At 53.4% G+C, this 105,876-nt stretch carries 98 protein-coding genes (1 of these 98 cut by a window edge); 61 read left to right on the top strand and 37 right to left on the bottom strand.

The genetic code is table 11. The features are described 5' to 3' along the window. Nucleotides 1-268 precede the first annotated feature (268 nt). The gene (mdtD, locus tag RAC65_RS14985; RefSeq protein ID WP_006121179.1) at nt 269-1,669 is read left to right on the top strand and encodes a multidrug transporter subunit MdtD; all 1,401 of its coding nucleotides are present in this window, start codon (nt 269-271) and stop codon (nt 1,667-1,669) included. Here mdtD and rbsR read toward each other — a convergent pair. From rbsR to RAC65_RS14950, 7 genes are all read right to left on the bottom strand, one after another. Further along, nucleotides 1,666-2,649, bottom strand: a complete 984-nt coding sequence (gene rbsR, locus RAC65_RS14980; RefSeq protein ID WP_033737206.1) for a ribose operon transcriptional repressor RbsR — start codon at nt 2,647-2,649, stop codon at nt 1,666-1,668. The two genes, mdtD and rbsR, sit on opposite strands and share 4 nt — an antisense overlap. Before the next feature lie 13 nt (nt 2,650-2,662). After that, on the bottom strand, nt 2,663-3,592 hold the full coding sequence (rbsK, locus tag RAC65_RS14975; protein ID WP_006121181.1) for a ribokinase: 930 nt from the start codon (nt 3,590-3,592) through the stop codon (nt 2,663-2,665). Between the two features lie 61 nt (nt 3,593-3,653). Then, the gene (gene rbsB, locus RAC65_RS14970; RefSeq protein WP_033737208.1) at nt 3,654-4,529 is read right to left on the bottom strand and encodes a ribose ABC transporter substrate-binding protein RbsB; all 876 of its coding nucleotides are present in this window, start codon (nt 4,527-4,529) and stop codon (nt 3,654-3,656) included. A 26-nt stretch (nt 4,530-4,555) separates the two neighbouring features. Continuing rightward, nucleotides 4,556-5,527, bottom strand: coding sequence for a ribose ABC transporter permease (gene rbsC, locus RAC65_RS14965; protein ID WP_006121183.1), 972 nt, complete (start codon nt 5,525-5,527; stop codon nt 4,556-4,558). After that, nucleotides 5,524-7,032 carry a ribose ABC transporter ATP-binding protein RbsA gene (gene rbsA, locus RAC65_RS14960; RefSeq protein WP_033737209.1) on the bottom strand — a complete coding sequence of 503 codons (1,509 nt, stop codon included), beginning with the start codon at nt 7,030-7,032 and terminating at the stop codon, nt 5,524-5,526. The genes rbsC and rbsA overlap by 4 nt, the downstream gene beginning before the upstream one ends. 7 nt (nt 7,033-7,039) lie before the next feature. Further along, entirely contained in the window at nt 7,040-7,459 is a 420-nt protein-coding gene (rbsD, locus tag RAC65_RS14955; protein ID WP_006121185.1) for a D-ribose pyranase, read from the bottom strand. Nucleotides 7,460-7,641: 182 nt separating this feature from the next. Further along, entirely contained in the window at nt 7,642-8,043 is a 402-nt protein-coding gene (locus tag RAC65_RS14950; RefSeq protein ID WP_006121186.1) for a YgiW/YdeI family stress tolerance OB fold protein, read from the bottom strand. 160 nt (nt 8,044-8,203) lie between these two features. On the opposite strand from RAC65_RS14950, the gene qseB reads away from it, so the two are divergent. Both qseB and qseC read left to right on the top strand, forming a co-directional pair. Further along, nucleotides 8,204-8,875 (top strand): quorum sensing response regulator transcription factor QseB, encoded by a 672-nt coding sequence (gene qseB, locus RAC65_RS14945; protein ID WP_006121187.1) that lies wholly within the window; start codon nt 8,204-8,206, stop codon nt 8,873-8,875. Next, complete coding sequence (qseC, locus tag RAC65_RS14940) at nt 8,863-10,203, top strand: quorum sensing histidine kinase QseC (RefSeq protein ID WP_375096843.1); 1,341 nt, start codon at nt 8,863-8,865, stop codon at nt 10,201-10,203. Before qseB ends, qseC begins: the two co-directional genes overlap by 13 nt. 32 nt (nt 10,204-10,235) lie before the next feature. Here the strand turns inward: qseC and kup are convergent, their stop codons facing one another. Continuing rightward, a complete protein-coding gene (kup, locus tag RAC65_RS14935) occupies nt 10,236-12,104 on the bottom strand; it encodes a low affinity potassium transporter Kup (RefSeq protein WP_006121188.1) in 1,869 nt (622 codons plus the stop codon). 271 nt (nt 12,105-12,375) lie between these two features. Here kup and ravA point away from each other — a divergent pair, with 271 nt between their 5' ends. The 18 genes from ravA (at nt 12,376) to glmS (ending at nt 32,851) form a co-directional block, all read left to right on the top strand. Next, entirely contained in the window at nt 12,376-13,872 is a 1,497-nt protein-coding gene (gene ravA, locus RAC65_RS14930; RefSeq protein ID WP_033737396.1) for an ATPase RavA, read from the top strand. Continuing rightward, entirely contained in the window at nt 13,869-15,329 is a 1,461-nt protein-coding gene (gene viaA, locus RAC65_RS14925; RefSeq protein WP_033737214.1) for an ATPase RavA stimulator ViaA, read from the top strand. Before ravA ends, viaA begins: the two co-directional genes overlap by 4 nt. 74 nt (nt 15,330-15,403) lie before the next feature. Continuing rightward, entirely contained in the window at nt 15,404-17,542 is a 2,139-nt protein-coding gene (ovoA, locus tag RAC65_RS14920; RefSeq protein WP_375096842.1) for a 5-histidylcysteine sulfoxide synthase, read from the top strand. 103 nt (nt 17,543-17,645) lie between these two features. Further along, nucleotides 17,646-18,107, top strand: a complete 462-nt coding sequence (gene asnC, locus RAC65_RS14915; protein WP_006121192.1) for a transcriptional regulator AsnC — start codon at nt 17,646-17,648, stop codon at nt 18,105-18,107. Between the two features lie 154 nt (nt 18,108-18,261). Beyond that, nucleotides 18,262-18,702, top strand: a complete 441-nt coding sequence (gene mioC / locus RAC65_RS14910; RefSeq protein WP_033737219.1) for an FMN-binding protein MioC — start codon at nt 18,262-18,264, stop codon at nt 18,700-18,702. A 431-nt stretch (nt 18,703-19,133) separates the two neighbouring features. Further along, complete coding sequence (mnmG, locus tag RAC65_RS14905; RefSeq protein WP_375096841.1) at nt 19,134-21,023, top strand: tRNA uridine-5-carboxymethylaminomethyl(34) synthesis enzyme MnmG; 1,890 nt, start codon at nt 19,134-19,136, stop codon at nt 21,021-21,023. 47 nt (nt 21,024-21,070) lie between these two features. Continuing rightward, entirely contained in the window at nt 21,071-21,688 is a 618-nt protein-coding gene (gene rsmG / locus RAC65_RS14900; protein WP_039339140.1) for a 16S rRNA (guanine(527)-N(7))-methyltransferase RsmG, read from the top strand. A 689-nt stretch (nt 21,689-22,377) separates the two neighbouring features. Further along, nucleotides 22,378-22,761 (top strand): F0F1 ATP synthase subunit I, encoded by a 384-nt coding sequence (gene atpI, locus RAC65_RS14895; RefSeq protein WP_039339142.1) that lies wholly within the window; start codon nt 22,378-22,380, stop codon nt 22,759-22,761. A gap of 8 nt (nt 22,762-22,769) precedes the next feature. Beyond that, entirely contained in the window at nt 22,770-23,588 is an 819-nt protein-coding gene (gene atpB, locus RAC65_RS14890) for a F0F1 ATP synthase subunit A (protein ID WP_033737226.1), read from the top strand. Between the two features lie 48 nt (nt 23,589-23,636). Further along, complete coding sequence (atpE, locus tag RAC65_RS14885) at nt 23,637-23,876, top strand: F0F1 ATP synthase subunit C (RefSeq protein WP_003849523.1); 240 nt, start codon at nt 23,637-23,639, stop codon at nt 23,874-23,876. A gap of 102 nt (nt 23,877-23,978) precedes the next feature. Beyond that, entirely contained in the window at nt 23,979-24,449 is a 471-nt protein-coding gene (gene atpF, locus RAC65_RS14880) for a F0F1 ATP synthase subunit B (protein WP_013023933.1), read from the top strand. A 14-nt stretch (nt 24,450-24,463) separates the two neighbouring features. Continuing rightward, complete coding sequence (atpH, locus tag RAC65_RS14875) at nt 24,464-24,997, top strand: F0F1 ATP synthase subunit delta (RefSeq protein WP_006121199.1); 534 nt, start codon at nt 24,464-24,466, stop codon at nt 24,995-24,997. A gap of 14 nt (nt 24,998-25,011) precedes the next feature. Then, nucleotides 25,012-26,553, top strand: coding sequence for a F0F1 ATP synthase subunit alpha (gene atpA, locus RAC65_RS14870; RefSeq protein WP_028725331.1), 1,542 nt, complete (start codon nt 25,012-25,014; stop codon nt 26,551-26,553). Between the two features lie 52 nt (nt 26,554-26,605). Next, the gene (gene atpG, locus RAC65_RS14865) at nt 26,606-27,472 is read left to right on the top strand and encodes a F0F1 ATP synthase subunit gamma (protein ID WP_006121201.1); all 867 of its coding nucleotides are present in this window, start codon (nt 26,606-26,608) and stop codon (nt 27,470-27,472) included. Between the two features lie 30 nt (nt 27,473-27,502). Continuing rightward, a complete protein-coding gene (gene atpD / locus RAC65_RS14860; RefSeq protein ID WP_006121202.1) occupies nt 27,503-28,900 on the top strand; it encodes a F0F1 ATP synthase subunit beta in 1,398 nt (465 codons plus the stop codon). A gap of 24 nt (nt 28,901-28,924) precedes the next feature. Beyond that, complete coding sequence (locus RAC65_RS14855) at nt 28,925-29,344, top strand: F0F1 ATP synthase subunit epsilon (protein ID WP_013023936.1); 420 nt, start codon at nt 28,925-28,927, stop codon at nt 29,342-29,344. A gap of 161 nt (nt 29,345-29,505) precedes the next feature. After that, complete coding sequence (gene glmU / locus RAC65_RS14850) at nt 29,506-30,876, top strand: bifunctional UDP-N-acetylglucosamine diphosphorylase/glucosamine-1-phosphate N-acetyltransferase GlmU (protein WP_375096840.1); 1,371 nt, start codon at nt 29,506-29,508, stop codon at nt 30,874-30,876. 145 nt (nt 30,877-31,021) lie between these two features. Beyond that, nucleotides 31,022-32,851, top strand: a complete 1,830-nt coding sequence (gene glmS, locus RAC65_RS14845) for a glutamine--fructose-6-phosphate transaminase (isomerizing) (protein ID WP_006121205.1) — start codon at nt 31,022-31,024, stop codon at nt 32,849-32,851. Nucleotides 32,852-33,043: 192 nt separating this feature from the next. Here glmS and RAC65_RS14840 read toward each other — a convergent pair whose 3' ends face one another. Further along, nucleotides 33,044-33,271, bottom strand: coding sequence for a hypothetical protein (locus RAC65_RS14840; protein ID WP_226374602.1), 228 nt, complete (start codon nt 33,269-33,271; stop codon nt 33,044-33,046). Nucleotides 33,272-33,455: 184 nt separating this feature from the next. Here RAC65_RS14840 and pstS point away from each other — a divergent pair, with 184 nt between their 5' ends. From pstS to RAC65_RS14810, 6 genes are all read left to right on the top strand, one after another. Beyond that, nucleotides 33,456-34,499, top strand: coding sequence for a phosphate ABC transporter substrate-binding protein PstS (gene pstS / locus RAC65_RS14835; RefSeq protein ID WP_006121207.1), 1,044 nt, complete (start codon nt 33,456-33,458; stop codon nt 34,497-34,499). A gap of 86 nt (nt 34,500-34,585) precedes the next feature. Next, nucleotides 34,586-35,548 (top strand): phosphate ABC transporter permease PstC, encoded by a 963-nt coding sequence (gene pstC / locus RAC65_RS14830; protein WP_006121208.1) that lies wholly within the window; start codon nt 34,586-34,588, stop codon nt 35,546-35,548. Continuing rightward, a complete protein-coding gene (gene pstA / locus RAC65_RS14825) occupies nt 35,545-36,435 on the top strand; it encodes a phosphate ABC transporter permease PstA (RefSeq protein ID WP_033737233.1) in 891 nt (296 codons plus the stop codon). The genes pstC and pstA overlap by 4 nt, the downstream gene beginning before the upstream one ends. A 44-nt stretch (nt 36,436-36,479) precedes the next feature. Then, nucleotides 36,480-37,253 (top strand): phosphate ABC transporter ATP-binding protein PstB, encoded by a 774-nt coding sequence (gene pstB / locus RAC65_RS14820; protein ID WP_033737235.1) that lies wholly within the window; start codon nt 36,480-36,482, stop codon nt 37,251-37,253. A 17-nt stretch (nt 37,254-37,270) separates the two neighbouring features. Next, on the top strand, nt 37,271-38,008 hold the full coding sequence (phoU, locus tag RAC65_RS14815) for a phosphate signaling complex protein PhoU (RefSeq protein WP_006121211.1): 738 nt from the start codon (nt 37,271-37,273) through the stop codon (nt 38,006-38,008). Between the two features lie 110 nt (nt 38,009-38,118). Then, complete coding sequence (locus tag RAC65_RS14810) at nt 38,119-39,357, top strand: MFS transporter (RefSeq protein ID WP_375096839.1); 1,239 nt, start codon at nt 38,119-38,121, stop codon at nt 39,355-39,357. Nucleotides 39,358-39,395: 38 nt separating this feature from the next. Here the strand turns inward: RAC65_RS14810 and xylB are convergent, their stop codons facing one another. Next, nucleotides 39,396-40,841, bottom strand: coding sequence for a xylulokinase (xylB, locus tag RAC65_RS14805; protein ID WP_375096838.1), 1,446 nt, complete (start codon nt 40,839-40,841; stop codon nt 39,396-39,398). A gap of 17 nt (nt 40,842-40,858) precedes the next feature. Next, entirely contained in the window at nt 40,859-42,181 is a 1,323-nt protein-coding gene (gene xylA, locus RAC65_RS14800; protein ID WP_033737241.1) for a xylose isomerase, read from the bottom strand. 354 nt (nt 42,182-42,535) lie between these two features. Between xylA and xylF the strand changes: the two genes are divergently transcribed. The 6 genes from xylF (at nt 42,536) to RAC65_RS14770 (ending at nt 49,175) form a co-directional block, all read left to right on the top strand. After that, nucleotides 42,536-43,528: a D-xylose ABC transporter substrate-binding protein gene (xylF, locus tag RAC65_RS14795; protein WP_039339152.1), complete on the top strand. Its 993-nt coding sequence runs from the start codon at nt 42,536-42,538 to the stop codon at nt 43,526-43,528. A 26-nt stretch (nt 43,529-43,554) separates the two neighbouring features. Beyond that, nucleotides 43,555-45,075: a xylose ABC transporter ATP-binding protein gene (locus tag RAC65_RS14790; RefSeq protein ID WP_006121215.1), complete on the top strand. Its 1,521-nt coding sequence runs from the start codon at nt 43,555-43,557 to the stop codon at nt 45,073-45,075. Next, on the top strand, nt 45,068-46,249 hold the full coding sequence (gene xylH / locus RAC65_RS14785) for a xylose ABC transporter permease XylH (protein ID WP_110268680.1): 1,182 nt from the start codon (nt 45,068-45,070) through the stop codon (nt 46,247-46,249). Before RAC65_RS14790 ends, xylH begins: the two co-directional genes overlap by 8 nt. Nucleotides 46,250-46,342: 93 nt before the next feature. Next, the gene (gene xylR / locus RAC65_RS14780) at nt 46,343-47,518 is read left to right on the top strand and encodes a D-xylose utilization transcriptional activator XylR (protein WP_033737245.1); all 1,176 of its coding nucleotides are present in this window, start codon (nt 46,343-46,345) and stop codon (nt 47,516-47,518) included. Nucleotides 47,519-48,193: 675 nt separating this feature from the next. Beyond that, nucleotides 48,194-48,631, top strand: coding sequence for a GNAT family N-acetyltransferase (locus tag RAC65_RS14775; RefSeq protein ID WP_205957112.1), 438 nt, complete (start codon nt 48,194-48,196; stop codon nt 48,629-48,631). A gap of 82 nt (nt 48,632-48,713) precedes the next feature. Next, nucleotides 48,714-49,175: an OsmC family protein gene (locus RAC65_RS14770; RefSeq protein ID WP_205957111.1), complete on the top strand. Its 462-nt coding sequence runs from the start codon at nt 48,714-48,716 to the stop codon at nt 49,173-49,175. A 106-nt stretch (nt 49,176-49,281) separates the two neighbouring features. Here RAC65_RS14770 and RAC65_RS14765 read toward each other — a convergent pair whose 3' ends face one another. Next, nucleotides 49,282-50,220 (bottom strand): omptin family outer membrane protease, encoded by a 939-nt coding sequence (locus RAC65_RS14765; protein WP_033737252.1) that lies wholly within the window; start codon nt 50,218-50,220, stop codon nt 49,282-49,284. A gap of 318 nt (nt 50,221-50,538) precedes the next feature. Between RAC65_RS14765 and RAC65_RS14760 the strand changes: the two genes are divergently transcribed. After that, entirely contained in the window at nt 50,539-50,727 is a 189-nt protein-coding gene (locus RAC65_RS14760) for a YjfB family protein (RefSeq protein ID WP_006121221.1), read from the top strand. A 278-nt stretch (nt 50,728-51,005) separates the two neighbouring features. Further along, nucleotides 51,006-51,644, top strand: a complete 639-nt coding sequence (locus RAC65_RS14755; protein ID WP_375096837.1) for a LysE family transporter — start codon at nt 51,006-51,008, stop codon at nt 51,642-51,644. Here the strand turns inward: RAC65_RS14755 and RAC65_RS14750 are convergent. Continuing rightward, nucleotides 51,615-52,433 (bottom strand): AraC family transcriptional regulator, encoded by an 819-nt coding sequence (locus RAC65_RS14750; RefSeq protein WP_110268677.1) that lies wholly within the window; start codon nt 52,431-52,433, stop codon nt 51,615-51,617. The genes RAC65_RS14755 and RAC65_RS14750 overlap by 30 nt on opposite strands. Nucleotides 52,434-53,209: 776 nt before the next feature. Between RAC65_RS14750 and RAC65_RS14745 the strand changes: the two genes are divergently transcribed. The 3 genes from RAC65_RS14745 (at nt 53,210) to RAC65_RS14735 (ending at nt 56,094) form a co-directional block, all read left to right on the top strand. Continuing rightward, entirely contained in the window at nt 53,210-53,425 is a 216-nt protein-coding gene (locus RAC65_RS14745) for a YdgH/BhsA/McbA-like domain containing protein (RefSeq protein ID WP_033737256.1), read from the top strand. 301 nt (nt 53,426-53,726) lie between these two features. Further along, nucleotides 53,727-55,049 carry a PAS domain-containing methyl-accepting chemotaxis protein gene (locus RAC65_RS14740; RefSeq protein WP_033737258.1) on the top strand — a complete coding sequence of 441 codons (1,323 nt, stop codon included), beginning with the start codon at nt 53,727-53,729 and terminating at the stop codon, nt 55,047-55,049. Nucleotides 55,050-55,194: 145 nt separating this feature from the next. Beyond that, nucleotides 55,195-56,094: a LysR family transcriptional regulator gene (locus tag RAC65_RS14735; RefSeq protein ID WP_375096836.1), complete on the top strand. Its 900-nt coding sequence runs from the start codon at nt 55,195-55,197 to the stop codon at nt 56,092-56,094. On the opposite strand, the gene RAC65_RS14730 is transcribed toward RAC65_RS14735, so the two are convergent. The 8 genes from RAC65_RS14730 to RAC65_RS14695 form a co-directional block, all read right to left on the bottom strand. Further along, on the bottom strand, nt 56,069-56,869 hold the full coding sequence (locus tag RAC65_RS14730; RefSeq protein ID WP_375096835.1) for a substrate-binding domain-containing protein: 801 nt from the start codon (nt 56,867-56,869) through the stop codon (nt 56,069-56,071). The two genes, RAC65_RS14735 and RAC65_RS14730, sit on opposite strands and share 26 nt — an antisense overlap. 15 nt (nt 56,870-56,884) lie before the next feature. After that, nucleotides 56,885-58,186 carry an MFS transporter gene (locus tag RAC65_RS14725; protein WP_058701554.1) on the bottom strand — a complete coding sequence of 434 codons (1,302 nt, stop codon included), beginning with the start codon at nt 58,184-58,186 and terminating at the stop codon, nt 56,885-56,887. Between the two features lie 337 nt (nt 58,187-58,523). Next, a complete protein-coding gene (locus RAC65_RS14720; protein WP_058701540.1) occupies nt 58,524-58,940 on the bottom strand; it encodes a VOC family protein in 417 nt (138 codons plus the stop codon). 190 nt (nt 58,941-59,130) lie between these two features. Next, entirely contained in the window at nt 59,131-60,510 is a 1,380-nt protein-coding gene (locus RAC65_RS14715) for a carbohydrate porin (protein WP_033737263.1), read from the bottom strand. A gap of 190 nt (nt 60,511-60,700) precedes the next feature. Continuing rightward, nucleotides 60,701-61,003 carry a PTS lactose/cellobiose transporter subunit IIA gene (locus tag RAC65_RS14710; protein ID WP_072021690.1) on the bottom strand — a complete coding sequence of 101 codons (303 nt, stop codon included), beginning with the start codon at nt 61,001-61,003 and terminating at the stop codon, nt 60,701-60,703. A gap of 11 nt (nt 61,004-61,014) precedes the next feature. Further along, nucleotides 61,015-62,397 (bottom strand): glycoside hydrolase family 1 protein, encoded by a 1,383-nt coding sequence (locus RAC65_RS14705; RefSeq protein WP_375096834.1) that lies wholly within the window; start codon nt 62,395-62,397, stop codon nt 61,015-61,017. Nucleotides 62,398-62,409: 12 nt separating this feature from the next. Further along, entirely contained in the window at nt 62,410-63,747 is a 1,338-nt protein-coding gene (locus RAC65_RS14700; protein WP_033737270.1) for a PTS sugar transporter subunit IIC, read from the bottom strand. Between the two features lie 12 nt (nt 63,748-63,759). Then, nucleotides 63,760-64,074, bottom strand: coding sequence for a PTS sugar transporter subunit IIB (locus tag RAC65_RS14695; protein WP_033737272.1), 315 nt, complete (start codon nt 64,072-64,074; stop codon nt 63,760-63,762). Between the two features lie 289 nt (nt 64,075-64,363). Between RAC65_RS14695 and RAC65_RS14690 the strand changes: the two genes are divergently transcribed. Beyond that, complete coding sequence (locus RAC65_RS14690; RefSeq protein WP_039339256.1) at nt 64,364-65,320, top strand: LacI family DNA-binding transcriptional regulator; 957 nt, start codon at nt 64,364-64,366, stop codon at nt 65,318-65,320. Nucleotides 65,321-65,346: 26 nt separating this feature from the next. On the opposite strand, the gene RAC65_RS14685 is transcribed toward RAC65_RS14690, so the two are convergent. The 4 genes from RAC65_RS14685 to RAC65_RS14670 form a co-directional block, all read right to left on the bottom strand. Further along, on the bottom strand, nt 65,347-66,480 hold the full coding sequence (locus tag RAC65_RS14685) for an ROK family transcriptional regulator (RefSeq protein ID WP_058701538.1): 1,134 nt from the start codon (nt 66,478-66,480) through the stop codon (nt 65,347-65,349). A gap of 215 nt (nt 66,481-66,695) precedes the next feature. Further along, the gene (dnaC, locus tag RAC65_RS14680) at nt 66,696-67,436 is read right to left on the bottom strand and encodes a DNA replication protein DnaC (protein ID WP_006121359.1); all 741 of its coding nucleotides are present in this window, start codon (nt 67,434-67,436) and stop codon (nt 66,696-66,698) included. After that, entirely contained in the window at nt 67,436-67,972 is a 537-nt protein-coding gene (gene dnaT / locus RAC65_RS14675) for a primosomal protein DnaT (RefSeq protein WP_006121358.1), read from the bottom strand. Before dnaT ends, dnaC begins: the two co-directional genes overlap by 1 nt. Nucleotides 67,973-68,137: 165 nt before the next feature. Then, on the bottom strand, nt 68,138-68,743 hold the full coding sequence (locus RAC65_RS14670; RefSeq protein WP_375096833.1) for a hypothetical protein: 606 nt from the start codon (nt 68,741-68,743) through the stop codon (nt 68,138-68,140). A 191-nt stretch (nt 68,744-68,934) separates the two neighbouring features. Here RAC65_RS14670 and RAC65_RS14665 point away from each other — a divergent pair, with 191 nt between their 5' ends. The 11 genes from RAC65_RS14665 (at nt 68,935) to RAC65_RS14615 (ending at nt 80,292) form a co-directional block, all read left to right on the top strand. Next, a complete protein-coding gene (locus tag RAC65_RS14665; RefSeq protein ID WP_033737277.1) occupies nt 68,935-69,495 on the top strand; it encodes a DNA-3-methyladenine glycosylase I in 561 nt (186 codons plus the stop codon). A gap of 116 nt (nt 69,496-69,611) precedes the next feature. Further along, nucleotides 69,612-70,274, top strand: coding sequence for an OmpA family lipoprotein (locus tag RAC65_RS14660; protein ID WP_006121355.1), 663 nt, complete (start codon nt 69,612-69,614; stop codon nt 70,272-70,274). A 161-nt stretch (nt 70,275-70,435) separates the two neighbouring features. Further along, nucleotides 70,436-71,425, top strand: coding sequence for a LacI family DNA-binding transcriptional regulator (locus RAC65_RS14655; protein WP_324020665.1), 990 nt, complete (start codon nt 70,436-70,438; stop codon nt 71,423-71,425). A gap of 62 nt (nt 71,426-71,487) precedes the next feature. Beyond that, entirely contained in the window at nt 71,488-72,513 is a 1,026-nt protein-coding gene (locus tag RAC65_RS14650; RefSeq protein WP_375096832.1) for a LacI family DNA-binding transcriptional regulator, read from the top strand. 138 nt (nt 72,514-72,651) lie between these two features. After that, entirely contained in the window at nt 72,652-73,401 is a 750-nt protein-coding gene (locus RAC65_RS14645) for a sugar phosphate isomerase/epimerase family protein (RefSeq protein WP_375096831.1), read from the top strand. 9 nt (nt 73,402-73,410) lie between these two features. Next, entirely contained in the window at nt 73,411-74,364 is a 954-nt protein-coding gene (locus RAC65_RS14640) for a sugar kinase (RefSeq protein WP_205955806.1), read from the top strand. Between the two features lie 33 nt (nt 74,365-74,397). Further along, on the top strand, nt 74,398-75,678 hold the full coding sequence (locus RAC65_RS14635; RefSeq protein ID WP_039339172.1) for an MFS transporter: 1,281 nt from the start codon (nt 74,398-74,400) through the stop codon (nt 75,676-75,678). A 71-nt stretch (nt 75,679-75,749) separates the two neighbouring features. After that, entirely contained in the window at nt 75,750-76,724 is a 975-nt protein-coding gene (gene ghrB, locus RAC65_RS14630) for a glyoxylate/hydroxypyruvate reductase GhrB (protein WP_375096830.1), read from the top strand. Nucleotides 76,725-76,804: 80 nt separating this feature from the next. After that, nucleotides 76,805-78,055: a valine--pyruvate transaminase gene (locus RAC65_RS14625; protein WP_375096829.1), complete on the top strand. Its 1,251-nt coding sequence runs from the start codon at nt 76,805-76,807 to the stop codon at nt 78,053-78,055. A 158-nt stretch (nt 78,056-78,213) separates the two neighbouring features. Further along, nucleotides 78,214-79,125, top strand: a complete 912-nt coding sequence (locus tag RAC65_RS14620; protein ID WP_058701535.1) for an EamA family transporter — start codon at nt 78,214-78,216, stop codon at nt 79,123-79,125. Between the two features lie 225 nt (nt 79,126-79,350). Then, entirely contained in the window at nt 79,351-80,292 is a 942-nt protein-coding gene (locus RAC65_RS14615; protein ID WP_375096845.1) for an Rpn family recombination-promoting nuclease/putative transposase, read from the top strand. Between the two features lie 200 nt (nt 80,293-80,492). Here the strand turns inward: RAC65_RS14615 and ibpA are convergent, their stop codons facing one another. Next, the gene (ibpA, locus tag RAC65_RS14610) at nt 80,493-80,909 is read right to left on the bottom strand and encodes a small heat shock chaperone IbpA (RefSeq protein WP_006121371.1); all 417 of its coding nucleotides are present in this window, start codon (nt 80,907-80,909) and stop codon (nt 80,493-80,495) included. Nucleotides 80,910-81,185: 276 nt separating this feature from the next. Between ibpA and RAC65_RS14605 the strand changes: the two genes are divergently transcribed. Continuing rightward, nucleotides 81,186-81,548 carry a YceK/YidQ family lipoprotein gene (locus tag RAC65_RS14605; RefSeq protein ID WP_006121372.1) on the top strand — a complete coding sequence of 121 codons (363 nt, stop codon included), beginning with the start codon at nt 81,186-81,188 and terminating at the stop codon, nt 81,546-81,548. On the opposite strand, the gene RAC65_RS14600 is transcribed toward RAC65_RS14605, so the two are convergent. The 6 genes from RAC65_RS14600 to dnaA all read right to left on the bottom strand — a co-directional run bounded on the left by RAC65_RS14600 (nt 81,529) and on the right by dnaA (nt 90,020). After that, nucleotides 81,529-82,782, bottom strand: coding sequence for a DUF3748 domain-containing protein (locus RAC65_RS14600; protein ID WP_375096828.1), 1,254 nt, complete (start codon nt 82,780-82,782; stop codon nt 81,529-81,531). The genes RAC65_RS14605 and RAC65_RS14600 overlap by 20 nt on opposite strands. A 108-nt stretch (nt 82,783-82,890) precedes the next feature. Next, nucleotides 82,891-83,700, bottom strand: a complete 810-nt coding sequence (gene yidA, locus RAC65_RS14595) for a sugar-phosphatase (protein WP_006121374.1) — start codon at nt 83,698-83,700, stop codon at nt 82,891-82,893. Between the two features lie 171 nt (nt 83,701-83,871). Beyond that, on the bottom strand, nt 83,872-86,280 hold the full coding sequence (gene gyrB / locus RAC65_RS14590; RefSeq protein ID WP_006121375.1) for a DNA topoisomerase (ATP-hydrolyzing) subunit B: 2,409 nt from the start codon (nt 86,278-86,280) through the stop codon (nt 83,872-83,874). 17 nt (nt 86,281-86,297) lie between these two features. Then, nucleotides 86,298-87,383, bottom strand: coding sequence for a DNA replication/repair protein RecF (gene recF, locus RAC65_RS14585; protein WP_006121376.1), 1,086 nt, complete (start codon nt 87,381-87,383; stop codon nt 86,298-86,300). Nucleotides 87,384-87,508: 125 nt separating this feature from the next. Then, nucleotides 87,509-88,609, bottom strand: coding sequence for a DNA polymerase III subunit beta (gene dnaN, locus RAC65_RS14580; protein WP_006121377.1), 1,101 nt, complete (start codon nt 88,607-88,609; stop codon nt 87,509-87,511). Between the two features lie 4 nt (nt 88,610-88,613). Further along, the gene (gene dnaA, locus RAC65_RS14575; protein ID WP_006121378.1) at nt 88,614-90,020 is read right to left on the bottom strand and encodes a chromosomal replication initiator protein DnaA; all 1,407 of its coding nucleotides are present in this window, start codon (nt 90,018-90,020) and stop codon (nt 88,614-88,616) included. Between the two features lie 598 nt (nt 90,021-90,618). Here dnaA and rpmH point away from each other — a divergent pair. The 6 genes from rpmH (at nt 90,619) to RAC65_RS14545 (ending at nt 95,257) form a co-directional block, all read left to right on the top strand. Continuing rightward, the gene (gene rpmH, locus RAC65_RS14570) at nt 90,619-90,759 is read left to right on the top strand and encodes a 50S ribosomal protein L34 (RefSeq protein ID WP_000831330.1); all 141 of its coding nucleotides are present in this window, start codon (nt 90,619-90,621) and stop codon (nt 90,757-90,759) included. Between the two features lie 14 nt (nt 90,760-90,773). Beyond that, nucleotides 90,774-91,133 (top strand): ribonuclease P protein component, encoded by a 360-nt coding sequence (rnpA, locus tag RAC65_RS14565; protein WP_013023999.1) that lies wholly within the window; start codon nt 90,774-90,776, stop codon nt 91,131-91,133. Further along, nucleotides 91,097-91,354 (top strand): membrane protein insertion efficiency factor YidD, encoded by a 258-nt coding sequence (yidD, locus tag RAC65_RS14560; RefSeq protein ID WP_006121380.1) that lies wholly within the window; start codon nt 91,097-91,099, stop codon nt 91,352-91,354. Before rnpA ends, yidD begins: the two co-directional genes overlap by 37 nt. A gap of 2 nt (nt 91,355-91,356) precedes the next feature. Further along, nucleotides 91,357-92,997, top strand: a complete 1,641-nt coding sequence (gene yidC, locus RAC65_RS14555; protein ID WP_006121381.1) for a membrane protein insertase YidC — start codon at nt 91,357-91,359, stop codon at nt 92,995-92,997. An 89-nt stretch (nt 92,998-93,086) separates the two neighbouring features. Beyond that, nucleotides 93,087-94,451 (top strand): tRNA uridine-5-carboxymethylaminomethyl(34) synthesis GTPase MnmE, encoded by a 1,365-nt coding sequence (mnmE, locus tag RAC65_RS14550; protein WP_006121382.1) that lies wholly within the window; start codon nt 93,087-93,089, stop codon nt 94,449-94,451. A gap of 215 nt (nt 94,452-94,666) precedes the next feature. Next, nucleotides 94,667-95,257 carry a malonic semialdehyde reductase gene (locus tag RAC65_RS14545; protein ID WP_110268665.1) on the top strand — a complete coding sequence of 197 codons (591 nt, stop codon included), beginning with the start codon at nt 94,667-94,669 and terminating at the stop codon, nt 95,255-95,257. A 62-nt stretch (nt 95,258-95,319) separates the two neighbouring features. On the opposite strand, the gene RAC65_RS14540 is transcribed toward RAC65_RS14545, so the two are convergent. Next, on the bottom strand, nt 95,320-96,633 hold the full coding sequence (locus RAC65_RS14540; RefSeq protein ID WP_033737296.1) for an NCS2 family permease: 1,314 nt from the start codon (nt 96,631-96,633) through the stop codon (nt 95,320-95,322). A 148-nt stretch (nt 96,634-96,781) separates the two neighbouring features. Between RAC65_RS14540 and yieH the strand changes: the two genes are divergently transcribed. After that, a complete protein-coding gene (gene yieH, locus RAC65_RS14535; RefSeq protein WP_006121385.1) occupies nt 96,782-97,444 on the top strand; it encodes a 6-phosphogluconate phosphatase in 663 nt (220 codons plus the stop codon). Nucleotide 97,445: 1 nt separating this feature from the next. Here yieH and RAC65_RS14530 read toward each other — a convergent pair whose 3' ends face one another. Beyond that, entirely contained in the window at nt 97,446-98,441 is a 996-nt protein-coding gene (locus RAC65_RS14530) for an acyltransferase (protein WP_205950900.1), read from the bottom strand. Nucleotides 98,442-98,722: 281 nt separating this feature from the next. Between RAC65_RS14530 and glyQ the strand changes: the two genes are divergently transcribed. Both glyQ and glyS read left to right on the top strand, forming a co-directional pair. Further along, the gene (glyQ, locus tag RAC65_RS14525; protein ID WP_006121387.1) at nt 98,723-99,634 is read left to right on the top strand and encodes a glycine--tRNA ligase subunit alpha; all 912 of its coding nucleotides are present in this window, start codon (nt 98,723-98,725) and stop codon (nt 99,632-99,634) included. Nucleotides 99,635-99,643: 9 nt separating this feature from the next. Then, nucleotides 99,644-101,713, top strand: a complete 2,070-nt coding sequence (gene glyS, locus RAC65_RS14520; RefSeq protein ID WP_375096827.1) for a glycine--tRNA ligase subunit beta — start codon at nt 99,644-99,646, stop codon at nt 101,711-101,713. 201 nt (nt 101,714-101,914) lie between these two features. Here glyS and RAC65_RS14515 read toward each other — a convergent pair whose 3' ends face one another. The 3 genes from RAC65_RS14515 to fdhE form a co-directional block, all read right to left on the bottom strand. Beyond that, the gene (locus tag RAC65_RS14515; RefSeq protein WP_375096826.1) at nt 101,915-102,664 is read right to left on the bottom strand and encodes a MipA/OmpV family protein; all 750 of its coding nucleotides are present in this window, start codon (nt 102,662-102,664) and stop codon (nt 101,915-101,917) included. 391 nt (nt 102,665-103,055) lie between these two features. Further along, a complete protein-coding gene (locus RAC65_RS14510) occupies nt 103,056-103,667 on the bottom strand; it encodes a glutathione S-transferase (RefSeq protein WP_375096825.1) in 612 nt (203 codons plus the stop codon). Between the two features lie 39 nt (nt 103,668-103,706). Continuing rightward, nucleotides 103,707-104,630 (bottom strand): formate dehydrogenase accessory protein FdhE, encoded by a 924-nt coding sequence (gene fdhE, locus RAC65_RS14505; protein ID WP_039339184.1) that lies wholly within the window; start codon nt 104,628-104,630, stop codon nt 103,707-103,709. A gap of 474 nt (nt 104,631-105,104) precedes the next feature. Here fdhE and fdhD point away from each other — a divergent pair, with 474 nt between their 5' ends. Beyond that, nucleotides 105,105-105,876, top strand: the 5' portion of a protein-coding gene (gene fdhD / locus RAC65_RS14500; protein ID WP_226374606.1) for a formate dehydrogenase accessory sulfurtransferase FdhD. 2 nt of this gene lie beyond the right edge of the window; only the first 772 of its 774 coding nucleotides appear in the window; its start codon is at nt 105,105-105,107; the stop codon is cut by the window's right edge — 1 of its three bases falls inside, at nt 105,876.

The raw sequence follows: 105,876 nt of genomic DNA, 5'->3' as shown, positions 1-105,876 counted from the left end.
GGAGTTCTCTGCTGAACACCGCGTTACGTAAGCCGTTGTGCCGTGTCAGTGGAGGCGCATTATAGGGCGTTCTTTCTGGGTGACAAGCATTAATTATAAAAAAATGACTGAGCGATTCATTTTTAAACGAACGGGGTAAAAAGCGACACATCCTGCGTAAATAACGCACGGAAATCACCACATATCGGTTGAAAGAGGCGTATTGTGCATTTCTGCCAATGCTATTCTTTTTTATATTCTTTGCCGAAGACATTACGAAGGACGCTCAATGATTAAATCCGCGCGCAGTATGGCCGGTCTGCCATGGATTGCCGCTATGGCCTTCTTTATGCAGTCACTGGATGCCACGATACTCAATACCGCGCTGCCCGCGATCGCTACCAGCCTTGAACGTTCCCCGCTAGCCATGCAGTCCGCCGTTATCAGCTACACCTTAACTGTTGCCATGCTTATTCCGGTTAGTGGATGGCTTGCAGACCGCTTTGGCACACGCAAGATCTTTATTATTGCCGTTTCGCTGTTTACGCTGGGTTCACTTGCCTGTGCCTTATCGCCCTCCTTATCAATACTGGTCACATCGCGCGTTATTCAGGGCGTGGGTGGCGCGATGATGATGCCCGTCGCGCGGCTGGCACTTCTGCGTGCCTATCCCCGTAGTGAACTCTTACCTATTCTCAACTTTGTCACCATGCCGGGATTAGTCGGACCGATACTGGGGCCGTTGCTGGGGGGAATCATGGTGACCTATGCCACCTGGCACTGGATCTTCCTGATAAACATTCCGATAGGTCTGCTCGGCATCGTCTATGCACGTAAATTCATGCCTGACTTCACGACACCAAAGCGCCGCTTCGACTTTCTGGGATTTTTATTGTTCGGCATTGGATTAGTGATGATCTCTACCGGCATAGAGCTGTTTGGTGAGCGTATTGTCTCACCCTGGCTTGCGGCAGGCGTTCTGACTGGCGGCGTTGTCTTGTTGCTCCTCTATATAGCCCATGCCCGGCGTCATCCCTCGCCGTTGATCAATCTGCCCATGTTTAAAACACGCACATTCTCGGTAGGCATCATTGGTAACATCGCTTCGCGGCTGGGCACTGGTTGCGTGCCGTTTTTGATGCCGCTGATGCTTCAGGTAGGATTTGGCTATTCTGCGATTCTGGCTGGCTGCATGATGGCCCCCACAGCCATTGGCTCCATTCTGGCTAAACAAAGCGTGACGCAATTACTGCGCTGGTTTGGCTATCGCCGCCTGTTAGTCAGTATTACGATGATCATTGGCGTGATGATCGCCAGCTTCTCGCTGCAGTCACCTTCTGAGGATATTGCGTTCTTATTAATTCCACTCTTTCTGTTAGGTATGGCGATGTCCACCCAGTTTACGGCAATGAACACCATTACCCTGGCTGATTTGGATGACGACAATGCCAGTGGCGGCAACAGTGTACTCGCGGTGACACAGCAGCTCGCGATCAGCTTTGGGGTGGCCGTGAGTGCAGCTGTCCTGCGCTTTTATCAGGAATTTGATAGCACGACAGTAGAACAGTTCCATTCTACCTTTCTGACGATGGGCATCGTCACCGTCCTGTCAGCGCTGACGTTTACGATGCTGCGCAATGGCGACGGACGCAACCTGATTAAAAATCGCGATAAAAAGAAGAAAGCTTAAACCGATCCCCGCGGAACCAGTTCCGGCGTCAGTACCAGCGTCTGCTGGCTGACGTCGGGATTACTCAGACGATAAATCAACGTATCAATAGCCAGTTCACCCAGCTCATCTTTCGGTTGATGAATGGTGCTCAGCGGCGGCGACATATAGCGCGCCAGTTCCACGTCATCATATCCCATCACCGCCATATCCTGCGGAATCTGCAAGCCGGCCTGATGTAGTGCATGGTAAACCCCAACCGCCATCGCGTCGTTGCTGGTAAAAACGGCATGCGGTGGGGTATCCAGCGCCAACAGTTCGAACATGGCGTTATAACCGCCCGCAAACTCAAAGTCACCGCTCACGACATAGTCTGGCGGGACCTCCAGACCGTTTTTCTGCATTGCCTGATGAAAACCTTCAAGGCGCATGCGCGCCGGGGTTTTATCAAGCGGCCCGGAAATACAGGCGATTCGCGAATATCCGCTGTCAATCAGATGCTGTGTCGCCAGTTCACCCCCCAACAGCGCGTTATCCTGAATGATATCGCCCCGCCCTTCGAAAGGCGCCCAGTCCATCATCACCATAGGAATAGAAGGATAACGATTCAGGATTTCCGCCGACGGTAAATGGCTTTCCGTGCACATAATCAGCAAACCATCGACCCGCTTTTGCAGCAAGGTTTCCAGGCTACGATTCATACGGTCTTCGTCCCCGGCGGTATTGCACAGAATCAGGCTGTATCCACGCTCATAACAGCTGTCTTCAACACCACGTACCACTTCGGCATAAAAGGGGTTACTGCTGGCGGTCAGTAGCATGCCGATCGTATGGGTTTGGTTAAGCTTGAGGCTACGAGCCAGTGCCGACGGCGCATAGTTCAGATCGCGAATCGCCTGTTCGATTTTTTCACGCACCCCATCGCTCACAAAACGATTCTTGTTGATGACGTGTGAAACCGTTGAGGTGGAGACGCCCGCCAGCCGGGCGACATCTTTCATCGTAGCCAAGCGCTTAACCCTGTTGCTGTAAAAAGTCGTCGATCTCGGCACGCCAGGGTACAGAGGGCTGTGCTCCCGAACGGGTTACCGCAATTGCCGCAGCAGCGTGCGCAAAGCGAACGGCATCCAGCATGGCCTTGCCTTCAAGACGTGCTGTGATAAACGCGCCGTTAAACGTATCACCCGCCGCAATCGTATCTACGGCTTTCACGTCAAAGCCCGCAACACGTTGCCCCTGGCCCTTTTCACTCAGCCAGACGCCACGGCGTCCCAGGGTGATCAAGACAGTGGGGATGCCTTTATTATGTAACGCAGCCGCCGCACGCGCAGCGTCCTCATCATTTCTGACGGCGATTCCTGTCAGGATTTCAGCCTCAGTCTCGTTTGGCGTAATCACGTCAACCAGCGCTAACAGACTGTCCGGCAGAGCCGTTGCTGGCGCAGGATTCAAAATGACCTGCGTCTGATGCTGCCGGGCAAGGGTTGCCGCCGCTACCACGCTGTCCAGTGGCGATTCAAGCTGCATCAGTAATGCGTCAGCCCCGGCGATAACCTGCTGGTGACGCGCGACGTAGGCTGGCGTTAACGCGGCATTAGCACCGGAATAGATGCCTATATTATTTTCGCCTTCACCATTGACGAAGATCATCGCAACGCCCGTCGATTCACCCTCAATGACCTCTACCGGCTGGGTATCAATCTTATCCTGCGCGAGTTGCTGACAGACACGTTCACCAATGTCATCGGCACCGACACAAGCAATAAAGGCAATATCCGCGCCCGCACGGCCGGCCGCAACCGCCTGATTGGCGCCTTTACCACCAAACGCAATCTGATATTTCTGCCCGATCACCGTTTCGCCGGGGCGGGGAAAGTGTGCCAGATTAAGGATATGGTCAGCATTGATGCTGCCGAGAACGGCCAGTTTTGCGTGTTTGCTCATTGGGAGAGTCCGAAATAAGTGCGCCACCGATGGGTGGCGCAGTGCCCTGCTTTTCTTTGATTTATTTAGTAACCAGTTTCAAATCAACTGGATAAACTGCCTGCACTTTTTCGCCTTTCAGCACTTTATCAGCAGTCTGAACGCCGATCATGCCAATTTTCTCTGGCATCTGAGCAACGGTCGCCGCCAGCTTACCGCCTTCAACGGCTTTCACACCATCTGGCGTGCCGTCAAAGCCCACCACCAGCACATCGGTCTTGCCAGCAGTCTGCAGTGCACGCAGGGCACCCAGTGCCATTTCGTCGTTCTGGGCAAATACCGCCTGCACATCTGGATGCGCCTGCAACAGGTTCTGCATCACGTTCAGGCCCTTAGTACGGTCAAAGTCAGCAGGCTGGCTGGCCAGAACCTTGAACTTGTGTGCATCAACGGCTTTCTGGAAGCCTTCGCCACGTTCACGGGCTGCTGAAGTTCCCGCGATCCCTTCTAATTCGATGATTTTCGCGCCATCACCCAGTTTACGGGCAATAAAGTCACCTGCCATTTTTCCGCCGAAGCGGTTATCAGATGCAACATGGCTTACCACGGTACCCTGAGCCGCCACGCGATCCAGCGTGATAACAGGGATTTTTGCCTGGTTAGCCAGCTTGATGGCATTGCCTACAGAGTCAGAATCGGTTGGGTTGATCAGCAGTGCTTTGGTGCCGCGAACCGTCAGATCCTGCACGTTAGCCAGTTCTTTCGCAGGGTTGTTCTGTGAATCCAGCACGACCAGGTTGTAACCCAGTTTGTCCGCTTCTTTTTGCGCGCCGTCTTTCAGGGACACAAAGAACGGGTTATTCAGCGTAGAGATAACAAGGGCAATGGTATCTTTCGCCATTGCGCTGGCGCTGAGGGTTGCGCCAAGAATGACAGCGAGTGCAGTTAACTTTTTCATCATTTTATCCTGTATAAGAGTCTGAGTTATTTGCTGCTTTTATTATCCACCAGCACCGCCAGCAGAATAACGACTGCTTTGACGATCATCTGGTAGTAGGAAGATACACCCATCAGATTTAATCCATTGTTTAAAAAGCCAAGGATTAATGCGCCAATTAAGGTGCCAACGACGCGGCCTTTACCGCCTGCCAGACTCGTTCCGCCCAGTACGACAGCCGCGATAGCGTCCAGTTCATAGCCTGTACCCGCTGTTGGCTGGGCAGAAGACAGACGCGCCACTTCAATCGATCCCGCCAGCGCGGCCAGCATGCCAGACAGTGAGTAAACAATAACTTTCACACGGTTAACGTTGATGCCGGAGAGACGCGTGGCCGCCTCATTACCGCCCAACGCATAAATATAGCGACCCAGGCGCGTGTGATGCAGCATGTACCAGGCGGCGACAAACACCAGCGCCATCAGCCAGACCGGGGTTGGAATACCCAGCGGACGACCAATACCAATCCAGCCAAACAGATCGGCATTATCGTTAAAACCGGTATTGACCGGACTGCCGTTGGTATAAACCATGGTGACGCCGCGCAGCAGTAACATCATGACCAGCGTAGCGATAAACGCCTGCACCTTGCCCCGCGCCACGATGGTTCCCGTGACCGCACCAATCGCCGCGCCCAGCACCAGGGAGGCTGCAACGGCAACAAAGGCATTCACCTCCATGCCTACCAGCGAGGCGGCCACCGCGCCCGTCAGCGCCAGCAGCGAGCCGACGGAAAGATCGATGCCGGACGTTAAAATGACCAGGGTCATTCCCACAGCCATGATGGCATTGACCGATGTCTGCTGAAGAATGTTGAACAGGTTGGCCACAGTAAAGAAATTCGGGCTCTGGCTCGCCACCACAGCAATCAACACAATCAGCGCAATCAGCGATTTTTGCTCAAGTAGCCAGGCTTTGCTGAACCAGCGACGGTTAGATGGAACGGTTTGGGTGGTCATACAACTAAATCCTCACTGTGTTGCTTACCGACGGCTGCTGCCATCAGGCTTTCCTGGGTAGCTTCTTCACGGCTAAATTCGCCGCTTAAACGGCCTTCATGCATCACGACAATACGGTCACTCATGCCCAGCACCTCTGGCATTTCTGACGACACCAGGATGATGCTCAGCCCTTCAGCTTTGAACTGATTAATCAGCTGATAGATCTCTTTTTTAGCCCCGACGTCCACGCCGCGCGTCGGTTCGTCAAGAATCAACACGTTAGGGCGCGTCATCAATCCACGGGCTATCGCCACCTTCTGCTGATTCCCGCCCGATAACAGGCCAATCGGCTGCTCCATCGACGGCGTTTTCACGTTAAATAAGCGAATGAAATCTTTTACAGCGAGCTGCTCTTCCGCATGGCGCAGTCTGCCAGCCGGGTGACTGAAATAGCGTAAGGCGGTAAGCGACATGTTTTCTTTGACTGACATGCCTAACACCAGGCCATCGCGCTTGCGATCTTCGGAGATATAAACGATGCCGTTAGCCAGGCCATCCTGAGGAGAACGGATCACGACTTCACGTCCACTCAGCCAGACCTGCCCCCCGGTACGGGGCAAGGCACCATACAAAATTTTCATTAACTCTGTCCGGCCTGCGCCCATCAGGCCCGATACGCCGAGAATTTCGCCTTTACGTAAGGTGAAGCTGACGTCATCCACGCCAGGGCCGCTGAGGTTCTGAACCTTAAGACGAATTTCGCCGGGCGCCTCATCCAGATGGGGATACTGATCTTCTAATTTGCGTCCCACCATCATTTCGATCAGGCTCTCTTCGCTCATCTCGGCGACCGGACGCTCTGCAATAAATTGCCCGTCACGGAAGACCGTCACGTCATCACAAATCTCAAAAATTTCTTTCATGCGATGAGAGATATAAACGATGCCGCATCCTTGCGCCTTCAGTTCATTGATCACCCGGAACAAGGACAATGTTTCGGTATCCGTCAGCGCATCCGTGGGCTCATCCATAATGATGACTTTCGATTCAAAGCTCAGAACCTTGGCAATTTCGACCATTTGTTGATCGCCGATGGATAAATCGCCCACCAGCTTGTGACTGCTAAAACGCAGATTCAGGCGTTTCAGGAGCGCATCCGCCTCGGCATACATCCGCTTCCAGTTAATGCGACCAAAGCCATTAACGAATTCACGCCCAAGAAAGATGTTTTCTGCCACAGTCAACTGCGGAATCAGGTTGAGCTCCTGATGGATAATGCCGATACCGGCTTCCTGCGAGGCTTTAGGTCCACTGAAGGTGGTTTCTTCGCCCAGCCACTGCAGTGATCCGGCATCACGGGTATAAATCCCGGTCAGCACCTTCATCATGGTGGACTTGCCGGCGCCATTCTCACCGACTAATGCCATAACGCGCCCTGCCCAGACGGACAGCGACGCGCCATTTAATGCTTTCACGCCCGGAAACGCTTTTTCGATGCCTTTGAGCTGCAGTAACGGTTGCATAACGGCCTCAGAAGGTCACACCGGCACTCAGGATGACATTCGCATACGGAGAGCACTCTCCGCTGCGAATGACCGCCTGGCTACGTTGTGTTTGTTGTTTAAACTGTTCATGACTGATGTAGCGGATGGTAATGCGATTTCCCTGGTGCTGTTGCAATGCGTCGAGCACGGCGATCAGTTCGCTATGGAGCTGCGGATTGTGTTGCTTAATTTCTTCCGCGATAAAGGCGCTTTCCACCTGCATCTCATGCGTTACCGCTTCCACCACCTGCATGAAGCCTGGCGTACCCGGTATCAGTGCCAGATCGATACGCTGCGTTTCTGCCGGAATGGGCAACCCCGCATCAGCGATCGTCAACGTATCTGTATGGCCCAGGCGGGCGATAACGTAAGAGAGTTCAGCGTTTAACAGGCGACCTTTTTTCATTTTTCCACTCCAGAGCGAAACGTTTCGCTTTCTGGAGTGTATAAAAAGAAGGTTACAATTCAACCACTGGAGAAGAAATTTGTGATCGCTATCGAAACGTTTCGATATTGCCGGAGGGAATTTGAGTTAGGGACTGTTATGAAAGGAAAACCGGACCGTCAATACGGTCCGGTCACGGGAGATTAAGGGAGCTTCTTAACCTGTTTCACATCCAGTTCAATGCTGTTGAAATCTTTATCCAGTTCACCTGTCAGCTCAACCCGATCTTTCGGCGAAACAGTGACGCCATTCCAGCGTTTATGGTCGATCTCGACCGTCATTGTGCCGCTTTCATCGCGGAACAAATAATCTTCGTTACCCGTTTGTTTTTCAAGCTGGCCCCTTACGGTAATCCAGCTGTCATCTTTCATCGCTTCAGCCTGCTTCACCGTCACGACGCTGGTGTGATCGGCGTGAAAACCACCCTGCTGCGTGTGTGCTGCCGGTGCAGGCGCATTCGGGTCAACAAAACCGCCTTGTTGTGCCGCCAGTACAGGCGCAGACGCTAACAGTGTTACAGCGATAAGTGCAGCATACTTTTTCATTTCGTCACCTCTTGTCTGTGAATCCGTTCTTTCAGTGAAAGCAGTAAACCACACAGTTCTTAACAGGATCTTAAGGGGAAAATATCCTCTTTTTTTAGCCAGACTCGCTGTACAACCGCCATTTCGCTTCGTATAAATCGCTTATTAAAAGGGAGAAACGATGCGCATTTTACTGATTGAGGACGATCGCCTGATCGGCGACGGCATTAAGGCTGGACTCAGCAAGCTGGGGTTTAGCGTCGACTGGTTTGTCTCAGGCGAGGCCGGATTTCAGGCCCTGAATGCAGCCCCGTGGGATGCGGTTGTGCTTGATCTGTCCCTGCCGGAGCGTGACGGGCTGGACATTCTGCGCCAGTGGCGTCAGCAGGGCTACGATGTCCCGGTACTCATTCTGACGGCGCGCGATGCACTCGACCAACGGGTTGAAGGATTACAGATGGGCGCGGACGATTATCTGTGCAAACCCTTTGCGCTGACCGAAGTCGCCGCGCGTTTACAGGCACTGATTCGACGACGCCACGGGCAACTGCAACCCGAACTGCGTCACGGCGATGTCGTATTGATCCCCGGTAACCTCAGCGTGGTACAAAACGGGGCCAGCGTTGAACTAAAAAGCCGCGAGATGGCGCTGCTGGAACTGTTTATGCGTAACCCGGGGCGCGTGCTGACGCGCAGCCAGTTAGAAGAAAAACTTTACACCTGGGATACCGAGGTTTCGAGTAATGCGGTTGAGGTGCATATTCATCATCTGCGCAGGAAATTAGGCCAACGCTTTATTCGCACGATCCACGGCGTGGGCTATACGCTGGGGGAAAGCGAATGCGATCGATGAGCTTATTCCTGCGTCTGGGCATTGGCCTGATGTTGATACTCGGCATCTGCTGGGGAGCGGCCACGCTGAGCGCTCGCTACCAGACGCGCGAAACGATCAATGAGCTGTTTGATACGCAGCAACTGTTACTTGCAAAGCGCCTGCTGACACTGAATTTCACCTCAGTGAACGAAACCTCGCTTCCCAGGAGTAAAAAAATACTGCCCCATAACCGGGGCGAACAGGATGATGATGCGCTGGCCTTTGCCGTCTTTACGCGTGATGGAAAACCGGTCCTCAACGATGGCGATAACGGCAAAGATCTTCTCTTTAATGCCGATCATCAGGGCTTTCTGAATGGTCAGCTCAGGGACGATGACGATCCCTGGCGGTTAGTCTGGCTGACCACGCCCGATCAACGCTACCGCGTAGTGGTGGGTCAGGAATGGGAATACCGGGATGACATGGCCAACGATATCGTGAAGACCAGCACGCTGCCCTGGCTGATTTCACTCCCCTTTATGCTGCTGATGTTAACGGGCCTGGTCTGGTATGAACTCCGCCCGCTAAAAAAGCTCAGCCAGCAACTGGCTCAACGCGCACCTGATGATGATGCGCCTTTACAGGCTGACCGCGTGCCGAAAGAGGTGCGCCCGGTCATTGACGCGCTGAATGGGCTGTTTGGTCGAATTCATACGATGGTGCAGCGGGAACGCCGCTTCACGTCCGATGCGGCACACGAATTACGCAGTCCGCTGGCGGCCCTGCAGGTACAAAGCGAGGTCATCCAACTGGCCGCCGATGACGAGGCAATGCGCACGCATGCACTTCAGCAGTTGGATGCGGGCATTGTCCGGGCGACACGTCTGGTGGATCAGTTACTGACGCTGTCGCGTATTGAAGCAGAGGATGTCCGTAACGCGTTCCAGCCTGTCATGGTGAAGAAAGTGGCGCAGGAAACCCTGGCCTCACAGCTGCCGCTGGCAGAGAAAAGTAATATCCGGTTGCGCTTCAATGCTGAAGCCGATCCGGTCATTTCGGGACATCCCTTGCTGCTGTCTTTGCTGATAAGGAATCTGCTTGATAACGCCATTCGTTATACACCGCCAGGCAGCAACGTAGATCTGATTCTTCAGTCAGGAAGATTGCGAGTGGAAGATAACGGCAACCGTTTATCACCCGACGCGCTACAACGACTGGGTGAGCGTTTCTGGCGTCCGCCAGGGCAGGAGAAAAGCGGCAGTGGATTAGGTTTATCCATTGTGCGCAATATTGCCCAGTTACATGGCATGACGCTGCACTTCAGTCAGCTTCCGGAAGGCGGGCTGTGCGTCAGCCTGAGCTGGTAAAAAAAAAGCGCCTGACAGGCAGGCGCACGCTGTTAAATCTCGACCTGGGTACCCAGTTCAATCACCCGGTTGGGCGGAATCTCAAACTGGTCTGGCGCACGTAGCGCATTGCGCTGTAGCGTCATGAACAGCTTGCCGCGCAGTCGCAGATACCATGGCCGTTTGCCGATGATCAGCGACTCATGAGACATAAAGAATGAGGTCTCCATCATGCGGCAGTTCAGTCCCTCCAGCCCACAACGATGGAAAATCTCCTCTACGTTTGGCGTTTCACGCCAGCCGTAACTGGCTACCACACGCCAGAAGGTCGGCGACAACTGTTCGATAGTCACGCGTCTGACGTTATGCACATAGGGCGCGTCTTCTGTGCGCAGTGTTAATAACACCACGCGTTCGTGCAGCACCTTATTGTGCTTGAGGTTATGCAGCATGGCAAAAGGGATCACATTTAGTGCGCGTGACATATAAACCGCCGTTCCGGGCACGCGCACAGGCGGCGATTTTTCCAGAGAAGCAATCATTGCCTCCAGAGAGTTGCCGTGTTCATGCATACGACGCAGCAAACGGAAGCGTTCACTCTTCCATGTCGTCATCACGATAAACATCATCAATGCCAGAGTCAGCGGCAGCCAGCCACCGGAAAAAATCTTGATCAGGTTGGCCGAGAACAGGGATACGTCAATGCACAGCATGGCAATCAAAATCAGTCCAACCAGATAGCGATTCCAGTGCCAGTTCATTATCGCGACGGTCGCGCAAAGCACAGAGGTCAGCACCATTGTGCCCGTGACCGCAATCCCGTATGCCGCAGCGAGATTACTCGAATGCTCAAAACCAATAATCACAATCACCACAGAGAAATAGAGCAGCCAGTTAATGATTGGGATATAGATCTGGCCTGACTCTTTTTCTGAGGTATGAACAATGCGCATGGGCGGCAGATAGCCGAGACGCACGGCCTGGCGGGTTAACGAGAATACGCCGGAAATAACCGCCTGCGAGGCGATGACGGTGGCTAACGTTGCCAGAATCAACATGGGGACAAGCGCCCAGTCGGGTGCCAGCAGGAAAAACGGGTTTTTGATCGCTTCCGGGTGTTTCAGCAACAGCGCGCCCTGACCAAAATAGTTGAGCACCAGCGACGGCAGCACCACCACAAACCACGCCAGGCGAATAGGAAACTTACCGAAGTGCCCCATGTCTGCATACAGCGCTTCAACGCCCGTAATCGCCAGCACAACGGCGCCAAGCGCAAAGAAGGACACCGATTTATATTCCACAAAGAAGTGCAGCGCCCAGTAAGGATTCAACGCCTGGAGTACCTCAGGATTGTTGGCAATGCTTCGTGCGCCCAGTATTGCCAGCACGATAAACCACAGCAGCATGACCGGCGCAAACAGTTTACCGACAATCCCTGTACCGTGTTTCTGGATAATAAACAGCAGCGTAAGCACGGTGATCGCCAGCGGAACAATATAGCTGTCCAGGTTGGGCGCGGCGATTTCCAGCCCTTCAATCGCTGACAGCACGGAGACGGCTGGCGTAATCACCACTTCGCCATAGAAGAAGCTGCCGCCAATCAGTCCCATAATTACCAGCGTTGCCGTTATGCGCCCGCCCGTATGTCGGCCCGCCAACGACATCAGCGTCAGAATACCGCCTTCTCCGGCATTATCAGCACGCATAACGTAGCTGATGTATTTCAACGAGACCACCAGCACCAGCAGCCAGAAAATCAGCGAAAGAAAGCCAAAGACGGCATCCCGTTCAACGCCAAAACCAAACTGTCCCGAAAGACATTCGCGTAAGGTATAAAGCGGGCTGGTACCGATATCGCCATAGACGACCCCAATAGCCGCCAGCGTTAATCCGCCTAGTGAGTGCTTATTATCAGAGCTCATAAAATGATCTTTTGTTAGATTCTGAGAGGCGCTCAAGCCATCAAAAAGCGCACAGTATGCACGTATTCACGAAAATTTATACTCCGCCGTCAGGGTTACAGGCGGTCATCCCCTGATTTCTTGCGTTCTTATTAACATTAAAAGCCGCGCTATCGAACCTTCTGAAACAAAAAAGCTGACATCGATTAACGCTTTCGCGCATCATACCCTATAGAGTATTGCGTTCGCTAAAACGCTGCGGCTCGACGATCGTAAGGACATAGATGTGATTATGGCTCAACCCCATCTTTTGGCAGAAAGAATTTCTCGTCTCAGCAATGCGTTAGAAAAAGGTTTGTATGAGCGACATCATGCCATTCGCCTTTGTTTGCTGGCCGCACTTAGCGGCGAAAGCGTTTTTTTACTTGGCCCGCCAGGTATTGCAAAAAGCCTGATTGCCCGCCGACTGAAATGCGCCTTTCAACATGCCCGTGCCTTTGAATATTTGATGACCCGCTTCTCCACACCGGAAGAAGTCTTTGGTCCCCTTTCCATCCAGGCATTGAAAGATGAAGGCCGTTATCAGAGGCTGACCAAAGGTTATTTACCGGACGCTGAAATCGTTTTTCTGGATGAGATCTGGAAAGCCGGCCCGGCCATCCTGAATACGCTGCTCACCGCCATCAACGAACGCCGCTTTCGTAATGGCGATAGCGAAGAAAAAATTCCGATGCGCCTGCTGGTCACCGCCTCGAATGAGTTACCGGAAGCCGACAGCGGACTGGAAGCCCTGTATGACCGTATGTTGATCCGCCTGTGGCTGGACAACGTGCATGAAAAACAAAACTTCCGCAGCATGCTGACCCACCAGCAGGATGAAAATGACAATCCGGTAGCCGAGTCGCTGCGCATCAGTGACGAAGAATATGTGCAATGGCAGCAAGGCATCAGTCAGGTTGCGTTGCCGGATAATGTCTTTGAACTGATATACCAGCTACGTCAGCACCTGGAGAAGCTACCAGAGGCACCCTACATTTCCGATCGCCGCTGGAAAAAAGCCATTCACCTGTTGCAGGCCAGCGCTTTTTACAGTGGCCGCAATGCGATAGCGCCCCTCGATCTGATCCTGCTTAAGGACTGCCTGTGGCACGACGTCGCATCGATGAAAATTCTGGACAGTGAAATCGATCAGTTGATGACGCAGCACGCCTGGCAACAGCAAACGATCCTGCTGAAACTCCAGCAGCTCAAAGCGCGTCGGCTGGCGTTGCAACAGCAGCAAAGCGTCGCTGCTGCAATTACGCTGGAAAAACACAGCGGTATGTTTAGCCGTAAACCCCATTACGATTTGCCCGAAAGCTTTACCGAGGCACAGTTAACCCTGATGTTGCAGAAACCCCTTGTGCTGCACGACATGCAGGTGACGCATTTGGTGATCGAGCGCGAAGCGCTGGATCACTGGCTGCAAAAAGGTGGTGATGTGCGCGGTAAATTAAATGGCATCGGTTTTGCGCAGACGCTGGATTTGCTGGTGGATGCGCAGCACTGCCTGGCGATACGCGACGTCAGTTTGCAAACCGCCAGGCTGACATTGCCGGGTGCCAGCAGCGCCGATGCCTTGCCGCAGGAAATCAGCGACGCGCTGGATGAACTTGACGGCCAGTTGCGTCAACAGCGTCACCTTTTCAGCCAGCAGCAACGTTGCCTGTTTATCAGCGATGACTGGCTGGCACGCGTCGAAACCAGCCTGCAGGATGTGGCGGAACAGCTCAAACAGGCGCGTAAATGATCTCACTGGAGACGCTGAGTACATTGCTGTCAATCGGCGAAACGGACCTGATTGAAGAGCTTATTCTGGCCTTACTCGCGTCTCCACAGCTGGCGCTTTTCTTTGAAAAATTCCCCGGTATGAAGAAGGCGCTGCTACGTGACGTCCCTCGCTGGAAAGCCGAGATTGACGCCGAACTCAAAGCCACGCCCGTTCCCGACATGCTGGCGGAAGAATTTCAGCTGTTTCAGCGTATTCAGTTACTCAGCGATCGTGAATTTAGCCAGCAGCTTGATGAAACGCTTGCTCACCTCGAACGCCTGACATCCCCTTTCTTAGAGGAAGCTCGACGGCTGCTGCTGCATAACGATCCCGGTAATCTCAGCACCGCACAACATACCTTATTCCTGCAACGCTGGCGGCTCAGCCTCACACTGCAAACGCTCACGCTGAATGAACAACTCCTTGAGCAGCAGCGTGAACGTCTGATGGCAGAGTTGCAGCAACGTATGGCACTGAGCGGGCAGCTGGCGCCGGTACTGGCGGATGATGACGAAGCCGCAGCCGGACGCTTGTGGGATATGGGCAAAGCCCCGCTCCAGCACGGCGATTACCAGTTGATGCTGCAATATGGGGATTTTCTTGCGCAGCAGCCTGAATTAATGAAGCTGGCTCAGCAACTGGGCCGCAGCCGGGAAGCAAAGTCGGTGCCTTCACAGGATGCCCCGCTGGAAACATTCCATCATCTGGTACGCGAACCGGATGCCGTGCCGGAAGAAGTCAGCGGCATTCATCAGAGCGATGATGTGCTGCGTTTATTACCGCCTGAGCTTGCGGCATTAAGCGTCAGTGAACTGGAACTTGAGTTTTACCGCCGCCTGGTAGAGAAGCGATTACTTACTTACAAACTTCAGGGTGACGCCTGGCACGAAAAGATCACTCAGCGTCCGGTCAGCCACCAGCAGCATGAAGAACAGCCACGTGGCCCCTTTATCGTTTGTGTCGATACGTCCGGCTCGATGGGCGGTTTCAATGAGCGATGTGCAAAAGCCTTTTGCCTAGCCCTTCTCAAGATTGCGCTGGCCGATCGGCGGCGCTGTTACATCATGTTATTCGCGCATGACGTAATTGGTTACGAATTAACGGGCGATGACGGACTGGAGCAGGCCATTCGTTTTCTCAGCCAGCGTTTTCGCGGTGGCACCGACCTGGCAGCCTGCCTTTCCGCCGTCATTGCCCGCATGGAAGGGCCGCAATGGCAGGATGCGGATGCCGTCATCGTGTCTGATTTTATCGCGCAACGCCTGCCAGATGAGGTTGTGCGCAGCGTTAAACATCGCCAGCAACAGCAGCAGCAACGCTTTCACGCTGTCGCCATGTCTGCGCACGGAAAACCCGGCATCATGCGTATCTTTGACCATATCTGGCGTTTTGATACCGGCATAAAAAGCCGTTTATTGCGTCACTGGCGCCGTTAAGCCCTACGGCAGAAATTCCATTTTGCTTTATAGTAAATATCTGCAATTACTTATTCAGCAATCTGGAGTGTCCTGTGAACGCTGTTCAACACCATCATGATTTGCCAGCCCCAACCCGAACACCGCTGCTCTCTGGCCAAAACGTCGAACAAAAACGTGCCGAGCTCCTGGCTTATTTCAACCAGACCTGGGCGCTGTACGAGGATCTGTTTACCTGCCTCAACGATCAACGCGCCTGGTTTACAAAAGCGATACCGCTGCGTCATCCGCTGATCTTCTATTTCGGCCACACCGCCACCTTTTATATAAACAAGCTCATGGCAGGCCGCTACATCGACTCACGTATTGACGATCGCATCGAAGCGATGCTGGCAATAGGCGTCGATGAAATGAGCTGGGATGATCTTAATGACAGTCACTATGACTGGCCTTCAGTGGAAGCTGTACGCGATTATCGCGGCAGTGTGAAAGCACTGGTGACGCAGTTTATTGAAACGATGCCGCTGGAATTGCCTGTTAGCTGGGACAGTCCGGCCTGGGTTATTTTGATGGGCATTGAGCATGAACGTATTCATCTTGAAACATCCAGCGTACTGATTCGGCAGTTACCGGTTGAATGGGTAAAACCGCAACCACAATGGCCGGTCTGCAGCGAAGCGCGTCACGATCGCCAGTCCGTCCCGACAAACAGTCTGGTTTCTCAGCCAGGCGGACTGATTACGCTGGGTAAAACCGATGACACCTACGGCTGGGACAATGAATACGGCACGCAGCAGACAGAGCTGAAACCGTTTAAAGCCAGCAAAATGCTGGTCAGTAATGCCGAGTTTTATACCTTTATCGAAGCGGGCGGTTACCAGAACGATCGCTGGTGGGATGAAGAAGGGCTGGGCTGGCGTAAGTTTGCCAGGGCGACAATGCCGACCTTCTGGGTCGGCAACGCCGCGATGCCCGATCAGCTAAAACTGCGTTTGATGTGCGAAGAAGTGGCAATGCCATGGGACTGGCCTGCTGAGGTGAATCAGTTGGAAGCGGCCGCGTTTTGCCGCTGGAAAGCCGAGGAAACCAGAAAATCTGTGCAGTTGCCTTGCGAAGCAGAATGGTACCAGTTGCGTGAACAGGTTGAAGGCGACCAGCCAGACTGGGATCAGGCGCCGGGCAACATAAACCTGGCCTACTGGGCTTCATCCTGTCCTGTTGATCGCTTCCCACAGGGTGAGTTCTTTGACATCGTGGGGAACGTCTGGCAGTGGACGACTACGCCAACCAATGGCTTTGAGGGCTTCAAAGTTCATCCCCTTTACGATGATTTCTCGACACCTACCTTTGATGGTAAGCATTCACTTATTAAAGGTGGCAGTTGGATATCGACTGGCAATGAAGCCATTAAATCGTCACGTTATGCCTTCCGTCGCCACTTTTTCCAGCATGCCGGCTTCCGCTATGTCGTTTCTTCCCATCAGGAAACCATGGCGCTGAACCCTTATGAAACCGACAGCATGGTTTCACAATATCTCGATTTCCAATACGGCCCACGGTATTTCGGCGTTGATAACTATGCAGAAGCGCTGGTCACACTGGCGCTGCCGCACTGTAAGAACCGCGGAGAGGCACTGGATATCGGCTGCGCGACGGGCCGCGCGAGCTTTGAGCTGGCTCGTCACTTTGCGCATGTGACCGGCATGGATTACTCGGCACGCTTTATTGATGTCGCGTTACAGCTGACCACGGGTGAGGATTTCCGTTATGTCGTGCCGGAAGAAGGCGAGTTGGTTGAGTATCGTCAGGTAAGGCTTAAGGACTTTTCTGTTACCAGCGAACAGGCAAAGCGTATTCAGTTTATCCAGGGTGATGCCTGTAATATGAAACCCCAGCCTACACGTTACGATCTGGTCCTGGCATCAAATCTGATTGATCGCCTGCGCCAGCCGGCCCGGTTCCTTCATGATGTCACCCCCATGATCCGCTCGGGTGGCCTTCTGGTTCTGTCATCGCCATACACCTGGCTTGAAGAGTTTACGCCGAAGGAAAACTGGTTGGGCGGGGTAAGGGAAAATGGCGAAGCGCTGACGACCTTACAGGCGCTACAACGCCTGCTGGCGGCAGACTTTGAGCAAATCGGTTCGCCACAGGACGTGCCGTTTGTGATTCGTGAAACCGCCCGTAAGTTCCAGCACACGCTTGCCCAGGTCACGCTCTGGCGTAAGCGTTAACCCGTGTGCAGCGGCACGTGCCGCTGTCCGTTGGTTGCCAGGGCCGTTATTTTGCTGCACATTCTCCTCAGTTCATTGAAGAAAAACGATAACGAGGATGACAATGCCTGACCATCTGCAGCTGGATAATCTGGACCGGGGCATTCTGAATGCCCTGCTGGAAAATGCGCGAACCGCCTACGCCGAGCTGGCCAAACAGTTCAATGTCAGTCCGGGAACGATTCATGTACGCGTCGAAAAGATGAAGCAGGCGGGCATCATTCTGGGCACGCGGGTCGAGATTGACCCGCGTCAGCTGGGTTTTGATGTCTGCTGTTTTATCGGCATTATCCTGAAAAGCGCCCGTGATTACCCGGCAGCCCTCAGCAAGCTTGAAGCCCTGGATGAGGTCGTGGAAGCCTGGTACACCACCGGGCACTACAGTATTTTCATTAAAGTCATGTGTCGTTCTATCGATGCCCTGCAGCAGGTGTTAATCAATAAGATCCAGACCATCGACGAAATCCAGTCCACTGAGACACTGATCTCACTGCAAAATCCAATTATGCGAACCATCAAGCCCTGATCTTTCCACCGGCTTGTGCACAATCTTATCCTTTGACGATCAGCCGTCTGACAACGGCTGTATCGGGTTTATCTAACCTAATAACCTTGTTTTCCACAGGTGGATCACTGCTTGATCACAGCGTACAATACCGGCTTCACCTCAGGAGAGCACGATGGCCGACATTACGTTAATCAGTGGCAGCACCTTAGGCAGCGCCGAATATGTTGCCGAACATCTCGAAGAAAAACTGCAGGAAGCGGGCTTCTCTACGCAGATGCTGCATGGCCCTGAGCTGGAAGAGGTGCCGCAGGAAGGCATCTGGCTGGTGGTAAGTTCAACCCACGGCGCCGGTGAGTTACCTGACAATCTGCAACCTTTTTATGATGCTATTAATGAAAGCCGTCCCGATCTGTCTGCCGTCCGTTTTGGGGCTGTTGGCATTGGCAATCATGAGTACGATCTGTTTTGTGGCGCCATCCGCAATATTGATGCTCTGCTGATTGCCTGCGGCGCGCAGCGTATCGGTGAACGACTGGAAATCGACATTCTCGAACATGAGATCCCTGAAGATCCGGCTGAAGAATGGGTGATGACCTGGAAATCCGCGATCTGAGCGGGTGTGGGATCGTGAAATAATGACGATCCCCAGCAGATAATATTGTTTTTCGTCGGATCCTGCTGTTTGTTTTGTGGATAACTACCCTGCTTTTCTGCGTATAACCGGTAGTTATCAAAAGAACAACCGTAGTTTACTTTCTAAGCTGTGGATAAAGACCTGTTTTGATCCCAGCTTATACGGATCGGGATCACCGATCATTCACAGGTATCGATCCTCGCTACCAACTTGTTTCCTTTGAGGTTTCCGCAGATATCCACAAGGCATGGCGATCCTAATAAGAGATCTAACAGAGAGATCATATAAAGAATAAAGATCTTATCTTTTAAACCTGACGATCCCGCTGCTTTCGCCTCAGCCATAATTTCAGTAGAATCCACCGCCCAGAGAGAACGATCTCTGACTATTCATCAACGAGGTACCACTTCATGTTTTATCAAGATCCTTTTGACGTCATCGTTATTGGTGGTGGTCATGCGGGCACGGAAGCTGCCATGGCAGCAGCCCGAATGGGTCAGCAAACCCTGTTACTGACCCATAACATTGATACGCTGGGACAAATGTCCTGCAATCCGGCGATCGGTGGTATCGGCAAAGGACATTTGGTAAAGGAAGTGGATGCCTTAGGCGGTTTGATGGCCAGCGCGATCGACCAGGCCGGCATTCAGTTTAGGATACTAAACGCCAGTAAAGGCCCTGCTGTTCGGGCAACGCGTGCGCAGGCCGACCGCGTGCTTTACCGTCAGGCTGTGCGTACAGCACTGGAGAATCAGCCCAACCTGATGATCTTCCAGCAGGCCGTCGATGATCTCATCGTTGAAAACGATCGTGTCGTCGGTGCTGTGACGCAAATGGGCCTGAAGTTCCGTGCCAAAACCGTTGTGTTAACCGTGGGCACGTTCCTTGACGGGAAAATTCATATCGGGCTGGATAACTACAGCGGTGGACGCGCGGGTGATCCCCCTTCTATCCCGCTGGCGAAACGTCTGCGTGCGTTACCCTTACGTGTTAATCGTCTGAAAACCGGCACTCCGCCGCGTATTGACGCACGTAGCATCGACTTCAGCGTGTTATCGCCTCAGCATGGTGACAACCCCATGCCTGTGTTTTCGTTCATGAGAAGCGCGTCACAGCATCCTCAGCAGGTTCCGTGCTGGATCACCTATACCAATGAAAAAACGCATGATGTGATCCGCAATAACCTCGATCGTAGCCCCATGTATGCCGGGATCATCGAAGGGATCGGCCCACGCTATTGCCCTTCGATTGAAGACAAAGTCATGCGCTTTGCCGATCGCAATTCGCATCAGATTTTCCTTGAGCCTGAAGGGCTGACCAGTAACGAGATCTACCCGAACGGTATCTCCACCAGCCTGCCGTTCGATGTGCAGATGCAGATCGTACGTTCTATGCAGGGTATGGAAAATGCAAAAATCGTGCGCCCGGGCTATGCCATTGAGTATGATTTTTTTGACCCACGTGATCTGAAACCCACGCTGGAAAGCAAATTTATTGCCGGTCTGTTCTTTGCTGGCCAGATCAACGGCACCACCGGTTACGAAGAAGCGGCGGCCCAGGGCTTGCTGGCAGGCCTGAATGCGGCAAGACAGTCTGCTGATAAGGAAAGCTGGGCGCCACGTCGTGACCAGGCCTATCTGGGCGTGCTGGTGGACGATCTTTGTACGCTCGGCACCAAAGAACCGTATCGCATGTTTACCTCGCGTGCTGAATACCGTTTGATGCTGCGTGAAGACAACGCCGATTTGCGTCTGACGGAAACGGGTCGCGAACTCGGTCTGGTGGACGATGCGCGCTGGGCGCGCTTTAACCAGAAGCTGGAAGCGATCGAGCAGGAGCGTCAGCGACTGCGTGATATTTGGGTCCATCCTAAATCCGCAAACATCGCCGACGTGAATACCGTAACCAGCGCACCGTTGACGAAAGAAGCCAGCGGTGAAGATTTGCTCCGTCGTCCTGAAATGACCTACCTGAAACTGATGACGCTGGAAGCATTTGGCCCGGCGTTAACCGATGAGCAGGCTGCTGAGCAGGTCGAAATCCAGGTGAAATACGAAGGTTATATTGCGCGCCAGCAGGAAGAGATTGAACGTCAGCTGCGTAACGAAAATACACTACTGCCTGCGACGCTGGATTATCGTCAGGTCAGCGGTCTGTCCAATGAAGTTATCGCCAAGCTGAACGATCATAAACCCACGTCAATTGGTCAGGCGTCACGCATTTCAGGCATTACGCCTGCGGCAATCTCGATTTTACTTATTTACCTGAAAAAACAAGGTCTGTTGCGCAAAAGCGCCTGATCTGAACCGGGGCGGGCTTACCCGCCCCCGCTGACTGGACTGATGCTGTGATCAACAAACTCACTTCGCTGCTGCAAGCGGCAAACATTTCTCTTACCGATCAACAAAAACAGCAACTGGTAGCCTACGTCGGGCTGCTGGATAAATGGAATAAAGCCTACAATCTGACGTCCGTACGGGATCCCCAGCAGATGCTGGTGCGCCATATTCTGGACAGCATTGTGGTTGCGCCGCATCTTAAAGGTGCCCGCTTTATCGATGTCGGGACAGGGCCGGGCTTACCTGGTATTCCTCTGTCCATCGTCATGCCTGATGCGCATTTCACTTTACTGGACAGCCTCGGTAAGCGTGTGCGTTTTTTACGGCAGGTCCAGCATGAACTCGGTTTGACCAATATCACGCCAGTGCAGAGCAGGGTAGAGGACTTTCCTGCAGAGCCGCCATTTGACGGCGTCATCAGCCGTGCTTTTGCCTCCCTGGACGATATGGTGAGCTGGTGCCACCACTTACCGGCGGAAGACGGCCACTTTTATGCTCTTAAAGGCGTACGGCCTGATGATGAAATTGCCAACCTGCCTGCGGGCTATGCGCTTGATGGCGTGGTTGCATTGCGGGTTCCTCAGCTTGAGGGTGAACGTCACCTGGTCATTATCGGACGTGAATAGCTGAAGTCTGCACCGTGCGCGACGACGAGGCATGGTGCATGTGTTACCAAAGATGCGGTAGGGCGACATTTGTCTCATCGGTTATTTCACCTCGCAATGTTAAATACCCACGCGGAAATTATCTGAAAAACTTTTTCACATTTAACTTTTACTTCACAACTTTTTATCAAAATAATCACGCATTCCTGGAATTTTCCAGGTGTGAATCACCCATTATCCGGTTAAACGGCAATGAAATGTGGTCACGGGGAATAAGCATTTTACGATTCTGAACCCGTCTTCGATGTCAATAGACCCTTTTTATCGCCATTACGAAAAAATGAGGCGGTAATTCTTTTTAAGTAACTGTCCATAAAGGGTTTATTTATTGATTCTTAGCTCAGGTAATTACAGGACGATAAAACCTGCTACGGTGCGAATGCTTATTATGTGATCTAAAGCACGCTTTAAAACAGCATGACGACCGAACTTTTCGGCGTGTAATTCGTAACGACCGGCTCTCTATCTTTGGAAAAATAGTCCTTCGGAAAGAAATTTAGATAATTGTTCACCTTTTCGTTACTTAACGATTGAAATCACAGGTGCGGCCCGTATAATTTGCACGGCTTTTGCTACTTGACTCAAATGCACAAAGGCAGTCTTATACGACACGCGACATACCCCTAAAGGGGCAGGAGAGTATCAGCGTCATGTCAGTGTCTCTTTACAGTGTAAAATACGCCCGAACGGTGCTGATGATTCAGTTAGTGACCATTGTCATCGTCGGTGTTCTCTTTTTTGCCCTGAAAGATATGACCTGGGGCGCCTCTGCACTTGCTGGCGGCGTGGCAGCCTGGCTGCCGAACGTGTTGTTCTTGTTTATAGCCTGGCGCCTGCAAGGGCAAACCCCGGCATCGGGGCGCGTCGCATGGAGCTTTGCTTTGGGTGAAATAGCCAAAGTGTTCGCGACCATTATTTTGCTCATTGTGGCGTTGGGTATATTCGATGCGGTCTTTTGGCCGGTCGGAGTAGCCTGGTTATCGGTGCTGGTCGTACAGATGTTGGCACCGGCGGTAATTAACAACAAAGGGTAAGAGGCATCATGGCTGCAGGAGAAATCTCTACTCCGCAAGAGTACATTGGTCACCACCTGACTCATCTTCAGTTGGACCTGCGTACCTTCGAGTTAGTGAATGCTCACGACGCTCCCGCGACGTTCTGGGTATTAAATATCGATTCCATGTTTTTCTCTCTGGTGCTGGGAGTTATCTTCCTGGTGTTGTTCCGTAGCGTGGCGAAAAGCGTCACCAGCGGTGTGCCAGGGAAAATGCAGGCGGCTATCGAGTTGGTTGTCGGTTTCGTTGATAGCAACGTGCGCGACATGTATCACGGTAAAAGTAAACTTATCGCCCCGCTGGCTCTGACAATTTTTGTCTGGGTCTTCCTGATGAACTTCATGGATCTGCTGCCAATCGATCTGCTGCCGTATATCGGTGAGCATTGGTTAGGCCTGCCAGCGCTTCGCGTTGTGCCGTCCGCAGACGTGAACATCACGTTATCTATGGCGTTGGGCGTCTTTATTTTGATTCTGTTCTACAGCATCAAAATGAAAGGCATTGGCGGCTTCACGAAAGAGCTGACGCTGCAGCCTTTTAATCACCCGATCTTTATCCCCATCAACCTGATTCTGGAAGGTGTTAGCCTGCTGTCCAAACCGGTTTCTCTCGGTCTGCGACTGTTCGGTAACATGTATGCGGGTGAACTGATCTTTATCCTTATTGCCGGTCTGTTGCCGTGGTGGTCACAGTGGGTTCTGAATGTGCCGTGGGCCATTTTCCACATCCTGATCATTTCGCTACAGGCTTTCATCTTCATGGTCCTCACGATTGTCTATCTGTCGATGGCATCTGAAGAACATTGATTTTTTTCTCAACAATACGCGTTTAACTGAAACAAACTGGAGACTGTCATGGAAAACCTGAATATGGATCTGCTGTACATGGCTGCCGCTGTGATGATGGGGCTGGCGGCAATCGGTGCTGCGATCGGTATCGGCATCCTCGGAGGAAAATTCCTGGAAGGCGCTGCTCGTCAGCCTGACCTGATTCCTCTGCTGCGCACGCAGTTCTTTGTTGTAATGGGTCTGGTGGATGCAATCCCAATGATCGCTGTTGGTCTGGGCCTCTACGTGATGTTTGCTGTCGCCTAAAGCCCTGTGTTCACTCTGCGCCCGGCGCAGGCGTGAACGGATTCTGCCGTTTATCACTGATAGCGGCAGAAAAGTTTACTACTTAATTAGAGGCATTGTGCTGTGAACATTAATGCAACAATCCTCGGCCAGGCCATCGCGTTCATCCTGTTTGTCGCGTTCTGCATGAAGTACGTATGGCCGCCGATTATGGCTGCCATCGAAAAGCGCCAGAAAGAAATTGCTGAAGGCCTTGCTTCTGCTGAACGCGCGAAGAAAGATTTGGATCTCGCGCAGGCTAATGCGACCGACCAGCTGAAAAAAGCGAAAGAGGAAGCTCAGGTCATTATCGAGCAGGCGAACAAGCGTCGCACGCAGATTCTGGACGAAGCCAAGACTGAAGCTGATAACGAACGTACTCGCATCGTGGCACAAGCGCAGGCTGAAATTGACGCCGAGCGTAAACGTGCACGTGAAGAACTGCGTAAGCAAGTCGCGTTGCTGGCAATGGCTGGCGCCGAGAAGATCATCGAACGTTCCGTGGATGAAGCTGCTAACAGCGACATCGTTGATAAACTGGTCGCTGAACTGTAAGGAGGGAGGGGCTGATGTCTGATCTGATTACTGTAGCTCGCCCCTACGCCAAAGCAGCTTTTGACTTTGCTGTTGAGCATCAAAGTATTGAACGCTGGCAAAAGATGCTGGCGTTTGCCGCAGAAGTGGCTGCCAATGAACAGATGGCTGACCTGCTTTCCGGTGCGTTAGCACCTGAAGCGTTGGCTGCCTCGTTTAACGCAGTCTGTGGTGATCAACTGGATGAACCCGCGCAGAACCTGATTAAGGTGATGGCGGAAAACGGACGTTTGACAGCGCTTCCAGCTGTACTGGCGCAATTCATTCAACTTCGGGACGCGTATGAAGCGACGGCCGAAGTGGATGTCATTTCTGCCAGCACGCTGAGTGACGACCAGCTGACTAAAATCAGCGCCGCGATGGAAAAACGTCTGTCACGCAAAGTTAAGCTGAATTGCAAAATTGATAAGTCTGTGATGGCAGGCGTGATCATCCGTTCGGGTGATCTGGTGATTGATGGCAGCGTACGCGGCCGTCTTGACCGTCTGGCAGACGTCTTGCAGTCTTAAGGGGACTGGAGCATATGCAACTGAATTCCACCGAAATCAGCGAACTGATCAAGCAGCGCATTGCTCAGTTCAATGTCGTGAGCGAAGCTCACAATGAAGGTACTATTGTTTCTGTAAGTGACGGTATCATCCGCGTACACGGCCTGGCCGATGTAATGCAGGGTGAGATGATTTCCCTGCCGGGAAACCGTTACGCTATCGCCCTGAACCTCGAGCGTGACTCTGTAGGTGCCGTGGTGATGGGTCCGTATGCTGACCTGGCCGAAGGCATGAAGGTCAAGTGTACTGGCCGTATTCTGGAAGTACCGGTTGGCCGTGGCCTGCTGGGCCGCGTGGTGAACACCCTGGGTGCACCTATCGACGGTAAAGGCGCAATCGACAACGACGGCTTCTCGCCAGTCGAAGTGATTGCACCCGGTGTTATCGATCGTCAGTCCGTAGACCAGCCTGTTCAGACGGGTTACAAATCTGTCGATGCGATGATTCCAATCGGCCGTGGCCAGCGTGAGCTGATCATCGGTGACCGTCAGACCGGTAAAACCGCGATGGCAATCGACGCCATCATCAACCAGCGTGATTCAGGCATCAAGTGTGTCTACGTTGCGATTGGTCAGAAAGCGTCAACCATTTCTAACGTGGTACGTAAACTGGAAGAACACGGTGCGCTGTCTAACACCATCGTTGTTGTGGCTTCTGCATCTGAGTCTGCTGCACTGCAGTACCTGGCTCCGTATGCGGGTTGCGCCATGGGCGAATACTTCCGTGACCGCGGTGAAGATGCGCTGATCGTATACGATGATCTGTCTAAGCAGGCTGTTGCATACCGTCAGATTTCTCTGCTGCTGCGCCGTCCACCAGGTCGTGAAGCATTCCCGGGCGACGTGTTCTATCTCCACTCTCGCCTGCTGGAGCGTGCATCACGCGTTAGCGCTGACTACGTTGAGCGCTTCACCAATGGTGAAGTAAAAGGCCAGACCGGTTCTCTGACCGCACTGCCTATCATCGAAACTCAGGCGGGTGACGTTTCTGCGTTCGTTCCGACCAACGTAATCTCGATTACTGATGGTCAGATCTTCCTGGAATCTAACCTGTTCAACTCCGGTATCCGTCCGGCTGTTAACCCGGGTATCTCTGTATCCCGTGTAGGTGGTGCTGCTCAGACCAAGATCATCAAGAAACTGTCCGGTGGTATTCGTACCGCGCTGGCACAGTACCGTGAACTGGCTGCATTCTCCCAGTTTGCGTCTGATCTGGACGATGCAACCCGTAAACAGCTGAGCCACGGTCAGAAAGTGACCGAGCTGCTGAAGCAGAAACAGTATGCGCCGATGTCTGTCGCGCAACAGGGTCTGGTTCTTTTCGCAGCGGAACGCGGCTATCTGAACGACGTTGAGCTGGCAAAAATTGGTAGCTTCGAAGCGGCTCTGCTGGCGTTCGCAGATCGCGATCACGCCGAGCTGATGGCTGAAATCAACCAGTCTGGTAACTTCAATAACGACATCGAAGAGAAGCTGAAAGGCCTCCTTGAGACGTTTAAAGCAACCCAGTCCTGGTAATGTCTGGCGGCTTGTCTGAAAAGGCAGGCCGCAAGGCTTTGAGGAGAAGCTAATGGCCGGCGCAAAAGAAATACGTACCAAGATTGGAAGCGTAAAAAATACGCAGAAGATCACCAAAGCGATGGAAATGGTCGCCGCCTCCAAAATGCGTAAAACGCAGGAACGCATGGCGGCCAGCCGTCCGTATGCAGATACCATGCGCAAAGTGATTGGTCACCTTGCGTTAGGCAATCTGGAATACAAGCACCCTTACCTGGATGAGCGCGACGTTAAGCGCGTCGGCTACCTGGTCGTTTCGACTGACCGCGGGCTTTGTGGTGGTTTGAACGTTAACCTGTTCAAAAAATTGCTGGCAGAGATGAAGGCCTGGTCCGACAAAGGCGTACAGAGCGATCTGGCCATTGTGGGATCGAAAGGCGTGTCATTCTTCGGCGCTGTTGGTGGCAATGTAGTGGCACAGGTCACTGGCATGGGCGATAAGCCTGCGCTGTCTGATCTTATTGGCCCGGTAAAAGTGATGTTGCAGGCCTACGATGAAGGCCGTATCGACAAGCTGTACATTGTTAACAACAAGTTCAACAACACCATGTCTCAGACTCCGACCATTACCCAACTGCTGCCGTTACCGCCAGCGGAAGGTGAAGAAGAGATGAAGGCGAAGACCTGGGATTACCTGTACGAGCCCGATCCGAAAGCGCTGCTGGATACGCTGCTGCGTCGCTATGTCGAATCGCAGGTTTATCAGGGTGTGGTGGAAAACCTGGCCAGTGAGCAGGCCGCACGTATGGTGGCAATGAAAGCTGCAACCGATAACGGCGGAAATCTGATCAAAGAGCTGCAGTTGGTTTACAACAAAGCTCGTCAGGCCAGCATCACCCAGGAACTTACCGAGATCGTCTCGGGAGCCTCCGCGGTTTAACCAGGTTTGGAATTAGGTAGAGGATTCAAGATGGCAGCTGGAAAGATTGTCCAGATTATCGGCGCCGTAGTTGACGTCGAATTCCCTCAGGATGCAGTACCGCAAGTGTACAGCGCTCTTGAGGTTAAGAATGGTGATGCTCGTCTGGTGCTGGAAGTTCAGCAGCAGCTGGGTGGTGGCGTAGTGCGTACTATCGCCATGGGTACTTCTGACGGCCTGAAGCGCGGTCTGGAAGTTGCCGACCTGAAAAAACCGATCCAGGTACCGGTTGGTAAAGCAACCCTCGGCCGTATCATGAACGTGCTGGGCGAGCCTATCGACATGAAAGGCGACCTGAAAGAAGAAGATGGCAGTGCAGTAGAGGTTTCCTCTATTCACCGCCCTGCGCCTTCTTATGAAGAGCAGTCTAACTCGCAGGAACTGCTGGAAACCGGCATCAAGGTTATCGACCTGATGTGTCCGTTCGCGAAGGGCGGTAAAGTCGGTCTGTTCGGTGGTGCGGGTGTGGGTAAAACCGTAAACATGATGGAGCTGATCCGTAACATTGCGGCTGAGCACTCAGGTTACTCGGTATTTGCCGGCGTAGGTGAGCGTACTCGTGAGGGTAACGACTTCTACCACGAAATGACTGACTCCAACGTTATCGACAAAGTTGCGCTGGTGTATGGCCAGATGAACGAGCCGCCGGGTAACCGTCTGCGCGTTGCACTGACCGGTCTGACCATGGCGGAGAAATTCCGTGATGAAGGCCGTGACGTTCTGCTGTTCATCGACAACATCTACCGTTATACCCTGGCCGGTACAGAAGTCTCTGCACTGCTGGGTCGTATGCCATCTGCGGTAGGTTATCAGCCAACGCTGGCAGAAGAGATGGGTGTGTTGCAGGAGCGTATTACCTCCACCAAAACCGGTTCAATCACCTCCGTACAGGCCGTTTACGTCCCTGCGGATGACCTGACTGACCCGTCACCGGCAACTACCTTTGCTCACTTAGACTCAACAGTCACCCTGAGCCGTCAGATCGCCTCTCTGGGTATCTACCCAGCCGTTGATCCGCTGGACTCAACCAGCCGTCAGCTGGATCCACTGGTTGTGGGTCAGGAGCACTACGATGTTGCACGTGGCGTACAGTCACTGCTGCAGCGTTATCAGGAACTGAAAGACATTATCGCCATCCTGGGTATGGACGAACTGTCTGAAGAAGACAAACTGCTGGTGGCACGTGCGCGTAAGATTCAGCGCTTCCTGTCTCAGCCGTTCTTCGTAGCAGAAGTGTTCACCGGTTCTCCAGGTAAATACGTGACGCTGAAAGACACCATCCGTGGCTTTAAAGGCATCATGGAAGGTGAATTTGACCACCTGCCAGAGCAGGCCTTCTACATGGTTGGTGCCATCGAAGAAGCGGTCGAAAAAGCGAAGAAACTGTAATAACGGTTTCCCAGGAGGAAAATTATGGCTATGACTTATCACCTGGATGTTGTCAGTGCAGAGAGCCAACTGTTCTCTGGTCTGGTACAGAAAATTCAGGTGTCAGGTAGCGAAGGTGAACTGGGGATTTTCCCTGGCCACGCCCCGCTGCTGACTGCCATTAAGCCTGGAATGATCCGTATCGTGAAACAGCACGGCGAAGAGGAGTTTATTTACCTCTCTGGCGGCGTGCTGGAAGTGCAGCCTGGCAGCACTACCGTTCTGGCCGATACCGCTATTCGCGGTACCGATCTGGACGAAGCGCGTGCCCTGGAAGCAAAACGTAAAGCAGAAGAGCATATGAACAGCAGCCACGGCGACGTGGACTATGCTCAGGCTTCTGCGGAACTGGCGAAAGCCATTGCCAAACTGCGCGTGATCGAGCTGACCAAAAAAGCGATGTAATCCGGCTTTATGCGTCACGAAATGCCAGCCCATTGGGCTGGCATTTTTTTTATCTGAAGCCCGGATAGCGGGATAATAGCTAATTTCGGAACGAGAAAAATGTAGTAATCTCAGTGCTAAATCGTTTAACGTTCCTCAGTCAAAAATCAGTCAGGATAGATATGTCTAACAGTGCGATGAGTGTGGTGATTCTTGCGGCTGGCAAGGGCACCCGTATGTATTCCGATCTGCCAAAAGTCTTGCATACGCTGGCAGGTAAACCGCTGGTTCAGCACGTCATTGATGCCGCAAAAGGGCTGGGTGCGCAACAGGTTCATCTGGTTTACGGACACGGCGGTGACCAGCTCAAAGCCACGTTAACCGACAGTGCCGTTAACTGGGTGTTGCAGGCAGAACAACTCGGTACCGGGCATGCCATGCAGCAGGCAGCTCCGCACTTTGCAGACGACGAAGACATCATGATGCTTTATGGTGATGTTCCGCTGATTTCTGAAGAGACATTACAACGTCTGCGCGACGCGAAGCCGGAAGGCGGGATTGGACTGTTAACCGTCGTACTGGATAACCCTACGGGCTACGGCCGCATCGTGCGTGAAAATGGCACCATCGTCGGCATTATTGAGCAGAAAGATGCCAGCCCTGCGCAACTGGCCATTAATGAAATCAATACTGGCATCCTGATCGCTAACGGTGGTGATCTAAAACGCTGGCTGGCAAAACTTACCAATAATAATGCTCAGGGTGAATATTACATCACCGACATCATTGCCCTGGCGCATCATGAAGGTCGGGTCATCAATGCGGTACACCCGGCACGCAATAGCGAAACTGATGGCGTAAATAACCGTCTGCAACTGGCAACTCTCGAGCGCACTTACCAGCAGGAGCAGGCAGAAAAACTGCTGCTTGCGGGCGTTATGCTACGCGATCCGGCACGCTTCGACCTGCGCGGCACGCTGCAGCATGGTCGGGACGTTGAGATCGACGTCAACGTCATTATTGAAGGCCAGGTAACGCTGGGCAACCGGGTCAAAATTGGTGCGGGCTGCGTCATTAAAAACAGCGTCATCAGCGATGATTGCGAGATTAGCCCCTATTCGGTGATCGAGGATGCGAATCTGGCCACTGACTGTACGGTCGGCCCGTTCGCGCGTTTACGTCCCGGCAGTGAACTGGCCCAGGCCGCCCACGTCGGCAATTTCGTTGAAATGAAAAAAGCCCGACTCGGGAAAGGCTCTAAAGCAGGTCACCTGTCTTATCTGGGTGATGCGGAGATCGGTGCCAATGTGAATATCGGTGCAGGGACGATTACCTGCAATTACGATGGCGCAAATAAATTCAAAACCGTTATTGGTGACAATGTATTTGTTGGCTCGGATACGCAACTGGTCGCCCCGGTGAGTGTGGCGGCAGGCGCAACGATTGCCGCCGGAACAACGGTGATGAAAGACATTTCCACTGCCGATCTGGTCTATAACCGTAAAGAGCAGAATCACAAAGCCGGCTGGCAGCGCCCGCAGAAGAAAAAATAATTTTTACGGCCCGGGCTAAACGGGCCGCTTGCAGTACCAAAACTATAATCCCCACTCTCTACAAGGCTCGGGGAACCGGCAATGCCGGACTATCAGGTCATATGACAACGCAATGGCAAACAGCCATGAAGTCAGGAAATAACTTATGTGTGGAATTGTTGGTGCAGTAGCACAACGTGATATCGCAGAAATTTTGTTAGAAGGTTTACGCCGCCTGGAATACCGCGGTTATGACTCAGCCGGTCTGGCCGTCGTCGATCAGCAAGGCCATATCACCCGTCTGCGTCGCCTGGGCAAAGTTCAGATGCTGGCTGCCGCAGCGGAAGAACAACCTCTGAACGGCGGAACCGGTATCGCGCATACGCGCTGGGCAACCCATGGCGAACCCTCAGAGGCCAATGCGCATCCGCACGTTTCTGAGCACATCGTTATAGTGCACAACGGTATTATCGAAAACCATGAGCCGCTTCGTGAAGCGCTGATTGCGCAGGGTTACCATTTCAGCTCAGAAACCGATACCGAAGTGGTAGCGCATCTTGTTCATCTGGAGCAGAAAAAGGGCGGTTCGCTGCGTGAAGTCGTGCAGCGTGTGATTCCCCAACTACGCGGTGCCTATGGCATGGTGATCATGGACAGTCGCGATCCATCGTGTCTGGTGGCCGCCCGTTCAGGCAGCCCACTGGTGATCGGTCGTGGTGTGGGTGAAAACTTCATTGCTTCTGACCAGCTGGCACTGTTGCCGGTCACTCGCCGCTTTATTTATCTGGAAGAGGGCGATATCGCTGAAATCAGCCGTCGCGATGTTACGATCGTCGATCGTGCGGGTAATACCGTGCGCCGCGATGAGATCGAATCCAGCGTACAGTACGATGCCGGCGATAAAGGTATCTATCGCCATTACATGCAAAAAGAGATCTATGAGCAGCCAAATGCGATTAAAAACACCTTAACGGGGCGTTTTAATCACGGTGCAGTCGATCTCAGCGAACTGGGGCCAAATGCAGAAGCGCTGCTCAGCAAGGTTGAGCACATCCAGATCATCGCCTGTGGCACTTCTTACAACTCTGGCATGGTCTCGCGTTACTGGTTCGAGGCGCTGGCAAACCTCCCTTGTGATGTCGAGATTGCGTCCGAATTCCGCTACCGCAAATCGGCGGTACGTAAAAACAGCCTGCTGATTACCCTGTCCCAGTCGGGGGAAACGGCGGATACGCTGGCCGCGCTGCGCCTGTCGAAAGAGCTGGGGTACCTGGGATCGCTGGCTATCTGTAACGTCGCGGGTTCGTCGCTGGTGCGTGAATCCGATCTGGCGCTGATGACCAAAGCGGGTACGGAGATTGGTGTAGCCTCTACAAAGGCCTTTACCACTCAACTGACCGTACTGCTGATGCTGGTGGCAAAACTCGGTCGCCTGAACGGCATGTCCGCAGAAAAAGAGCACGAAATTGTGCATGGTCTGCAGGCTCTGCCAAGCCGCATTGAGCAAATGCTGGCGCAGGATAAGCTGATTGAAAACCTGGCCGAAGATTTCTCTGATAAGCACCATGCCCTGTTCCTTGGCCGTGGTGATCAGTACCCTATCGCGATGGAAGGGGCGCTCAAGCTGAAGGAGATCTCGTATATTCATGCGGAAGCCTATGCGGCAGGGGAACTCAAGCACGGTCCGCTGGCGTTGATCGATGCCGATATGCCGGTCATTGTGGTGGCACCGAACAATGAACTGTTAGAGAAGCTGAAATCGAATATCGAAGAAGTACGCGCGCGTGGCGGTCTGCTGTACGTGTTTGCCGATCAGGATGCCGGTTTCAGTGACAGCGAAGGAATGAAAATCATTCCTCTGCCGCACGTCGAAGAGGCCATTGCGCCTATCTTCTATACCGTGCCGCTCCAGCTGCTCTCCTATCATGTGGCCCTGATCAAAGGCACCGATGTGGATCAGCCGCGTAACCTGGCGAAATCGGTAACGGTCGAGTAATGCATCTTATGCGTGAATCCCCGACGGGATTCACGCGTTTCATTTATTTGATCTTGCTACTGCATTGCTCCAGTGCACGCTGTTGATCGCTGATTTTGCGGTTAGCCTCATCGAGTGAACGCTGCAGGTTATTGATCGTATCCTCATTGTTGCTTAGCTTTTGGCGAGTTGACTGAGGATATTTGCCTGATTTTATAGCGTTTTTGTTAAGTCTTTAATCTTATCTTTCATTGCAATAACACCTTCAACATCGACGGATGATTGTTTAACGGCGCCGTAATAACCCAATATAGCCAGAGCGCCTCTGTTATTAGCTGCGGTATAAAATTTATCTAAATGAATCGTGGGTGTCGTATCATCCGCCTTTAAGCCTGCCAGCGTACAGAGCAGGACGACATTGCACACCAGAAGCTTCTTCATAAATCTCATCGAACATGTCCTTTTCGAGAGGAGTCTTATGAAATGAGCAATAATTGTGCCTGTCATATAACTGTAATATTAACTACATTTTTCTGTCACTAAACTGTCCTATTTTCCCTCCTGCAGCAATCACTGACTCTTACTAAAAAGGCACTTAGCCTGACTTTTCTCCCCTGGAGGGAACATGACACTGATGCGTAGCACCGTAGCCCGAATCCTCGCCGCCTCTCTTGCCGTTAGTGCGGTTTCTGCATTTGCAGCCACCGATCTGACCGGTGCTGGCGGTACATTCCCGGCGCCGGTTTATGCCAAGTGGGCAGCAGAGTATCAGCAAGCCACCGGTAGCAAAATCAACTATCAGGGCATTGGTTCATCTGGCGGTGTAAAACAAATTATCGCCAAAACCGTTGATTTCGGTGCCTCCGATGCGCCTATGAAAGACGAAGATCTGCAGAAATATGGTCTGTTCCAGTTCCCTACCGTAATCGGTGGCGTGGTGCTGGCGGTTAACCTGCCAGGCATCAAATCTGGTCAGCTGACGCTGGACGGTAAAACCGTTGGCGACATCTATCTGGGTAACATCAAAAAGTGGAACGATCCTGCGATTGTTAAACTGAACCCAGGCGTGAAACTGCCCGATACCAACATCAACGTGGTGCGTCGCGCGGATGGCTCAGGTACCTCTTTCGTTTTCACCAGCTACCTGGCGAAAGTGAACGAAGAGTGGAACAGCAAAATTGGTAAAGGCAACACCGTTAACTGGCCAACCGGTCTGGGCGGTAAAGGTAACGATGGCGTAGCAGCGTTTGTACAGCGTCTGCCAGGTTCTATTGGTTACGTTGAGTACGCGTATGCCAAACAGAATAACCTGACCTATACCAAACTGATGGATGCGGACGGCAAAGCGGTTGCGCCAAGCGAAACCAGCTTCTCTAATGCCGCGAAAGGCGCAGACTGGAGCAAATCGTTTGCTCAGGATCTGACCTTCCAGAAAGGCAATGATGCATGGCCGATCACCTCAACCACCTTTATCCTGATTTACAAAGATCAGACTAATGCGGCGAAAGGTGCCGAAGTCCTGAAGTTCTTTGACTGGGCCTACAAAGATGGCGGTAAAACGGCCAATGCGCTGGATTATGCCACCCTGCCGGAGAGCGTGGTTCAGCAGATCCGTGCTGCCTGGAAAGCCAATATCAAAGACAGTTCTGGTAAAGCGCTTTATAAGTAAGTGAATGACCCTGACCAGCCTGCGTGCTGGTCAGCCTTCAAGGGCGGCGTCTGCCGCCCTGATAACTTCTGAGGACGAAGACTTCTATGGCTGCAACGAAGTCGGCATTCAAAGCCCCAGGTAAGCAAGGTGACCGAATTTTTGGCGCGCTGGTAAAACTCTCTGCGCTGATTGTTCTGTTGCTTATGGGCGGCATTATCGTCTCCCTGATCTTCTCTTCCTGGCCAAGCATACAGAAATTTGGTTTCGCGTTTTTGTGGACCAAAACCTGGGACGCCCCTAACGAACAATTCGGTGCACTGGTGCCGATTTACGGCACACTTGTCACCTCAATCATTGCGTTGATTATTGCGGTACCGGTCAGTTTCGGTATTGCTCTTTTTCTGACCGAACTCTCACCAGGCTGGTTACGACGTCCACTGGGAACCGCAATTGAGCTGCTCGCTGCGATTCCGAGTATTGTTTATGGTATGTGGGGCTTATTTATTTTTGCTCCGCTGTTCGCAGAATATTTCCAGACGCCCGTTGGTGATGTCCTCTCGGGCATTCCGATTATTGGCGCTCTGTTCTCCGGTCCGGCGTTTGGTATCGGTATTCTGGCCGCAGGTGTGATTCTGGCCATCATGATCATTCCCTATATTGCTTCAGTCATGCGCGACGTGTTTGAGCAGACGCCGGTGATGATGAAAGAGTCAGCCTATGGGATTGGCTGCACCACGTGGGAAGTGATCTGGCGCATCGTGTTGCCGTTTACTAAAAACGGCGTCATCGGCGGCATCATGCTGGGCCTGGGACGTGCGCTGGGCGAAACCATGGCGGTCACCTTTATTATCGGTAACACCTACCAGCTCGACAGTGCCTCACTGTTTATGCCAGGCAACAGTATCACCTCGGCACTGGCGAATGAGTTTGCTGAAGCCGAATCGGGTGTGCACGTAGCGGCACTGATGGAACTGGGCCTGATTCTGTTTGTTATCACCTTTATTGTGCTGGCGATTTCCAAGTTAATGATTATGCGTCTGGCAAAAAGTGAAGGAGCGCGATCATGACAACAATGGAAGTACAGGCTCGGGCCGAACTGGAAGCGTCACGTCGCAAAATGCAGTCGTGGCGTAGCACCAAGAACAAAATCGCCTTAACGCTGTCCTTGCTGACGATGGCATTTGGCTTATTCTGGCTGGTCTGGATTTTGTTTACCACCGTGAGCCGCGGCATTGACGGGCTTTCATGGTCGCTGTTTACCGAGTCCACACCGCCGCCAAACACGGCGGGAGGCGGATTAGCCAATGCGCTGGTAGGTAGCGGTTTACTGATTTTATGGTCGACATTCATTGGCACGCCACTGGGCATTCTGGCGGGTGTGTATCTGGCAGAATATGGTCGTAAGTCTTTACTGGCGGAAGTGATTCGTTTCATTAACGACATCCTGCTGTCTGCCCCATCGATTGTTGTGGGCCTGTTTGTCTACACCATTGTCGTGGCGCAGATGCACCACTTCTCAGGCTGGGCAGGTGTGATAGCGCTGGCGTTGTTACAGATTCCAATAGTGATTCGCACGACGGAAAACATGTTACGACTGGTACCTGACAGCATGCGCGAAGCAGCCTATGCGCTGGGTACGCCGAAATGGAAGATGATTTCCGCCATTACGCTGAAAGCGTCCGTATCCGGGATTATTACGGGTGTGCTGCTGGCGGTAGCGCGCATCGCGGGCGAAACCGCGCCGCTGCTGTTTACTGCGCTGTCGAACCAGTTCTGGAGCACCGACATGATGCAGCCGCTGGCAAACCTGCCGGTCACCATCTTTAAATTTGCGATGAGTCCGTTCGCCGAGTGGCAAAGTCTGGCCTGGGCGGGCGTACTGATTATTACCCTCTGTGTGTTGCTGTTAAATATCGTAGCACGCGTGGTATTCGCCAAGGGTAAACACGGTTAACGACTGACACGGCCCTGTGCGGTGTCGTATAAGAGAGAAAAGCAATGAGTACTGCGACTGCATCAGCGGGTAAGATTCAGGTCCGTAATCTGAATTTTTACTACGGCAAGTTTCACGCTCTGAAGAACATCAACCTGGATATTGCGAAGAATCAGGTGACGGCCTTTATCGGCCCTTCAGGCTGTGGTAAATCCACTTTGCTGCGAACCTTCAATAAAATGTATTCGCTCTATCCCGAGCAGCGCGCGGAAGGGGATATTCTGCTGGACGGCGACAACATTCTGGCGTCCAACCAGGATATCGCTCTGCTGCGCGCCCGGGTTGGCATGGTGTTCCAGAAGCCGACGCCTTTCCCGATGTCGATTTATGACAATATCGCCTTTGGCGTGCGCTTGTTTGAAAAGCTGTCTCGTGCCGATATGGACGAGCGTGTGCAGTGGGCGCTTACCAAGGCGGCCCTGTGGACTGAAACCAAAGACAAGCTGCATCAGAGTGGCTACAGTCTGTCAGGCGGCCAGCAGCAGCGTCTGTGTATTGCGCGCGGTATCGCCATTCGTCCGGAAGTCCTGCTGCTGGATGAGCCCTGTTCAGCGCTGGATCCCATTTCTACCGGCCGTATCGAAGAACTCATTACTGAACTGAAGCAGGATTACACCGTCGTGATCGTGACACACAACATGCAGCAGGCGGCACGTTGTTCCGACCACACGGCGTTTATGTATCTGGGCGAACTGATTGAGTTCAGCGACACCGACACGCTGTTCACCAAGCCGGCACAGAAACAAACGGAAGACTACATTACAGGTCGCTACGGCTGATTAGACAGGAGATCGCCATGGACAGTTTAAATCTGAATAAACACATCTCCGGTCAGTTTAACGCTGAGCTGGAGCACATCCGCACGCAGGTAATGATCATGGGCGGCATGGTTGAGCAGCAGCTGACCGATGCCATTACCGCCATGCATAATCTGGACGGCGAACTGGCCCAGCGCGTCATTGATGGCGACCAGAAGGTCAACATGATGGAAGTGGAGATTGATGAAGCCTGTGTGCGCATCATCGCCAAACGTCAGCCGACCGCTATCGATTTACGTCTGGTCATGGCGATTATCAAAACCATCTCCGAACTGGAACGCATCGGCGATGTTGCCGAGAAAATCAGCCGCACTGCGCTGGAGAAGTTTGGCCAGCAACATCTGCCGCTGCTGGTCAGCCTGGAATCGCTGGGCCGTCATACTGTGCAGATGCTGCATGATGTGCTGGATGCCTTTGCGCGCATGGATCTTAACGAAGCCGTGCAGATCTACCGCGAAGACAAGAAAGTGGATAAAGAGTACGAAGGCATTGTGCGTCAGCTGATGACTTACATGATGGAAGATCCGCGGACGATTCCCAGCGTTCTGACGGCGCTGTTTTGCGCCCGCGCCATCGAACGTATCGGTGACCGCTGCCAGAATATCTGCGAAATCATTTTCTACTTCGTGAAAGGTCAGGATTTCCGTCACGTGGGCGGCGACAGGCTGGACGCGCTGTTATCCGGTGACGACGACGGTAGCAACAAACCGTCTTGATCTCGCGCAACCGTGCGCCATAAGGCGCACGGCTCCGGCTATTCTGCATAGACCCCATCCTCTTAGCTCTTTATACTTGCGCCAGTTTTTTAACCAACGGGTGCGCACTCATGTCCTCTTCTTTCCCTGTTAAGCAGAGCATTACGCCTGCGAAAGCGATGCTGGCTGCCGTCAGCGGTTATGCCATGGACGGATTCGATCTGCTGATTCTCGGGTTTATGCTGCCCGCTATCAGCCTGTCGCTGGCACTGGATCCGTCACAGGCTGGTTCACTGGTGACCTGGACGCTGATCGGCGCGGTCATCGGCGGCATTGTGTTTGGCCACCTCAGCGATCGCTATGGGCGCATTCGTGTGTTAACCATCACGATACTGATGTTCTCTGTCTTTACCGGATTGTGTGCAGTGGCGCAGGGTTACTGGGATCTGCTGGCGTACCGTACGCTGGCGGGCATGGGACTGGGCGGTGAGTTTGGCATCGGCATGGCGCTGATTGCAGAAGCCTGGCCGGCAGAAAAGCGCAACCGCGCCTCGGCCTGGGTCGGCATCGGCTGGCAACTCGGCGTACTGCTGGCGGCATTTATCACCCCGCCTTTACTGAGTGTGATTGGCTGGCGCGGCATGTTCCTGGTGGGATTACTGCCCGCGCTGGTGTCATTTGTTATTCGCCGCAGCATGGGCGAACCTGAGAGCTTCACCCGTCAAATTAAACATGTTCCCTCGCTGTCCTTTCACGCCCGACTGAAACTGCTGTTTAAAGACCGTGCCACCAGCAAAGCCAGCCTGGGGATCTTTATTCTCTGTTCCGTTCAGAACTTCGGTTATTACGGCCTGATGATCTGGATGCCCAGCTACCTGTCCTCTAACTTCGGTTTCAGTCTGACCAAATCCGGCGTCTGGACGGCAGTAACCGTGGTGGGCATGACCTTTGGCATCTGGCTGTTTGGCGTGCTGGCCGATCGCTTTGCGCGCTGGAAAATCTTCCTGCTTTACCAGTTCGGTGCGGTCGTGATGGTTGTGGTTTATGCGCAACTGCGCGATCCGACCGTGATGCTGTTTACCGGTGCGCTGATGGGCCTGTTCGTCAACGGTATGATTGGCGGCTATGGCGCATTGATCTCAGATACCTTTCCGCCGCAGGTTCGTGCGACCGCGCAGAACGTATTGTTTAATCTGGGGCGCGGCGTCGGTGGATTGGGTCCGTTGGTAATCGGGCTGCTGGCGGGTAAATTCTCCTTCGTGGCTGCTATCACGCTACTGGCCCTGATCTACCTGCTGGATATTGCAGCAACGCTGTTCCTGCTGCCGAAAAAGCAAAGCCAGGACGATGCGCTGGGGGCGATTGGTTAAAAGAAAAAGGGGCAACCCTGTTGCCCCTTTTTTCTGAATTACTGATTCATCAGCGGCAGCAACTGCTGATACAACCGACTGAACGTCTCACGTCTCGGCTGATAATGTGCATGACGAGCCGGATCTGGCTCATGGCGCTGCACCTGCTTCAGGGCCGGAATGGTCAGATTGTTATCTATTGCCATCTGCGCCAGTCGGGCGGCACCCAGCGCCGGGCCGACATCGCCACCTTCGCAGTAGTCCAGTGTTTGTCCGCTGATATCTGCCAGCATCTGCCGCCAGTAGCGACTTCGTGCTCCACCGCCAATCAGCATGATGCTTTCGGGTGTTACGCCGCAGTCGTGAACCACATCCATGCCATCCGCCAGCGCAAAACCGACGCCTTCCAGCACGGCGCGCGCCAGCTCGGGTCGCCCATGCTGGTGGGTAAACCCAAAGAAGCTGCCGCAGGCATGCGGATTATTATGCGGTGTGCGTTCACCGGAAAGATAAGGCAAAAAACACAAGGGGGGCGCATCGTCTTTTGCACGTTCCGCTTCGGCTAACAGGTGCGGGACATCATCGCAGCCCGTCAGTGACGCTGCCCAGTCCAGGCAGGAAGCGGCGCTCAGCATTACCGACATCAGGTGCCAGCGCTGCGGCAGCGCATGACAAAAGCTGTGTACCGCCTGCTCGGGATTGCTGAGATAGCCTTCGCTGACCACGAAGTACACGCCGGAGGTACCGAGTGACAACATCCCTTGCCCCGGCGCGACCATGCCGACGCCGACCGCGCCTGCCGCGTTATCGCCACCGCCCGCCACGATCGGCACCTGCGGCAGCGACCAGCGCTGCGCGATCGCGGCTGATAAAGTACCGGTAATCTGGTTGCCTTCGAACAGGGCTGGCATCTGGCTGTGATCCAGCCCGCAGGCCGCGAGCATCTGCTCACTCCAGTCACGCTTTTCCACATCCAGCCACATGGTTCCGGCTGCATCAGACATGTCGCTGGCAAACTCGCCGCTCAGGCGCCAGCGCAGGTAATCTTTAGGCAGCAGCACCCTGGCAATCCGGGCAAAAATGTCTGGTTCGTGCTGTTGCACCCATAATAGTTTGGGCGCGGTAAAGCCTGGCATCATCAGGTTACCGGTGATGCGCCGTGAGTCAGGTACCCGCTGCTCCAGTTCACGGCACTGATCGCCGCTGCGTCCGTCGTTCCAGAGAATGGCGGGACGCAGCACCCGATGCTGCGCGTCCAGCAAGGTCGCGCCGTGCATCTGTCCTGTCAGGCCCACAGCTTTCACCGTGCTCAGGTCGTGCCGTTGTGCCAGTGCCTGCATTGCCTTATCCGTGGCCTGCCACCAGCTTTCGGGATCTTGCTCGCTCCATAACGGATGCGGGCGGGAAACCGTTAGTGGGGCCGTTTCCACCGCCGCCACCTGCCCTTGCACATCCAGCAACACGACTTTTACGCCGGATGTGCCGATATCGATCCCGATTACCATGTCGCGCTCCTTACGGATTAGAAGTCATAGAGGTAATGATTCACCAGGTTTTCCAGTTGCTCCTGGCGACCGCTGCGATGTTGCGGATTGAACTGCTGCTGGTGCGCATGGGCCGCGAGCGTTTCCAGTGAAAACTCACCTTTCAAAATCTGCTGACCAAACTCCCCGTTCCAGCCGCTGTAGCGCTGTGCCACGCGCTGATCAAGCTCACCGTCAGACAGCATACGCGCCGCCACTTTCAACGCCAGCGCCATCGTGTCCATGGCTCCGATGTGTCCATAGAACAGATCGTACTTGTCGGTGCTCTGCCGACGTACTTTGGCATCAAAGTTTAAGCCGCCTGTGGTAAAGCCGCCTGCTTTGATAATTTCATACATCACCAGCGCGTTCTCTTCCACGCTGACCGGGAACTGATCGGTGTCCCAGCCACACTGGGCATCACCCCTATTGGCATCGACCGAACCAAATACACCCAGCGCAATTGCCGTCGCTATTTCGTGATGGAATGAGTGACCCGCCAGCGTGGCATGGTTGGCTTCCACGTTTACCTTAATCTCTTTTTCCAGGCCAAACTGCTTCAGGAAGCCATAAACCGTCGCGACGTCATAATCGTACTGATGTTTGGTCGGCTCTTGCGGTTTGGGTTCAATCAGGAGCGTGCCCTGGAAGCCGATTTTGTGCTTATGTTCAACGACCATCTGCATAAAGCGGCCAATCTGCTCGCGCTCCTGGCGCAGGTCGGTATTTAACAGCGTTTCATAGCCTTCGCGTCCGCCCCACAGTACGTAGTTTTCGCCCCCCAGCGTTTGGGTCGCTTTCATTGCACTGCACACCTGACTGGCGGCCCAGGAAAATACTTCCGGATCCGGATTGGTGGCGGCACCCGCACCGTAGCGCGGATGTGTAAAGCAGTTAGCGGTGCCCCAGAGTAGTTTTAAGCCCGTTTCCTGCTGTTTCGCCTGCAACGTATCGGTCATTACCGCCAGGTTTTCGCGATAGCTTTTTAAGGAGTCACCTTCAGGTGAGACGTCCACATCGTGGAAGCAGTAGTAAGGCACGTTCAGCTTGTGGAAAAACTCAAAGGCAACGTCCGCTTTCAGTTTGGCCAGCGCCAGCGCATCGCCCGCTTTTTGCCATGGACGATCAAAAGCGCCGACACCAAACATGTCCGCGCCATTCCAGCAGAAGGTGTGCCAGTAACAGGCGGCGAAGCGCAGATGCTCAGCCATGGTTTTCCCCAGGATGACTTCGTCAGGGTTGTAGTGGCGGAAGGCCAGAGGATTACTGGTTTTTGCGCCTTCGTAGCGAACGCGATCAAGCTGGTCAAAATAAGCGTGCATGGTTTGCTCCTTAACAGTGGTCCCGAATGGGTTACCCAGAAGCCATATTGTGCGTATCCGCTTTCTGACCACTCAATTACGATATTTCACACAGGCAGTAAGAGAATTATTTATTGTGCGCTTGCTCGCAAAAAAATATGACAATGAGATGACCTCATGCTGTGCAGTTTGCGGTAACGGCGAGTCTGAAAATGTTAAAATTTGGATCGCGCTCAAAAATTCAGAAATAAACCAAAAAACGTAATAGCCGGATAAAAATCAGTAATTGCTGGCAGGTAAAAATAAGGTGAACAATTCATCCGCCTGGTTCATAGCCTTACAACGACAATAACCGTTCCCTACAGGATGACCATGATGAAAATGAAACCCGCATTACTCGCTGCGCTTGCGGCGCTTACGCTGTTCAGTCAGGCCAGTCTGGCAAAAGAAGTCAAAATCGGCATGGCCATTGACGATTTACGTCTGGAACGCTGGCAAAAAGACCGCGATATCTTCGTTAAACAGGCGGAAGCAAAGGGCGCAAAAGTCTTCGTGCAGTCTGCCAATGGCAATGAAGAAACGCAAATGTCGCAAATCGAAAATATGATTAACCGCGGCGTGGATGTGCTGGTTATTATTCCCTACAACGGTCAGGTATTAAGTAACGTCGTGGCAGAAGCGAAACGCGAAGGCATTAAAGTTCTGGCCTATGATCGCATGATTAATAATGCCGATATCGATTTCTATATTTCGTTTGATAATGAAAAAGTCGGCGAAATGCAGGCCGAAAGCCTGGTGAAAAAAGTGCCCAAAGGCAATTACTTCCTGATGGGCGGATCGCCTGTCGATAATAACGCCCGCCTGTTCCGCGAAGGGCAGATGAAGGTGTTAAAACCCTCTATTGATAATGGCAGCATAAAAGTTGTCGGTGATCAGTGGGTTGATGCCTGGCTGCCGGAAAATGCACTGAAAATCATGGAAAACGCCCTGACCGCCAATAAAAACCACATCGATGCCGTTGTGGCCTCAAACGATGCTACCGCGGGGGGAGCGATCCAGGCGCTCAGCGCGCAGGGGCTGGCCGGTAAGGTCGCCATCTCCGGGCAGGATGCCGATCTGGCCGCCATCAAACGTATCATGAATGGCACGCAAACCATGACGGTGTACAAACCGATTAAAGAACTGGCGACTGAAGCAGCTAATGTCGCCGTCGAGCTGGGCAACGGTCAGACGCCAGCCAGCAATGCCAAACTCAACAACGGCCTGAAAGACGTGCCGTCGCGCCTGCTGACACCCATCGAGGTCAACAAAGACAATATCGACAGTACCGTGGTGAAAGACGGTTTCCACAAGAAGAGTGAACTCTGATCGCCATCCTGCGAAGGAGAAGACCGATGTTGCTGGAAATGAAAAATATCACCAAGCGTTTCGGCGCGGTGAAGGCGCTGGACAACGTCAGCCTGCAACTGGATGCCGGTGAAGTGCTGTCGTTGTGTGGTGAAAACGGCTCTGGCAAATCGACCCTGATGAAAATCCTGTGCGGACTGTATCCGCACGGGGAGTTTGAGGGGCAGATTCAGTTTTCCGGGGACCCGATCCAGGCACAGACTATTCGCGATACCGAACGCAAAGGGATTGTCATTATCCATCAGGAGCTGGCGCTGGTAAGGCAACTGACCGTGATGGAGAACATCTTCCTGGGCGCAGAGCTGGGGCGCTTTGGCATGGTGGACGATGAAACCATGACGCTGCGCTGCCAGCAGTTGCTGGAACGGGTCAAACTTAACGTCTCGCCCGACACGCGCGTGGGTGAGCTGGGCCTGGGGCAGCAGCAGCTGGTGGAGATTGCGCGGGCGCTCAACAAACAGGTGCGGCTGCTTATCCTCGATGAGCCGACGTCCTCGCTGACCGAGCAGGAAACCACGGTACTGCTCAGTATCATCCACAACCTGCGCGAGCACGGTATCGCCTGTATTTATATCTCGCACAAACTGAACGAGGTGCGGGCGATTTCGGACACCATCTGCGTGATTCGCGATGGTCAGCATATTGCCACTCGTCCGGCGGCGGGCCTGAGTGAGGACGATATCATCACCATGATGGTCGGACGTGAACTCACGGCGCTCTATCCACATTCACCTCACGAGATTGGCGACACGGTGCTGCAGGTCAGCAACCTGACGGCCTGGCACCCGGTCAACCGCCACATCAAGCGCGTGAATAACCTGTCCTTTACCCTGCGTAAGGGAGAGATCCTTGGTATCGCCGGATTAGTCGGTGCTGGCCGAACGGAAACCGTTCAGTGTCTGTTTGGCGTCTGGCCTGGTCGCTGGCAGGGTGAGATCCGGATTAACGGCAACAAAGTGACTATCCGCGACTGTCAGGAGGCGATCGCGCACGGCATTGCCATGGTACCGGAGGATCGCAAAAAAGACGGCATTGTGCCGCTGATGGGCGTGGGCAAAAACATCACTCTGGCGGCGCTGGATCAGTTCAGCCAGCGCCTGTCCACAATTGACGAAGCCAGCGAGCTGCACGCCATTAATGCCGCTATCGCCCGCCTGCGGGTCAAAACCTCGTCACCTGAACTGCCGATTGGCCGCCTCAGCGGCGGCAACCAGCAAAAAGCGATTCTGGCGAAATGCCTGCTGCTCAATCCAAAAATTCTGATTCTGGATGAGCCCACGCGCGGTATTGATGTGGGTGCGCGGCAGGAAATTTATGTGCTTATCAATGCGCTGGTACAGCAGGGCATCTCCGTCATTGTGATCTCGTCTGAGTTGCCCGAAGTGCTGGGCCTCAGCGACCGCATTCTGGTGATGCATGAAGGGCAAATCAAAGCCGATCTGATTAACGACAATCTGACTCAGGAGCAGGTGATGGAAGCCGCTCTGCGGAGTGAACATTATGCTTAACAGCGAAACCAAGCCCGCCGTATCGACGCCGGCCAACAAGCCCGTCTCCAGCAAGCTCGGCCTGCGTAATTTGCAGGTGCTGGTCATGCTGGGGGCGATTGTGTTGATTGCCCTGTTTTTTACCTGGACTACTGACGGTGCCTGGCTCAGCCCGCGCAACGTCTCTAACCTGCTGCGCCAGACGGCGATAACCGGCATCCTGGCGGTGGGCATGGTGTTTGTCATTATCTCCGCTGAGATCGACCTCTCAGTTGGCTCTATGATGGGGCTGCTGGGCGGCGCGGCGGCGATCTTTGACGTCTGGCTGGGCTGGCCGCTGCCACTGACCATTGTGGTCACGCTGGTGCTTGGCCTGCTGCTGGGCACCTGGAATGGCTGGTGGGTGGCTTACCGCAAGGTGCCTTCGTTTATCGTAACGCTGGCCGGTATGCTGGCGTTTCGCGGCATCCTGGTCGGTATCACCGACGGAACTACCGTTGCCCCGACCAGTCCGGCGATGTCCCAGATTGGGCAAAGCTATTTGCCAGGCGGCTTCGGTTTTGGTTTTGGCTTTATCGGCCTGGCACTGTTTATTCTGTGGCAGTGGCGCTTACGGCTGCGTCGTCAGCAGTTGGGGCTGGCTCAACCGGCGGCAACCGGCACCGTGGCACGCCAGGCGATCACCGCCGTGCTGGTGCTGGGGGCGATCTGGCTGCTGAATGATTACCGTGGCGTACCTACTCCGGTACTGCTGCTGGCATTGCTGCTGCTGGCGGGAATGTTTATGGCCACCCGCACGGCTTTTGGCCGCCGCATTTACGCCATCGGCGGCAATATTGATGCCGCCCGGCTTTCCGGTATCAATGTGGCGCGCACCAAGCTGGCGGTGTTTGCCATCAATGGCCTGATGGTGGCGATCGCGGGGCTGATCCTCAGCTCACGTCTGGGCGCGGGATCGCCTTCTGCCGGAAACATCGCCGAACTGGATGCGATTGCAGCCTGTGTTATCGGCGGCACCAGCCTGGCTGGCGGCGTCGGATCCGTCGCCGGGGCGGTGATGGGCGCGTTTATCATGGCCTCGCTGGATAACGGCATGAGCATGATGGATGTGCCGACCTTCTGGCAGTACATCGTAAAAGGGGCGATTTTGCTGCTGGCGGTCTGGATGGACACCGCAACGCGCCGCCGTATGTAATCGTGTGAACGATCACACTGTGGCGCAAACCATTTCTGTGATGCATCCAGCTGTGCTATGCAATTCGCTGGGAGTTAACGGGACGCTGCCACTATGCATGAGAAACGATACCGCATTACCCTGCTGTTTAACGCCAACAAGGTTTACGATCGTCAGGTGGTTGAAGGCGTTGGCGAGTATTTACAGGCTTCACAGACAAACTGGGATATTTTCATTGAGGAGGATTTCCGCTGCCGCATTGACAATATCCATGAGTGGCTGGGCGACGGCGTGATTGCGGATTATGACGACAGCGCCATTCAGCGTTCGCTGGCAGACGTGGCGGTGCCGGTCGTCGGTGTGGGTGGCTCCTATCATCGTGAAGAGGATTACCCGCCGGTACACTACATTGCCACCGACAACAGCGCGCTGGTGGAAAGTGCCTTCCTGCACCTGAAAGCGCGCGGTATCAACCGTTTTGCATTTTACGGTTTGCCGGCTTCCAGTGGTAAACGCTGGGCACAGGAGCGCGAACTGGCGTTTCGCCAACGCGTCATGCGTGAGCGCTATATGGGCGTGGTTTATCAGGGCATGGAAACCGCCTCTGAGAACTGGCAGCACGCGCAAAACCGCCTGGCCGACTGGCTGCAAACCCTTCCCCCGCATACCGGCATTATTGCTGTCACTGATGCACGTGCGCGTCATCTGCTGCAGGCCTGCGAGCACCTGAAGATTCCGGTGCCTGAGAAGCTGTGCGTAATTGGCATCGACAACGAAGAACTGACCCGTTATCTCTCTCGCGTCGCGCTTTCCTCGGTAGTTCAGGGTTCACGACAAATGGGTTATCAGGCCGCTAAGCTGTTACACCGCCTGCTGGATAAGCAGGTTCTGCCGCTCCAGCGCATTCTGGTACCGCCAGTGAAAGTGATTGCCCGCCGCTCAACCGATTTCCGCTCGCTGCACGATCCTGCAGTGATTCAGGCGATGCATTTTATCCGTTTTAACGCCTGTAAGGGCATTAAGGTGGAGCAGGTACTGGATGCCATTGGCCTGTCGCGTTCTAACCTGGAGAAGCGTTTCCGTGACGAAACCGGCGATACGATTCACGCCATGATCCATCGCGAAAAGCTGGAAAAGGCAAAGGAACTGCTGGCGGGCTCGTCACTCAGTATCAATGAGATCTCGCAGATGTGTGGTTATCCCTCATTGCAGTATTTCTATTCGGTGTTCAAGAAGAGCTATGCGACGACACCGAAAGAGTACAGGCAGGAAAATGGAGAAGTGGCGTAAGAAGGCGACGTTGGCATTTCTGTGAGTACATGAATGAACCGATGACCTGTCGCCATCATCTATAAGGAAGCCGGTCCGAATGTCCTGGGCTGGCTTTCCACTTATATTTTCTCTGAAAGACAAGACGAGAATGTCAGAATGAATATATTCAACTGAGTAACACCGTAAGGCATATTAAAGTAGCTATAAAAGATTTAATTCGTTGATTTATATAATTAATTATTCAAAATTTTCTGAGGTTATGTTCTGTTAAACAGTGTGGCAGAGCTTGCTGTCACTCTGTTTAACAATCACCATGATCCATGGTCACCCTTTTTTTGAGGGACTGTGTAGTTCAGTGCTTTTCTGACAGACTGTCGAAAATATACTTCTTTATATTATGGTTTTCTTTGAGAAAGGGCTGGGCCGCTGCCTCGCTTAAGTAGGAATCGCAAAATTCCACAGCCATTCGTAATACCCTGGTTGAATGCGCCTGCGCTGTCATCGTTATTATGGTCATCAGCCACGATTTTACAGACTCCATCGAATTAAGATAGCTTCTGAGGGAGACAGCTGCTTTACTGATTGAGCAGGCTCCAACAAGCCGTCAGTCGCTGTTTTCGTATCCGCGATGTGTAGCGTCGTCATGGCATTACAGCGGCGAGTTATCTGGCCCATTGACTAAAAGGAACGTCAATGCTTAACGTTCGTAATGCCCTGCCGGATGATTACGCAGCCTGGCTGGGGCTCTGGAAAGATTACCTGCTGTTTTATGGTCATCACCTGGATGAGAGCGTCACGCTATCTACCTGGCAGAGAATCCATTCACCTGACTCCGCGCTCATATGTCGACTCGCCGAACACAACGGCAGCGTGATCGGTTTCGCGATATGCGTGATACACGAAGGGACCTGGGTCACCCAGCCCGTATGCTATCTGGAAGATCTCTTTGTTAAGGAAAACAAGCGCGGCGTAGGTGCGGGAAAAGCCCTAATCGTAGCAGTCTGCGATGAAGCCCGTGAACTGGGTTGGGCGAAAGTATATTGGGTGACAAATGAAAACAATCCTGCCCGCAGATTGTACGATAAGCTGGCACAGGTGGATGATATTGTCCGTTATAACATCAGGCTCTGAGCATCAATCCGCTGGGCTACAGGCCTGAAATCACGATGGGCACTTTCTCCAGAATCACCTTCAGCCTTTAAAAGGATGCAAGATGGCTAATCGGGAACATCATTACCATATTCACATTCGCTGGACCGGTAACCGTGGCAGCGGTACAGATTCCTACACCGCGTACGATCGCAATGGTGAGCTTGCCGCTGAGGGGAAAGCGACCATCGCACTGAGTGCCGATCCGGCCTTTCGGGGCGATGCCACGCGCTGGAATCCCGAAGAACTGTTGCTGGCCTCGGCGTCCGCCTGCCATAAATTATGGTATCTGCATCTGTGCGCTGATGCTGGTATCATCGTCGAGGCTTATGAGGATGCGGCGGAGGGCACAATGGTCGAGGGTGAGCGGGGGCATTTCACGCAAATCACGTTGAAGCCGTTGGTCACATTGCGCGATCCGGCAGACGCTGCGCGCGCAGAAGCGCTGCACCACCATGCTCACGATGCGTGTTTTATCGCGAATTCGCTGAATTTTCCGGTGAGTTTTGTGCCGCGGTTTGTTTGAAACTGCAATCATATATAGCAGTTGTTATTACCAAATCAGAATAACTTTCTGGGAATATTTAAATTTAAAGGCGAAACTATGTTTCGCCTTAATTATTAACGTCTAATTAAAAGCGATATTGCAATCCTGCTGTAACCGTATAATTGTGGTTTGCTATGCCTGCTGCGTCACCATCAATATTCCCGGACTGGCCACTTACATTATCAAAAATTTGTGTGCCACCTTTACCTTCTTCGTATTTACTGTAAGTAAATTCAGCGAAGACTTTTGCGTTAGGTGTAACGTAATAACCGGCATCAACAGATGCACCGTAGTAGCGTGAACTGGATGTTTTTTCGCGGAAGGTTAACTGGCGCACATAGTGCTCGTCATTATCGTGAGCATTCACCCAGTCGCTGAATTTAAGTAAAGCACCAAATTCGAAATCATTGATGCGATAGCGTCCTGTCAATCCTACATATGGCATTGAAAAACGCTGACTGTAACCGATACCTGTTTGATCTCTGGGGAAATCTCCTACCAGCGTACCATTGTCGTAATTGAAAGAACCGCCAATTGCAGTCCAGCTGAATCGGGTTTCCTGATAGCCTGCTACAGCGCCTACTCGGTAGTTATCTCCCTGCAGGAACCAGCCTTTCAGATTGAGATCGTATTCATTTGCGTAGTTCATACGCGTATAAGGATGCGAGGAATGATCGGTCCAGTTACCTTGATTGCTATCCTGCCAGTCATAATCATCCAGATGGCCGGAACCACTGGCCAGAGAAGTCCACCCACGCGCGTTAAGCGTCAGAAATGGGTAGGCATCCCATGAAATGTCACCTTTCAGAATGGCAACGTTTTTTATCTTCCAGTCAAGCTGACTGATTTTCCGTCCAGTATCAGGGTCGTAAACAAGTTCTCCTGATTTACCGCCCAGCATACCTGTTGAAGCAGATACACTGAAACTATCAGCTGATAAATCGGGTGTATAAGATGTTTTCTCAGCATGAACACTTGCTGAAGCCCCTGCCATCATCATCATTACAAAAATGCTTTTTTTCATTTTTATCATCCTGTTTTTTGTTAAGGAACTCCTAAGAGCAGGGCCAGAATAAAATAGAGTGGCGTTGTTAAACAAGTTAAACAATTATGAAATTTAAAAATCCTAAAAAAATTGTAAGTATTACCCTGGAGGCTGGAGTATGTTGTTACGAATAAGTCGTGTATCGTGTGATTCTTCTGGATTAATAAATTTTTCCAATATTTAACTGGCACTAAAGTTTTAATACTCAGAGCCGATACTTTATGCGCCACTGGCGAAATCCGTCGCCAGTATTATGTGACCCCCGTTTGGGGCTCAGTCAACATAAGGAGCAACTGCATGGATATTCAGCAACTCACAACGCTGTCTGCAGGGTTAGATCAATGGCAGGCACGTGGTGAAGCCAATGCGACGCTGTTAAAGAAAACCCTGAACCAACAGGCAGATACCATCACTACACTGGTGGAAGGCGTTACTGCCCTTCCCGCGAACCCGGCTGTAGGGCGGAACATTAACACCACCGCCTGATTATTCTGCTCCAGGTTCCCCGGGCGGATCATGTCGTACCGCCCGCTTTATTCCCTTTCCCCGTCGGCTGAATTTCCCTTCATCCCTTCGCTGCAATTTTTTCCAATACCTGAGCTGAGTAAAAGAATGAAATAAGGTATCACTCACGGTCAGGCAGGGAACTCGATGACGCCGCTTCAGTTTACGCTTCGCTCTCCAGAATGGGCTCTTTTTACAGAATTTACAGGCACATATCAGGTGGCGCAGCGCGAGGTTCTTTCGTGCAGGAGTGCAGTGCGATGATGTCCTTTTCGACGGGGTTTTTCTTAAGTCTGTCACTGTGTCTGGATATCGGCATTGCCAACATCGCAATGATTACGCTGGCAATGCAGCGGGGATATTTTCAGGGATTTTCGCTGGGCATCGGCACCTGTATAGGCGATCTTTTTTATGCCGTGCTGGCGCTGGCGGGCATGGCGGTGTTGCTGCAATTCGAGATAGTGCGATGGATAATCTGGTCGGTTGGAGGGCTTCTGCTGACAGGGTTCACCGTTAAAATGCTGATGGCTGCCTTCAATACAGTTAACGATATCGACACATCACAGGTGACTGTCAGGCTGTCGCTGTTCCGTGAGTTCCGTCGCGGAATTGTACTGGCCCTGTCCTCACCCACCGCCATTCTGTGGTTTGCGACGGTGGGTGGCGCGCTCATTTCCCGTTTCGGGGAGCAAAACCTTACCGGAACCACGCTATTTCTGAGCGGTTTTTTTCTGGCCGGGGTGATATGGACGGGTGTGCTCTGTCTGGTTGGCAGCGTGGGCGGCAGGCTATTAGGACAAAAGTTGTTGAGATATTCCTACATGCTTTCTGCCCTTATCTTTGCCTGTTTTGCTTTTTACGTCATCGTTTCAGGTTATAAAGAATTTTTGCTTTCCTGAACCTACCTGTGAAGCATAGTGTTTGGGCGTGGTGCCCATTACTTTGCGAAACGCATTGATAAAATGGCTTTGATCGTAAAATCCCAGGCGATGCGCGGCGTCCAGAGGATGCTGATTCTGTCGCAGAAGCGCCCGCGCTGCACACAGGCGAAGCTGCATGTGATACTGCAAAGGTGGAAGCCCGGTATAAGCAGTAAAACGCCTCACCAGCGCGTATTTGCTTATTCCCGCTACCTGCACCAATGCATTCAGCGTAAGCTTCATGTTCACATGCTGGCGCATAAAAGCAATGATGCGGTCCAGGTCTTTATCGACCACGGCATCTCGCGTGACTTTCTCAGAGAACAGTTCTGCGCACAACAGCAAAAGTGCCTGCTCTTCCTCTTCGCTGTCATGGTGTTGTGTCAGTTGGGCATAGCGACATATAGCGTTAAATAACCCCTGATGCGTGAAAACGCCTTCAGTTAAAACGGGTGCCTCACAGTGACTGCTGAGATTTTGGCTGAGATTGAATGTTTTTAATAGCGTCTGCGGAATATGGATGCTGAGGAATTCAGCGCCGTGCTGATCGAAACGTGAAGACTGGATGCTGGCCGGATTATACAGAGTGATCTGGCCCGCATTGACCTGCAGTGTCTGGCCATTAAGTGTGATTTCCTCAATGCCCGACAGGTTGGCGCTAAGCACATATTCATCGTGCGTGTGTTTTGGAAAGGTTGCGTTATGCGCTTTAACGCGCGAGCACTCCATACCATTGCGACTAAACCAGTCCAGAGCGTACAGCGCCATTAAAGCTCTCCTCCACAAAATATCAGCGCGCAGATGGCGCTGATAAAGCCTCTCAGCAGACTATATCACCCCGATGAAAAGACGCACATTAACGCGTAATATTCCAGTCGCTTTTGCCACAGGAAAAAACAGGTAGTTAAAGAAAAGAGCGGAGGAGGGCGAAAAGGCATGATTTTTCAGGATTACTGGCAAATTTTAGTGCGCTTTGCTTACCTGGAAAGCCGAAAGCCGAAAGCCGAAAGCCGAAAGCCGAAAGCCGAAAGCCGAAAGCCGAAAGCCGAAAGCCGAAAGCCGTGACAAACAAACCCATCCGCTCTCTGGAATCTAAGCCATGGGTTAACACGTAAGAAACCAACAGGGGAAAAAGGCGCGCTACGTACTAACGTGCGCAAGCAGTAAAGCATTATCCTGTTTGTCGTCTGGCAGCAGTCATCAAGATGTGTGCGCTTAAAAGCGCACAACCTTCGCAGTTAACCGCCCTTAGTGCGCAGATAAGATCTGCCAGACAGGTGAGATATCCTTAATCCCTGGCATAGCAAAACGTGAAATATAGCTGCAGCTCGCGCTGAGCCTCTGCTTTTCCTGCCTCAGTCACCCTTACCAAAAACGTTATATGTCAATTCCGCAACGTCGGCATGAGGTTTTAGCTATCAGCGTGATAGATAGCAGGATCACAATTGCGGCACTTATTGTTAACTTTGTATTAATAACTATGGTTATCATTACTCCCATCGAAAGCACACTGCTTTCCCGCTTACATGATAAGGAACCGGATTATGAAAACCATGAAAACACTTTCCCTTGCTGCCGTTGCTGCGCTTTCACTGATGTCAGCCTCTGCTTTTGCGCAAACTGTCACCGCAACTGGTTCCACCCTTGATGGTACCGAAGCGAAAATTGCAGCCCAGGCTGAACAGCAGGGTGCGCAGTACAGAATCATCGAAGCCAACACGAACGACCGTGTCCACATGACCGCCGAGCTGTATAAATAACCGCGTCGTGTTGAAAGATGCGCAAAGAGCTGCCTGATGGCAGCTTTTTTTTGGTCGCTGCAGAGCGTGAAAAGGACGGTTTATGTCGACAGTGACGTAAACCCGGTGTGCAAATAATTTTCCACTTAATGTCAGTCATTACGTTTTAACGCGGCCAAAAAAATAAAGGGCGTTGTATTCATCCTTTAATTAACGTTATTAGCCCGGTCACAATCTGTTGCCTGTTTATTCTCCATTGTCTCAAGCCTGCTCTTTCTTCTGCCGATAAACTCTCCAGACCACTCAACATGGCAGTATAAAAATGACAATTCTAAAAAAATTATTTTCCCTTTTCTCAAAACACCAGCATAAACACGCCGCCGATTCGCTCAAAGCACTGAATGATGCCATTCCGATCATCGAGTTTACGCCAGAAGGCACGATCCTTCGGGCAAATGATCTTTTTCTCAACAAGATGGGCTATGAGATAAAAGAAATCGTGGGTCGTCATCACAGCATGTTTTGCTCGCCCTCGCTGGTCAACTCAGCCGAGTATCGCCAGTTCTGGCTACGGCTGGCCAGCGGCAAGAGCTTCAGCGGTAAATACCTGCGTTTGGGCAAAGATAATCATCCCGTCTGGCTGGAAGCCAGCTATGTGCCAGTAAAAGATCGGCAGGGTCGGGTGATTAAGGTCATCAAGCTGGCGGCTGATATTTCCGAGCGTATCAGCGAAGCGCAGCAGCAGGATGCCATGGTACAGGCGATCAGCCGCTCAATGGCCGTCATTGCATTTAATAAGGCCGGGGAAGTACTGGAGGTGAATGAAAACTTCCTGAAAGCGACCGGCTACAAAGCCGATGAGATCCTCGGGCGGCATCACCGTATGTTTTGCTCTGAGGAACTGCGTAACAGCCAGGAATATCAGCAGTTCTGGCAACGCCTGAACCAGGGCGAATTTTTTTCCGGCCAGTATCCGCGCCTTAACCGCCAGGGTAAAACCATCTGGCTGCGTGCAACCTATAACCCGGTTTTTGATACCGAAGGCCGGTTATATAAGATCGTGAAATTCGCGACGGATGTGACGGAGCAGGTGTTGCAAAACCAGCAGGAAAACGAAGCCGCTCAGCACGCATGGAAGATGGCGCAACAGACACGTGAAAGCTCGGTAACGGGTGCCGATGTCATCGAAGACAGCGTCAGAACGATGGCGGAAATCGCCAATGAGATGAACAGCGTTTCGGCGGATGTCTTTGGCCTGAACGGCCAGTCTGACCGGATTGCCGATATGGTGCATTCCATTCGCAATATCGCCGAGCAGACGCGCTTTATTGCGCTGAATGCAGCCATTGAGGCTGCCCGCGCCGGCACGTCGGGGCGCAGTTTTGCCATCGTAGCCGCCGAGGTACGCACGCTGGCGGCACGTATTAACGAAGCGACAGAAGAAATAGGACGCGTGGTGTCCAGTAATAATCAGCTGGCGAAAAAGGTGCTGGAAGACATCGAAAATAACCTGAAAAACACGGCGCGTGGAGTTAATCTTATGCGTCAGGCGGGTGAGGTAATCGCCAGTATTCAGAGCAATTCTGAGCGCGTCGAGGAAGCGGTCAGAAACGTTTCCCGTTCATCCACGCCGCATCCTGTCTGAGTATTTTTCCCGGTCGCCTGCCTTCACGGGTGACCGGTTTCCCCGCTTAACACCCGCCGTTTCGCGCATATTTCACTTTGTTTGCTGTTAAGCGATAAGGCACTATGGTTCCAGCCTTTTCAACATCACGGGAATGTCTGTCGCCATGCCGGTTAATTTCGATCTTAACGATCTGTACGCGTTTCGCGCCCTGGTCGAATATGGCAATTTCCGCATTGCAGCGGAGTCCATTTGCCTGTCCCAGTCGGCCCTGAGCCGCAGGATTGAAAAGCTGGAAACGGCACTGGGGATTAAGCTGTTCGACAGAACCACGCGCCGGGTTACGCTTACGCTTTATGGTCAGACATTTGCCGCACGTTCGGAGCAGCTGCTCGCTAATTTTGAAGAGGTTATGGCCGATATCAGTAAAGTCAGCCAGGATCGGACCGGACTGGTGACGGTGGCGACGGTGCCCTCTGCGGCCTACTATTTTATGCCGGATGTCATTCGCCGCTTTCAGGCCCGCTATCCTCGCGTACGCGTCAAAATCATTGATAGCAGCGCAGGCAACGTGATCGAGGCGGTAACCAGTGGTCAGGCAGATTTTGGCATTTGCTTCTCCGGCAATCCACCACCTGGCACCAAATTTTTACCCCTGGTTGAGGATGTTTATGTTGTCGCCTGCCGACACGACCATCCGCTTGCCAGCCGTAAAGGACTGACATGGCAGGAATTTTATCAGCAGGATTATGTGGGGCTGGATAAGACGTCGGGTAATCGCAACCTGCTGGACTCTGCCCTGGGTCATGTTGTTCCGGCGCGTCCCAGTATCTGTGAAACCCGACATGTGACCACGATGCTCGGTATGGTTGAAGCGGGAATCGGCATTGCTGCCGTGCCCGCCATGTCGATGCCGTCATCCGGTCATTCGGTGCTGGTGCAGTTACCCCTCACCGATCCGGTGGTGAAACGTACTGTAGGGCTGCTCAGACGCAGCGGACGTATTCAGTCGTATATTGCAGCAGAACTGGAAAAGCTCATTACTGAACAGTATCACGCTGCGTAACAGGCTGCTGCGTTTTCACCGAGTGCAAACCGGTTGCGTGAACGACCGCCTGCGCCTGGGCTGAGGCCAGGAAATCAAGTAGCGCTTTACCTGCTTCCGGATGCACGGCTTTCGCCGGGACAGCGCCCGCGAAGCGGGTAATGTACTGGACATCGTCAGGCAACTCGCCAACAAAAGTCACGCCCTTGACGGGCAGCAGTTCGCTGACCTGCTGCAGTCCCAGTGCATAGTGGCCTTTTGCCACTTCCGAGGCGACAGGAATACGTTCGACCTGATGTGCTTTGACTTTGTCTTCAATGCCTAACTTCTTAAACAACTCGCTGCTGACATACTGACCGCTGGCGCTATCGGAATACGCAATAGACTTCGCGCTCAGTAAGGTTTGACGTAATTCGTCATCCGTCTTAATTGCGGGCTTAGCGTCGCCTTGCTTCACGACAATACCAATCGGCGAGTCAGCCAGCTCCACGCGTGAGCCGGGTTTTATCCACTTGTCTTTTTCCAGCTGAGTCAGCGCATTGCCCACCATAATTACCGCATCGGCCTTTTCACCACGTGCCAGGCGGTTAGGGATTGCCTGCGGGGTTTTACCCATTGAAGGGCCGGATACCAGGATAATTTTGTCACCGCTTTGGGCTTCAAACTGAGGCGTGAGTTTCTCCAGGGCGGCTTTAAAGCCACCAGAGATCATCACGGTCACGTCCTTTGCCAGTACCGTCGTGCTGACGGTTGAAAGCACGAGGGTGGCAAGGAGTGATCGGTATAGTCGTTTCATAATGGAGTCCCTGACTTAATGTTTAACGGCGGGTTGTAAATTGACAGCGCTGCGGCGGTAAAGATACAGCGTCGCCAGTAGGGCACAGACGGCAGCAAAGCTCATCCAGTAACCGGGTGACGCTTTATCGCCGGTGTACTCTATCAATGCGGTTGAAATCACCGGGGTAAATCCGCCAAAGACAGCCGTTGCGAGGCTGTAAGCGAGTGAAAAGCCCGCCACCCGAACTTCGGTTGGCATAATCTCGGTCAGGGCAGGAATCATCGCACCGTTATACAGGCCGTAGATAAATGACAGCCACAGCAGTACGGTCAGCATCATCGTAAAACTCGGGGCTTCGGCCAGCAGCGTCAGGGCCGGATAAGCCGTTGCCAGGGCCAGCAACGTCATGGCAATCAGAACCAGTTTACGTCCAAAGCGGTCAGACAGGGCACCCCCGACCGGCAGCCAGAGGAAATTGGAAATGGCCACCAGCAGCGTAACCAGCAGGCTGTCAGACGCACTGAGCATCAGCACCTTCTTGCCGAAGGTGGGGGCATAAACGGTAATCAGATAGAACGCTGTTGTGGTCATCGCCACCATCAACATGCCCGCAACCACTACCTGCCAGTTAGCTAACAGGGTTTTAAAGACCTCGCGCATCGCCAGATGCTTACGGCGAGCATTAAATTCCTGCGTTTCTTCCAGCTTACGACGCAGAAAGAAAATGAAAGGCACAATCAGGCAGCCAAACAGGAACGGAATACGCCAGCCCCATTCACGAATCGCGCTCTCTTCCAGGGCGGCATTCAGGGCAAAGCCCATGGCAGCGGCAACCATAATGGCGACCTGCTGGCTGCCCGACTGCCAACTGGTATAGAAGCCTTTACGGCCTGGCGTAGCGATTTCGGCCAGGTAAACCGACACGCCGCCCAGTTCGGCACCGGCAGAGAAGCCCTGCAACAGGCGACCGATAAGCACCAGCATCGGGGCCCAAAGGCCAATGCTCTGATAAGACGGAATTAATACAATCAGAAAGGTGCCCGTAGCCATAATGGACAGGGTTACGATCAATCCTTTGCGTCTGCCGACTTTATCAATATAAGCGCCCAGCACCACGGCGCCGATCGGGCGCATCAGGAAACCTGCGCCGAAGACGGCAAAGGTCATCATCAGTGAGGCGAACTCACTGCTCGCCGGAAAGAAAGTATGCGCGATGTAGGTGGCATAAAAACCAAACAGAAAGAAGTCAAACTGTTCCAGAAAGTTGCCCGAGGTAACGCGCAAGATGGCGCCGATTCTGGCGCGAGTGGTCATAGGTGAAGTCGAGGAATGCATCGGTATCTCCAGTTTATCATTGACGCTTTTTGCTGCGCCTGTTGCTGAAGACTGGATCAGGAAAATAAAGTAAATAAGCGCAATAAACTCATCGACTGATGCGCTATGCGCATTAATGGCCGTTAACAATTACATTGGGCTATGTGCAACAAGGCTTTAACAAGTTTGCCGGGCGGGTGGACGTTTAACCAGCCCGAAAAACCGAATGCGCGTTTTGTGACAGGGTTCATATGGGTATTTAAAGGAAAAGGGGTAGCGTAAAGCCTTTGTCAGGTTCTATCAGGCGACGCGCGCGTTCGCCCCGTCGCGAGTGAAATCATTCCAGACAGGAGGCGGGTTAGCGGCCGGGCTGAAAAAGCTCGACGAGCATCTTCTCGTTATCATGAATGAAAGCGAAACGATCGCCATCGCCGTTGGGTACGGCACGGGGCGGGGAAACGATCTCGACACCTTTTGCCTGCAGTTCCGCAACCGCCTCATTGAGATCGTCGACCTGAAGCGCGAAATGGTTGATACCGCCGATTTTCAGATTGGTTTCTGCGCATTGCCGCTGTGGATCCATCGGGGTGGCCTGCGCATGTTGAAACAGCTCCAGTTTCACATTGCCCCGCGCAATAAAAACAACCTGTACGCCCGGCCAGCCATAATCATACAGACGCGTAAATCCCAGCATTTGGCTATACCAGGCTTCACTGGCTTCAATATCCTGAACCACAATACCGATGTGATGAAATGTATTACCGATTGCCGACATGGTGCTTTTCCTTATCAGGTCGCTGAGGTGAATGTCGTGTTGACACGGCAAGGCGGTGTAGCGCGCCCTTCGTACAGCTTACCACCCAATCGGGCATACGGCAGAAATGCCCGAGGGGCGAGGGTTGCTTATCGTTGCAGGTAAATCCGTACACCGCCTCACACTGGCCGTAGACGACCCGTGTTTCGTCTTAAAACCAGGCTTCCCACATCGCACCCAGATTGAAGTCGTCCAGAATATCGTTTTCCCGGCCATTCACGCGTGCGGTGCGCGCATCATCGACCTTGCCGCCCGTCACATAGAAGCGCAGCATGGGACGGAACTCCGGGCCCATCGCGATAGCGATATTTTGCGACAGCGTCAGCTTCCAGCCGTTGTTGCTACCGCCTTCATCATAGTTGACCCGTTGATAACCGGCTTCGAGCCAGGTGGAGTGCACGTCATTCCAGAAATACATCGGGCGCACAATGGCAGCGTAGTTTTTCCGGTTGTCGCTTTTCAGTCGACTGTTGTCATAATCGTGATAGGCCAGCAGATACTCCACCTGCGCCTGCTGAGTAAACAGGTGCTTACCTTCAAAGCTGGTGTAAAGCGTGCTGAGGCCATGGGTTTTGCTGTAAACGCTGTTATCCGCATTGTCTGAGTAGCGTGCAATCACTTTATTGACGCCATGATCGGTGGTGTGGCTTACGACAAACGCACCCTGCCAGGCGTTGAGGCGATCCTCGCTTTCCACGGCCTTAGAGTCGAAACCGTAATTGGCATACATCTCCAGATCCAGCGGCCCCAGTTTCATGCCGTGGATTTTAGATGTGGCGGCATAGTTTCCTTTATCGCCGGTGCCCGATCCGCCCGTACAGGTAATGCGTGACGGATTGGATTCATCGCTAAGCACTTCAGGATTACAGGATTCCACCGCCGCGACGGCAGCAAGGTCAAATTTTATCCCGCCTACGTCAAAGTCTTTTACGCCCGCGCCCTGACCATCGTGATTCATCCAGAAATAGTCATTGATGTTCTGTTGCGGGCGCTGATGAAAGTCCCGTCCGGCCCAAAGATAGGCATTGGGATTCGAGGCCAGCACGTTGGTCACGCCAGCGTAAGCTTTTTTCAGGTTCACTTCATCGCCCCAGTGATCGATCATCACGTTCACGTCCCAGATGGCACCGTTCGTGCTTTTAAACGCTTTAGAGAGCTGGAATTCGCCGCCGTTACCTTCGTTCCCCAGGCGACCAATACCGGAGGCGCCGTTGTAAGAGCCATCAACGTTGACATACTTTTGGTCACCACTTTGGTAATGCGCGCCATAACGGGCGTAGCCGCTAAACTTCACGCCAAAAGGAATGGCCATATCCGGTGACTGTGCAGGACTCTGCGGTTCTGTTATCACATCCGTTTTTTTCGCGACGGCGGCATCCATCTTAGCCTGACGCTCTGCTAAAGCTTTATCGACGGCTTTGGCGACGATAGCGTCGATTTGTTCCTGCGTGAATTCCTGTGCGAGGCCGGCAATCGGGCACAGCGCGGCGCTCACCGCCAGAGGAAGTGAAAATGTTTTTATCATGTTCATGGTTATCTCGTTTACACCTCATCCTTCGGGTTAACACGAATTAACCCGAAAGACGCGTGCTGTTGTTTTCAGATAATAACCCGCCCGTTTCGGCTTATTGACTGTCACCAAAACAAGTTGATTTGTAGAGTATGTTTTCTTTCCAGAGGGATGTTTTTTGTCAGGCATTCTCCTGTATTAAGCGATCAAATTACCGTTGATAGAGATGAATTATTTCTTCTGATAATTCACGGGCTAATAGCGACGTCATTAAATGATCCTGAGCATGGACCATAATTAACGTCATCGGCTGTCGGGCCTCGCCAGCATCCTGTTCAATTAACCGGGTTTGCATCTGATGGGCCTTGCGGGAATAGTCGTCGGCCTCTTTGAGGCGCGCATGGGCCTCGTCAAACTGGCCTTGCCGCGCCGCCTGCAGGGCTTCAAAGCACAAACTGCGGGCGTGTCCTGAATTGACGATAATCGTCATTACAGCGTCTTCAAGTTCAATCATTATTATCGCTCTCAGTCAAAACCGTTATTTTCGGCAACGTTAGCAAACCAATTCCCGCTCTTTTTTATCGTACGTTGTTGTGTTTCCAGATCGAGCTGCACTAAGCCATAGCGATTTTTATAGCCATTCAGCCAGGACCAGTTGTCGATAAAGGTCCACATATGATAACCCAGACAATGACAGCCCTCGCGAATGCCTTTATGCAGCCATTTAAGATGTTCGGAAACAAATTTGATACGGTAATCATCCTGAACTTTACCGTCTTGAATAAAACGCTGTTCATTTTCGACGCCCATTCCATTTTCAGAAATAAAGCAGCGAGGGTTGCCGTAATTATCGCGCAGGTTGATCAGAATATCGTAAATACCCGGCGCATAGATTTCCCATCCGCGGTATGGGTTCATTTGTCGGCCAGGCATGTCGTAATGATCGAATAATGCCTCCGGCATAAACGGTGCGTCAGGGTTGACGGCGCTGTCCCGGCACTTCACCCGGCGCGGTTGATAATAATTGACACCCAGCAGGTCGATGATGCCGTCGGCAAGCAAGGCGCTGTCGCCAGGCAGGCAGTGTGGCAACTGGTCATGCTGTTTTAATAAGTCCAGCAGCGCAGACGGATATTCGCCCTTGAGAACCGGATCGAGAAAGCTGCGGTTAAACAGCAGATCGGCATGCTGTGCTGCGTTGACATCTGCCGGATTCGTTGAGCGCGGATAGGACGGTGTGAGATTCAGTACCACGCCTATTTCGCCATCATAGCCGCCGTTACGCCAGGCTCGTACCGCCAGGGAATGTGCCAGTACGGTATGAAAGGCCACGGTAGCGGCGCGTTTAAAATCCACCACGTTGGGATAATGAAAATCATACAGATAGCCGCCTTCAACCGGCACAATGGGCTCATTAAAAGTAAACCAGTGCTTCACTTTGTGACCGAACAGCGCGAAACAGCGCTGCGCGTAGCGGCCAAACGCCTGCACCACTTCGCGGTTTTCCCAGCCCCCTTTCTCCTGCAGGGCCAGCGGCATATCGAAATGAAACAGCGTGATAAACGGCGTAATCCCCTGCGCCAGTAATTCATCAATGACCCGGTGATAGAAATCGACGGCCTCGGGATTGATCTCATCCGCTCCGTCCGGCATGAGCCGCGCCCAGCTCAGCGAGGTGCGAAAGCTGTTGTGCTTTAACGCTTTTAGCAGCGCGATATCCTGCCGCCAGTGTTGATAAAAGCCGGAGGTATCGGCCGGGCCAATACCGTGATGGAAACGATGCGGCTGGTGTGCGAACCAGTGATCCCAGGTGGTGGCGCTTTTACCGCCCTGAAGGCTACAGCCTTCGGTTTGCAACGCCGAACTGGCGCTGCCCCACCAGAAATTGTCGGGAAAACGGTAGTGCATGTGACTGACTCCTTAAGCCTGGGGATGACCGTGCACGGTATTGCCTGCGGGCACGGTATCCTGAATTTTTTTCTCTTCTGCTTTGATCAGGCTGCGTTCGTAAGCGCGCAGAAAAGGTAAGTACATCAGTGCCGACATCACCATGCAGATCAGGCACATGACCAGTGGACTGAGCGCCCAGTTGGCCGCCCAGGAAGCACCAATCGGCGCGGGCGTCGTCCAGGGCGTCAGCGAAACGACCTGCGCAACCCAGCCCAGTTTTGTGGCGGTATAGGCCAGAACGGCATTAATCATCGGGACGCAGACGAAGGGAATAAACAGCAGGGGATTCATGATGATGGGCGCACCAAATAAGATCGGCTCATTGATATTAAAGAAGCTGGGTACCACGCCCATTTTGCCGATGGTACGCAGATGCAGCACCCGGCTGCGCAGCAGTAAAAAGGCCAGCGGCAAAGTGGAACCGACGCCGCCGATAAGCAGATAGTGATCCCAAAAGCCCTGCAGATAGACATGGGGCAGCGCCGCACCGGCTGCCAGAGCGGCCTGATTGGCGGAGAGATTAGCCATCCAGAAGGGATTCATGATGCCGGTGACGATGAGTGCGCCATGAATACCGGCGAACCAAAAAATCTGGCACAGCAGCACCGACAGCAAGATGGCTGGCAGGGAATCTGAGGCGGATACCAGCGGTTCCAGCAGATGCATAATCGCCTGAGGAATAATCATGCCCGTTTTGGCTTCAATAAACAGATTAAGCGGATGCAGGGTGCCAATGATCACCAATACCGGAATTAAAATCTCAAAAGAACGGGCGACGCCAGTGGGGACTTCTTTGGGCAGGCGAATCGTGACGTTATGCTGTTTGAGCCAGGCATAAACACGGGTGGCATAAATCGCGGTAATCAGGGCCGTAAAAATTCCCTGACCGGACAGGTACTGCGTAGAGATCTTTTCATCAGCATAGGGCGCTGCCACCAGTAAAAAGGCCATAAAAGCCAGTAAACCTGACATGATGGGATCAAGGTTGAACTGTCGGCCCAGACTGGCACCGATGCCGACTGAGATAAAAAAGGTCATGACGCCCATGCTGAGATTAAACGGCAGCATCAGTTGCTGGCGATAAGTGACCGAAAAGTCGAGCCAGGCCCGGGCAAAGCTGTTGGTGGTATCCGCTGAAAAGGGCGGGAAAATAAACACCAGCATGAACGAGCCAATAATCATAAACGGCAGGGCCGCCGTAAAACCATCACGAATAGCGATAACGTACTTTTGCTGACCCAATTTTCCGGCGAGGGGCGTAATAGCCTGTTCAATCACCGTCACCATTGACTGATATAACGAACCCATAAATGACACCTTTTAGTGTGTCGCTTCAATAAGCGACAGAGCGTAATCCAGCACGTTGTCACCGCGTTGCATACCGTAGTCCGTCATATCAATAGCCCGGACAGGAATACCGTGGGTGGCAGCTTTTTCTGAAAGCGTGTTTAACATGTACTTCACTTGCGGGCCGAGCAGCACAACCTGATACGTTGGAAACTGCGTATCAAACTCGGCAATGCCCCAGGCATCAATCTGCACAGCGAGGCCACGCTGATCCGCCACCTCTACCATTTTGCGCACCAGCATGCTGGTGGACATACCTGCCGAACAGCACAACATAATCCTGATCATGAGAACGCTCCTTTACGTGTAAAACTTGTTACGGAGATGATTTGATACGATATGGAAACCGGTTTCCATTTGTCGCAAAAGGAAGTGTGACAGGCATCATGCTCTGGCTGATAACGGGTGTTTAATTACGATTCAGATCACTAAATTAAGCGGTAAAAATGCTTATTGAGTAGAAACGGAAAATCGGTTTCCATGAAAAAATGAAAACGCTATACTGCCTGTGGCGAAAAATTAAGCCGCCGTTTCGGTCAGTTTTCAGGGAGCCGTTTGGTTCTGTTAGGGGAAAATGATGTCTACTATCAACGATGTATCGCGACTGGCTGGCGTGTCAAAAGCCACCGTATCGCGCGTGTTGAGTGGGTCACGTGGGGTGAAAGAGGCCAGTCGGGCTGCGGTGTTAAAAGCGGTGGATGAACTGAATTATCGTCCAAACGTCATCGCCCAGTCACTACTGAGTCAGTCTACGGGCTGTATCGGTGTTATTTGTGCGCAGGAAAATATCAATCAGACGACGGGTTACCTTTATGCGCTGGAGAAACATTTCAGTCAGCATCAAAAACACCTGTTACTTCGTTTCGCCAACACGAAAGCGGACGTGATGACCTGTCTCAGTGAGTTGACCTGTGGGTTATGTGATGATGTCTTAATTATCGGCGCGCGCTTTCCGTTAAACCTGCGTCAGCCAAACGTGATGCTGGTGGATTGTCTGGAATCCGGCGAAGAAGTGAACAGTATCCAGCGTGATCATGCTTTTGCAGCGGAAACGGCCTGTAACTATCTTATCAGTCAAAATCGTCGTCAAATTGCTCTGATTCATCCCGAGGGCATGGGCTTTGCCGATCAGGTTCTGCTGGGCTATAAACATGCCCTGGAAAAAAATTTCCTGCCTTTTAACCGCAATCTGGTCTTTATGGACACGTCATCTTCTTCAGTGGCGTTGCAGGAACTTCTGAACAATGCCTCCACGCTCAATTTCAATGCATTGCTGGTGGCCGATGAACAGCAGGCACAAAAAGTGATACCTCAGTTGCAGGCGTTCAATAAGCAGGTGCCAAAAGACATTATGGTCTTTAGTCTGGCCGGCACGCTGGATCTGCCCGGTATCCCGACGATTCCGGCTATCTCATATTCAATGGATGCCATGGCCGCGCGTATTGTGAAGGCACTGAATCAACAGACGCAGAGCGTGTTACATTCCTCAGTAATGCGTGGCGATCTGGTTATTCCCGATTTTCGCCAGCGCTAAGCCACCGGGCCACGCTCAGTGGCCTGTTACTCGAGGCGCTGCTCCATCTGTTCGATAATGGCCAGCGCCAGCCCGGTTGCCGGGGCCAGATGCGATTGCAGAAAATGTACCTGCGTATGGGCCGCAATAAACGCCAGTTTGTTGGCCTGCGTCTGATTGAGCACGGCCTGGCAAAAGGTCGGGCTGATGCTCCAAGGACAGTCAATGATGATCGTGGCAGGATTCAGTAATAACATGATTTGGCTGAGCGCGATGCCCAGATAGTTGCCTGCCAGCTGCATCACTTCATTTACGACATTCGGTGCGCTGTCACGACTGTGCCAGGTTAATCCCGGCTGACGCTGGGCAAGCTGTTGGTTAATGGCAGGTTTGCTGATCATCGCCTCCAGACAACCCTGCCGATTACAGCTACAGCGAGGGCCATTTGGCTGGACGGTAAGATGTCCTGCTTCACCAGCGGTCCAGCTGTTACCGGTGAAAACCACGCCATGCTGCACCAGCGCGCCGCCAATGCCTTCCGCAATGCGCAAATAAAAATGCCCGCTTTCGGCGGGCAGATTGAGCTGTTGCACAGACAGCAGCGCAGCGGCCCTGACGTTATTCATAATCCGAATCGGCAAGGAGATCTGTTTGCGCAGATCACTGGCCAGGTCAACATTCTGCCAGCCCAAGTGGGTTGACAGATGCATCCAGCCTCGCCGGGAATCGACGACACCGGGAAACCCCAGCCCAATTCCCAGCAGCCCTGGCCAGGCTTCCATCAGTTTTTCGCACAGGGCGCCGATTTCAGCCAGGATCGGGCCAGGTTTACTGGTGTCCGTCCGTATTGTCTGTTCGGCAAGCGTTTGTGAAAAATAATCGCAGATCTGCCAGTGAATCAGGTTTTTTTCCACCATGATACCGGCACTGACCAGCTTTTCCGGGCGCAGGGTAATGTGAATTTTAGGACGGCCAGCCGAAGAAACGCTGGCTTTACCTAGTTCCTGAACCCAACCGTTTTCCAGCAGATCATCAATAATCTGCGAAACGGTATTTTTGCTGAGCGCCAGTACCTGCGCCAGATCCTGGCGCGATGTGATGCGCAGCTGACGCAGTTGAGCCATTACGCGCTTTTGATTATTCAGCCGCATCAATGCAGGCCCTTTGCCAGTTGCTCTCATGACGGCTTACCCCAGAGGTGCACAGCGGCGAGGGAACGCCCACCGCCAACGAAGTCTTATTAGTTTGATGTCTAATGAAAACTTAGCATTGGGCAGAGAGGGCTGCCAAATAGCAATGTCCTCTGAATAAGGGGATTACGTCAGAAATGGGGGCCAGGCCACACGATCATGCAACTGGGGAGTAACCCTACCGCCCGCTTCAGCGGGCAGCAACATCAGTATTCGTCACCCCGGACGCGGCTGCGATAGCTTTCCCAGTCGAAGCGCACCCACAGGCTGTTACCTAAACGCATACGATCCATCACGCGTTCACCTAACAGGGCGTTCATGCCGGTGGGATCGAGATTGGTGAGCATCCCCGTCGGACGTTTAGATGACGAGCGGCGGTCAACAATCTGGTTAATAATCACTTTTTCGTAGCGCGATTCACTCTGCATACCAATCTCATCAATGACCAGCAAATCCACGCTGCTCAGATCCTGAATCAGTCGCTCTTCGGTGATATCACTGCTGCCGCTGAACGTTCCTTTCATGCTGGACATCAGATCCGCGACAGTCACGATAAGCACGCTCTTGCCACGCAAAATCAGATCGTTACCGATGGCGGCAGCCAGATGATTTTTCCCTGTGCCCGGCCGACCTGCAAAGACAAAACTGGCGATGTTTCCTTCAAAATTAGCAGCATACTGGCGCGCCTGCTCCAGGGCTTTGCGCTGACCTTCATTCTCGACGCGGTAGTTGTCGAATGAGCAGTTAATATGCAGATCACGAATCCCAGAACGCCCCATAATACGCTGCATTTTCATCGCGCGGTTTTCTCGCACAATCGCTTCTGAACGCAACCGCCCCTGTTCCTGGTTCCAGGCCAGCAACTCTTCACCATTAGTGAATTTGGGACGGGTTCCTGCTGGCATCATTCTTTTCAGACGGTTAAACAGATCGTTGGGCGTTTTCATTACTCACCTCGGAAACCATCGGGAATATCGTAGTCAGTACTGCTGATCTGCGTAATATCGCGACGCGGCTGTCCGCCATTGGCGGCGCGGTTCATTTGCAGGCTACGCGCCAGCTTCTGTTGCCACTGTACATGATGAAAAAGGCGGCCTTCGGCCTGCCAGTAAGCCACAAAGGCGGCCAGCTCTGCCGCCGTCACCGGCTCGCTGAGCGCGACGCCCCAGATTGCTGCCTGGCGGGTAAAGTCGGCGTCAGGCTGCCAGCCGTCATACATGGCAAACTTGCCGACGGGTTTATGCAGCGTAGCAGAAACATCGTCATACAGACTGTCATCCAGCGCCACATCACTGGGTTGCTGAGCGGCGGCTTCAAGGGCTAATAACTGTGCAAGACGCGCGGGAGTGAGGGCATACATCACCGGCGTGTAATTATCCAGCACCGCCAGCATGCCGTCTTCAGCCTGCTGTAAGGCGCTCTGCGGGTCCTGACGGAAAGCCTCCAGACCGATTAGCGTTGACGTTAAGATTTTGACTGACATGAAAAGACCTGCGGTTAACTTACACCCAACACCGGATCACCTGTCGCGGTGCAGAAGGGCATATTGTACCTTTTTTAAGGCGCGGGATCGCTGAAAAAGCGTTGCCGGCGATCTCCCCGGCGAGCGCCTGTTATGCAACCGTGGGGCGGACAGAGACTTGCGCGTTCACGGCCGGGTTTGCCACAGATAGCGCAGACCGGCCAGCCAACACAGGCTGTATCCCAGCAGCTCTACCCCTTCTTCGGCCATGTTTTTTACCCCGCGGTTGTAATGATCGGGCATCAGGTGTTGCCAGAGGGTGTTCATGCCAAACAGACGTGAGAAAACCAGCACAATCATCAGTCCGGTCGCCATCACGGGCCAACGGTTATGGTGCAGCAGGTTCGCCAGCGTACGGAGCGTCTGCCTGGGAGTACGCATGGCGACGGCGAAACTCGCCAGTGCGGCCGCCAGTGCAAACCACACCCAACTGCCGTGACGAACAAGATCGAAGAAGAAATCCAGCTCGCGGATAAGCATACAGCTGTAAAAACCGGCTATTAAGGTTAATCCACCGCACTGATCGGGACGGTGTCGTGCGGCAATATAAAATGCGCCCGCGAGAGTAACTAACAACAGTTCCTGTGTGGTTTCAGTAAAAGAGGCTTCGTGCAGCGCGTTATCCATCCACACCACATCCATATAGAGGGGGACAAGCATGAAGGTGATAAACAGGGAGGCAAAAAGGAATACCGTGATTTCACGGCCGATAAGAATGACTTCGTTACGCATGGAATGACCTGAAAATGACTATCGTTATCATTGTATTCGCCTGGCGTGGGGCTGCCTTCGCTTTCAATGCTTTACGGATGTGGTGGTGACTATGGAAGCCGCCTCGCATTTTGTCATGTGGCGGGTTCAAATGGTGGCGGTTTCCCTCTACCATCGGTCAACAAACTGGCGCTTTATATAGGAATACCATGATGCAACGATGCGGCTGGGTTACGCAGGATCCCCTCTATCTGGCTTACCATGACAATGAGTGGGGCCGTGCGCAGAGAGACAAACTGGCGCTGTTTGAAATGCTGTGTCTGGAAGGTCAACAGGCCGGGTTATCCTGGATTACGGTGCTGAAAAAACGCGAGAATTACCGCGCGGCCTTTCACCAGTTTGATCCGCAGGCGGTGGCATTGATGAACGATCAGGACGTTGTCCAACTTATGCAAAACAGCGGCATCATTCGTCACCCGGGTAAAATTGCGGCGATTATTGCCAACGCCAGAGCGATGCTGGCGATGGAGGCGGAAGGGGAAGATTTTGCCCATTTCGTCTGGCAGTTCGTCGATAACCAGCCAATTGTTCACCACTATGCGGATTACAAACAGAGCCCGACCACCTCTCCGCAGGCTATAGCACTCTCTAAGGCATTAAAGACGCGTGGTTTTAAATTCATCGGTCCGACAATTTGCTACTCCTTTATGCAAGCCTGCGGCCTGATTAACGATCACCAAACCAACTGCTTTTGCCATCCTGATAACATTTAACACCGCTCCTTTACAAAATAAGACATTGCCTCAGGATTTCCCTCACTTTTACGCGGCATAATCAGGGCCAGTAAGGGGCCGGGGCGCCCCGATTAGAGAAACCCAAGGGACACATAATGCAGAAAAAATTGATTGCCATCTCGTTATTAATCAGCGGTAGCCTGGTGATATCCGGTTGTACCACGAATCCCTATACCGGCGAGTCGCAGGCCGGAAAATCCGGCGTGGGGGCAGGTCTTGGTGCATTAGTCGGCGCCGGTGTGGGCGTGCTTTCATCCTCGAAGAAAGATCGGGGTAAAGGGGCACTCATCGGTGCCGCCAGCGGCGCAGCCTTAGGCGGCGGTGTGGGGTATTACATGGATGTTCAGGAAGCCAAACTGCGCGATAAAATGAAGGGTACGGGCGTCAGTGTGACGCGCCAGGGCGACAATATTGTGTTGAATATGCCAAACAATGTGACCTTCGATTCCAGCAGCAGCAGTCTGAAGCCAGCCGGCGCCAATACCCTGACCGGCGTCGCAATGGTACTAAAAGAGTATCCGAAAACGGCCGTAAACGTGGTGGGGCATACGGATAGTACGGGTTCGCGCGCATTGAATATGCGCCTGTCACAACAGCGCGCAGAAAGCGTGGCCAGCGCCTTGATCGTACAGGGCGTGGCGGCTGACCGTCTGCATACGCAGGGTGTCGGCCCCGACAGCCCCATTGCGACCAACAGTACTGAAGCAGGCAAAGCCCAAAACCGCCGGGTTGAAATTACGCTGAGCCCGTTAAATTGATCATTTCGCCCCCTGTCACCGGGGGCGAAAGACATGCTACTGTCAGTTATTCGACAATTTTTAGACAATAAACTCGGTAAGGTTTCCAGTTGGTGCCTGTACACAGTGCCAGTTAACGCTTTATGCCAGCATAGTTCAAATTGAACAATGGATAACGCATCATGTCACTTAAAGCCATTGCGTCAGTCCTGGGGCTCTCCGTAACCACCGTGAGTCGCGCCCTGAATGGGTATGAGGATGTAGCAAAACACACACGTCAGCGCGTGGAAGAAGAAGCCCGGCGACGTGGCTACCGTCCTAACGTAGCTGCCCGGCGTTTAAAAACCGGACGCGCTAACGCGGTCGGCGTCGTCTACCCGATGAGCGCCCCACCCCTCAGCGATATCCATTTCAATAAGATATTACTGGCGCTGGACCAGCGTCTTTCCCACTATGATATCGACCTGCTGTTGCTGACGGATAAACCCTGTGACGGACAGCGTTCACTGATGCGTATGCTGCGCAGTCGCGTGGTCGATGCGCTAATCATCACGCACACCTTGCCGCAGGACGAACGCCTGCGCTGCTTACAGCAGAAGGGCTTTAATTTTCTCTCGCTGGGGCGCACTGATGCACAGCAAAATCATGCCTGGTTTGATGTCGATAACGCCGCAGGTTCCGCGCTGGCGGTAAAACACTGCCTGACCCAGGGCATGCAGCGCATCGCCTTTCTCGGGGGAAACGAACGCTGTACGTTTGTTCGCGATCGCCGTCAGGGCTACCTGAACGCCCTGGATTCCGTACCACCTTATGCCACTGCGGCGGTTGCTCCCTCGCGCCGCGCAGGGTATCAACAAGTCTCCGCCTGGCTGGCTGAAGGGCTACAACCTCAGGCCATTATTACCGATAGCAGTACGCTGGCCGAAGGCGCGTTAATAGCGCTTCAGCAGGCAGGACGACTGCAGGGTAAGGATGCCATCACTTTGATGGCCTGGGATGGACTCCCGGTTGACGCCATCATTGATTTTCCGGTTATTGCGATTCGTCAGGCCAGTGAGCAGGAGAGAGGCGAACAGCTTGCGACCATGGTGATGCAGTTACTGGACGGCGCACCGCTGGCCCAGCTACAGGTCTTGTGGCAACCCAGTCTGCAACTGCCCGCACAGCGCTAACGTGTTTGTCATGCCGGACGCCTGTGGTAGTCTCGCGGCATGCGTAATTTGCGGAATATTCTATGAAAATCAGGCCTTCTCGCGCCACTATTAGCGATGTTGCCCGCGCGGCAAAAACCGGGAAAACCAGCGTCTCGCGTTATCTTAACGGCGAACAGCATCTGCTTTCTCCCGACTTAAAAGCGCGCATTGAACAGGCAATTAGCGATCTTAACTATCGGCCAAGCCAGATGGCGCGCGGGCTTAAACGGGGGCGAACCCGGCTAATCGGGTTAATCATTGCCGATATCACCAATCCCTATTCCGTGGACGTTATGTGCGGCATTGAAGCGGCCTGTCGTGCCTGCGGCTTTACATTGCTTATGTGTAACACCAATAATGAAGTCGATCTTGAACAGCATTATTTGCAGTTGCTGAGTAGCTATCAGGTTGAAGGCATTGTCGTTAACGCGGTAGGTATGCATGAAAAGGTACTGAGCCGGCTGCAGCAATCTTTGCTGCCGATGGTGCTGATTGACCGAAAAATCCCCGATTTTCCCTGTGATGTGGTGGGCCTGAATAATGCTGAAGCGGCAGAAACGGCCACCGATCACTTAATTGATAACGGTTATGAGGCGCTGCTGTTTTTGAGTGAACCGTTAGGCAGCGTGAATACCCGTCGTGAGCGCCTGCAGGCGTTTCGCCAGCGGCTGGCTGCGCATCCGGCCATCCTCCATGAAAACGCAGAAGTCTCGCTGTATCAGCCCGATGTGATGGATACCGTCTTGCGTGACTTCTGTCAGCGTCATGCAGACAGGCGTTGCGCAGTTATGGTGGCAAACGGCGCGCTGACCTTACAGGTGGCCCGTTCCCTTCAGCGTCTAAATTTGCACTGGGGAAGCGACATGGGTTTATTGGGGTTTGATGAGCTGGAGTGGGCGGCGCTGGCAGGTGTCGGGATTACCACGCTTAAACAGCCCACCTGGCAGATTGGCTATCATGCGCTGGAGCGCCTGATTTCGCGTATCGAAGGCCACGATCATCCTCCCTGTGAGCAGGTTTTCTCGGGTGAGCTGATTGTCCGGGGATCAAGCCAGCGTCTTCGCTAATTTTCAGATTGTTCCCTTCACTTACGTGCTCGCTTCGTGAGCACGATCATAATTCCGCATTTTGCTACTTTGCTTTGGAACCGGTTCCATTTAACGTTTTTATAACGTTAATACCGATTTTCCCCTCAGGAGTCCGCAATGGAGCCCGAAATTATCGTCGTCACGGCGGCTTATGGACATCAACAGATTGCTGCGCTGGGCGGACAAAGGGCGCTCTTACCGATCATTCAGCAGGCTGGTGCGGACGGTGTGGAAATCCGTCGCGAATTGTTCGATGACAAGACTTTCGATGACCTGCCCGCGCTGGCGCTGGCCATTGATCAGCACCGGCTGCGCGCCAGCTATTCTGTACCCGATACCTTGTTCAGTGAGGACGGCAAGCTGAACCCTTTGCTGACGCGTTATTTTACCGAAGCTCGTCAACTAAACGCGCAGAGACTAAAGGTGGCGCTGGGCAATTTTACGGGTGCTCTGTACAGCGAAACACTGCGCATGCTGATTGCGGAATATGGCGTGCCGCTGACCGTGGAAAATGACCAGACAGTGCACGGCAAACTGCAACCGATGCTGCGCTTTTTTAACGCTGCCCGTGAGGCGGCATTGCCGATTGGCATGACTTTCGATATGGGGAACTGGCACTGGACAGGCGAAAACCCGGAGCAGGCCGCAGTCCTGCTGACTGACCAGGTGTGTTACGTGCACGTCAAAGCAGCGGTGCCGCAGGGGAAAAGCTATCGCGCTATTGCGCTCGACGATGCCGGACCGGGCTGGCAAGACCTGTTGCATCGGCTACCGGCGAGAGCCCCTCGCGGTATTGAATTTCCGCTGGAAGGCGACAATCTGATTGCGGTTACGCGCCATTATGTGACGCTGCTGCGTAATGTCTGAGGAGTAAAAATGACGACTCATCCTAACGGTACGCTTGATGTCATCACGATCGGCGAAGCCATGGCCATGTTTGTCGCCCGCGAAACGGGTGATTTGGCTGCAGTAGAAACATTTATCAAACGCGCCGCAGGTGCAGAACTGAATGTCGCCATCGGTCTGGCACGCCTCGGGCTGAAAGTAGGCTGGGTGAGCCGTATTGGACAGGACGCGTTTGGTCGTTTTATTTGTCAGGTGCTGGATAAAGAAAATATCGACCATCGTCAGGTGACCGTCGATCCGCGCTATCCCACGGGCTTTCAGCTTAAATCTAAAGTGGATGATGGTTCCGATCCGCTCGTGGAATATTTCCGCAAAGGCTCCGCTGCCAGTCATCTGTCACCCGAGGATTTTGACCACGATTATTTTGGCTCTGCACGCCATTTGCATCTGAGCGGCGTGGCGGCAGCAATATCAGACAGTTCGCTTGAGCTGACCAGGCATGCTGCGAAAGAGATGCGGGCGCGGGGTAAAACAATTTCCTTTGATCCTAATCTGCGTCCGGTGCTGTGGCGCAGCGAAGAGGAAATGCGTAAGCAGCTCAATCTGTTAGCGGAATACGCAGACTGGGTACTGCCCGGTGAAAAAGAGGGTTACATCTTAACCGGCTATCGCCAACCGCAGGATATTGCCGATTTTTATCTCGATAAAGGGGTAAAAGCGGTGGTGATTAAAACCGGCGGCGAGGGCGCCTGGTATAAAACAGCCGGGGGTGAGCAGGGCCAGGTGGCGGCAATCAAAGTTGATCAGGTTGTGGACACGGTCGGGGCCGGAGATGGGTTTGCCGTGGGAGTCATAAGTGCATTGCTGGAAGGGAAACCACTGGTAGAGGCGATTCGAAGGGGGAACAAAATTGGTTCACTGGCGATTCAGGTGATTGGTGACAGCGAAGGTTTGCCGACGCGCCAGCAGTTAGGTGATGTGTAGCCCGGCCCGCAAACAGAAACAGAGGAGTTCCCGATGAAAACGCAGATTATCGCGCCTAAACGCTGGTGGTTCATTATGCCCATCGTGTTTATCACCTACAGTCTTGCCTATCTGGATCGGGCAAATTTTAGCTTCGCATCCGCCGCTGGCATCAACGACGATCTGGGCATTACCAAAGGAATGTCTTCCCTGCTGGGTGCGTTGTTCTTTCTGGGGTATTTCTTTTTTCAAATCCCTGGGGCGATCTATGCGGAGCGCCGCAGTGTAAAAAAACTGATCTTCTGGTGCCTGCTGTTGTGGGGCGGCTGTGCTTCACTCACCGGCGTTGTCAGCAACATCCCTGTGCTGGCGGCGATTCGCTTTGTGCTGGGGGTTGTCGAGGCTGCGGTAATGCCTGCTATGCTGATTTACATCAGTAACTGGTTTACAAAATCTGAGCGCTCGCGGGCAAACACCTTTTTAATTCTCGGTAATCCCGTCACGGTTCTGTGGATGTCCGTGGTTTCAGGGTATCTGATAGAAGCGTTTGGCTGGCGGGAAATGTTTATCTTCGAAGGCATTCCTGCGGTGATCTGGGCCATTGCCTGGTGGTTTATGGTACAGGATAAGCCCGCGCAAGCGCGCTGGATGAGCGATGCAGAAAAAGCCGCGCTACAGGCCGCGCTGCAAAAAGAGCAAGAAAGCATCAAAGCGGTGCGCAACTACGGCGAGGCCTTTCGCAATCGTAACGTGATCATTCTCTGTATGCAGTACTTTGCCTGGAGTATTGGCGTTTACGGTTTTGTCCTGTGGCTGCCTTCAATTTTGCGCAACGGTACACAAATGGGCATGGTGGAAGCGGGCTGGTTATCGGCTGTGCCTTATCTGGCAGCCACGATTGCGATGGTGGTGGTGTCCTGGGCATCGGACAAAACGCAAAACCGTAAACTGTTTGTCTGGCCACTGTTGCTGGTGGGTGCCTTCGCCTTCCTCGGTTCGTACATGGTAGGTTCGGGCAATTTTTGGCTGTCTTATACCTTGTTAGTCGTCGCCGGTGCCGCGATGTACGCGCCTTATGGCCCGTTCTTTGCCATTATTCCGGAAATGCTGCCCCGCAATGTTTCCGGCGGCGCAATGGCGCTTATCAACAGTATGGGGGCGTTGGGCTCGTTTATCGGCTCCTGGATTGTGGGTTATCTGAACGGGGCAACCGGCAGTCCTTCGGCCTCCTATATTTTTATGGGTGGCGCACTACTGCTGTCCGTGGTCCTGACGCTTATCGTCAAACCCGCACAAAATAAGGCGCCTCCGCTACAAGGCGCGAAACCGGCCTGAAAGCGTAAGCGTTAGCATCTTCTCCGGGCGACCTTTGTGTTGCCCGTCATTTATTTACAGGAAGCTATCTGATGAAACCCGCCGTCATTCTTTATAAAAAATTGCCTGACGATCTCCGTGCGCGTCTCGCAGACTATGCCACGATCACCGAAATCAACGATTTATCACCCGAAAGCCAGCAGCAACATGCGCAGGCACTGCAACAGGCCGAAGGAATGCTGGGATCGGGCGGAAAAGTCAACGGCGAGTTGCTGGCCAAAATGCCCGCACTGCGCGCCTGTTCCAGCGTTTCTGTCGGCTATGACAACTTTGATGTGGATGCCCTGAATCAGCGAGGGGTAGTGCTGATGCATACGCCAACGGTACTGACGGAAACGGTGGCTGACACCATCATGGCGCTGGTTCTCAGTACGGCAAGACGTATACCGGAGCTGGATGCCTGGGTGAAAGCTGGCAACTGGCAAAAAAGTATTGGTCCGGACCGGTTTGGCATGGATGTGCACCATAAGACGATGGGAATTCTTGGTATGGGACGCATCGGTATGGCGCTGGCCCAGCGCGCGCACTTCGGATTCGGCATGAACATTCTCTACAATGCGCGCCGTCAGCACGACCAGGCCGAATCGCAGTTTGCAGCCCGCCGGTGTGAGCTGGAAACGCTGCTCAAAGAAAGCGATTTCGTTTGCATCAGCCTGCCGCTTACCGAAGAAACGCATCATTTAATTGGCGCAGAACAGCTGGCGATGATGAAGCCCAGTGCGGTGCTGATCAACGCGGGCCGTGGGCCAGTGGTAGATGAAAATGCCCTGATTACCGCGCTACAAGAGGGCACGATCTACGCCGCCGGGCTGGATGTTTTCGAAAAAGAGCCGCTGCCGACTGACTCGCCGCTGCTGTCGTTACCGAATGTTGTTACGTTGCCGCACATTGGCTCTGCAACCCACGAAACCCGCTATGGGATGATGCAGGACGCGGTAGAAAATCTCATTGCCGCCCTGAGCGGCAAGGTTGAAAAGAACTGCGTGAATCCTCAGGTGCTGAAGTAATCCTGCGGCTGCCCATTGCGCCCGCCGGGAGCGGGCGTTATGGTGGTTATCCCATTCTTTATTACAAATTTTTAACCGCTATGGCTTTTTCTCAGTTCGGCGACAAGTTTACTCAACATTCCGGCATCTCACGTCTGATGGAAGACATGGGCGCAGGCCTGCGTACGCCCGGCACGATCATGCTTGGCGGCGGCAATCCCGCACAGATCCCGGCAATGAACGATTATTTTCAGCAGTTGCTGCAGCAGATGCACGACGAGGGCAAACTGAGTGAGGCCTTATGCAATTACGATGGTCCACGCGGTAAAGCCGTGCTGCTGGATGCCCTGGCGGCAATGCTACGTGAGCAGTGCGGTTGGTCTGTCACTGCGCAAAATATCGCGCTGACTAACGGCAGTCAGAGCGCATTTTTTTATCTCTTCAACCTGTTCGCGGGGCGGCGCAGTGACGGCAGTAAAAAACGGGTGCTGTTTCCTCTGGCTCCAGAGTACCTGGGTTACGCTGATGCGGGCCTGGATGAAGACCTCTTTATTTCTGCCAGGCCCAACATAGAGTTATTACCGGAAGGGCAGTTCAAGTATCACGTCGATTTTGAACATCTCCCCATGAATGACGATGTGGGGCTGATTTGCGTATCGCGCCCGACCAATCCAACCGGCAATGTCATTACGGATGACGAACTTCTGCAACTGGATGCGCTGGCGCAGCAGCATGAGGTGCCGTTACTTATCGACAATGCTTATGGTGTGCCATTTCCCGGCATTATTTTTAGTGATGTGCGGCCGCTGTGGAACCCCAATATCATTCTCTGCATGAGTTTATCCAAACTCGGTCTGCCAGGCGCACGTTGCGGGATTATCATCGCCGATGAGAGCACGATTACCGCGATCGGTAACATGAACGGCATCATCAGCCTGGCACCGGGCAGTATTGGCCCGGCCATTGCCAGCGAAATGATTCAACGTGGCGATCTGCTGCGCTTGTCTGAAGAAGTGATTAAACCTTTTTATCAGCACAAGGTGATGCAAACGATCGCCCTTATTCGCCGCTACTTATCGCCGGATCGCTGCCTGATCCATAAACCGGAGGGGGCAATTTTTCTCTGGCTGTGGTTCCGGGATTTACCGATCAGTACGGAGTTGCTGTACCAGCGGCTTAGAGCTCGGGGCGTGCTGATGGTGCCGGGCCACTTTTTCTTTCCGGGTCTGGAGCATGACTGGCCGCACACGCACCAGTGCATGCGCATGAATTATGTACCGGATGCGGAAAACATTGAGCGCGCCATACAGATTCTGGCTGAAGAAGTGGAGATCGCCTGGCGCGACAGTTAAATCTACAGACCCGATCGGGCAACAAGGCGTCGTCTCTATCCGGCCGGCCTTGATGAAGCGCAACGCTGCCTTAACCCGATCGCAAAGGCATTTTGCATTATTAACAGACGTGATGCGCATATGGCCGTGCGGGCCAGCGCGGGCAAAAGGAGAGTGCGGTGTCGGGAAAAGACTGGCTGTTAGCCCTGTGTGTAGTGATTGCGTGGGGCGTGAACTTCGTTGTCATAAAACTGGGTCTGCATAACATGCCTCCCTTTTTGCTGGCGGGATTGCGTTTTGCACTGGTTGCCTTTCCTGCCCTTTTACTGGTGCGCCGTCCTGCTGTGCCAGTAAAGTGGCTTTTACTTTACGGCATGACCATCAGTTTTGGGCAGTTTGCGTTTCTGTTTTTGGCCATCAAACTGGGTATGCCTGCAGGCCTTGCTTCGCTGATATTACAGGCGCAGGCGTTCTTTACGCTGCTGCTTGGGGCGCTGTTTCTGGCCGAAAAGCTGCGCTGGAATCACATTGCGGGCATGCTGATTGCCACCTCAGGCATTTTTTTATTAGCCACCTCCGGCATGGCTGGCCAGAGCGCCGCCGGCATAACATTGACCACTATGATGCTTATGCTGGCGGCGGCGTTTTCCTGGGGACTGGGGAATATCACCAATAAAATCATCACCCGGCATTATCCCGTACCGGTTATGTCGCTGGTGGTCTGGAGCGCGCTGGTGCCCGTCGTTCCTTTCTTTGCCTGTTCGCTGCTGTTTGAAGGCCGGTCGGCAATCATTACCAGTCTGACGCACATTGATCTACAGACGGTGATGGCGCTGATTTACCTGGCCTTTGTGGCGACCATTATGGGTTACGGCATCTGGAGTACGTTGCTTAGCCGTTATGAAACCTGGCGTGTAGCACCGCTTTCCCTGCTGGTGCCTGTTGTTGGGATTGTTTCGGCAGCCCTGGTGCTAGGGGAAACCTTATCACGCCAGCAGATTGTGGGTGCTGTAATCATCATTGTCGGGCTGCTGGTCAATATGTTTGGTGGCGTGATTGGTCAGCGCTGGCTCAGGCAGCCGCAACATTAGCGCTTACCACTCGTCAAACTGACGTGCCCGACGTAAATACCCTTTCGTAAATGCCTGTGCATGCGCGCGTTTTCGGGCTGGCTTTGGCAGCCCGCTCGCAGAAAAAAACCTCCGCCTGGACAGCAATGCGGATGCATGGAAGTATCCGCATTGCCAGGGCGGCCAGACATCTCTTTTCACTCATCACGACTTTCGCCCGTGTGCTTTATAACCGGGCCAGCAATGATGAAGAAGAAAAACGCAACGCCAACACCGCATGATGCAACCTTTCGTCAGTTTCTCACCCAACCTGACATTGCCCGCGATTTCATGGAAATTCATCTTCCCGCAGATCTGCGCGCGATTTGCGACTTACGGACGTTAAAACTGGCGTCCGGTTCCTTTGTTGAAGCCGATCTCCGGCAGTATTTCAGTGATGTGCTGTATAGTCTCAAAACGACAGCGGGTGAGGGCTATATGTACGTCCTGATCGAACATCAGTCTTCACCTGACAGGCATATGGCGTTCAGGCTTCTTCGCTACGCGGTCGCGGCCATGCAGCGCCACCTGGATGCCGGCTATAAAACGCTGCCGCTGGTGATACCGGTGCTGTTTTATATGGGTAAACGCAGACCCTATCCTTATTCCACCTGCTGGCTGGATGATTTTACGCATCCGGCACTGGCTCGCAGGCTCTACAGTACTTGCTTCCCTCTGGTTGATATTACGGTAATGCCTGACGATGAGATTGTGGAACATCGCAGCATGGCGGCACTGACGCTGCTGCAAAAGCACATCCATCAGCGCGATCTCGCAAATCTGATGGACAGACTTGTCCCTGTGCTGCTGTCCGGTTATCTTTCGTCATCACAGATTGTATCGTTGGTGCACTACATTGTGCAGGCGGGTGAAATCCCAGACGTCGAGGCTTTTATTCAGGAACTGGCCCTGCGGGTGCCGCAACACGGAGACACGCTTATGACCATTGCACAGCAGCTTGAACAAAAAGGTATGCAGAAGGGCTTTGATAAGGGAATTAAGCAGGGAATTCAGACCGGTTTACGTGAAGGCCGCAATGAAGGTAAACGCGAGGTTGCGCGCACTATGCTGCAGCATGGCCTGGACAGAACAACCGTGATGAAAATGACCGGGTTGAGTGAAGCAGATCTGGCACAGATTCAGCATTGATCTGAACCTGCAAAAGAAGGCGCGGGACAGGTGAAGCCTGCGTTTGTCAACGCGACCTGATGCTTTTCGTTTTCTTACCATCAGGCCATCACCGATCGCTTCGCCGCATCCGCATCAATCTGCTTGTCGCGGTCATAAAAAAACGGCCACAACCTGTATGCTGTGACCGTTCTCATGTTTACTCAGCCGTCACGGCCGCTTTATTTTAAAATTTCAATCCGGCGTGGTTTCGCTTCTTCAGGAATCAAACGCTCAAGATCGATGCTCAGCAGACCATTTTCCAGGCGCGCGTCGCGCACGACGATATGGTCAGCCAGCTGGAATTTACGCTCGAAATTACGCTCGGCGATGCCCTGATAGAGATATTTACGTTCTGTCTGCTCTTCCGGATGCGCACCACGCACGATGAGCACGTTGTCGTGGGCCGTAATATCCAGTTCACTCTGAGCAAAACCGGCTACCGCGATAGTGATGCGGTAATGGTTCTCATCAACCAGTTCAACATTGTAAGGGGGATAACCACCGTTGCTCTGATTTTGATTGGACTCAAGCAGGTTGAACAGGCGATCAAATCCGATGGCAGAGCGATAAAGGGGAGACAGATCAAAGTTACGCATAAAAAGACTCCTGAATGTCAGCAAGTTTTGGCAACCTTCCACTATTGGACAGGTTGTGCAGGACCGCATTGCCCCTTTCGGCGGCAGCCTTAACGACCCTGTTTAGAAAATGGGTGCAGACCCCAGGCTTTCAAGACCCGATGCGTGATTTTTTTCGCCAAACTGGCGAAATGGCATACACTCAAGGGTAAATTGCCGGACCAGAACGGACTTCATGACTGAGAGGGTACGCTGGTGCGCTCACGCAATCAGGTGCCAGAATCGAAGGGACGACATATGAAAATGATGAAAAGGTTACCGTTGGCTGGCGTGATGTGTTGCGCAGTCGCTTCCGGTGGATGTTCCAGCGTCATGACGCATACCGGTGCAAGTCAGGGCTACTATCCGGGCACACGTGCCAGTGCCGACATTCTGACGGACAGTCAGGCCAGCTGGGCGCTAAAGCCCCTGGCGCTGGTTGATCTGCCTTTTTCTGCCGTCATGGATACGCTGTTACTGCCCTGGGATTACTATCGCAGCGACAAGGATAAAGCCCTGGATTCGCCGCGTGCCCGCGTGCTTCAGAGTGAAAAGCTGGCCCACACCGAGGAAAATCTGGCGCATGCTCAGCCCATGCCCGCTATGCAACCGTCACAGTAAACAGGTGCTGCCAGCCCTCTTTTTCCCGCATAAAAGCGATATTTTTTCCATCCGGTGACCAGACCACCGCATCCCCGGACGGTGCCGACCCGGCGCGGGCGGTTAAGCGTTCGCACTCTCCCGTTTGCCAGTGACACAGCATCACGCTGTTGTCGCAAATAAAGGCAATGGCTTCACCACGAGGATGCCAGCTAAATGCAGACTGAATGCTGTGGTTCAGCCGCGTTATCTGGCGCGGTTCACCGCCGTTAGGCGATACCGACCATAATTGAATCACCTGCTGGCTGTCCGCCATCAAAAAGGCGATAGCGCTGCCATCGGGTGAGCTACGTAACCAGTGGCGAGGTTGTTGCGCCAGTCCCTTGCTATAGGTTAACCGTCGCTGTTGAACCCCCGCTGGTGGCGCAGGTAGATGGTGGCTGTCCCCTTCCAGCGGTGAGCGGCCGGGTTTGGCATAGGCTTCCAGTGCCTCTGGCAAATCGACGACAAATACCTCGGGATGCTTGTCTCCTGCCGCGGAAAGCGTGTCGCCAATAAAGGCGATGGCCCAGCGTTGACGGCTGCCGTCCGGCTTTTCATAGCCCTGATGACCAATCCAGCACTCTTCATAGGCCCGATTGATTTGATCGCTGCCCGGCTGTGGGTGCGCTGTCGTTTCACTGACTACTACACAAAAATGGCTGCCATCATATTCGCGCAGATGCTGTTTTTCTGGTTTCACTGCTTTTAACGGGACGGCAATGCCGACATTGCGCAGATCAAGACTGATATCCAGCTCGTGCATCACGTGATCGTTATAGGTGAAGCTGAGGCGCGAGCCATCCGGACTAAAAACATGGACGTGAGAACCGCCGCGCAAAGCACCTGGCGTAAAGGGCGGCGTGATATCGCATGCATCCAGACTGGCGGCCTGACCCGCTTCAATGATCACGCCGCGGCGATGATGAAAGTCATAATGCCAGTTGTCGTCAGGATGCTCTGGCCCATGAATACAGACATAGCGCTCGGGTAAGGTGGGACAAACCGTCACCACGCCAACATGGGCGCCCGCCGTTGCCTCATACAGCACTTCCACTTCGCCGGTATTCACATTAACGCGTTCAATTGTCTTACCGGTGAACGACGCGCCGGAAGGCCGCACATCAAAGGCCAGCCACTGGCTGTCGGGCGTCCAGACGTTGATGTTGGTCAATTGATGATGACGAGGAGCAAAAGTAATCTGTTTTTCAGGCATGAAAGCACTCGTGAGCAGGCGTGTTATTTGACAGTTGCAGTGATGTTATGGGTAAAACCGTGCAGATGACTGACATGACTGCGCGGTTTTACCCATAAAAGAAACCGATTAAAGCACCCATTTTTCAATGGCGTGCGCAACCCCATCTTCCATATTGGTTTTGGTCACAAACTGGGCTATTTTTTTCACAGAATCAATCGCATTGCCCATCGCGACGCCGGTCCCTGCGTATTCAATCATCGCCAGATCATTTTCCTGATCGCCTATCGCCATAACCTCTTCCGCTTGCAAACCCAGCTTCTCTGCCAGCATTTTTACGCCATAACCTTTGTTTACCCGACGGTCGAGAATTTCCAGATAGTAGGGCGCGCTTTTCAAAATGGTATACGTCTGGTGCGCATGCTCAGGCAGTCTGGCGATGGCCGCATCAAGCAGAGCGGGTTTATCAATCATCATGAGTTTTGGAAAACGCGTTGCCGGATCCATTTCTTCAACGGCCCGATAACGTACCGGGATGCCGGTCAGGCTGGCTTCATGAATTGTAAATTCGCTGATATCTTTATTTGGCGTATACAGGTGTGATTTATCAAACGCCTGAAAATGCACGCCCAGTTCTCTGGCCAGCTTCTCAACATACATGTAATCGTCAAAGCCCAGCGTCACATCGGCGACGACTTCACCATCTTCAGCCCGATGAACAAGCGCGCCATTATTACTGATGCAGTACTGACCTGGCGTATGGAGATCAAGTTCCATTAAATAACGTTCAATACCAACATAAGGTCGGCCGGTCGCCAACACGATGGAAACCCCTTTTTCCCGGGCGCGGTTCAGTGCCGATTTTACGCCTGCGGTGATCTCGTGCTGCGGATTCAGCAGCGTGCCATCCATATCAATTGCGATCAGTTTAATAGCCATAGCATCCTCATTGTGTCGGGTTTGCAGCAATGCTAGCGCGATTCAGCTCACATTGACCAGTTTATCGGCGCTTTTCAGCACGCGTGAACCATAACGCGTCACGTTTAGGTCCACGATGATCTGGCAAAAAAAAACCCTTCACGAGGAAGGGTTTTATATCTTTTTGTGCGATTAGATATCGATGTTAGCGGCTTTCAGCGCATTCTCTTCGATGAAGGCGCGGCGTGGTTCAACGGCATCCCCCATCAGGGTTGTAAACAGCTGGTCGGCGGCGATCGCATCTTTAATGGTGACACGTAGCATGCGACGGCTGTCTGGGTCCATTGTCGTTTCCCACAACTGATCCGGGTTCATCTCACCCAGACCTTTATAGCGCTGTACAGACAGACCACGACGGGATTCTTTCACCAGCCACTCAATCGCCTGTTCGAAGCTGGATACCGGTTGACGGCGCTCACCGCGCTCGATGTAAGCATCCTCTTCCAGCAGGCCGCGCAGTTTGCCACCCAGGGCGCAAATTTTGCGGTATTCCGGCCCCATAATAAACTCGCTGTCCAGAGGATAATCCGTGTCCACGCCATGGGTCCGTACGCGTAAAACAGGCTCAAACTGATTCAGCTCACGATTTTCACGTACGTGTGCCACATAGGTGCTGCCGTGCGCTTCACGTTCAGTCAGATAGCTCACCAGTCCGTTAATCCAGGCGTTAACGGCCGCTTCATTACTCAGATCGCTCAGCGTGTCGTGATAGACCAGCGCACGTAACATCGCCAGCGGAAAACGGCGCTCCATACGTTTGATCATCTTCTGCGTGCTGTTAAAGTCCGCGACCAGAGATTCAAGCGGCTCACCACCTAATGCCGGTGCGCTGGCATTGGTGTGCAGCGTCGTTCCGTCGAGGGCGATAGCGATCTGATACTGATCCATCGCCTCATCGTCTTTAATATACTGTTCCTGCTTGCCTTTTTTCACTTTATACAGCGGCGGCTGAGCAATGTAGACGTGACCACGCTCAATAATTTCTGGCATCTGACGATAGAAAAAGGTCAACAGCAGTGTACGAATGTGCGAGCCGTCGACGTCCGCATCGGTCATGATGATGATGCTGTGATAGCGCAGTTTATCCGGGTTATATTCGTCGCGGCCAATGCCGCAGCCCAGCGCGGTAATCAGCGTAGCCACTTCCTGAGACGCCAGCATCTTATCGAAACGCGCCTTCTCAACGTTAAGGATTTTCCCTTTCAGCGGCAGAATAGCCTGGTTTTTACGGTTACGGCCTTGCTTGGCAGAACCGCCCGCGGAGTCACCCTCCACCAGGTAGATTTCAGACAGAGCCGGATCGCGCTCCTGACAATCCGCCAGCTTGCCCGGCAGGCCAGCCAGATCCAGCGCACCTTTGCGGCGTGTCATTTCACGGGCACGGCGCGCGGCTTCACGGGCGCGGGCGGCATCAATGATTTTGCCGACAACGATTTTTGCATCGCCCGGATTTTCCAGCAGATATTCCGCCAGCAGTTCATTCATCTGCTGCTCAACGGCCGATTTCACTTCAGAAGACACCAGCTTGTCTTTGGTCTGTGAAGAGAATTTTGGATCCGGCACTTTCACCGACACCACGGCAATCAGGCCCTCACGCGCGTCATCACCGGTGGCGCTGACTTTGGCCTTCTTGCTGTATCCCTCTTTATCCATGTAGGCATTCAGGGTACGCGTCATCGCGGCGCGGAAACCGGCAAGGTGCGTACCGCCGTCGCGTTGAGGAATGTTGTTAGTGAAGCAGTAGATGTTCTCCTGGAAGCCGTCGTTCCACTGCAGGGCTACTTCCACGCCAATGCCGTCTTTTTCGGTTGAGAAATAGAATACGGTCGGATGGATAGGCGTTTTGTTCTTGTTCAGGTATTCGACAAACGCTTTAATCCCACCTTCATAGTGGAAATGGTCGTTTTTGCCGTCACGTTTGTCTTCCAGACGAATGGAAACACCGGAGTTCAGGAAAGAGAGCTCACGCAGGCGCTTCGCCAGAATGTCGTATTCGAAGTCGGTCACGTTGGTGAACGTGTCATGGCTTGGCCAGAAACGGATACGGGTACCGGTCGCGTCGGTATCGCCTGTCACCGCTAGCGGCGCCTCGGGCACGCCATGCAGATAAATCTGCTGGTGCACTTTGCCTTCGCGACGAATGGTCAGCTCCAGCTTCTGTGACAGGGCGTTAACCACAGACACGCCCACGCCGTGCAGGCCGCCCGAGACTTTATACGAGTTATCGTCGAACTTACCGCCAGCGTGCAGCACCGTCATGATCACTTCTGCCGCGGACACGCCTTCTTCTTCGTGGATACCGGTTGGAATACCGCGTCCGTCATCCTGTACGGAAACCGAGTTGTCCGCATGGATGGTGACAACGATATCTTTACAGTGACCGGCGAGCGCTTCGTCGATTGCGTTATCCACGACCTCGAATACCATGTGATGCAGACCGGTTCCGTCATCGGTATCGCCGATGTACATGCCCGGGCGTTTGCGTACCGCATCAAGCCCTTTCAGAACTTTGATACTTGAAGAGTCATAAGAATTCGACATCAACGTTTCTCGCTCATTTAATCTTTAGGTTGAACCGCTATTTTACCCTGTTCCACGCGGAACATCTTGCCCTTTTCGTCAGTCATGTCGATTACATGCTCGGACGAGATGGCGCTGACAAAGACCTGAGCCTGAGTCGCCTTCAGTCGTTCCGCCAGCAGGCGGCGGCGACTGTCGTCCAGTTCAGAGGCAAAGTCATCAATGAGGTAAACACAACGGCGTCCGCTCTGGTTAGTCAGGAACTCGCCCTGCGCCAGACGCAATGCACACATCAGCAGTTTAAGCTGCCCGCGTGAGAGTAAATCTTCCACCGGCGTACCTTCGGCACGAATACGAAAGTCCGCTTTATGCGGGCCGCTGGCGGTGTAGGTTAAGGCCCGATCGCGTTCAAAGTTGCGTTCAAGCAGTTCGGCATAATCGCTCTCTTTGTCCCAGCCGCGCTGGAACGAAAAACGCAGATCAAATTCGGGTAAAAACTGCCCGCAGGTGGTGACGATCTCGGCTGAGATCGCGTCACTGTACTCGGCGCGCCACTGGCTAATCTGTTCGGCCAGCGGCACCAGTTCTTGATCCCAGGGACGAACCTGACTGTAGCGCGTGACCTGACGCAATGCCGCATTGCGCTGTTTGAGCAGGCGCCGCAGGTTGCTCCAGGCATTAAAAAAACCCGGCGTATTGTGAAAGCAGCCCCAGTCGACATAGGCTCTGCGATATTTAGGACCGCCATTAAGTAGGGTAAAACCCTCTGGCGTGATCAACTGCATCGGCAGTAACTGCGCCAGCTCGGCCACTTTATGTCCGTCGCTGCCGTCAATGCGGACTTTGCTCTCCCCGGCGCGATTTTTACTGAGCCCGACGGAGAACTCGCGCTCCTGGCCTTCCAGCCGGCCATGCAGCACAAAGGCGGCCTGATCGTGCCGAATTACCCGTCCCGCCTGCAAACTGCGAAACGCACGTCCGTGGCCCAGCGTATAGATCGCCTCAAGCACGCTGGTTTTGCCGCTACCGTTCGCGCCCACCAGAAAATTAAATCCCGGCGCTAACGCCAGGTCAGCCTGTTCAATATTGCGAAAATCTTTTATTAGCAGGCGGGTTAAAGCCATGAATCAATCCAGCGTGAAGGGCAAAAGTCAGGATGAAAGGGATTGTGCCTTTGAAAAACAAGCCGCTCGGGTCACGGACAATACCGTCCGAAACCCGAATGGCGAGCAGGCCAGCGTACGATGGCCTACAGGCGCATAGGCATGACGACATAGGCCGCCGCCGGGCTGACGACATCTTCAATCTGCACACTCGACACAGAATCCGTCAGCAGCAAACGGACGTTCTCGCACTTCAGCGCATTCAGCACGTCCAGCACGTAACTCACGTTGAACCCAATTTCCAGCTCGCTGCCGTTATAGCTGACATCCAGCATCTCTTCCGCTTCTTCCTGTTCAGGGTTATTCGCGGTAATTTTTAGCTGATTTTCGGTGATATGCAGACGAACGCCACGGAATTTCTCATTCGACAGAATCGCAGCACGGGCAAAGGCCTGTTTCAGCAGATCGCAACCGGCTTCCAGCACCTTATCCGGATTCTTGGGCAACACACGACGATAATCCGGGAAGCGACCATCCACCAGCTTAGAGGTGAAGATATAGTCGCCCACATGTGCACGGATATTACTGCTGCCAATCTGTACCTGAAGCGGCGTATCGCCGCCATCCAGCAGACGCAACAGCTCGATAACCCCTTTACGCGGCACGATGACCGAATGGCTGGGCAGCGCCTGGCCAACGGGCATGGAACAGACGGCCAGACGGTGACCATCGGTGGCGACCGTACGCAGTTCTTCGCCTTCGGTCTCAAACATCATGCCGTTCAGGTAGTAACGCACGTCCTGATGCGCCATGGAAAACTGCGTGGCTTCAATAAGCCGTTTCAGCGTTGCCTGCGGCAGCGTGAATTCCACCTCGCTCTGCCAGTCATCCAGGTTGGGGAAGTCGCTGGCGGGCAAGGTCGAAAGCGAGAAACGGCTGCGGCCAGAGCGCACCAACATCCGTTCGCCTTCCAGTGTGACGTTGATCTCTGCGCCTTCCGGCAGGCCGCGACAAATATCGAGAAATTTGCGTGCCGGCACGGTGGTTGCGCCAGGCTCGTGCGCCTGAGTAAGCGCCACGCGCGCCACCATTTCCATTTCCAAATCGGTGCCGGTCAGCAACAGCGATCCGTCATTCACCTGCATCAGCAGGTTGCCAAGGATCGGCAGCGTCGGACGACCACCAAGGGGGCCGCTGACTTGCTGCAGCGGCTTTAGCAACTGTTCACGTTCAACAATAAATTTCATAGCGTCACGAAGATAATGTTCTGATGAGATTAGAGAAATCTTCTTTGATGTCGTGGCTTTCTTCACGCAACTGCTCAATCTTGCGGCAGGCATGAAGCACCGTGGTATGGTCGCGACCGCCAAAAGCATCGCCAATTTCCGGCAAACTGTGGTTGGTCAGCTCTTTCGCCATCGCCATCGCCATTTGACGCGGACGCGCGACTGAGCGCGAACGGCGCTTAGAGAGCAAATCCGCGACTTTAATTTTGTAGTACTCCGCAACGGTCTTCTGAATATTATCAATAGTGACCAGTTTCTCCTGCAGGGCCAGCAGATCCCGCAATGCTTCGCGGACGAAATCGATCGTAATCGCCCGACCGGTAAAGTTAGCGTTCGCAATCACCCGGTTCAGTGCCCCTTCCAGCTCACGCACGTTCGAACGTAAACGCTTGGCAATAAAGAAGGCCACTTCGCCCGGCAAACGAATGTCGTTTTCGTCCGCCTTTTTCATCAGGATCGCAACGCGGGTTTCCAGTTCAGGCGGTTCGATCGCCACGGTCAGGCCCCAGCCAAACCGTGACTTCAGTCGATCTTCAACCCCGTTGATCTCTTTGGGGTAACGATCCGACGTCAAAATGATCTGTTGATTGCCTTCCAGCAGGGCATTGAAGGTGTGAAAAAATTCTTCCTGCGAACGCTCTTTATTGGCAAAAAACTGAATGTCATCGATCAACAGCGCATCAACCGAGCGGTAGTAACGCTTAAACTCTTCAATCGCGTTATTTTGCAGCGCTTTTACCATGTCCTGCACAAAGCGCTCGGAATGCATGTAAACCACTTTCGCATTTGGCTTACGCGCAATGATGCCATTACCCACGGCGTGCAGCAGGTGAGTTTTGCCGAGGCCAGTACCGCCATAAAGGAACAACGGATTGTAGGCACCGCCAGGGTTATCGGCCACCTGGCGTGCCGCCGCGCGCGCCAGTTGGTTAGATTTACCTTCAACAAAGTTATCGAAGTTATGGCGATTGTTAACATTGGACCGATAGGTCACATCCGCAGGAGCAGGCACGTTGTCCCAGCTCGGACGTAAAATCTGTGTCGGTGCCGGACGGCTTGGCACAGGCTCCGCCGGCGCACTGACGCTGGCCATCGCGGGCTGGCTGACCGCTGCGGCGTGTTGAACCGGGCGCGTGCCCACCTCAAAACGCAACAGCGGGACATTGGCACCGCAGAATTCGTTCAGCAATGCGTTGATGCTGTTTAGGTATTTATCCCGAACCCAGTCGAGTACGAAGCGGTTAGGAGCATACAAGGCAAGCGTATTGTCGTTTAATTCAGCCTGCAGTGGACGGATCCACATGCTGAATTCGGTGGCAGGAAGCTCATCCTGCAAACGGGCAAGACACTGTTGCCAAAGCGTAAGTGACACGGCGGACTCCACTCGTACAAATTCGATAAGAAAAAGTAGGCACTAATCTAAGAAACGTTCATTTTTGACACAGACGAAAGAAAGCGCCTGCGACCGCTATCAGCGGTTTTCCACCCCGCAACCATCGGAGGATCGCCAGAGGAAGGGCGGATCATAGCGCAAAGCGCGACAGAGATCTTCCCTTTCTACACAGTTTTTCTCCTTTTTATCCACAGGGCATGAACGCGGGTAAAAGTCTACGCCTGCGACAGGAAAAACCACCTGGGATCGTGCTGAATGATCCAAATTTTCGGACGGCTTCTCGTTTTTGACGTGTGGCAGGCGAATTTGATCGCAATAAGATCCTGCGCGATCCTTGCGCTTTAACGCAGACCCCGTATAATTCTCCCCCCGGCGTTGTCGCGTAAAGCTCAATGCCCGGACTCAGCGGGCTGTATCCGGGTTTTCTGGCGCCGCGACAAGCGAAGTAAATTGACTCGGGACTGTACAATTATTACAATCCCGCCTCTTTATTAAAGACACATTGAGGCGTCGGTCTGTTTGTTGGCCCGAAAACGCGTCACCCAGTGAAAATTTTCAAGTTTAGGTAGAAATCGCCATGAAACGCACTTTTCAACCGTCCGTACTGAAGCGCAACCGTTCACACGGCTTCCGTGCTCGTATGGCTACTAAAAATGGTCGTCAGGTTCTGGCACGTCGTCGTGCTAAAGGCCGCGCTCGTCTGACCGTTTCTAAGTAATAAAGCTAACCCTGATGGGTAAGCTCGCATTTCCCAGGGAGTTACGTTTGTTAACTCCCACTCATTTCACTTTCGTCTTTCAGCAGCCACAACGGGCTGGCACGCCGCAAATTACTATTCTCGGCCGCCTTAACGCGCTGGGGTATCCCCGCATCGGTCTTACCGTCGCGAAAAAACATGTGAAACGCGCTCATGAACGTAACCGGATCAAGCGATTGACCCGCGAAAGCTTTCGTCTGCGTCAACATGAATTGCCGTCGATGGACTTTGTGGTGGTCGCGAAAAAGGGTGTTGCCGATCTCGATAACCGTATGTTGGCGGAAGCGTTGGAGAAATTATGGCGTCGTCACTGTCGCCTGGCGCGCGGTTCCTGATCGTCCTGATACGCGTATATCAACGCGGTATCAGTCCATTGCTGGGGCCACACTGTCGGTTTCATCCGACCTGCTCTCAATACGGAATTGAGGCCTTACGCAGGTTTGGCGTGATAAAAGGCAGTTGGTTGACTTTAAAACGCGTATTAAAATGCCACCCTTTGAACCCGGGTGGTGACGATCCTGTGCCGCCAAAAACCTTTGATACCAGAGAACATTAACGATGGATTCGCAACGCAATCTCTTTCTCATCGCTTTTCTGTTCGTGTCTTTCATGATCTGGCAAGCCTGGCAGACGGACCACGCTCCGAAGCCATTGCAGACCCAGACCACGCAAAACACCAACAGCGCTGCCGGTGATGCTACCGGTGTTCCCGCCAGTGGCCAGGGTAAAACGATCACCGTTAAGACCGATGTCCTGTCATTAACCATCAACACTCGCGGTGGCGATGTTGATCAGGCGCTGCTGCTGACTTACCCGGATAAGCTGGGTTCTGACAAGCCGTTTGAGCTGCTTGAAACCACACCATCGTTTGTCTACCAGGCGCAGAGCGGTCTGACTGGCCGTAATGGTCCGGACAACCCGAACAATGGTGCGCGTCCGCTGTATACCACGGCACAGGATCACTTCGAATTGGCTGACGGTCAGAGCGAGCTGCGTGTTCCGATGACGTTCACGGCTGAAAACGGCGTTGTCTATACCAAAACGTTTGTGTTCAAGCGTGGCGACTATGCAGTTAACGTTGATTACAACATTAACAACACCAGCCAGCAGCCGCTGGAAGTGTCAATGTTTGGTCAGTTAAAACAGACCATCGATTTGCCTAAGCACCGCGATACCGGCAGCAATAACTTTGCGCTGCATACCTTCCGCGGTACGGCTTACTCCACCAGCGAATCGAAATACGAAAAGATTAAGTTCGATACCATCGCCGATAACGAAAACCTCAACACCACCACCACCAATGGCTGGGTGGCGATGTTGCAGCAGTATTTCGCTACCGCCTGGGTGCCGCGCACGCAGGGAACCAACACGCTTTACACCAGCAATCTGGGAAATGGCGTGGCGGCTATCGGCTATAAATCTGCGCCGGTCACCGTTGCACCGGGTGCACAGCAGACACTGGATGCCACACTGTGGGTAGGTCCGGAAATTCAGGATAAAATGGCCGCGATTGCGCCGCATCTTGACCTGACTGTGGACTATGGCTGGTTATGGTTCATCTCTCAGCCGCTGTTTAAACTGTTGAAGTTCATTCACAGCTTTATCGGTAACTGGGGCTTCTCCATCATCATCATCACGTTCATCGTGCGTGGCATCATGTACCCGCTGACGAAAGCGCAGTACACCTCGATGGCGAAAATGCGCATGCTGCAGCCGAAGATTCAGGCGATGCGTGAGCGTTTAGGGGATGATAAGCAGAAGCAGAGCCAGGAAATGATGGCGCTGTATAAGGCTGAAAAAGTGAATCCGCTGGGTGGCTGTCTGCCGCTGGTGATTCAGATGCCTATCTTCCTGGCCTTGTACTACATGCTGTCTGGCTCGGTTGAACTGCGTCATGCGCCGTTTATTTTATGGATTCATGACCTGTCAGCGCAGGATCCGTACTATATTCTGCCGATCCTGATGGGCATCACCATGTTCTTCATTCAGAAGATGTCACCGACGACGGTGACCGATCCGATGCAGCAGAAGATCATGACGTATATGCCTGTAATTTTCACCGTGTTCTTCCTGTGGTTCCCGTCAGGTCTGGTGTTGTACTACATCGTCAGTAACCTGGTGACCATTCTCCAGCAGCAGCTGATCTATCGCGGGCTGGAAAAACGTGGCTTACACAGCCGCGACAAGAAGAAAGCGTAAAACCGTCGCGGGAGGTCTCCCGCGATAAAACAGGTTATGCTCAGGCGGTCAAAGCGACCGCCTTTGTTTTTTGTAGTGAGAGAAAATGTATGAGCCATAGCGATACCATTGTTGCTCAGGCCACGCCGCCCGGACGCGGCGGCGTTGGCATTTTGCGTGTTTCCGGTCCGCAGGCCGCCGAGGTTGCCCGCCAGGTGCTGGGTAAACTCCCTAAACCACGTTATGCCGACTACTTATCGTTTAACGACAGTGATGGCAGCGTGCTGGATCAGGGCATCGCGCTATGGTTTCCTGGCCCTAACTCCTTTACCGGCGAGGATGTGCTGGAGCTGCAAGGTCACGGCGGCCCGGTGATTCTGGATCTGCTGCTGAAACGGATTGTGGCCCTGCCCGGATTACGTATCGCGCAGCCTGGGGAGTTTTCTGAACGCGCGTTTCTGAACGACAAACTCGATCTGGCCCAGGCGGAAGCCATTGCCGATCTGATTGACGCCAGCTCAGAACAGGCCGCGCGTTCGGCGGTAAATTCCCTGCAAGGCGCATTCTCTGTCCGTGTTAACCAGCTTGTGGAAGCCCTGACTCACCTGCGTATCTACGTGGAAGCGGCCATTGACTTTCCAGATGAAGAGATCGATTTCCTGTCTGACGGCAAAATCGAAGGGCAGCTTAATGCTGTCATTCGCGATCTCGATGCGGTGCGCGCGGAAGCCAGACAGGGCAGCCTGCTGCGCGAAGGGATGAAAGTCGTCATTGCCGGTCGGCCAAATGCCGGAAAATCGAGCCTGCTTAATGCACTTGCCGGGCGTGAAGCGGCTATCGTCACGGATATCGCCGGCACCACGCGCGATGTGCTGCGTGAACACATCCATATTGATGGTATGCCACTGCATATCATTGATACCGCCGGTTTACGCGAAGCCAGTGATGAGGTGGAACGTATCGGCATCGAGCGCGCTTGGCATGAAATAGAACAGGCGGACCGCGTGCTGTTTATGGTTGATGGCACCACCACGCAGGCGACCGAACCGGCGGAAATCTGGCCCGATTTTGTCGCTCGCCTGCCGTCTCAACTGCCGATCACCGTGGTGCGGAATAAAGCGGACATCACCGGTGAAACGCTCGGACTGACGGACGTCAATGGTCATGCCCTGATCAGACTGTCTGCCCGCACCAGCGAAGGGATTGATACCTTACGTGATCACCTCAAACAGACCATGGGGTTTGCCGACAATATGGAAGGCGGCTTCCTGGCACGCCGTCGTCATTTGCAGGCACTGGAATTAGCCGCAACCCACCTGGAGCAGGGAAAACATCAACTGCTGGGCGCATGGGCAGGGGAATTACTGGCAGAAGAATTGCGTCTGGCGCAGCAGGCGCTAAGTGAAATTACGGGTGAATTTACCTCGGACGATCTGTTAGGCCGGATTTTCTCCAGTTTCTGTATTGGTAAGTAGCTCAGCGGGCAGACGGCGGTGGAAATGTGCATCCAGAAACGCAATCCGCCGTGCGTTGCGCATCGGTTGCCGTAACGCAAGGTATGATAACGAGGGATAAGATTGCTCACGTTTTGCGGCGTGCCAGGTCATTCACACTAAACCGGGCGAATAGGCATCCAAAAGCGTGAACGCAACGTACAGGTTAAATACTGGATGTTTTCCTGGAGAGTTATATGACGATACCGCTCGATGATGCCGCGCTGAATACGTTGTTTTACCAGGCCCGTACGCACAGTCACTGGCAGCCTGAACCGGTGCAGCAGTCGCTGCTGGAGAAGCTCTATCAGATGGTTGCCCTGGCACCGACCTCGGCCAACTGCTCACCCGGTCGCTTTGTTTTTGTCACCTCTGCGGAGGGAAAAGAAAAGCTGAAGCCGGCCCTGGCCTCCGGCAACCTTGAGAAAACCCTGCGCGCCCCTGTCACCGTGATTATTGCCTGGGACAGCGAGTTTTATCAGCATCTGACCATGTTGTTTCAACATGCCGATGCGCGAAACTGGTTTACCAACACACCCGATCTGGTTAAAGAAACCGCATTTCGTAACAGTAGCCTGCAGGCAGGTTATCTGATCATGGCCGCGCGTGCGCTGGGGCTGGATGCAGGCCCGATGTCAGGATTCGATCCGCTTAAAGTGAACGCGGCCTTTTTTGCCGGTACCACCTGGCAGGCCAACCTGCTCATTAACCTGGGCTATGGCTTACCCGACAAGCTCCCGCCCCGATTACCCCGGCTGAGCCTGGAGCAGGCCTGCCAGTTCGTCTGAGTTACTGGAGCGTTACGTGCTTACCGTAACGCTCACTGCTTTCCCGCCCTTTGCGTACGGTTTTAATGCGCGTCGATAAAGGCGATTTTCAATACAAACAGCAAGGCGACAATGACGACGCAGGGGCTGATTTCTCGCCAGCGACCGGTGCCCAGCTTCATCACACAGTACGCAATAAAGCCCAGTGCGATGCCTTCTGTAATCGAAAAACTAAAGGGCATCATGGCGGCAGTTACAAATGCCGGGACGGCTTCGGTCAGGTCATCCCATTTGACGCGGGACAGGCTGGCCGTCATCAGCACGCCAACATAGATTAACGCGCCTGCCGCAGCATAGGCCGGTACCATGGCCGCCAGGGGCGATAAAAACGTGACGAGCAGGAACAGAAGGCCTGTGACCACGGCCATCAATCCGGTACGGCCGCCGACGGCTACGCCGGAGGTACTTTCAATATAGGCGGTCACCGATGACGTTCCTGCCAGCGCGCCCGTTACCGAACTGATGCTGTCGACATACAACGCCTGTTTCATGCGCGGGAACGTGCCTTTTTCATCAGCCAGTCCGGCTTTGTCGGTCACGCCAATCAAGGTGCCGGACGAGTCAAACAGATTGACCAGCATAAAGGAGAATATGACGCCTGCCATGCCGATGTTGAACGCGCCTTTAATATCAACCTGACCGACAATCGCGGTGACAGATGGCGGCGCAGAAACCACGCCCGTGAACGTCACGTCGCCCAGCAGCCAGCCCAACGCCGTGGTGACGATCATCGAAATGAGCACGGCGGCGTGAATGTTGCGTGAGGCCAGAATGGCGATAATAAAGAATCCCAGCGCACCCAGCAGCACATTGTGTGAGCTGAGGTTACCCACGCTGACCAGCGTATCCGGGTTGGCCACAATGATACCGGCGTTTTTCAGGCCCATCATGGCAATGAACAGGCCAATGCCAGCGGTGATGCCTACGCGCAGGCTAAGCGGAATATTGGCGATCATCCAGTAACGTACCCGCAACAGAGTCAGGATGAGCAGACCCAGTGCGCCCCAGAAGATGGCACCCATGCCGACCTGCCATGAGTAACCCATCGCGCCGACGACAACAAAGGCAAAAAAGGCATTGAGGCCCATCGCCGGGGCCAGGGCGACAGGAAGATTGGCAAACAGCCCCATCAGGATGCTGCCGAACGCGGCAATCAAACAGGTCGTTACGAACACTGCCCGGGTATCCATGCCTGCGACACCTAAAATCTGCGGGTTCACAAAAACAATGTATACCATGGTCAAAAACGTGGTAATGCCTGCGATCACTTCGGTACGAACCGTTGTACCATGCTCCTGCAGTTTGAATACGCGCTGAAAAAGGCCTTGTTTATTCATGCCATTTATCCAGAAGAAAATTTCACCGGCGCGTATCCTGGCGATTTTGCCCCGGCAATACAATGATTTTTCGCAACCGATTGCCATATCCCGGCCCCTCAGGGCCACGCTGACGTGTTAAGGTACCCCGAACAAAAGGAGGAGTCAGATGTCTGTTGAATGCGTCTTTTTCGATTGTGACGGTACCCTGGTTGACAGTGAAGTCCTGTGCACCCGCGCGTATGTCACCACCTTTGCCCAGTACGGGATTACGCTCTCTCTACAGGAGATGTTCGAAAAGTACAAAGGGGTAAAGCTGTATGACATCATCCGCGACGTCAGTGAAACGCATCGGGTCGCTCTGCCGCTGGAGGACGTTGAACCGGCCTACCGGCGCGAAGTGGCCCGTTTGTTTGACCGTGAACTGAAGCCGATAGCCGGTGCGAAGGCACTGGTCGGGCAAATGGCAGTACCGATATGCGTGGTGTCAAACGGCACGGTGAAAAAGATGCAGCACTCGCTGGGCCTCACCGGCATGCTGAATCATTTCGCTGACCGTCTTTACAGCGGTTACGATATTGGCCACTGGAAGCCCGAACCCGAGCTGATGTTTCACGCAGCCCAACAAATGCAGGTACCCGTCGAGCGCTGTATTTTGGTGGATGACTCCGAAGCGGGGGCGCGTGCCGGTATCGCAGCAGGCATGCCGGTGTTTTATTACTGTGCCGACGCTCATAATCCCGAACTCCATCATCCGCTGGTGACCGTGTTCACCGATATGGCCGCGTTACCCGCGCTGTGGCGCGCCAGAGGCTGGAACCTGACGCGCTGACTCAGGTCACCCAATGTCGTTTATCCACCCGACTGAGCAGCATTCCCAGTAATAAGCTGCCCACCAGCGTGACGGTAAAAACGGCAGGCAGGTCGAGCCAGGGACGCGCCATATCGTCATAGTGATGGGTGCGAATAAAATGGATGAACAGGGCGTGAAAGCCGTAGATGGGCAGAGAGTAGCGCGAAATGATGGCCAGACCGGGCAGCGTACGTTGATTAAAGGCATTTTTGAACACCACCAGCGCGCTTATTGCGGCAATGAATACCAGCGGTCCGCAATAGAGATACCACGTATCGTTAAAGGCACCATTAACGATTAACGCGCGCTTCGTACCCAGCATAATGCCGGTCACGCAGGCCACAAAGGTCACGGCAGCCAACGATGTGATAGCGCGTCTTTCTGTGTCCATGGTACCGATCGCCCGGCCTAATAAGGCGTAGAGCAGGTAATAGATACTGTCGCCGCTCAGGTAAAGGTTAATGGGCAACCAGTGAAAGCGCCCCCACGACTGGTCCATGGTATTGGGATTCGCGAGGACCACCACAATCAGCACCAGTAGCGCCACATAGCGCGGCCGCACGCTTTTTACCTGAATCAGGGGCGACAAGAGGTAAATCCCCATGAGCGCGAAGAAAAACCACAGATGGTAGAACACCGGCTTCTGCAGCATTTTTAAAATTGAACGGCCTTCGCCAATTGGCGTCAGCAGGCTGATATAAACCAGTGACACGGCACTGTAAAAAACCAGACATCCCAGCAGTCGCCACAGGTGGCGCGGCTGCGTACTGCGTTCACCAAAGAACAGATAGCCTGAAATCATAAAAAACAGCGGCACACAGATGCGTGACGCTGAATTGAACAGGTTAGCAATATCCCACCAGTGACCTTTTATGGCCATCGGCCCGGTCAGATACCACGTTGTGGTGTGAATGACGATGACCATCAGGCAGGCAATCGCCCGCAAATTATCAATCCAGTAAATCTTTTGCGACATGGTGTCCTCTGGCGCAGTGCGTCCCGGTGCAAAGCGTAGCCAGTCGCGTCGACGTCAACAAGCGCAATAGCGGGGATTCAGAACCCTCTGTGCACAGGATCGCATGAAAACGCATAACCGTATCGGTTAATCAGGCGATGACAGGCCGCCAGCAGGCTAAATCTGACACCAAAAATCCACTCTCGCGGCTGCGCCGCCGGATTTCCGGCTGCATATCACGCGGTCAAAGGGTATACTGTCGCACTCTTTTTTTATCTAGCCGAACCGTGTGCGAACTCATCATGCAAAAGTTTGATACCAAGACCTTTCAGGGCCTGATCCTGACATTGCAGGATTACTGGGCGCGCCAGGGCTGCACCATTGTTCAACCACTGGACATGGAAGTGGGCGCTGGTACTTCACACCCAATGACCTGCCTGCGCGCACTTGGCCCGGAGCCGATTGCTGCGGCCTATGTGCAGCCATCCCGTCGTCCTACCGACGGTCGCTATGGCGAAAACCCGAACCGCTTGCAGCACTACTATCAGTTCCAGGTGATCATCAAGCCGTCGCCGGACAATATTCAGGAGCTGTACCTCGGGTCGCTGAAAGCGCTGGGTATGGATCCTACCGTACACGACATTCGCTTTGTTGAAGATAACTGGGAAAACCCGACGCTGGGTGCATGGGGACTGGGCTGGGAAGTCTGGCTTAACGGTATGGAAGTGACGCAGTTTACCTATTTCCAGCAGGTCGGTGGCCTGGAGTGTAAACCGGTTACCGGCGAGATCACCTATGGTCTGGAACGTCTGGCCATGTATATCCAGGGCGTGGACAGCGTTTACGATCTGGTCTGGAGCGACGGTCCGTTAGGCAAAACCACCTACGGTGATGTGTTCCATCAGAATGAAGTGGAGCAGTCGACGTATAACTTCGAATATGCCGACGTCGATTTTCTTTTCACCTGTTTCGAACAGTATGAGAAGGAAGCGCAGAAGTTGCTGGCGCTGGAAAAACCGCTGCCTTTGCCCGCTTACGAGCGCATTCTGAAAGCCGCACACAGCTTTAACCTGCTGGACGCGCGCAAGGCGATCTCGGTGACCGAACGTCAGCGTTATATTCTGCGTATTCGCACCCTGACCAAAGCCGTGGCTGAAGCCTATTACGCTTCTCGTGAAGCGCTGGGCTTCCCGATGTGCAATAACAAAAAGTAAGAGGCAGCCATGACTGAGAAAACCTTCCTGGTGGAGATCGGCACCGAAGAGCTGCCACCGAAAGCATTACGTAGCCTGGCAGAAGCCTTTGCTGCCCAGGTGACGGCCGAGCTGGATGCCGCGAATCTGAACCATGGCGAAGTGAGCTGGTTTGCTGCACCGCGTCGCCTGGCGCTGAAAGTCGCCCATTTGAGCGCCTCCCAGCCCGATCGTGAAGTAGAAAAGCGTGGACCTGCCGTTGCCGCCGCCTTTGATGCAGCGGGCAATGCCACCAAAGCGGCAGAAGGCTGGGCACGGGGTAACGGTATCACGGTCGATCAGGCTGAACGTCTGAGCACCGATAAAGGCGAATGGCTGGTCTATCGCGCTCAGGTGAAAGGCGAAGCGGCGCAGGCATTGCTGCCGGGCATGATTGCCACGGCGCTGAGCAAACTGCCGGTACCGAAACTGATGCGCTGGGGCGACAGCGACGTGCAGTTTGTGCGTCCGGTGCACACCGTTACGATGCTGCTGGGCGATGAACTGATCCCCGGCACGATTCTTGGCATCAAGTCCGATCGCGTTATCCGTGGTCACCGCTTCATGGGCGAAAGTGAAATCACGCTTGAGAACGCCGATCAGTATCCGGATGTGCTGGAAAAGCGCGGTCAGGTGATTGCCGACTATCAGGTCCGCAAAGCCATGATCAAAGCCGATGCGGAAGCCGCAGCACGGCGTTTAGGTGGCGTAGCCGACCTGAGTGACAGCCTGCTGGAAGAGGTAACATCGCTGGTGGAATGGCCGGTGGTATTGACCGCCACCTTCGAGGAAAAATTCCTTAAGGTGCCGGCTGAAGCGCTGGTTTACACCATGAAAGGCGATCAGAAGTATTTCCCGGTTTATGACGCGGAAGGCAAACTGCTGCCAAACTTTATTTTCGTCACCAACATTGAGTCGAGCGAGCCGCAGCAGATTATTTCTGGTAATGAGAAGGTGGTGCGCCCGCGTCTGGCGGATGCTGAATTCTTCTTTAATACCGATCGTAAAAAACGTCTTGAAGATCATCTGCCGCGTCTTGAAACCGTATTGTTCCAGAAGGAACTCGGTTCGCTGCGTGATAAAACGGATCGTATTCAGGCGCTGGCGGGCTGGATTGCGGCACAAACGGGCGCAGATGTGAATCACGCCACACGCGCAGGCCTGCTGTCAAAATGCGATCTGATGACTAACATGGTGTTTGAGTTTACCGACACCCAGGGCGTTATGGGCATGCACTATGCGCGTCATGACGGTGAAGCCGAAGATGTCGCTGTGGCGCTGAACGAGCAATATCAGCCGCGTTTCGCAGGTGATGATTTGCCGTCCAGCCCGGTAGCCTGTGCGCTGGCCATTGCTGATAAGATGGATACGCTGGCCGGTATTTTCGGCATCGGTCAACATCCTAAAGGCGATAAAGATCCCTTTGCTCTGCGTCGTGCCGCGCTGGGCGTTTTGCGCATCATCGTGGAAAAAAATCTGCCGCTTGATCTGCAAACGCTCACCGAAGAGGCCGTACGTCTGTATGGCAGCAAGCTGAGCAATGCGAACGTGGTTGATGACGTCATCGACTTTATGCTGGGCCGTTTCCGTACCTGGTATCAGGAAGAAGGCCACAGCATCGATACCTTGCAGGCGGTGCTGGCACGTCGTCCAACCCGTCCGGCGGACTTTGATGCACGTATGAAGGCGGTTTCGCATTTCCGTACGCTTGATGAATCGGCCGCGCTGGCGGCGGCCAACAAGCGTGTCTCGAATATTCTGGCAAAATCAACAGAACCGCTGAATGACAGCGTTCAGGCATCACTGTTGAAAGAAAATGAAGAGATCCAACTGGCCACGTTTGTGACCGCCCTGAGCAGCAAACTGCAGCCTTACTTTGCAGAAGGACGTTATCAGGATGCGTTAATTGAACTGGCGCAGCTGCGTGAAGCGGTAGACAACTTCTTCGATAAAGTGATGGTGAATGCAGAAGACCCGGCGGTGCGAATTAACCGACTGACGCTGCTGTCGAAACTGCGTGAGCTGTTCCTGCAGGTGGCCGATATCTCGCTGCTGCAGTAATCGGTTCTGATACAGATAAAAGGGACGAGATATCGTCCCTTTTTTTATGCCGCCACCCGACCTGCTGGTGGCACTTTATCTTTTTGCGGACGCAATAAAAGAACTGACAACACCTGTGGTTGCGAAGGCATCCTGGCAGCGCAGGAAGCCGGACGGCAACGAACCCTGTAAATGGACTGCGGCACTGCGCGGCGTGCAGCTTCAGAATGTCCAGGTCACGCCTGAAGACAGCGTCCAGAAATACTTTTGATCCGTCATCGGGCTGTCGCGGAGGGCCCCTGTAAGGAAGGTGACTTTGGGTTGCAGGTAGACATGGAAGGATTTTACAGGGTGCCAGTCAAACGCCACGGCAAGCCATGGCGTTACGCCCTGATGGTTCCAGGTCGGTAAACCACTGCGGGCAGATTCCTCTTCGCTTACCCCGTAGTAATAGCTTGCCTGCTGTTTACTGAGCCAGTCCACACCGGCCTGAGGATAAACGTCCAGTTGCATCAGAGAGACCTGGCCTGCCCAGGCAACCGTACCCAGCCATCCCCGGCTTTCGTTCAGCGTATCGCCAGACAATTCGGTTCGAAACGCACCAAGGGGCGTGATCTTCTGGTAGCTCATGCCGCCCATCATGGTGCTGTGGCGGATGCGTAACTGGCGGAGTGCCGAATCAGAAGTTTGGTCCGGATCAAATTCGTTATCCAGATACCACCAGCGCGCTTTCAGTTGTGTGGTGTCATCTTTGATAAAATAGGCACCCACTTCTGTGCCATCAATATAGACATGATCATTGTCATAGCCCACATAGGGCAGGCCAGAAAACTGAGTTTTATACGCGCGATAGGGCGTAAAGTTCGCTTCCCCCTGCGCACCCAGGGTCAGCCCCTCAGCCCAGGCATGCGTAATATTACCGAGCAGGAGGCAACACAATGCCGTTCTGAAACGTAATGGGATGGTCGTCATTTTGTCCGGTTATCGTCTGGCTGAGGCAGTGATCTGTCAGGCCTCACAGCCCGAAACGGGGCGTGAGCATACATAAATATTTGTGCCGCCTTTTCATCCTGAGCGCGCGGGTTGTCTCAGAACAGGGCTGCCCGAAAGGTATATCGGAGCCGCTGCAGCAATGCAAGAGATGGCTACGCTTATTCTCACGGAGTTCATCCCCTGTTTATACTGGTCACAACGGACAGGTTCAGGCTACTGCGCGAATGCGCCATTCCGTGGTGATGGGTAAGGGGAATAACGGAGACGTCGACAGCCCTTTACGTGGGAAAGCAAGGGTTGCAGACTGAAATGCGCTAAGGAAACAGGCTGTCAGCACCGCTACCGGCATCAGCGCTGACAGCCTCGCCGATCAGGATGCCGGCGGCGTGGTTCGGGCAAAACTTTCCCGTTGAAAGAGTGTTTCGGCCAGCCTGACCAGTGCGGGCCGCTGAACGCACCAGTTAGGGACAACGCGACGGAAATTCAGGTAGCCAATCATGCACCCTGTGGCAATGTCGGCCAGATTCAGTTCGCCATTATCGATCCACTTTCCTTCACTCACTTCTTTTTCCAGGCTGTCCAGCCCGCGCTGAATCTTGTCGCGATGGCGTAACAGCACTTCTTCTGACTGGGCGTTACCTGACCGCATTTGCTCACGTACGATCACCAGTGCCGCATCGCTGATGCCATCGGCCAGCTTTTCAAGCTGACGAACCTTTAAAGACGACAGCGGATCAGCGGGCAATAAAGCCGGTGCCTGACCACGCAGTTCGAGGTACTCCGCAATGATGCTGGAATCGAACCAGACCTGCTGATCCTCCGCGACCAGCGCGGGCACTTTCCCCAGCGGGTTATATTGCGGAACATGGCTGTCTTCGCTGTAGGGCGACGCATTAACAAATTCGAACATCATGCCTTTTTCCAGCATGATGACAGAAATCTTGCGGACAAAGGGGCTGGTATAGCTGCCAATCAGTTTCATTGCGTTACTCCCGTTTAGCGAGGTTTCATCAGCAAAAAACTATTCACCGGGAAACATAAAAGGATTCAGGCCACTGCGTACAAAACCTTCCTGCTCCATACGTGCATCCAGCACTAAAGAGGCGAGATCGTCGGCGACCGGTTCAATGGCCGGATTTTTTTCCTGATAAAGCATTTTCATGTAGCTGCCACAGTCGCCGCAGCTTTCTGCTTTGACGGCCGCGTGCTCGCTGTCCAGTGACCAGTAATGCAGATCGCGGTTTTGGTCGCAATGAGAGCAGGTGTTCTGCACGACGTGCCATTCACTTTCGCACAGGTTGCAGTGCAGGTAGCGCGCACTTTCATGCGAACCCATATGTACGATGCTGGCGACCGGCAGGCTGTGACATACCGGGCAGTGCTGGCGTTGTGCGCCCATCTCCGCCTGAGCCGTACCGGGAATCAATGCCGCCATTTGTGCCCAGTAGATCGACAGCGCAGCCCAGATAAAAGGGGCTTTATCACTGCTCACCTGCGCGTACTCACCCGCAAACAGGGCACTGGCCAGCGTTTCCAGCTCGGTCGCTGACGCTTTCTCCAGGTTCTCTAACACCGCCAGCGCCTGACCGCTCATTTCGGGCTTTAGCTCCGCAACTAACGAGTGCAGCAGGCGATGCCAGTGTGGATCGCGCGAAAGAGTATGAATATCCAGCGGCGCTTTATCTTCCTGAGCGCTCCTGAGCAGATGTGCGTGAAGGTTCATCTGCAGAGGATGATCGTACAGAACGATTTCCTGCGCCTGGGCGATGACGGCGGCAAAGCGTAAATAGTCACCCAAAGGATTTTTTGCCGCCAGATCACGCAAACGCGCCGCCCGACGGCTGTATAAATTTTTAAGCCGGGGGAAGAGTAACGGCGGGATCATTTCCGCTGGGTTTTTTTCGCTCTTCTCCAACGGGTCTTTCGGGATAATGCGGATGCGCATAAAAGGCATTTTCCTGTTTGTTGGCTGATTACGCTACTCACGACACCAGCAAAAATGAGGTTGTCTGTATCGGCTACGAGTAGCCGTTATGGGCCGGATCTCTCGCCATTTTCCCTCGTGAGCGGTTCTCAGCGAGCAAAGCAGGCGGAAAACCGCGTCAGGAAACCGCAGTGCAAAACAGCTCCCAACAGGCTGAGCATAGCAGTCCAGCCCTTTATCTTCAGTATGAAATACATTTTTCGCCGGCGACAACAGGCATAACGCATTGTGAATAACGGCAAATCGGTGGGCCTTTCACGCTTTATGCTGTCTGCCACCCACAGACTTGTTGCAGCACGGCGCAGGGTACAGAATAGAAGCTATTCAGCATGGCGCAACAGGGTTACCTTTACGCCATCCGCAACAGCTCAGGGTCAGAACAACGTGAAGAACAACGAAGTGAAAGAGGAAACCGGTGCGAGTGAGCGAGCAGGCTTGCGTGAAATCCATGTCTGGCAACGTGACGACCTGCACCATGCTCAGGCCGACTGGTTAGCCGAAGAAGTGCCCGTGGCGTTGGTGTATAACGGTATTTCTCACGTTGTGATGATGACAACGCCCAAGGACCTGGAGGCGTTTGCTGTCGGTTTTTCACTCTCAGAAGGCATCATCGATTCTCCGGCCGATATTTTCGGAATGGATGTGGTGACCGGTTGTCACGGCATTGAGGTGCAGATTGAATTATCCAGCCGACGTTTTATGGCGCTGAAAGCCCAACGGCGAGCGCTGGCCGGCCGGACGGGTTGCGGCGTATGTGGCGTGGAGCAACTGGAGCAGATCGGAAAGCCGCTGACGCCGTTGCCGTTTACGCAGACTTTTCCCCTGGCGCAGCTGGACAGCGCGCTGGCGCAGCTCAAGGACGTCCAGCCCGTCGGGCAAAAAACAGGCTGCACGCACGCGGCCGCCTGGATACATCCTGAGGGTGGACTGATTCATGGCTGTGAGGATGTCGGCCGCCATGTGGCACTGGACAAACTGCTGGGCTATCGCAGTCAGGCCGAATGGGGCAATGGTGCCGTACTGGTCTCCAGCCGGGCCAGCTATGAAATGGTGCAGAAATCGGCAATGTGCGGCGTTGAAATTCTGTTTGCCGTGTCTGCCGCAACCCAGTTAGCGGTGGAGGTGGCCGAACGCTGTCATCTTACCCTGGTAGGATTCAGTAAACCGGGCCGTGCCACCATCTATAGTCATCCGCAGCGGCTGAGAT

Source organism: Pantoea sp. BS_8 (genome assembly GCF_041954965.1).
In the GTDB taxonomy this organism is placed as follows: domain Bacteria; phylum Pseudomonadota; class Gammaproteobacteria; order Enterobacterales; family Enterobacteriaceae; genus Pantoea; species Pantoea stewartii.
This window is presented reverse-complemented; position numbering and strand designations above follow the sequence as displayed.

Excerpts from the sequence above, each read along its gene's own strand:
- mdtD (WP_006121179.1), top strand. The coding sequence starts at position 269 with ATGATTAAATCCGCGCGCAGTATGGCCGGTCTGCCATGGATTGCCGCT.
- rbsR (WP_033737206.1), bottom strand. The coding sequence starts at position 2,649 with ATGAAAGATGTCGCCCGGCTGGCGGGCGTCTCCACCTCAACGGTTTCA.
- rbsK (WP_006121181.1), bottom strand. The coding sequence starts at position 3,592 with ATGAGCAAACACGCAAAACTGGCCGTTCTCGGCAGCATCAATGCTGAC.
- rbsB (WP_033737208.1), bottom strand. The coding sequence starts at position 4,529 with ATGAAAAAGTTAACTGCACTCGCTGTCATTCTTGGCGCAACCCTCAGC.
- rbsC (WP_006121183.1), bottom strand. The coding sequence starts at position 5,527 with ATGACCACCCAAACCGTTCCATCTAACCGTCGCTGGTTCAGCAAAGCC.
- rbsA (WP_033737209.1), bottom strand. The coding sequence starts at position 7,032 with ATGCAACCGTTACTGCAGCTCAAAGGCATCGAAAAAGCGTTTCCGGGC.
- rbsD (WP_006121185.1), bottom strand. The coding sequence starts at position 7,459 with ATGAAAAAAGGTCGCCTGTTAAACGCTGAACTCTCTTACGTTATCGCC.
- RAC65_RS14950 (WP_006121186.1), bottom strand. The coding sequence starts at position 8,043 with ATGAAAAAGTATGCTGCACTTATCGCTGTAACACTGTTAGCGTCTGCG.
- qseB (WP_006121187.1), top strand. The coding sequence starts at position 8,204 with ATGCGCATTTTACTGATTGAGGACGATCGCCTGATCGGCGACGGCATT.
- qseC (WP_375096843.1), top strand. The coding sequence starts at position 8,863 with ATGCGATCGATGAGCTTATTCCTGCGTCTGGGCATTGGCCTGATGTTG.
- kup (WP_006121188.1), bottom strand. The coding sequence starts at position 12,104 with ATGAGCTCTGATAATAAGCACTCACTAGGCGGATTAACGCTGGCGGCT.
- ravA (WP_033737396.1), top strand. The coding sequence starts at position 12,376 with ATGGCTCAACCCCATCTTTTGGCAGAAAGAATTTCTCGTCTCAGCAAT.
- viaA (WP_033737214.1), top strand. The coding sequence starts at position 13,869 with ATGATCTCACTGGAGACGCTGAGTACATTGCTGTCAATCGGCGAAACG.
- asnC (WP_006121192.1), top strand. The coding sequence starts at position 17,646 with ATGCCTGACCATCTGCAGCTGGATAATCTGGACCGGGGCATTCTGAAT.
- mioC (WP_033737219.1), top strand. The coding sequence starts at position 18,262 with ATGGCCGACATTACGTTAATCAGTGGCAGCACCTTAGGCAGCGCCGAA.
- mnmG (WP_375096841.1), top strand. The coding sequence starts at position 19,134 with ATGTTTTATCAAGATCCTTTTGACGTCATCGTTATTGGTGGTGGTCAT.
- atpI (WP_039339142.1), top strand. The coding sequence starts at position 22,378 with ATGTCAGTGTCTCTTTACAGTGTAAAATACGCCCGAACGGTGCTGATG.
- atpB (WP_033737226.1), top strand. The coding sequence starts at position 22,770 with ATGGCTGCAGGAGAAATCTCTACTCCGCAAGAGTACATTGGTCACCAC.
- atpE (WP_003849523.1), top strand. The coding sequence starts at position 23,637 with ATGGAAAACCTGAATATGGATCTGCTGTACATGGCTGCCGCTGTGATG.
- atpH (WP_006121199.1), top strand. The coding sequence starts at position 24,464 with ATGTCTGATCTGATTACTGTAGCTCGCCCCTACGCCAAAGCAGCTTTT.
- atpA (WP_028725331.1), top strand. The coding sequence starts at position 25,012 with ATGCAACTGAATTCCACCGAAATCAGCGAACTGATCAAGCAGCGCATT.
- atpG (WP_006121201.1), top strand. The coding sequence starts at position 26,606 with ATGGCCGGCGCAAAAGAAATACGTACCAAGATTGGAAGCGTAAAAAAT.
- atpD (WP_006121202.1), top strand. The coding sequence starts at position 27,503 with ATGGCAGCTGGAAAGATTGTCCAGATTATCGGCGCCGTAGTTGACGTC.
- RAC65_RS14855 (WP_013023936.1), top strand. The coding sequence starts at position 28,925 with ATGGCTATGACTTATCACCTGGATGTTGTCAGTGCAGAGAGCCAACTG.
- glmU (WP_375096840.1), top strand. The coding sequence starts at position 29,506 with ATGTCTAACAGTGCGATGAGTGTGGTGATTCTTGCGGCTGGCAAGGGC.
- glmS (WP_006121205.1), top strand. The coding sequence starts at position 31,022 with ATGTGTGGAATTGTTGGTGCAGTAGCACAACGTGATATCGCAGAAATT.
- RAC65_RS14840 (WP_226374602.1), bottom strand. The coding sequence starts at position 33,271 with ATGAAGAAGCTTCTGGTGTGCAATGTCGTCCTGCTCTGTACGCTGGCA.
- pstS (WP_006121207.1), top strand. The coding sequence starts at position 33,456 with ATGACACTGATGCGTAGCACCGTAGCCCGAATCCTCGCCGCCTCTCTT.
- pstC (WP_006121208.1), top strand. The coding sequence starts at position 34,586 with ATGGCTGCAACGAAGTCGGCATTCAAAGCCCCAGGTAAGCAAGGTGAC.
- pstA (WP_033737233.1), top strand. The coding sequence starts at position 35,545 with ATGACAACAATGGAAGTACAGGCTCGGGCCGAACTGGAAGCGTCACGT.
- pstB (WP_033737235.1), top strand. The coding sequence starts at position 36,480 with ATGAGTACTGCGACTGCATCAGCGGGTAAGATTCAGGTCCGTAATCTG.
- phoU (WP_006121211.1), top strand. The coding sequence starts at position 37,271 with ATGGACAGTTTAAATCTGAATAAACACATCTCCGGTCAGTTTAACGCT.
- RAC65_RS14810 (WP_375096839.1), top strand. The coding sequence starts at position 38,119 with ATGTCCTCTTCTTTCCCTGTTAAGCAGAGCATTACGCCTGCGAAAGCG.
- xylB (WP_375096838.1), bottom strand. The coding sequence starts at position 40,841 with ATGGTAATCGGGATCGATATCGGCACATCCGGCGTAAAAGTCGTGTTG.
- xylA (WP_033737241.1), bottom strand. The coding sequence starts at position 42,181 with ATGCACGCTTATTTTGACCAGCTTGATCGCGTTCGCTACGAAGGCGCA.
- xylF (WP_039339152.1), top strand. The coding sequence starts at position 42,536 with ATGAAAATGAAACCCGCATTACTCGCTGCGCTTGCGGCGCTTACGCTG.
- RAC65_RS14790 (WP_006121215.1), top strand. The coding sequence starts at position 43,555 with ATGTTGCTGGAAATGAAAAATATCACCAAGCGTTTCGGCGCGGTGAAG.
- xylH (WP_110268680.1), top strand. The coding sequence starts at position 45,068 with ATGCTTAACAGCGAAACCAAGCCCGCCGTATCGACGCCGGCCAACAAG.
- xylR (WP_033737245.1), top strand. The coding sequence starts at position 46,343 with ATGCATGAGAAACGATACCGCATTACCCTGCTGTTTAACGCCAACAAG.
- RAC65_RS14775 (WP_205957112.1), top strand. The coding sequence starts at position 48,194 with ATGCTTAACGTTCGTAATGCCCTGCCGGATGATTACGCAGCCTGGCTG.
- RAC65_RS14770 (WP_205957111.1), top strand. The coding sequence starts at position 48,714 with ATGGCTAATCGGGAACATCATTACCATATTCACATTCGCTGGACCGGT.
- RAC65_RS14765 (WP_033737252.1), bottom strand. The coding sequence starts at position 50,220 with ATGAAAAAAAGCATTTTTGTAATGATGATGATGGCAGGGGCTTCAGCA.
- RAC65_RS14760 (WP_006121221.1), top strand. The coding sequence starts at position 50,539 with ATGGATATTCAGCAACTCACAACGCTGTCTGCAGGGTTAGATCAATGG.
- RAC65_RS14755 (WP_375096837.1), top strand. The coding sequence starts at position 51,006 with ATGATGTCCTTTTCGACGGGGTTTTTCTTAAGTCTGTCACTGTGTCTG.
- RAC65_RS14750 (WP_110268677.1), bottom strand. The coding sequence starts at position 52,433 with ATGGCGCTGTACGCTCTGGACTGGTTTAGTCGCAATGGTATGGAGTGC.
- RAC65_RS14745 (WP_033737256.1), top strand. The coding sequence starts at position 53,210 with ATGAAAACCATGAAAACACTTTCCCTTGCTGCCGTTGCTGCGCTTTCA.
- RAC65_RS14740 (WP_033737258.1), top strand. The coding sequence starts at position 53,727 with ATGACAATTCTAAAAAAATTATTTTCCCTTTTCTCAAAACACCAGCAT.
- RAC65_RS14735 (WP_375096836.1), top strand. The coding sequence starts at position 55,195 with ATGCCGGTTAATTTCGATCTTAACGATCTGTACGCGTTTCGCGCCCTG.
- RAC65_RS14730 (WP_375096835.1), bottom strand. The coding sequence starts at position 56,869 with ATGAAACGACTATACCGATCACTCCTTGCCACCCTCGTGCTTTCAACC.
- RAC65_RS14725 (WP_058701554.1), bottom strand. The coding sequence starts at position 58,186 with ATGCATTCCTCGACTTCACCTATGACCACTCGCGCCAGAATCGGCGCC.
- RAC65_RS14720 (WP_058701540.1), bottom strand. The coding sequence starts at position 58,940 with ATGTCGGCAATCGGTAATACATTTCATCACATCGGTATTGTGGTTCAG.
- RAC65_RS14715 (WP_033737263.1), bottom strand. The coding sequence starts at position 60,510 with ATGAACATGATAAAAACATTTTCACTTCCTCTGGCGGTGAGCGCCGCG.
- RAC65_RS14710 (WP_072021690.1), bottom strand. The coding sequence starts at position 61,003 with ATGATTGAACTTGAAGACGCTGTAATGACGATTATCGTCAATTCAGGA.
- RAC65_RS14705 (WP_375096834.1), bottom strand. The coding sequence starts at position 62,397 with ATGCACTACCGTTTTCCCGACAATTTCTGGTGGGGCAGCGCCAGTTCG.
- RAC65_RS14700 (WP_033737270.1), bottom strand. The coding sequence starts at position 63,747 with ATGGGTTCGTTATATCAGTCAATGGTGACGGTGATTGAACAGGCTATT.
- RAC65_RS14695 (WP_033737272.1), bottom strand. The coding sequence starts at position 64,074 with ATGATCAGGATTATGTTGTGCTGTTCGGCAGGTATGTCCACCAGCATG.
- RAC65_RS14690 (WP_039339256.1), top strand. The coding sequence starts at position 64,364 with ATGTCTACTATCAACGATGTATCGCGACTGGCTGGCGTGTCAAAAGCC.
- RAC65_RS14685 (WP_058701538.1), bottom strand. The coding sequence starts at position 66,480 with ATGAGAGCAACTGGCAAAGGGCCTGCATTGATGCGGCTGAATAATCAA.
- dnaC (WP_006121359.1), bottom strand. The coding sequence starts at position 67,436 with ATGAAAACGCCCAACGATCTGTTTAACCGTCTGAAAAGAATGATGCCA.
- dnaT (WP_006121358.1), bottom strand. The coding sequence starts at position 67,972 with ATGTCAGTCAAAATCTTAACGTCAACGCTAATCGGTCTGGAGGCTTTC.
- RAC65_RS14670 (WP_375096833.1), bottom strand. The coding sequence starts at position 68,743 with ATGCGTAACGAAGTCATTCTTATCGGCCGTGAAATCACGGTATTCCTT.
- RAC65_RS14665 (WP_033737277.1), top strand. The coding sequence starts at position 68,935 with ATGCAACGATGCGGCTGGGTTACGCAGGATCCCCTCTATCTGGCTTAC.
- RAC65_RS14660 (WP_006121355.1), top strand. The coding sequence starts at position 69,612 with ATGCAGAAAAAATTGATTGCCATCTCGTTATTAATCAGCGGTAGCCTG.
- RAC65_RS14655 (WP_324020665.1), top strand. The coding sequence starts at position 70,436 with ATGTCACTTAAAGCCATTGCGTCAGTCCTGGGGCTCTCCGTAACCACC.
- RAC65_RS14650 (WP_375096832.1), top strand. The coding sequence starts at position 71,488 with ATGAAAATCAGGCCTTCTCGCGCCACTATTAGCGATGTTGCCCGCGCG.
- RAC65_RS14645 (WP_375096831.1), top strand. The coding sequence starts at position 72,652 with ATGGAGCCCGAAATTATCGTCGTCACGGCGGCTTATGGACATCAACAG.
- RAC65_RS14640 (WP_205955806.1), top strand. The coding sequence starts at position 73,411 with ATGACGACTCATCCTAACGGTACGCTTGATGTCATCACGATCGGCGAA.
- RAC65_RS14635 (WP_039339172.1), top strand. The coding sequence starts at position 74,398 with ATGAAAACGCAGATTATCGCGCCTAAACGCTGGTGGTTCATTATGCCC.
- ghrB (WP_375096830.1), top strand. The coding sequence starts at position 75,750 with ATGAAACCCGCCGTCATTCTTTATAAAAAATTGCCTGACGATCTCCGT.
- RAC65_RS14625 (WP_375096829.1), top strand. The coding sequence starts at position 76,805 with ATGGCTTTTTCTCAGTTCGGCGACAAGTTTACTCAACATTCCGGCATC.
- RAC65_RS14615 (WP_375096845.1), top strand. The coding sequence starts at position 79,351 with ATGAAGAAGAAAAACGCAACGCCAACACCGCATGATGCAACCTTTCGT.
- ibpA (WP_006121371.1), bottom strand. The coding sequence starts at position 80,909 with ATGCGTAACTTTGATCTGTCTCCCCTTTATCGCTCTGCCATCGGATTT.
- RAC65_RS14605 (WP_006121372.1), top strand. The coding sequence starts at position 81,186 with ATGAAAATGATGAAAAGGTTACCGTTGGCTGGCGTGATGTGTTGCGCA.
- RAC65_RS14600 (WP_375096828.1), bottom strand. The coding sequence starts at position 82,782 with ATGCCTGAAAAACAGATTACTTTTGCTCCTCGTCATCATCAATTGACC.
- yidA (WP_006121374.1), bottom strand. The coding sequence starts at position 83,700 with ATGGCTATTAAACTGATCGCAATTGATATGGATGGCACGCTGCTGAAT.
- gyrB (WP_006121375.1), bottom strand. The coding sequence starts at position 86,280 with ATGTCGAATTCTTATGACTCTTCAAGTATCAAAGTTCTGAAAGGGCTT.
- recF (WP_006121376.1), bottom strand. The coding sequence starts at position 87,383 with ATGGCTTTAACCCGCCTGCTAATAAAAGATTTTCGCAATATTGAACAG.
- dnaN (WP_006121377.1), bottom strand. The coding sequence starts at position 88,609 with ATGAAATTTATTGTTGAACGTGAACAGTTGCTAAAGCCGCTGCAGCAA.
- rpmH (WP_000831330.1), top strand. The coding sequence starts at position 90,619 with ATGAAACGCACTTTTCAACCGTCCGTACTGAAGCGCAACCGTTCACAC.
- rnpA (WP_013023999.1), top strand. The coding sequence starts at position 90,774 with ATGGGTAAGCTCGCATTTCCCAGGGAGTTACGTTTGTTAACTCCCACT.
- yidD (WP_006121380.1), top strand. The coding sequence starts at position 91,097 with ATGGCGTCGTCACTGTCGCCTGGCGCGCGGTTCCTGATCGTCCTGATA.
- yidC (WP_006121381.1), top strand. The coding sequence starts at position 91,357 with ATGGATTCGCAACGCAATCTCTTTCTCATCGCTTTTCTGTTCGTGTCT.
- mnmE (WP_006121382.1), top strand. The coding sequence starts at position 93,087 with ATGAGCCATAGCGATACCATTGTTGCTCAGGCCACGCCGCCCGGACGC.
- RAC65_RS14545 (WP_110268665.1), top strand. The coding sequence starts at position 94,667 with ATGACGATACCGCTCGATGATGCCGCGCTGAATACGTTGTTTTACCAG.
- RAC65_RS14540 (WP_033737296.1), bottom strand. The coding sequence starts at position 96,633 with ATGAATAAACAAGGCCTTTTTCAGCGCGTATTCAAACTGCAGGAGCAT.
- yieH (WP_006121385.1), top strand. The coding sequence starts at position 96,782 with ATGTCTGTTGAATGCGTCTTTTTCGATTGTGACGGTACCCTGGTTGAC.
- RAC65_RS14530 (WP_205950900.1), bottom strand. The coding sequence starts at position 98,441 with ATGTCGCAAAAGATTTACTGGATTGATAATTTGCGGGCGATTGCCTGC.
- glyQ (WP_006121387.1), top strand. The coding sequence starts at position 98,723 with ATGCAAAAGTTTGATACCAAGACCTTTCAGGGCCTGATCCTGACATTG.
- glyS (WP_375096827.1), top strand. The coding sequence starts at position 99,644 with ATGACTGAGAAAACCTTCCTGGTGGAGATCGGCACCGAAGAGCTGCCA.
- RAC65_RS14515 (WP_375096826.1), bottom strand. The coding sequence starts at position 102,664 with ATGACGACCATCCCATTACGTTTCAGAACGGCATTGTGTTGCCTCCTG.
- RAC65_RS14510 (WP_375096825.1), bottom strand. The coding sequence starts at position 103,667 with ATGAAACTGATTGGCAGCTATACCAGCCCCTTTGTCCGCAAGATTTCT.
- fdhE (WP_039339184.1), bottom strand. The coding sequence starts at position 104,630 with ATGCGCATCCGCATTATCCCGAAAGACCCGTTGGAGAAGAGCGAAAAA.